Annotated in this window: 97 protein-coding genes and 2 riboswitches (2 of these 99 only partly in view); of the genes, 48 read left to right on the forward strand and 49 right to left on the reverse strand. The window is 63.4% G+C overall.

Features of this window, described 5'->3' with window-relative positions; genetic code table 11:
* The 5 genes from parE to M2396_RS09565 all read right to left on the reverse strand — a co-directional run.
* Nucleotides 1–1870: the 5' portion of a DNA topoisomerase IV subunit B gene (gene parE / locus M2396_RS09545; RefSeq protein ID WP_101315871.1), read on the reverse strand. Its footprint begins 35 nt before the window's first position; only the first 1870 of its 1905 coding nucleotides appear in the window; the start codon lies at nucleotides 1868–1870; its stop codon lies off the left edge, out of view.
* A 34-nt stretch (nucleotides 1871–1904) separates the two neighbouring features.
* A complete protein-coding gene (locus tag M2396_RS09550; RefSeq protein WP_101315869.1) occupies nucleotides 1905–2513 on the reverse strand; it encodes a YqiA/YcfP family alpha/beta fold hydrolase in 609 nt (202 codons plus the stop codon).
* A gap of 134 nt (nucleotides 2514–2647) precedes the next feature.
* Nucleotides 2648–3457: a 3',5'-cyclic-AMP phosphodiesterase gene (gene cpdA / locus M2396_RS09555; RefSeq protein ID WP_259074432.1), complete on the reverse strand. Its 810-nt coding sequence runs from the start codon at nucleotides 3455–3457 to the stop codon at nucleotides 2648–2650.
* An 85-nt stretch (nucleotides 3458–3542) separates the two neighbouring features.
* A complete protein-coding gene (locus M2396_RS09560) occupies nucleotides 3543–3995 on the reverse strand; it encodes a DUF1249 domain-containing protein (RefSeq protein WP_101315865.1) in 453 nt (150 codons plus the stop codon).
* Entirely contained in the window at nucleotides 3986–4603 is a 618-nt protein-coding gene (locus tag M2396_RS09565; protein ID WP_101315863.1) for an NUDIX domain-containing protein, read from the reverse strand. Before M2396_RS09565 ends, M2396_RS09560 begins: the two co-directional genes overlap by 10 nt.
* Before the next feature lie 184 nt (nucleotides 4604–4787).
* Between M2396_RS09565 and M2396_RS09570 the strand changes: the two genes are divergently transcribed.
* Entirely contained in the window at nucleotides 4788–5534 is a 747-nt protein-coding gene (locus tag M2396_RS09570; RefSeq protein ID WP_150571107.1) for an RsiV family protein, read from the forward strand.
* Here the strand turns inward: M2396_RS09570 and cytX are convergent.
* Both cytX and thiC read right to left on the reverse strand, forming a co-directional pair.
* Nucleotides 5503–6786 (reverse strand): putative hydroxymethylpyrimidine transporter CytX, encoded by a 1284-nt coding sequence (gene cytX, locus M2396_RS09575; RefSeq protein ID WP_259074435.1) that lies wholly within the window; start codon nucleotides 6784–6786, stop codon nucleotides 5503–5505. The two genes, M2396_RS09570 and cytX, sit on opposite strands and share 32 nt — an antisense overlap.
* A 146-nt stretch (nucleotides 6787–6932) precedes the next feature.
* Nucleotides 6933–8819, reverse strand: coding sequence for a phosphomethylpyrimidine synthase ThiC (gene thiC / locus M2396_RS09580; RefSeq protein WP_101315857.1), 1887 nt, complete (start codon nucleotides 8817–8819; stop codon nucleotides 6933–6935).
* A 155-nt stretch (nucleotides 8820–8974) separates the two neighbouring features.
* A riboswitch (TPP riboswitch) is annotated at nucleotides 8975–9081 on the reverse strand.
* A 156-nt stretch (nucleotides 9082–9237) separates the two neighbouring features.
* Between thiC and M2396_RS09585 the strand changes: the two genes are divergently transcribed.
* Nucleotides 9238–10674, forward strand: a complete 1437-nt coding sequence (locus M2396_RS09585; protein ID WP_259074438.1) for a TolC family outer membrane protein — start codon at nucleotides 9238–9240, stop codon at nucleotides 10672–10674.
* Nucleotides 10675–10718: 44 nt separating this feature from the next.
* On the opposite strand, the gene waaA is transcribed toward M2396_RS09585, so the two are convergent.
* Nucleotides 10719–11990 carry a lipid IV(A) 3-deoxy-D-manno-octulosonic acid transferase gene (gene waaA / locus M2396_RS09590; protein WP_259074439.1) on the reverse strand — a complete coding sequence of 424 codons (1272 nt, stop codon included), beginning with the start codon at nucleotides 11988–11990 and terminating at the stop codon, nucleotides 10719–10721.
* A gap of 133 nt (nucleotides 11991–12123) precedes the next feature.
* Between waaA and M2396_RS09595 the strand changes: the two genes are divergently transcribed.
* From M2396_RS09595 to M2396_RS09610, 4 genes are all read left to right on the forward strand, one after another.
* Nucleotides 12124–12456, forward strand: a complete 333-nt coding sequence (locus tag M2396_RS09595) for a multidrug efflux SMR transporter (protein ID WP_103435831.1) — start codon at nucleotides 12124–12126, stop codon at nucleotides 12454–12456.
* 76 nt (nucleotides 12457–12532) lie between these two features.
* Nucleotides 12533–13708: an FAD-dependent oxidoreductase gene (locus tag M2396_RS09600; protein ID WP_259074441.1), complete on the forward strand. Its 1176-nt coding sequence runs from the start codon at nucleotides 12533–12535 to the stop codon at nucleotides 13706–13708.
* On the forward strand, nucleotides 13705–14517 hold the full coding sequence (locus M2396_RS09605; protein WP_101315847.1) for an aldo/keto reductase: 813 nt from the start codon (nucleotides 13705–13707) through the stop codon (nucleotides 14515–14517). Before M2396_RS09600 ends, M2396_RS09605 begins: the two co-directional genes overlap by 4 nt.
* A 39-nt stretch (nucleotides 14518–14556) precedes the next feature.
* Nucleotides 14557–15519: a metal ABC transporter ATPase gene (locus tag M2396_RS09610; protein ID WP_101315845.1), complete on the forward strand. Its 963-nt coding sequence runs from the start codon at nucleotides 14557–14559 to the stop codon at nucleotides 15517–15519.
* A gap of 183 nt (nucleotides 15520–15702) precedes the next feature.
* Here M2396_RS09610 and hldE read toward each other — a convergent pair whose 3' ends face one another.
* Complete coding sequence (gene hldE / locus M2396_RS09615; RefSeq protein ID WP_101315843.1) at nucleotides 15703–17124, reverse strand: bifunctional D-glycero-beta-D-manno-heptose-7-phosphate kinase/D-glycero-beta-D-manno-heptose 1-phosphate adenylyltransferase HldE; 1422 nt, start codon at nucleotides 17122–17124, stop codon at nucleotides 15703–15705.
* A 127-nt stretch (nucleotides 17125–17251) separates the two neighbouring features.
* On the reverse strand, nucleotides 17252–19054 hold the full coding sequence (gene msbA / locus M2396_RS09620) for a lipid A export permease/ATP-binding protein MsbA (protein ID WP_103435826.1): 1803 nt from the start codon (nucleotides 19052–19054) through the stop codon (nucleotides 17252–17254).
* Nucleotides 19055–19167: 113 nt separating this feature from the next.
* Here msbA and M2396_RS09625 point away from each other — a divergent pair, with 113 nt between their 5' ends.
* Nucleotides 19168–19806, forward strand: coding sequence for a toluene tolerance protein (locus tag M2396_RS09625; protein ID WP_150571099.1), 639 nt, complete (start codon nucleotides 19168–19170; stop codon nucleotides 19804–19806).
* A gap of 171 nt (nucleotides 19807–19977) precedes the next feature.
* On the opposite strand, the gene M2396_RS09630 is transcribed toward M2396_RS09625, so the two are convergent.
* The 9 genes from M2396_RS09630 to putP form a co-directional block, all read right to left on the reverse strand.
* On the reverse strand, nucleotides 19978–21111 hold the full coding sequence (locus M2396_RS09630) for an O-antigen ligase domain-containing protein (protein ID WP_224786450.1): 1134 nt from the start codon (nucleotides 21109–21111) through the stop codon (nucleotides 19978–19980).
* A gap of 22 nt (nucleotides 21112–21133) precedes the next feature.
* On the reverse strand, nucleotides 21134–21901 hold the full coding sequence (locus M2396_RS09635; RefSeq protein WP_150571097.1) for a glycosyltransferase family 2 protein: 768 nt from the start codon (nucleotides 21899–21901) through the stop codon (nucleotides 21134–21136).
* 29 nt (nucleotides 21902–21930) lie between these two features.
* Nucleotides 21931–22887, reverse strand: a complete 957-nt coding sequence (locus M2396_RS09640) for a glycosyltransferase (protein WP_103435822.1) — start codon at nucleotides 22885–22887, stop codon at nucleotides 21931–21933.
* Complete coding sequence (locus M2396_RS09645; protein ID WP_259074450.1) at nucleotides 22884–24311, reverse strand: PIG-L deacetylase family protein; 1428 nt, start codon at nucleotides 24309–24311, stop codon at nucleotides 22884–22886. The genes M2396_RS09640 and M2396_RS09645 overlap by 4 nt, the downstream gene beginning before the upstream one ends.
* Nucleotides 24312–24313: 2 nt before the next feature.
* Nucleotides 24314–25210, reverse strand: coding sequence for an antimicrobial resistance protein Mig-14 (locus M2396_RS09650; protein WP_103438682.1), 897 nt, complete (start codon nucleotides 25208–25210; stop codon nucleotides 24314–24316).
* On the reverse strand, nucleotides 25210–26340 hold the full coding sequence (locus M2396_RS09655) for a glycosyltransferase (protein WP_150571095.1): 1131 nt from the start codon (nucleotides 26338–26340) through the stop codon (nucleotides 25210–25212). The genes M2396_RS09650 and M2396_RS09655 overlap by 1 nt, the downstream gene beginning before the upstream one ends.
* Nucleotides 26324–28081 carry a carbamoyltransferase gene (locus tag M2396_RS09660; RefSeq protein ID WP_101315830.1) on the reverse strand — a complete coding sequence of 586 codons (1758 nt, stop codon included), beginning with the start codon at nucleotides 28079–28081 and terminating at the stop codon, nucleotides 26324–26326. Before M2396_RS09660 ends, M2396_RS09655 begins: the two co-directional genes overlap by 17 nt.
* A gap of 140 nt (nucleotides 28082–28221) precedes the next feature.
* Nucleotides 28222–29058 carry a 23S rRNA (adenine(2030)-N(6))-methyltransferase RlmJ gene (locus M2396_RS09665; protein WP_150571094.1) on the reverse strand — a complete coding sequence of 279 codons (837 nt, stop codon included), beginning with the start codon at nucleotides 29056–29058 and terminating at the stop codon, nucleotides 28222–28224.
* Nucleotides 29059–29212: 154 nt separating this feature from the next.
* The gene (gene putP / locus M2396_RS09670; RefSeq protein WP_150571093.1) at nucleotides 29213–30688 is read right to left on the reverse strand and encodes a sodium/proline symporter PutP; all 1476 of its coding nucleotides are present in this window, start codon (nucleotides 30686–30688) and stop codon (nucleotides 29213–29215) included.
* A 357-nt stretch (nucleotides 30689–31045) separates the two neighbouring features.
* On the opposite strand from putP, the gene putA reads away from it, so the two are divergent.
* The 8 genes from putA (at nucleotide 31046) to yccS (ending at nucleotide 46596) form a co-directional block, all read left to right on the forward strand.
* On the forward strand, nucleotides 31046–34999 hold the full coding sequence (gene putA, locus M2396_RS09675; protein ID WP_259074455.1) for a trifunctional transcriptional regulator/proline dehydrogenase/L-glutamate gamma-semialdehyde dehydrogenase: 3954 nt from the start codon (nucleotides 31046–31048) through the stop codon (nucleotides 34997–34999).
* A 582-nt stretch (nucleotides 35000–35581) separates the two neighbouring features.
* Entirely contained in the window at nucleotides 35582–37384 is a 1803-nt protein-coding gene (locus M2396_RS09680; RefSeq protein WP_150571092.1) for an acyl-CoA dehydrogenase, read from the forward strand.
* Between the two features lie 31 nt (nucleotides 37385–37415).
* Nucleotides 37416–38858, forward strand: a complete 1443-nt coding sequence (locus M2396_RS09685; protein WP_259074458.1) for a TldD/PmbA family protein — start codon at nucleotides 37416–37418, stop codon at nucleotides 38856–38858.
* Complete coding sequence (locus M2396_RS09690) at nucleotides 38858–40189, forward strand: TldD/PmbA family protein (RefSeq protein WP_259074460.1); 1332 nt, start codon at nucleotides 38858–38860, stop codon at nucleotides 40187–40189. Before M2396_RS09685 ends, M2396_RS09690 begins: the two co-directional genes overlap by 1 nt.
* A gap of 30 nt (nucleotides 40190–40219) precedes the next feature.
* Nucleotides 40220–41647 carry a multidrug transporter subunit MdtD gene (gene mdtD / locus M2396_RS09695; protein WP_101315814.1) on the forward strand — a complete coding sequence of 476 codons (1428 nt, stop codon included), beginning with the start codon at nucleotides 40220–40222 and terminating at the stop codon, nucleotides 41645–41647.
* 64 nt (nucleotides 41648–41711) lie between these two features.
* The gene (dbpA, locus tag M2396_RS09700; protein ID WP_101315812.1) at nucleotides 41712–43097 is read left to right on the forward strand and encodes an ATP-dependent RNA helicase DbpA; all 1386 of its coding nucleotides are present in this window, start codon (nucleotides 41712–41714) and stop codon (nucleotides 43095–43097) included.
* Between the two features lie 73 nt (nucleotides 43098–43170).
* A complete protein-coding gene (locus M2396_RS09705; RefSeq protein WP_150571089.1) occupies nucleotides 43171–44352 on the forward strand; it encodes an NAD(P)/FAD-dependent oxidoreductase in 1182 nt (393 codons plus the stop codon).
* Between the two features lie 60 nt (nucleotides 44353–44412).
* Nucleotides 44413–46596 carry a YccS family putative transporter gene (gene yccS, locus M2396_RS09710; protein ID WP_259074463.1) on the forward strand — a complete coding sequence of 728 codons (2184 nt, stop codon included), beginning with the start codon at nucleotides 44413–44415 and terminating at the stop codon, nucleotides 46594–46596.
* 8 nt (nucleotides 46597–46604) lie between these two features.
* On the opposite strand, the gene M2396_RS09715 is transcribed toward yccS, so the two are convergent.
* From M2396_RS09715 to tkt, 13 genes are all read right to left on the reverse strand, one after another.
* Nucleotides 46605–47342, reverse strand: coding sequence for an ABC transporter substrate-binding protein (locus tag M2396_RS09715; protein WP_101315806.1), 738 nt, complete (start codon nucleotides 47340–47342; stop codon nucleotides 46605–46607).
* Nucleotides 47343–47529: 187 nt separating this feature from the next.
* Complete coding sequence (locus M2396_RS09720; protein ID WP_220632958.1) at nucleotides 47530–48477, reverse strand: ornithine cyclodeaminase family protein; 948 nt, start codon at nucleotides 48475–48477, stop codon at nucleotides 47530–47532.
* Complete coding sequence (locus M2396_RS09725) at nucleotides 48474–49448, reverse strand: threonine/serine dehydratase (protein ID WP_259074467.1); 975 nt, start codon at nucleotides 49446–49448, stop codon at nucleotides 48474–48476. Before M2396_RS09725 ends, M2396_RS09720 begins: the two co-directional genes overlap by 4 nt.
* A gap of 116 nt (nucleotides 49449–49564) precedes the next feature.
* Nucleotides 49565–50200, reverse strand: a complete 636-nt coding sequence (locus M2396_RS09730) for a transcriptional regulator (RefSeq protein ID WP_103435802.1) — start codon at nucleotides 50198–50200, stop codon at nucleotides 49565–49567.
* A 93-nt stretch (nucleotides 50201–50293) separates the two neighbouring features.
* Nucleotides 50294–50590 carry a helix-turn-helix domain-containing protein gene (locus M2396_RS09735; RefSeq protein ID WP_188035198.1) on the reverse strand — a complete coding sequence of 99 codons (297 nt, stop codon included), beginning with the start codon at nucleotides 50588–50590 and terminating at the stop codon, nucleotides 50294–50296.
* Nucleotides 50591–50601: 11 nt separating this feature from the next.
* Nucleotides 50602–51102: a M48 family metallopeptidase gene (locus M2396_RS09740; RefSeq protein ID WP_150573377.1), complete on the reverse strand. Its 501-nt coding sequence runs from the start codon at nucleotides 51100–51102 to the stop codon at nucleotides 50602–50604.
* A 39-nt stretch (nucleotides 51103–51141) separates the two neighbouring features.
* Nucleotides 51142–53262 (reverse strand): bifunctional diguanylate cyclase/phosphodiesterase, encoded by a 2121-nt coding sequence (locus M2396_RS09745; protein ID WP_259074473.1) that lies wholly within the window; start codon nucleotides 53260–53262, stop codon nucleotides 51142–51144.
* A 177-nt stretch (nucleotides 53263–53439) separates the two neighbouring features.
* Nucleotides 53440–54504: a class II fructose-bisphosphate aldolase gene (gene fba / locus M2396_RS09750; RefSeq protein ID WP_101315791.1), complete on the reverse strand. Its 1065-nt coding sequence runs from the start codon at nucleotides 54502–54504 to the stop codon at nucleotides 53440–53442.
* A 97-nt stretch (nucleotides 54505–54601) separates the two neighbouring features.
* Entirely contained in the window at nucleotides 54602–54931 is a 330-nt protein-coding gene (locus M2396_RS09755) for an MliC family protein (protein WP_101315788.1), read from the reverse strand.
* Nucleotides 54932–55089: 158 nt separating this feature from the next.
* Nucleotides 55090–55308 carry a hypothetical protein gene (locus M2396_RS09760; protein WP_101315786.1) on the reverse strand — a complete coding sequence of 73 codons (219 nt, stop codon included), beginning with the start codon at nucleotides 55306–55308 and terminating at the stop codon, nucleotides 55090–55092.
* 32 nt (nucleotides 55309–55340) lie between these two features.
* On the reverse strand, nucleotides 55341–56504 hold the full coding sequence (locus M2396_RS09765; protein ID WP_150571185.1) for a phosphoglycerate kinase: 1164 nt from the start codon (nucleotides 56502–56504) through the stop codon (nucleotides 55341–55343).
* Nucleotides 56505–56516: 12 nt separating this feature from the next.
* A complete protein-coding gene (gene epd / locus M2396_RS09770) occupies nucleotides 56517–57578 on the reverse strand; it encodes an erythrose-4-phosphate dehydrogenase (protein WP_101315782.1) in 1062 nt (353 codons plus the stop codon).
* A 140-nt stretch (nucleotides 57579–57718) separates the two neighbouring features.
* The gene (gene tkt / locus M2396_RS09775; RefSeq protein ID WP_101315780.1) at nucleotides 57719–59716 is read right to left on the reverse strand and encodes a transketolase; all 1998 of its coding nucleotides are present in this window, start codon (nucleotides 59714–59716) and stop codon (nucleotides 57719–57721) included.
* Nucleotides 59717–59955: 239 nt separating this feature from the next.
* Between tkt and M2396_RS09780 the strand changes: the two genes are divergently transcribed.
* From M2396_RS09780 to M2396_RS09795, 4 genes are all read left to right on the forward strand, one after another.
* On the forward strand, nucleotides 59956–60957 hold the full coding sequence (locus M2396_RS09780; RefSeq protein WP_181089555.1) for a metalloregulator ArsR/SmtB family transcription factor: 1002 nt from the start codon (nucleotides 59956–59958) through the stop codon (nucleotides 60955–60957).
* Between the two features lie 12 nt (nucleotides 60958–60969).
* Nucleotides 60970–62160, forward strand: coding sequence for a methionine adenosyltransferase (metK, locus tag M2396_RS09785; RefSeq protein ID WP_103435795.1), 1191 nt, complete (start codon nucleotides 60970–60972; stop codon nucleotides 62158–62160).
* Between the two features lie 145 nt (nucleotides 62161–62305).
* Nucleotides 62306–63979, forward strand: coding sequence for an NAD-dependent DNA ligase LigB (gene ligB, locus M2396_RS09790; protein ID WP_259074481.1), 1674 nt, complete (start codon nucleotides 62306–62308; stop codon nucleotides 63977–63979).
* A gap of 60 nt (nucleotides 63980–64039) precedes the next feature.
* Nucleotides 64040–64432 carry a DUF1090 domain-containing protein gene (locus M2396_RS09795; RefSeq protein WP_101315772.1) on the forward strand — a complete coding sequence of 131 codons (393 nt, stop codon included), beginning with the start codon at nucleotides 64040–64042 and terminating at the stop codon, nucleotides 64430–64432.
* A gap of 51 nt (nucleotides 64433–64483) precedes the next feature.
* On the opposite strand, the gene M2396_RS09800 is transcribed toward M2396_RS09795, so the two are convergent.
* Nucleotides 64484–64930, reverse strand: a complete 447-nt coding sequence (locus tag M2396_RS09800) for a cytochrome c (protein WP_259074483.1) — start codon at nucleotides 64928–64930, stop codon at nucleotides 64484–64486.
* A 115-nt stretch (nucleotides 64931–65045) separates the two neighbouring features.
* On the opposite strand from M2396_RS09800, the gene M2396_RS09805 reads away from it, so the two are divergent.
* Nucleotides 65046–66197, forward strand: coding sequence for a murein transglycosylase A (locus M2396_RS09805; protein WP_101315768.1), 1152 nt, complete (start codon nucleotides 65046–65048; stop codon nucleotides 66195–66197).
* A 155-nt stretch (nucleotides 66198–66352) separates the two neighbouring features.
* Here the strand turns inward: M2396_RS09805 and M2396_RS09810 are convergent, their stop codons facing one another.
* A complete protein-coding gene (locus M2396_RS09810) occupies nucleotides 66353–66739 on the reverse strand; it encodes an MAPEG family protein (RefSeq protein ID WP_101315766.1) in 387 nt (128 codons plus the stop codon).
* 31 nt (nucleotides 66740–66770) lie between these two features.
* Entirely contained in the window at nucleotides 66771–67604 is an 834-nt protein-coding gene (locus tag M2396_RS09815; protein WP_101315764.1) for a DMT family transporter, read from the reverse strand.
* Between the two features lie 208 nt (nucleotides 67605–67812).
* On the opposite strand from M2396_RS09815, the gene M2396_RS09820 reads away from it, so the two are divergent.
* Nucleotides 67813–69048, forward strand: coding sequence for a sodium:proton antiporter (locus M2396_RS09820; protein WP_259074488.1), 1236 nt, complete (start codon nucleotides 67813–67815; stop codon nucleotides 69046–69048).
* 32 nt (nucleotides 69049–69080) lie between these two features.
* Here M2396_RS09820 and M2396_RS09825 read toward each other — a convergent pair whose 3' ends face one another.
* Entirely contained in the window at nucleotides 69081–69482 is a 402-nt protein-coding gene (locus M2396_RS09825; protein WP_016489524.1) for an acyl-CoA thioesterase, read from the reverse strand.
* Nucleotides 69483–69661: 179 nt separating this feature from the next.
* Nucleotides 69662–69758: riboswitch (S-adenosyl-L-homocysteine riboswitch) on the forward strand.
* A 21-nt stretch (nucleotides 69759–69779) separates the two neighbouring features.
* On the opposite strand from M2396_RS09825, the gene ahcY reads away from it, so the two are divergent.
* The 4 genes from ahcY to M2396_RS09845 all read left to right on the forward strand — a co-directional run bounded on the left by ahcY (nucleotide 69780) and on the right by M2396_RS09845 (nucleotide 75345).
* Nucleotides 69780–71189 carry an adenosylhomocysteinase gene (ahcY, locus tag M2396_RS09830; protein WP_101315760.1) on the forward strand — a complete coding sequence of 470 codons (1410 nt, stop codon included), beginning with the start codon at nucleotides 69780–69782 and terminating at the stop codon, nucleotides 71187–71189.
* 146 nt (nucleotides 71190–71335) lie between these two features.
* Complete coding sequence (gene metF, locus M2396_RS09835; protein ID WP_220632951.1) at nucleotides 71336–72181, forward strand: methylenetetrahydrofolate reductase [NAD(P)H]; 846 nt, start codon at nucleotides 71336–71338, stop codon at nucleotides 72179–72181.
* 241 nt (nucleotides 72182–72422) lie between these two features.
* Nucleotides 72423–73208 (forward strand): ABC transporter substrate-binding protein, encoded by a 786-nt coding sequence (locus M2396_RS09840; RefSeq protein WP_101315756.1) that lies wholly within the window; start codon nucleotides 72423–72425, stop codon nucleotides 73206–73208.
* 220 nt (nucleotides 73209–73428) lie between these two features.
* Nucleotides 73429–75345 (forward strand): DEAD/DEAH box helicase, encoded by a 1917-nt coding sequence (locus M2396_RS09845; protein WP_101315754.1) that lies wholly within the window; start codon nucleotides 73429–73431, stop codon nucleotides 75343–75345.
* Nucleotides 75346–75405: 60 nt separating this feature from the next.
* Here the strand turns inward: M2396_RS09845 and M2396_RS09850 are convergent, their stop codons facing one another.
* From M2396_RS09850 to M2396_RS09860, 3 genes are all read right to left on the reverse strand, one after another.
* Nucleotides 75406–75984 carry a YceI family protein gene (locus M2396_RS09850; protein ID WP_101315752.1) on the reverse strand — a complete coding sequence of 193 codons (579 nt, stop codon included), beginning with the start codon at nucleotides 75982–75984 and terminating at the stop codon, nucleotides 75406–75408.
* Nucleotides 75985–76015: 31 nt separating this feature from the next.
* Nucleotides 76016–76567 carry a cytochrome b gene (locus M2396_RS09855; protein ID WP_101315750.1) on the reverse strand — a complete coding sequence of 184 codons (552 nt, stop codon included), beginning with the start codon at nucleotides 76565–76567 and terminating at the stop codon, nucleotides 76016–76018.
* 203 nt (nucleotides 76568–76770) lie between these two features.
* Nucleotides 76771–78645: an NAD(P)/FAD-dependent oxidoreductase gene (locus M2396_RS09860; protein ID WP_259074492.1), complete on the reverse strand. Its 1875-nt coding sequence runs from the start codon at nucleotides 78643–78645 to the stop codon at nucleotides 76771–76773.
* Between the two features lie 167 nt (nucleotides 78646–78812).
* Between M2396_RS09860 and M2396_RS09865 the strand changes: the two genes are divergently transcribed.
* The 3 genes from M2396_RS09865 (at nucleotide 78813) to M2396_RS09875 (ending at nucleotide 81327) form a co-directional block, all read left to right on the forward strand.
* Nucleotides 78813–79037: a hypothetical protein gene (locus M2396_RS09865; RefSeq protein WP_259074493.1), complete on the forward strand. Its 225-nt coding sequence runs from the start codon at nucleotides 78813–78815 to the stop codon at nucleotides 79035–79037.
* An 81-nt stretch (nucleotides 79038–79118) separates the two neighbouring features.
* Nucleotides 79119–80525, forward strand: coding sequence for an adenosylmethionine--8-amino-7-oxononanoate transaminase (locus tag M2396_RS09870; RefSeq protein WP_259074496.1), 1407 nt, complete (start codon nucleotides 79119–79121; stop codon nucleotides 80523–80525).
* A gap of 82 nt (nucleotides 80526–80607) precedes the next feature.
* On the forward strand, nucleotides 80608–81327 hold the full coding sequence (locus M2396_RS09875; protein ID WP_101315742.1) for a 16S rRNA (uracil(1498)-N(3))-methyltransferase: 720 nt from the start codon (nucleotides 80608–80610) through the stop codon (nucleotides 81325–81327).
* Nucleotides 81328–81334: 7 nt separating this feature from the next.
* Here the strand turns inward: M2396_RS09875 and trhA are convergent, their stop codons facing one another.
* The 7 genes from trhA to M2396_RS09910 are packed head-to-tail and all read right to left on the reverse strand — an operon-like array spanning nucleotide 81335 to nucleotide 90839.
* Nucleotides 81335–81952, reverse strand: a complete 618-nt coding sequence (trhA, locus tag M2396_RS09880; protein ID WP_101315740.1) for a PAQR family membrane homeostasis protein TrhA — start codon at nucleotides 81950–81952, stop codon at nucleotides 81335–81337.
* A 32-nt stretch (nucleotides 81953–81984) separates the two neighbouring features.
* A complete protein-coding gene (locus tag M2396_RS09885) occupies nucleotides 81985–82446 on the reverse strand; it encodes a chemotaxis protein CheW (RefSeq protein WP_103435779.1) in 462 nt (153 codons plus the stop codon).
* Complete coding sequence (locus tag M2396_RS09890) at nucleotides 82439–87400, reverse strand: Hpt domain-containing protein (protein ID WP_259074500.1); 4962 nt, start codon at nucleotides 87398–87400, stop codon at nucleotides 82439–82441. Before M2396_RS09890 ends, M2396_RS09885 begins: the two co-directional genes overlap by 8 nt.
* 10 nt (nucleotides 87401–87410) lie before the next feature.
* Nucleotides 87411–89471, reverse strand: a complete 2061-nt coding sequence (locus tag M2396_RS09895; RefSeq protein WP_101315734.1) for a methyl-accepting chemotaxis protein — start codon at nucleotides 89469–89471, stop codon at nucleotides 87411–87413.
* A gap of 10 nt (nucleotides 89472–89481) precedes the next feature.
* The gene (locus M2396_RS09900; RefSeq protein WP_259074502.1) at nucleotides 89482–90030 is read right to left on the reverse strand and encodes a chemotaxis protein CheW; all 549 of its coding nucleotides are present in this window, start codon (nucleotides 90028–90030) and stop codon (nucleotides 89482–89484) included.
* The gene (gene pilH, locus M2396_RS09905; RefSeq protein WP_101322927.1) at nucleotides 90027–90392 is read right to left on the reverse strand and encodes a twitching motility response regulator PilH; all 366 of its coding nucleotides are present in this window, start codon (nucleotides 90390–90392) and stop codon (nucleotides 90027–90029) included. Before pilH ends, M2396_RS09900 begins: the two co-directional genes overlap by 4 nt.
* A gap of 45 nt (nucleotides 90393–90437) precedes the next feature.
* Complete coding sequence (locus tag M2396_RS09910; RefSeq protein WP_101315730.1) at nucleotides 90438–90839, reverse strand: PleD family two-component system response regulator; 402 nt, start codon at nucleotides 90837–90839, stop codon at nucleotides 90438–90440.
* Nucleotides 90840–91075: 236 nt separating this feature from the next.
* On the opposite strand from M2396_RS09910, the gene gshB reads away from it, so the two are divergent.
* From gshB to M2396_RS09980, 14 genes are all read left to right on the forward strand, one after another.
* Entirely contained in the window at nucleotides 91076–92029 is a 954-nt protein-coding gene (gene gshB / locus M2396_RS09915; protein WP_150571194.1) for a glutathione synthase, read from the forward strand.
* 85 nt (nucleotides 92030–92114) lie between these two features.
* On the forward strand, nucleotides 92115–93014 hold the full coding sequence (locus M2396_RS09920; protein WP_101315726.1) for an energy transducer TonB: 900 nt from the start codon (nucleotides 92115–92117) through the stop codon (nucleotides 93012–93014).
* Nucleotides 93015–93083: 69 nt separating this feature from the next.
* Entirely contained in the window at nucleotides 93084–93653 is a 570-nt protein-coding gene (locus M2396_RS09925; RefSeq protein ID WP_101315724.1) for a YqgE/AlgH family protein, read from the forward strand.
* Nucleotides 93653–94084 carry a Holliday junction resolvase RuvX gene (gene ruvX / locus M2396_RS09930; protein WP_101315722.1) on the forward strand — a complete coding sequence of 144 codons (432 nt, stop codon included), beginning with the start codon at nucleotides 93653–93655 and terminating at the stop codon, nucleotides 94082–94084. Before M2396_RS09925 ends, ruvX begins: the two co-directional genes overlap by 1 nt.
* 51 nt (nucleotides 94085–94135) lie before the next feature.
* The gene (pyrR, locus tag M2396_RS09935) at nucleotides 94136–94654 is read left to right on the forward strand and encodes a bifunctional pyr operon transcriptional regulator/uracil phosphoribosyltransferase PyrR (RefSeq protein WP_103435772.1); all 519 of its coding nucleotides are present in this window, start codon (nucleotides 94136–94138) and stop codon (nucleotides 94652–94654) included.
* Between the two features lie 12 nt (nucleotides 94655–94666).
* A complete protein-coding gene (locus M2396_RS09940; RefSeq protein WP_101315718.1) occupies nucleotides 94667–95671 on the forward strand; it encodes an aspartate carbamoyltransferase catalytic subunit in 1005 nt (334 codons plus the stop codon).
* Nucleotides 95668–96939: a dihydroorotase gene (locus tag M2396_RS09945; protein ID WP_259074513.1), complete on the forward strand. Its 1272-nt coding sequence runs from the start codon at nucleotides 95668–95670 to the stop codon at nucleotides 96937–96939. The genes M2396_RS09940 and M2396_RS09945 overlap by 4 nt, the downstream gene beginning before the upstream one ends.
* Before the next feature lie 294 nt (nucleotides 96940–97233).
* Nucleotides 97234–97764 carry an ATP-dependent protease subunit HslV gene (gene hslV, locus M2396_RS09950; RefSeq protein ID WP_188035187.1) on the forward strand — a complete coding sequence of 177 codons (531 nt, stop codon included), beginning with the start codon at nucleotides 97234–97236 and terminating at the stop codon, nucleotides 97762–97764.
* A gap of 73 nt (nucleotides 97765–97837) precedes the next feature.
* Nucleotides 97838–99184, forward strand: coding sequence for an ATP-dependent protease ATPase subunit HslU (gene hslU / locus M2396_RS09955; RefSeq protein WP_259074516.1), 1347 nt, complete (start codon nucleotides 97838–97840; stop codon nucleotides 99182–99184).
* Between the two features lie 144 nt (nucleotides 99185–99328).
* Complete coding sequence (locus M2396_RS09960; protein ID WP_101315708.1) at nucleotides 99329–99706, forward strand: gamma-butyrobetaine hydroxylase-like domain-containing protein; 378 nt, start codon at nucleotides 99329–99331, stop codon at nucleotides 99704–99706.
* 352 nt (nucleotides 99707–100058) lie between these two features.
* On the forward strand, nucleotides 100059–101738 hold the full coding sequence (gene phaC, locus M2396_RS09965) for a class II poly(R)-hydroxyalkanoic acid synthase (RefSeq protein ID WP_101315706.1): 1680 nt from the start codon (nucleotides 100059–100061) through the stop codon (nucleotides 101736–101738).
* A gap of 55 nt (nucleotides 101739–101793) precedes the next feature.
* Nucleotides 101794–102645 (forward strand): poly(3-hydroxyalkanoate) depolymerase, encoded by an 852-nt coding sequence (gene phaZ / locus M2396_RS09970; RefSeq protein WP_101315704.1) that lies wholly within the window; start codon nucleotides 101794–101796, stop codon nucleotides 102643–102645.
* 87 nt (nucleotides 102646–102732) lie between these two features.
* On the forward strand, nucleotides 102733–104415 hold the full coding sequence (phaC, locus tag M2396_RS09975) for a class II poly(R)-hydroxyalkanoic acid synthase (RefSeq protein ID WP_150571197.1): 1683 nt from the start codon (nucleotides 102733–102735) through the stop codon (nucleotides 104413–104415).
* 4 nt (nucleotides 104416–104419) lie between these two features.
* A complete protein-coding gene (locus M2396_RS09980) occupies nucleotides 104420–105034 on the forward strand; it encodes a TetR/AcrR family transcriptional regulator (protein WP_101315700.1) in 615 nt (204 codons plus the stop codon).
* Nucleotides 105035–105155: 121 nt separating this feature from the next.
* Here M2396_RS09980 and M2396_RS09985 read toward each other — a convergent pair whose 3' ends face one another.
* Nucleotides 105156–105914 carry a phasin family protein gene (locus M2396_RS09985; RefSeq protein ID WP_259074521.1) on the reverse strand — a complete coding sequence of 253 codons (759 nt, stop codon included), beginning with the start codon at nucleotides 105912–105914 and terminating at the stop codon, nucleotides 105156–105158.
* Nucleotides 105915–105924: 10 nt separating this feature from the next.
* Nucleotides 105925–106344 (reverse strand): phasin family protein, encoded by a 420-nt coding sequence (locus M2396_RS09990; RefSeq protein WP_101322926.1) that lies wholly within the window; start codon nucleotides 106342–106344, stop codon nucleotides 105925–105927.
* A 200-nt stretch (nucleotides 106345–106544) separates the two neighbouring features.
* Here M2396_RS09990 and M2396_RS09995 point away from each other — a divergent pair, with 200 nt between their 5' ends.
* Nucleotides 106545–111275 (forward strand): DUF6543 domain-containing protein, encoded by a 4731-nt coding sequence (locus M2396_RS09995; RefSeq protein ID WP_259074524.1) that lies wholly within the window; start codon nucleotides 106545–106547, stop codon nucleotides 111273–111275.
* A 98-nt stretch (nucleotides 111276–111373) separates the two neighbouring features.
* Here M2396_RS09995 and M2396_RS10000 read toward each other — a convergent pair whose 3' ends face one another.
* Nucleotides 111374–111649 carry a polyhydroxyalkanoic acid system family protein gene (locus M2396_RS10000; protein ID WP_101315693.1) on the reverse strand — a complete coding sequence of 92 codons (276 nt, stop codon included), beginning with the start codon at nucleotides 111647–111649 and terminating at the stop codon, nucleotides 111374–111376.
* Between the two features lie 124 nt (nucleotides 111650–111773).
* On the opposite strand from M2396_RS10000, the gene ubiE reads away from it, so the two are divergent.
* From ubiE to M2396_RS10025, 5 genes are all read left to right on the forward strand, one after another.
* Nucleotides 111774–112544 (forward strand): bifunctional demethylmenaquinone methyltransferase/2-methoxy-6-polyprenyl-1,4-benzoquinol methylase UbiE, encoded by a 771-nt coding sequence (gene ubiE / locus M2396_RS10005; protein ID WP_101315691.1) that lies wholly within the window; start codon nucleotides 111774–111776, stop codon nucleotides 112542–112544.
* Nucleotides 112544–113167, forward strand: a complete 624-nt coding sequence (locus M2396_RS10010) for an SCP2 domain-containing protein (protein WP_181105772.1) — start codon at nucleotides 112544–112546, stop codon at nucleotides 113165–113167. Before ubiE ends, M2396_RS10010 begins: the two co-directional genes overlap by 1 nt.
* The gene (gene ubiB, locus M2396_RS10015) at nucleotides 113164–114774 is read left to right on the forward strand and encodes a ubiquinone biosynthesis regulatory protein kinase UbiB (protein ID WP_101315687.1); all 1611 of its coding nucleotides are present in this window, start codon (nucleotides 113164–113166) and stop codon (nucleotides 114772–114774) included. Before M2396_RS10010 ends, ubiB begins: the two co-directional genes overlap by 4 nt.
* Before the next feature lie 73 nt (nucleotides 114775–114847).
* Nucleotides 114848–115240, forward strand: coding sequence for a phosphoribosyl-AMP cyclohydrolase (gene hisI / locus M2396_RS10020; protein WP_101315685.1), 393 nt, complete (start codon nucleotides 114848–114850; stop codon nucleotides 115238–115240).
* Nucleotide 115241: 1 nt separating this feature from the next.
* Nucleotides 115242–115343: the start of a phosphoribosyl-ATP diphosphatase gene (locus tag M2396_RS10025; protein WP_101315683.1), read on the forward strand. It continues 234 nt past the right edge of the window; the window shows 102 of its 336 coding nt (coding positions 1–102); the start codon lies at nucleotides 115242–115244; its stop codon lies beyond the right edge, outside the window.

The raw sequence follows: 115343 nt of genomic DNA on the forward strand, positions 1-115343 counted from the left end.
CCAGCCAGCTCTTGCGATCACCGGCGCGCTTCTTCGCCAGCAGCTTGTCCATCAGCTCGCAGGTGGCCTCGACGTCATCCAGAGTCAACTGCACCAGGCGCCGGGTGTTCGGGTCCATGGTGGTTTCGCGCAACTGCGGCGGATTCATCTCACCCAGGCCCTTGAAGCGGGTGACCTGCGGCTTGCCACGTTTTTTCTCGGCGACCAAACGGTCAAGAATGCCGTCACGCTCCGCTTCGTCGAGGGCGTAGTAGATCTCCTTGCCCAGGTCGATGCGGTACAGCGGCGGCATGGCGACGTAGACGTTGCCCGCCTCGACCAACGGCCGGAAGTGCTGCACGAACAATGCGCAGAGCAAGGTGGCGATGTGCAGGCCGTCGGAGTCGGCGTCGGCGAGGATGCAGATCTTGCCGTAGCGCAGCTGCGACAGGTCGGTGGCACCTGGATCGACACCGATGGCCACGGCGATGTTGTGCACTTCCTGGCTGGCCAGCACTTCGCCGCCGTCGACTTCCCAGGTATTGAGGATCTTCCCGCGCAGCGGCAGGATGGCCTGGAATTCCTTGTCTCGCGCCTGCTTCGCCGAACCGCCGGCGGAGTCACCCTCGACCAGGAACAGCTCGGAGCGCATCGGGTCCTGGCCAGCGCAGTCGGCCAGCTTGCCGGGCAGTGCCGGGCCCTGGGTAATGCGCTTGCGCTCGACCTTCTTGCTCGCCTTGAGGCGGCGACCCGCGTTGCTGATGGCAAGCTCCGCCAGCTGCATACCCAGTTCAGGGTGCGCGTTGAGCCACAGGCTGAAGGCATCCTTGACCACGCCGGAGACGAACGCCGCCGCCTCGCGCGAGGACAGGCGCTCTTTGGTCTGGCCAGAGAACTGCGGCTCCTGCATCTTCATCGACAGGACGAAGCTGATCCGCTCCCAGATGTCTTCCGGGGCCAGCTTGACCCCACGCGGCAGCAGGTTGCGGAACTCGCAGAACTCGCGCATGGCATCAAGCAGGCCCTGGCGCAGGCCGTTGACGTGGGTCCCCCCTTGCGCCGTCGGGATCAGGTTGACGTAGCTTTCCTGCACGCTGTCGCCGCCCTCGGGCAACCACAGCAGGGCCCAGTCGACCGCTTCCTTGTTACCGGCCAGGCTGCCGCAGAACGGCTCGTCGGGCAGCCGCAGGAAGTCGCTGACCGAATCGACCAGGTACGAGCGCAGGCCGTCTTCGTAGTGCCACTCGACTTTCTCGCCGCTGGCCTTGTCTTCGAAGCTGATCGACAAGCCCGGGCACAGCACGGCCTTGGCCTTGAGCACATGCTTGAGGCGGCTGATGGAAAACTTCGGCGAGTCGAAGTACTTCGGATCTGGGCTGAAATACACGCTGGTACCGGTGTTGCGCTTGCCGACCGTACCGATCACTTCCAGCTCGGTGGCCTTGTAGCCGTCGGCGAAGGTCATCTGGTATTCGTTGCCGTCACGCTTGACCCGCACCCGAACCTGGGTCGACAAGGCGTTGACCACCGAGATACCAACGCCGTGCAGACCACCGGAGAACTGGTAGTTCTTGTTCGAGAACTTGCCGCCGGCGTGCAGTTTGGTGAGGATCAGTTCGACACCCGAGACGCCCTCTTCTGGGTGGATGTCGACCGGCATGCCCCGGCCATCGTCGCTGACTTCCAGCGAGTGGTCGGCATGCAGGATGACCTGCACCGAGCGGGCGTGGCCGGCCAGGGCTTCGTCGACACTGTTGTCGATGACTTCCTGGGCCAGGTGGTTGGGCCGGCTGGTGTCGGTGTACATACCGGGCCGTTTACGCACCGGATCGAGGCCGGAGAGGACTTCGATGGCGTCGGCGTTATAGGCGCTAGCGCTGGGGTTGGCCATGGGTTCTCGTCGTCAGTCTGGTGAATGCGAAAAATCAAAATACAGAAAAATCGAGCGCCGCATATTGCTCGCGGGCAATGCCGGCAAAAGCCAGCAACGCCGGCAGGCGCTTGGTGAAGCCCTGGAAACTGTGGTCGCCACCGGCTTCGATACGCAGCGCGCAGGCCTGGTAGTAGGCAGCGGCGTGGCGGTAGTCGAGGGTTTCATCGGCGGTCTGCAACCACACCTGGTAGCGCGCGGCGTCGGTTGGCGGCGCCACTTCGAGCTCGGCCAGGGCCTGCACGTGGTCCAGGGTCAGCTCCCAGGGCTCATCGGTATACAGGTTGCGCTGGGTGCCCAGGTAGCCGTCGAACAAGCGGTGCGGCGCTACCGCCGGGTTGATCAGCAGGGCCTTGAGGCCATGCCGCTCGGCCAGATGGGTCGCATAGTAGCCGCCCAGCGAACTGCCTACCAGCAAGGGCGCGCCCAGCTCGGCAATGGCGGCTTCGAGCTGGCCAATCGCCTCACGCGGATGATGGTGCAGCGCGGGGATGCGCAACTGGCCAGCCAGGCCCAGTTGCTGCATCACAGCCTCAAGCTGGCGCGCCTTGGTCGACAGCGGCGAGCTGTTGAAGCCGTGGATATAAAGGATGGAACCCGACATGCTGCCCCCAGTGTCTGCTGCGGCGCGCCCGCCAGTTGGGGCGCAGGGACGCGCAGTGTAGCGTGTTCGCCGAGCATTGGCGCTGCTTCGGGATTTTCGTAATACATTGTTCAAGGTGGCTGGGGGCTGCGCGCTCAATAACCGGCGCTGTTGAAATCCAGCTGCAGCACATAATCCAGCGCCCGCTCTACGCCTGTTTCCAGCTGACCGTCTGCATGCAGGCGCAACCAACGGTATCCCGGCAACTCTTCACTGACCTTGAAGTCGACGCTACCCGGTGCGAACTGGATGCAGGTCGACGGTGTGGCCATGTAGCGCACGCCGTCACGCGTCTGCTCGAAGGCCTGGTGCACATGCCCCCAGAGCACCGCGCGCACCTGCGGGTGAGCCTGCACCCGTTGCAGCAACTCATCGCTGTTGCGCAGGCCGATCGGCGCCATCCAGGCGCAGCCGATGTCCACCGGCTGGTGGTGACAGCAGATCAGGCAATGGCGCTGGGGGACACTGTTCAGGGCTTGATCGAGGACGGCAAGCTGCGCCGGCGCGAGCAGGCCATGGGTCGCGCCCACCACTGCCGAGTCGAGCATGATGATGCGCCAGTTGCCCACATCGGTTACCGACTGCAACAAATCCGTACCTTGCGCCACCTCGGCCATCACTCGCGCCTGATCATGGTTGCCCGGTAGCCAGCGGGCTGGCGCGCGCAGCGTCGCCGTCATCTCGGCAAAGGCGCGATAGGCCGTCGCGCTGGCATCCTGCGACAGGTCGCCGGTGCACAGCAGCAAGTCGATTGCAGGTTGTTCGCGATGCACCTGGTCGATCACATGCTGCAGGCTGCCGCGGGTATTCAGGCCCAGCAGGGTGCCCGCCGGATCAGCAAACAGATGGGCGTCGGTCAGTTGCACGACATTGATCGGTGCGTGGGGATGGTTGGGCTGCGGCAACGGCCGTCTCCTCGAGCGAGTTCTGCGCGATTATCGCCGCTGACAGCTTTCACGCAAGCCGGCGAAGCCGACTCGCATCACATTTTCAGCGTACTGCCGCCAGTTCATGGCCGCAGGCCAGGCAGTGGCTCAGCCATTCGCCGAGAAACAGGTTGAGCTGGGCCTTCTCGTCGGGCTGGTGCATGGCTTCGTTGGGGTACGGGTAGATGCTGCGAAAGCGCCGTGCATGCTCGGCGCTGACCACTTCGGCCATGCGCGCATCGTGGTACACCTGCACTTCCAACTGCGGTACCGGCAGCCAAGGCAGGCTATGCTCCTGACGCACGCGCAGGGTGGTGGTGTATGGGCACGTCAGCAGCACGTCCAGCACCAGCACGCCAAGCATCTGGTCGCCCTGGGTCATACCGATGCGCCGCGAGCTCTGGGTAGTACGCATGTCCGGCAGCAGGCGCATCAAGCGAGCGTAGTTGGCCTCGCAGGCACTTTGCAGCCCGACCAGATCGACCCGATAACGCTCGCGCAGCAGGTTCACTTCCACATCCCCCGTACTTCGTCGCGGTTCAGCGCCAGCCATTGCAGGCCGATGATGCTGGCCGCGTTGCAGATGCGCCCGTCACGTACCGCCTGCAGGGCGTCCTCGAACGACCAGGCACGCACGCGGATATCCTCGCCCTCTTCCTCCAGCCCATGCAAGCCGCCGGCACCTTCGCTGACGCAGCGGCCGAGAAACAGATGCACGAACTCGTCGCTGCCGCCCGGCGATGGGAAGTAGCGGGTCATCGGCCACAGGGCCGAGAAGGTCAGGCCGGCTTCTTCTTCGGCTTCGCGATGGGCAACCTCTTCAGGCTGCTCGTCCTTGTCGATCAGGCCCGCGACCATTTCAATCAGCCAGGGATTGGCCACCTTGCCCATGGCGCCAGCGCGGAACTGCTCGATCAGCACCACCTCGTCGCGCAGCGGATCGTACGGCAGCACGCACACTGCATCGTGGCGCACGAACAGCTCGCGGCTGATCTCACGGCTCATGCCGCCGGCGAACAGCTCATGGCGCAGGTGCAGCTTGTCGAGCTTGTAAAAGCCCTGGAAGCAGTTCTCGCGCTTGACGATCTCAACCGTCTTGGGCACCGAATTGGACGTGTCTGTCATGGAAATCCTCATTACCTCAACTACCGCATCGCGCCATCCTACTCTGCGTTTGACCGGGTTTCACCCCTTTCCGTTGACCGTTCAGGCTGCTGGAAGCGGGTGCGCCATGTCTGTTAGCTTAGTGGCGAACCGACGGCTTTGCCGACGGTCCAAGGCCGACTATCCAAGTTCTGCAAGGATCATCATGACGCTAGTCAAACTGACTTCCGTGGCTGTGCTGGCGGTGGCACTGAGCGCCTGCCAGAGCCTGTTCGCGCCCAATTACCGGGCCCCACTCGAGGTCAAGCGCGATGCCTGGGAGCACGTCAAGCCGGGCTGCAGTGCCAGCGACTGCCCGCTGGTGAACATCGACACCGTGCACTTCCCGGCGCTGCCCAAGCTCGACGCCATCGTCGAAAGCCGCCTGCTGCAACTGACCACCGACAACGCCCGCAGCAGCGCGCCGACCTCGCTCAAGGCCTACGAGGATCAGTACCTGGCCAGCGCCGACAAGCGCAACAGCAGCTACCTGCAAGCCAAGGTACGTGAACAGCATGACGGCTTGGTGATCATCGAGCTGTCCAGCTACCTCGACAGTGGTGGCGCCCACGGCATGCCCGGCCGCGCGTTCATCAACTACTCGCGCAAGCAGGACAAGGTCCTGACCCTGCAGGACATGCTGGTGCCAGGCCAGGAAGACACCTTCTGGAAAACCGTCGAAGAGTCGCACCGCGCCTGGATGATCAGCACCGGCATGGACAAGGACGCCGAATTCGTCAAGACCTGGCCGTTCAAGAAGTCCCCGCACATCGCCCTGACCTACGGTGCGGTCGTGGTGAAGTACGAGGTGTATGCCATCGCGCCCTACTCCATGGGCCACGTCGAGCTGAAGATCCCCTACCCGCGCCTGAATGGCGTGATCAAGCCTGAGCTGTTTCCCGGCCGCGGCTGACACTCAATAGCCCGTACAGCAGCCCTGCCAGCACCAACGCCGGCAGGGTTGCACCGACCTCCGGGGCCAGATTGGCAATGCCATGGTAGGCCGCGACGCCCACCGCCCAGGCCAGCAGCGCCTGCCAGTGCAAGCCGTCGACACGGGTCGGCAACTGGCGCTGGCGGATCACGAAGTGGTCCGTCAGCACCACGCCGAACAGCGGCGCGAACACCGAACCGATCAACAGCAGGAAGTTCTCGTACTGGGCCAGCGGCGCCAGGCAGGCGATCAGCGTGCACAGCAGGCCGATCGCCAGGGCCAGGTGTTCGACCTTGATCGGCAGCAGCAAGCCGGTGGAGACCGCGCCGGAATGGATATCGGCAAAAGCGTTCTCGGTCTCATCCAGCAGAATCAACAACAGCGGGATACCCAAGCCGGCGCCGGCCAGCGCCAGCAGCAGGGCATTGGCCTCACCGCTTGGCGCAAAGGCCAGGGTGTAGGCAACGCCAAGGCTCATCAGCCAGGCATTACCAAGCAGATAACCGAGCACGGTGCCACTGAACACGCGGCCCGCATGCTGGGCGAAGCGCGAATAGTCGGCAATCAACGGCAACCACGACAGCGGCATAGCGATGACGATGTCAAAACCGACTGCCAGCGACATCGAGCCATCGCCCGCACGCTGCCAGATAGCGCCCAGATCGGCCTTGGCAAACAGGTTCCAGGTCAGCCACAGGCAGGCGCCGATCAATAGCCAGATACCCCACCTGCGCAAGATCTTGCGCACGAAGGTCAGCGGGCCGCAGATTGCCAGCAGCGTTGCCAACGCGCCAAAGCACAGCGTCCACAGTAGCGGGTTGGTCCAGGCACTATCGGCTCCGAACGCCCGCGCGCCGAGCAGGCTGGCGGCGTCGCGCATGACGATGATTTCGAACGAGCCCCAGCCAATCAGCTGGAGCAAGTTGAGTACTGCCGGCAGGCGCACGCCGTGCCGGCCAAGGCTCAAGCGCAAGGTGCCCATGGCCGACAGGCCGGTGTCACTGCCGATCACCCCGGCGGCAGCCAGCAGCAGCACGCCAACCGCAGTGCCGAGCACGATTGCCAGCATCGCGCCGGCCAGGTCCAGGCCCGGCGCGAGCATGGCGCCGACCTGCAGCACCATCAAGCCAGTGCCAAGGGAGAACCACAGGACAAACAGGTCCCGCCCGCCAAACAGGCGCTGGCTGGCGGGGATCGGCTGATCGGGAGAGAAGTTGCTGGGGGTGGTCATAGTTGATGCTCGCCGGAGTTATTGTGGAGATGCGAGGGCTTCGCGCTCGTTCGCGGGTAAACCCGCTCCCACAAGGTTTTGCAGCGCCGCCTAAATCTGTGGGAGCGGGTTTACCCGCGAAGGGCTGCAAAGCAGCCCCAGTTGCATCACACCTTCTGGTACAGCTGGCTGCCGGTCTGACGGAAGCGCTCGGACTGCTCGCGCATGCCCTCCTCGACCGACATGTCGACCGCCTCGATACGCTGATTGGCAGCGTACTCGCGCACTTCCTGGGTGATCTTCATCGAGCAGAACTTCGGCCCGCACATCGAGCAGAAGTGAGCGACCTTGGCCGACTCCTTGGGCAGGGTCTCGTCGTGGTAGGCACGGGCGGTGTCCGGGTCCAGGCCAAGGTTGAACTGGTCCTGCCAGCGGAACTCGAAGCGCGCCTTGGACAGCGCGTTGTCGCGGATCTGCGCGCCGGGGTGGCCCTTGGCAAGGTCGGCGGCGTGGGCGGCGATCTTGTAGGTGATGATGCCGGTCTTGACGTCATCCTTGTTCGGCAGGCCGAGGTGTTCCTTGGGCGTGACATAGCAGAGCATGGCGCAGCCAAACCAGCCGATCATCGCCGCACCGATGCCCGAGGTGATGTGGTCGTAGCCCGGCGCGATGTCGGTGGTCAGCGGGCCGAGGGTGTAGAACGGCGCCTCGTCGCAGCATTCCAGCTGCTTGTCCATGTTCTCTTTGATCAACTGCATCGGCACATGGCCGGGACCTTCGATCATGCACTGCACGTCGTGCTTCCAGGCGATCTTGGTCAGTTCGCCCAGGGTCTCCAGCTCACCGAACTGGGCGGCGTCGTTGGCATCGGCAATCGAGCCCGGACGCAGGCCGTCGCCGAGCGAGAAGCTGACGTCGTAGGCCTTCATGATTTCGCAGATTTCATCGAAATGGGTGTAGAGGAAGTTCTCCTGGTGATGCGCCAGGCACCACTTGGCCATGATCGAACCACCACGGCTGACAATGCCGGTGACGCGCTTGGCGGTCAGCGGCACGTAGCGCAGGAGCACGCCGGCATGGATGGTGAAGTAGTCCACGCCCTGCTCGGCCTGCTCGATCAAAGTGTCGCGGAACAGCTCCCAGGTCAGGTCTTCGGCAACGCCGCCGACCTTTTCCAACGCTTGGTAAATCGGCACGGTGCCGATCGGCACCGGCGAGTTGCGGATGATCCACTCGCGGGTTTCATGGATGTGCTTGCCGGTGGAGAGGTCCATGACCGTGTCCGAACCCCAGCGGATGCCCCAGGTCAGCTTGGCCACTTCTTCTTCGATGGACGACCCCAGCGCGCTGTTGCCGATGTTGCCGTTGATCTTCACCAGGAAGTTACGGCCGATGATCATCGGTTCGAGTTCGGTGTGGTTGATGTTGGCCGGGATGATCGCGCGGCCACGGGCGATTTCGTCGCGAACGAACTCTGCGGTGATTTCCTTGGGCACGCTGGCGCCGAAGCTGTGGCCGGCGTGCTGCTGCTCAAGCAGGCCGGCAGCGCGGGCCTCTTGCAGCTTCATGTTTTCGCGGATGGCTACGTATTCCATCTCGGCAGTAATGATGCCCTGCCGCGCGTAGTGCATCTGCGTGACGTTGGCGCCGGCCTTGGCCCGGCGCGGATTGCGCACGTGGGCAAAGCGCAGCTTGGTCAGTTCGGCATCGCTCAGGCGCTGCTGGCCGAAGTTCGAGCTCAGGCCCTCCAGGCGTTCGGTGTCGCCCCGCGCGTCGATCCAGGCCGAGCGGACATCGCCCAGGCCCTTGCGCACATCGATGCTGACAGCAGGGTCGGTATACGGGCCCGAGGTGTCGTACACCAGCACCGGCGCATTGGCTTCGCCGCCAAAGTCGGTAGGGGTGTCATCCAGGCTGATTTCGCGCATGGGCACACGGATATCCGGGCGCGAACCCTGGACATACACTTTGCGCGAACGGGTGAAGGGTTGCACAGACTGCTGATCGACTTGCGCCGATTCGCTGAGGTTGATCGCTTTTTCTTGTTTGCTCATCACAGGCTCCAGACAGCTTCCTAGCGGCGGAATGTCGGGGAGAACCTGAATGACGCGGACACACCCTTGATGGGTGCAGTGCCGGATACCTGGAATGCCAATGCGCGGCTGCGCTGCTCGACAAATCCCGGACCTGACACAAGAGACTCGCCGGGAAAGCGAGAAATCTTGTTCCCTACGCAGGCGCTAACCTGATCAGGTTCAACGGGATCCGGAAACTTCCGATCTCAGCCTTTGCATCAAGGCACCCCGACAAGAACATGCGCAGTCTAGACTGGAGTTGCGCGCAAAGCCAAGGGTGCTTGCAGCGCGGCGATCAAAGGCGCCAATCAGCGATTGTTGCCGGCCGTGCACAGCCTTACACTGGCGCACCGATACTCAACGGTTCAGTAATTAAAACTCGTACAAGGATTGCCCTATGCTGCGCAAACTTTCACTGGCGGTTGCCGTGTCTTGTGCGTCCAACGGAGTGGTCTGGGCGGCTGACCTGCCCGCGCCGGTGAAGACCGACCTGATCAGCGTCTATCAGGAAGCGGCCAGCAACAACGCCGACCTTGCCGCTGCCCGCGCCGATTATGGCGCACGCCGCGAAATCGTGCCGCAGGCCCGCGCCGGGCTGCTGCCGAACCTGTCGGCGGGTGCCGAAATGATGAACACCCGCACCAAGCTCGACGAGCCGGCGATCACCTCCAATCGCAGCGGCAATTCGTGGAGCGCGACCCTGTCGCAGCCGATCTTCCGCGCCGATCGCTGGTTCCAGTTGCAAGCCGCCGAAGCGGTCAACGAGCAGGCGGCGCTGGAGCTGTCGGCCAACGAGCAGAACCTGATTCTGCAGACCGCCGAGAACTATTTCTCGGTACTGCGCGCACAAGACAATCTGGCCTCGACCAAAGCCGAGGAAGCCGCCCTCAAGCGCCAGCTGGATCAGTCCAACGAGCGCTTTGACGTCGGCCTGTCGGACAAGACCGACGTGCTCCAGTCGCAAGCCAGCTACGACACGGCGCGGGCCAACCGGATCATCGCCGAACGCCAGGTAGCAGATGCCTTCGAGGCATTGGTAACGCTGACCAACCGCGACTATGGCTCGTTGCAGGGCGTGGTCCACAGCCTGCCGATCCAGGTGCCGGTGCCCAACGATGCCAAGGCCTGGGTCGAGACCGCCGCACGGCAGAACCTCAACCTGCAGGCGACCAACTACGCTGTCGATGCCGCCGAAGAAACCTTGCGCCAGCGCAAGGCCGGGCATGCCCCGACGGTCGACGCGGTGGCGCGTTACCAGAAGGGTGACAACGATGCGCTGGGCTTCTCCAACCCGGCGTCGCAGCCCGGCGTGCGCTACGGCGGCGACGTCGAACAGACCAGCATCGGCCTGCAGTTGAACATCCCGCTGTACAGCGGCGGCCTGACCAGCTCGCAAGTGCGCGAGGCCTATCAGCGCTTGAGCCAGAGCGAGCAACAGCGCGAAAGCCTGCGCCGCCAGGTGGTGGAAAACACCCGCAACCTGCACCGCGCGGTGAATACCGATGTCGAACAGGTGCAGGCGCGCAAGCAGTCGATCATCTCCAACCAGAGTGCGCTGGAGGCGACCGAAATCGGTTATCAGGTCGGCACCCGCAACATCGTCGACGTGCTCGATGCGCAACGCCAGCTGTACACCTCGGTGCGTGACTACAACAACAGCCGCTACGACTACATTCTGGATAACCTGCGCCTGAAGCAGGCTGCCGGCACCCTGAGCCCGCAGGACCTATCCGACCTGGGCCGCTATCTGAAAGCCGATTACAACCCGGACAAGGACTTCCTGCCACCGGATCTGGCAGCAGCGGCGGCGAAGAACTTCGAACGCCGGCCCTGATCTGCGACTGCGGCGCCGGGCTCGCCCGGCGCCGCGATCTATCGCTAGCCCAGCAGCCGAGCCAGGCCATCCAGCAAGCGCTGCAACGCGCCCTGGTTGGCCTGCATCACCGCCCTGCCCGCTTCGCCCATGCGCTTGGCGTCCTGCGGCAACTCGACCAGCCGCTGCACGGCGGCGGCCAATGCCTGGCTGTCGTCAACTGAGTGCAACGCGCCGGCATCTTTCAGCATTGCGCTGATATCGAGGAAGTTGAACACGTGTGGGCCGCTGATCACCGGCAAGGCCAGCGCAGCCGGCTCCAGCGGGTTGTGGCCGCCTGTTGGCACCAGGCTGCCGCCGACGAAGGCGATGTCTGCCAGCGCGTAGAGGAACAGCAGCTCGCCCATGGTATCGCCGAGCAGCACCTGGGTTGCGTCGGTGACCAACTCGGCGCTGGAACGGCGCACGGTAGCGAACTGTTCGGCACACAACGCATGCACCGCGTTGAACCGCTCAGGATGACGCGGCACCAGAATCAGCAGCGCATCGGCATGCACCTGCAGCAGACGGCGGTGCGCCTCGAGTACCTGCGCATCCTCGCCTTCATGGGTGCTGGCTGCGATCCAGACCGGGCGTTGGCTGGCCTGCCATTGCTCGCGCAACTGGCGGGCACGGGGCAGCAGCTGTTCGTCAAGCTTGAGGTCAAACTTGATCGAGCCGGTCACCTGCACGCATTCAGGCCGCGCGCCGAGGCTACGAAAGCGCTCGGCTTCGGTTTCGGTCTGCGCCGCGATCAGGCTCATCTCGGCGAGCATTGGCCGGGTCAGTTTGGCGAAGCGGCCATAGCCGCGCGCCGACCGCGCCGACAAGCGCGCATTGGCCAGCGCCACCGGGATGCCGCGCCTGGCGCACTGGTGGATATGGTTGGGCCACAGCTCGGTTTCCATGATCACGCCCAGCCGCGGTCGCACCTGGTCGAGAAAACGCGCCGCCGCCCAGGGCAGGTCATACGGCAGGTAGCAATGCTGAATGCGTGGTTCATCGGCAAACAGCGCGCGAATCCGCTCCGAACCGGTAGGGGTCATGCAGGTTACAGTGATCGCCAGCTCGGGATAGGCCTTGAGCAATGCGCGCACCATCGGCGCCGCCGCGATGCTCTCGCCGACCGACACCGCATGCACCCAGATGCCGCCCTGATGCATCGGCGGCAGCTTGATGGCAAAGCGCTCGGCGACGCGTTGGCCGTAGGCCGGCGCCTTGCGCGCACGCAGGAACAGGCGCAGCGCTACCAGCGGCAGGCCCAGGTGAAACAGCAGGGTATAAAGGGTTCTGTTCATGGCGGCGCAGTTTACTAGGAACTGCCTGAAAAGGCCTGCCCATGTCCGCCCAAGCCATAAAAGCGGCGGACATAGTGTGAAAGCTGGCAAGCGGATCGCCTAGAATGGCCGCCAATCAATCGAGGAACGCAGCGTGAACGCATATGTTTATCTGGCCATCGCCATTTGCGCCGAGGTCGTCGCCACCGCTTCGATGAAGGCGGTCAAAGGCCTCAGTACGCCGCTACCGCTGTTGCTGATGATCGCCGGCTACACCGTGGCGTTCTGGATGCTGACCCTTGTGGTACGCAGCATTCCGGTAGGTATTGCCTACGCCATCTGGTCGGGGCTGGGCATCGTCCTGATCAGCATCGCCGCTTGGCTCATCTATGGGCAGAAACTGGACCTGCCGGCCGTGCTCGGCATGGCGATGATCGTCGGCGGCGTGGTAGTCATTCAGGTATTTTCCAACAGCAGCGGGCACTGACCGCTGCGTTGCGCGGTCAACGGCAAAGACATCAGCCTGTATACTGCTGGCCTGTCCCTGTCTTTGAGGTGCCCGCATGCCATCTGCCATTTCCACTGACGTACTGATCGTCGGCGCCGGGGTCGCAGGCCTCTGGCTCAATGCCCGGCTGCAGCGCCTGGGCTATTCGACGGTGCTGGTGGAACGCGCAAGCCTGGGCGGCGAGCAGACCATCAAGTCGCAGGGGATCATCCACGGCGGCATCAAGTACGCTCTGCACGGCAGCCTGACCGGCGCCTCCGAGGCGATCGCCGACATGCCGCGGCGCTGGCGCGAGGCGCTGGCCGGCAGCGGCGAGCTGAACCTGGACAAGGTGCGCTTGTTGTCCGATGCACATTACCTGTGGTCGCCGGGCGGCCTGCTTGGCAATGTCACCAGCTTTTTTGCCAGCAAGGCCATGCGCGGCCGGGTCGATCAGGTCAAGGGCGAACAACTGCCGCCGGCCCTGCAAGACCGCGCCTTCAAAGGCAAGGTCTATCGCCTCGCCGAGCTGGTCATCGACGTGCCCAGCCTGCTCGCCAACCTCGCTGCGCTGGCCGGTGACAGCTTGCTCGCCGGCGAGCAGATCGAGCCGTTGCGCGAAGGCGATGAACTGGTCGGCCTGCGTGTCGACGGGCGCGAGATTCACGCCCAGCGCATCGTGCTGAGCGCCGGTGGTGGCACCGCCGAGCTGCTTCAGGCCCTCGGCCTGGACCAACCGGCCATGCAGCGCCGACCGTTGCACATGGTTCTGGCCAAGGGCCCCAACCTCAAGCCTTTGTACGCGCACTGCCTCGGCGGTGGGCCCAAGCCGCGCATCACGGTCACCACTCATCCCGGCGCGGATGGCCAGTGGGTGTGGTACCTGGGTGGTGATTTGGCTGAAGCCGATGGCGTTGCCCGCGAGCCAGCGGCGCAGATCGCTGCCGCGCAGAAAGAAGTCGCCAGCCTGTTGCCATGGGTAGATCAAAGCCAGCTGCGCTGGGCCACCCTGCGGGTTGATCGAGCCGAGCCTGCGCAGTCTGGCCAGGTGCGGCCGGACAACGCCTTCCTCGCCGAAGAGCAGCGCCTGCTGGTCGGTTGGCCGACCAAACTGGCGCTGGCGCCGGACTTCGCCGATCACGTGCTGGCCAAGCTCGAACGCGATGGTATTCGCCCTCAAGCCAAGCCTGACTTGTCCGGCCTGCCCCGGCCTGCGCTCGGCGTACCGGCCTGGGAGCAACTGCTGCCATGAGCCTGCCCGATCTGCATGACCTGCACCGAGCGCTGGGCAGCACTGGCCTGATGGTTTCGCCGCTGGGCCTGGGCACGGTCAAGCTGGGCCGTGATCAGGGCGTCAAATACCCCACCGGGTTCACCATCCCAGGCGACGACGAGGCACGCATGCTGCTGGCCCAGGCGCGTGAACTGGGGATCAACCTGATCGATACCGCGCCGGCCTACGGTCGCAGTGAAGAGCGCCTCGGGCCGCTGCTGCGCGGTCAGCGTGACGAGTGGGTGATCGTCAGCAAGGTCGGTGAAGAGTTCAACGATGGCCAGTCGCACTTCGACTTCTCTGCCGCGCACACCCGGCGTTCGGTCGAACGTAGCCTCAAGCGTCTTGAAACGGATCGAATCGAGCTGGTGCTGGTCCATTCAGATGGTAATGACCTGGCGATCCTCGAGCAGGAAGAGGTCTACCAGACCCTCGCCGCGCTCAAGCAGGAAGGCAAGATTCTCGGTTTTGGCTTGTCTGGCAAGACCGCCGCAGGTGGGCTCAAGGCGTTGCAGGAGGGTGACTGTGCGATGGTTACCTACAACCTCAACGAGCAAACCGAACGCCCGGTACTGGACTACGCCGCCGAGCATGGCAAAGCCATTCTGGTGAAGAAGGCCCTGGCCAGCGGGCATGTCTGCCTGGCGCCGGGGGTGGATGCGGTGCAGGCCAGCTTCGAGCTGCTGTTTGCCCACCCAGGCGTGAGCAGTGCTATCGTCGGCACCATCAACCCGCTGCATCTGGCCCATAACGTGGCCACCGTTGCCCGTATCTTGAGGCAGCAATAGGGCCGCTGGCACGGCTACACAAGCGCAAGGAGGAGCCTCGTGGCACGTACGCTGATCCGCAAGAACCCGAGCAACTTCAAAACGCTGCCGCTGCATGTCGAAGCCACTGCCGAGGGCCTGAGTTATCAGACCATCGGCATGCCGCTGAACTTCGCCCAGACCCTGCAACGACGCAAGGCCGTGCAGGTGGCAGACAGCGAGCGCTTCGTGGTTGAGCTGGCCAACCTGGGCGTGTCGGTGCGGCTGACGCTGCAGTGGCAGAACCGCGAATACTGGGTGCTGGTGCGTCAGCGCCGGCAAGACCGTGGCGATGTGGTGCTCAAGCTGATTTCCGGCTATGTGCCGGCGCAGGAGCTGAACCTGCCGCTGCATACCGCGATTCAGGAGGTAGCCGAAGAGTGCCTGCTGGAGACGCCAGAGGGCTGGCTGGGCGGGCGCTTCAACGATACCTGGTTGCCCGCGCCCTACGCGGCGGCGCTGCATTATCGGGAGGCGTTGCCGTTTGTGCTCACCTCACAGGCGACGGCGGCGCGGCCGGTGCAGTCGGGCAACCTGGTGTTGATCGAACAGCCGCGGGCCTATGTGCATTTGCCTACAGCGTCGTTGCAGCTGATCTATGACTTGCGCTTGCAGGTGCCGCGGGAGGCCAAGTCGCTGAGTCTGTTTCATGTGGATGAGCGGCTGGAAGGGGATCAACTGGTGGCGCGGCTTAATCGCAAGCGGCCTGATCTGTACTTGATGCCGTTGGTGGATGGGCGGCCTACGGCTGAGCTGTTCACGCTGAAGAAGGATACCTTGGTGCCGGCCAGTACCCGTGGGATCTGGCTGGCCGAGAGTTTTGCCCGGCAGGAAGGCTGGGTGGTGCGTGACGAGCGAGTGCGCTGGAAGGATTGGCTGCGCCAGCAGGGGCTGGTGGAGCCTAGGCCGGCTTCGCGGTTGCAGCGGCTGACGGGCAAGGCGCGGGCTCTGCTGGCTCGGGCGCGGACTTCGCTGCATAAATAGTTACGCGGACTGCTCTTTGTAGGAGCGGCCTTGTGTCGCGAGAGGCCCGCAAAGCGGGCCCAGCAATGTCGGCGGCGGAGCTGAAATTTGGGGGGCGCTTCGCACCCCCTTCGCGACACAAGGCCGCTCCTACAGGGGATCGGGGCATGCCGAGAATGAAAAGGGCCGCTAAGCGGCCCTTTTTCAGTTCTTGCGGATCTTTTCCACTATTGCAGTGGTTGAGCTGTTTTCCACAAGGCCGAGCACTTTCACCGTCCCGCCGTAGCTGGTAACGATGTCGGCGCCGACCACTTGATCGATGCCGTAGTCGCCACCTTTGACCAGCACATCAGGCTTGACCTGACTGAGCAGGTTTTCTGGAGTGCCTTCCGGGAAGCTGATGACCCAGTCGACGGCGCCCAAGCCTGCGAGTACTGCCATGCGCCGGTCGACGCTATTGATCGGCCGGCCGGGACCTTTCAGGCGGCTGACCGAGGCGTCGTCGTTGACGGCGACGATCAGGCGATCACCTTGGGCGCGGGCTTGCTCCAGGTAGGTCACGTGGCCGGCATGAAGGATGTCGAAACAGCCGTTGGTGAACACGATCGACTCGTTGTGCGCGCGCGCATCGTCGATCGCCAGCAACAACTGTTCGATGGTCAACACGCCGCGCTCCGAACCTTCTTCGCGCTGAATCGCACGGCGCAGTTCAGGGGCGCTGATCGCCGCGGTACCGAGCTTGCCGACCACGATGCCGGCGGCAAGGTTGGCCAGGGCCACGGCATGGGGCAGGTCTTCGCCAGCAGCGATAGCGGCGGCCAGGGTCGAGATGACCGTGTCGCCGGCACCGGTGACGTCGAACACTTCACGGGCCCGGGCCGGCAGGTGCAGCGCCGGGTGGTCGGCGCGCAGCAGGGTCATGCCATGTTCGCCACGGGTCACCAGCAATGCACCCAGGTCCAGCTCCTGCATCAATTGCAGGCCTTTGCCGACCAGGTCGGCTTCATCGACGCAGCGGCCGACAATGGCTTCGAACTCGCTCAGGTTGGGCGTGATCAGGCTCGCGCCGCGGTAGATCGAGAAGTCCTTGCCCTTGGGGTCGGCCAATACCGGAATACCGCGGGCACGCGCCGCCTGGACCAGGCTCTGGTGGTTTTTCAGGGCGCCCTTGCCGTAGTCGGACAGGACCAACACCTTGACCCCATCCAGCAGCTTTTCAACCTCTACACCCAATGACAGCGGGTCGGTGGCGAACGGTTCTTCGAAGTCGATGCGCAGCAGTTGCTGATGACGGCTCATGACCCGCAGCTTGACGATGGTCGGCTGGTGGGCAATGCGCTGGAAGATCGAGCGTACGCCCGCAGCCTGCAAGCTGTTGCTCAGGCTCTCGGCCGCTTCGTCCTGGCCGGTCACACCGACCAGCGAGGCCGGCGCGCCCAGGGCGGCAATGTTCAAGGCCACGTTGGCCGCGCCGCCGGGACGGTCTTCGATCTGTTCGACCTTGACCACAGGCACCGGCGCCTCCGGGGAAATACGTGAAGTACCACCATGCCAGTAGCGGTCGAGCATGACATCGCCGACCACCAACACCGGGGCTTGATCGAAACTCGGCATGGACAACTTCATGGGCAACCCATATGGAAAAATTAACAGGGGCAGGATATTAGCACAGGCCAGACGATGGCTTTAGCGCCAAGCTGGCCTGGACAATTCCGGTGACAATCGGGGCCGGATCGGCCCCGCAACAGCCGACTCAGGTGATATCGACTTTCTCTGGCTGATCAAGGCCCATCGCGTGCAGGCGGGCATAATGGCCATTAGCCTCAAGCAGTTCGGCGTGAGTACCGCGCTCGACCAGACGGCCTTGGTCCATGACCAGGATCATGTCGGCCTTTTCGATGGTCGACAAGCGGTGGGCGATGACCAGCGTGGTGCGACCTTGCATAACGTGATCCAGCGCGGCCTGGATGTGCCGCTCCGACTCGGTATCGAGCGCCGAAGTGGCCTCGTCGAGAATCAGCAGCGGGGCGTTTTTCAGCAAGGCCCGGGCAATCGCCAGGCGCTGGCGCTGGCCGCCGGACAACAGCACACCGTTCTCGCCGACTTCGGTGTCGAAGCCCTTGGGCAACTGATCAACGAATTCCTTGGCGTAGGCGTCGGCGGCGGCAGCCTCGATGGCCTCGCGCGGCGCACCAGCCAGATCGCCGTAGGCAATGTTGTTGGCGACGGTATCGTTGAACAGGGTGACGTGCTGGGTGACCTGCGAGACATGCCGGCGCAGGTTGCGCAACTTGTACTCTTCGATCTCCACGCCATCGAGCAGAATCTGCCCTTCATTGTGGTGATAGAAGCGCGGGATCAGCGCTGCCAGGGTCGACTTGCCACTGCCGGAGCGACCAACCAGGGCGATCATCTGCCCAGGCTCTGCGGTGAAGCTGATGTCGTTCAGCACCTGGCGCTCGGTACCGGGGTAGGTGAAGCTCAGGTTGCGCACCACCAGACGACCCTCGACGCGGTCCTTTTCAACCGTGCCAGCGTCCACTTCGGCAGGCTCGTCGAGCTGCTCGAAGATACTCTCGGCACCGGCCAGGCCTTTCTGGATGGTCGAGCTGACTTCCGAAAGCTGACGAATCGGCTTGGGCAGCAGGCCAGCGGCAGTAATGTAGGCCACCAGATCGCCGGCCGAAGCGTCGCCGCGCAGGAACAGCACGAGGAACATCAGCGACGCCATGGCGGTGTAGATCACCAATTGCAGCGCCGGCGTGTACAGCGCGCCAGTCTTGGTCATGCGCAGCTGTTTGTCGGTGTTGCTCTGGCTGGCCGCGTTGAAACGGCGCTGCTCGTAGGCTTCGCCGCCGAAGCTGCGCACCACACGGTAGCCTTGGATGGTCTCGGAGGCGACATGGGTCACATCCCCCATCGCGACCTGGATCTTCTTGCTCTGCTTGCGGAATTTCTTGCTGGCAGTACTGACCATCACCGCGATGATCGGCAGGATCGCCAACATCACCAGGGTCAGTTTCCAATTCATCCACAGCAGGTAGGCGAACAGGAACACCACCGTCAGGCCTTCACGGATCACCACCTTGATTGCATCGGTGGCAGCACCGGTGACCATGGTCACGTTGAAGGTGATGCGCGAGATCAGGTGGCCCGAGTTGTGGCTGTCGAAATAGCGGTTGGGCAGCACCAGCAGCTTGTTGAACAGCTCGACGCGCAGGTCGTGGACCAGGCCCAGCGAGACCTTGGCCAGAAAGTAGTTACCCAGAAACGAACCAAGGCCCTGCCAGGCGGCGATCAGAATGATCAGCAGCGGCACTGCCTGCAGCAGTTTCAGGTCGCGCAGGTACGGCACGGAGGGGAACAGCACGGCTTGAGAATCGCTCAGGCCGTCGACGAAATACTTGAGGATGCCGGCCAGCATGGGCTGGGTCGAAGCAAAGATCACGAAGCCGAGGATGCTGAGCATGAAGATGCCGAGATAGGGCTTCACATAGCTGAGCAGGCGGAAATAGATCTTCAGGCTCGAGGGCGCGGACGATTCGGGAACTGTCATGACAATCCGTCGGGTGAAAAAGAGTCGGGATTATACCACACGCGGTGTTGCCGACCGCCTGCTGCAGGTAAGATAGGCGGCTGCCCTGCCCTTGGCCACACTCTGGAGACTTGATGCAAGCGCTTGAACAGGCACGTTATCTCGCACTGCGCGAAGGCGCCACTGTGCTCGAAGCCGACGGCACCGGCGACAAGGTCCTGCGCCTGGCCGATGGCAGCATGCTCAAACTGTTTCGTCGCAAGCGCCTGCTCAGCTCTGCTGCGTGGTATCCGTATGCGCAGCGCTTTGCCGACAACTGTCGGCACCTGCAGGAGCGGCAGATTCCGTGCCCAGTGGTGAAGGCGGTATACCGTATTGGCGCAATCGAGCGCGATGCCGTGCACTATGCGCCACTGCCTGGGCAGACCTTGCGTCAGGTGCTTGAAGAGCCTGCCGATCACGACCAACTGCGTGCGCAGCTGGGCCGGTTCATTGCGATTCTGCACGAGCGCGGGGTGTACTTCCGCTCGGCGCACATGGGCAATGTGGTGCTCACGCCTGAGGGTGAGCTGGGCTTGATCGACATCGCCGACCTGCGCATCTTCCGCCGGCCGCTGCGCAAATCGCAGCGGCTGCGCAATTTCAAGCACATGCTGCGCTATCCTCAGGATCGCCAGTGGCTACTCGACGCCGGCGACTGCAGCTTTGTCGACGGCTATCTGGCCGCTCAGCAGCTGTGCAGTCGCGAAGAGCTGACCAGGGTTCTGGCCTGAAACCGCGCAAACCTTGAATTCACCGCGACCTGTAGGAGCGGCCTTGTGTCGCGAAAGGCCAGCGTAGCTGGCCCGCGAAGTCAGCGGCGATGCTGAGGCCGTCGGGCCCGCTCTGCGGGCCTTTCGCGACACAAGGCCGCTCCTACAGGGATCGCGCAAGCTTCTGATCTGTTACCAGCGCGAGCGCTGTTGTTGCTGGACAACCCTGCCCAACACCATCGCTGCCGGCAACAACACCAGCGGCCAAAGCTCATCCGGATTGCCGATCAGCTTGCTGCCATCGAAATTGAGCATCACCAGCGCGCACGCCAGGTACATACCCCACGGATCGCGCAGGCGAATCGCTTCGATCAGGGTCATGGCCATGACGATCAGGAACAGCACCAGCGAAACGCCACCGGTGTACAAGCCCATCGCGACGAAGATGTTATGCGGATGCTGAATCGGCATCACACCGCTGAGCAGCTTGTCGGTCTGGAACTCTACGCCACAGCCAAGCAGCCAGCCGCAATTGCGCCACTCGCCGACCATGATCTGGAACAACTCGATGCGATACGAGTCGCCGCGCGCAAACAGGTTATGGAACCACTGCGCATCCTTGACCAGCCACAGCGCTATCGCCCCCATCACCCCACACGCCAACAGCCAAGGCCCGGCAACCCGGGGGAAGCGCCACAGCGCGTAGCACGCCCAGGCCGCGAACAGGAAGGCTGCGCCGACCAGTGCAGTGCGCGTCTGCAAGACGAAACTGACCGCCACCACCGATAGCACTACGGCAGCACAGGCTTCCACCCAGCGACGGTTCTTGACCCACGCTGGCATGGCCAGGGCCAGCGCGCAGAACAACCAGATGCTGGCATAGATCACGTTCTCAAGCCGCGCGGGCAGGATCCCTACTCGCGCGCCGAAGCGGAACTCGCCAGACTGGTAGGCATAGGCCGCACAGCCATAGATATACAGGCACAGCGCCCAGAACAGGGCTCGGGTGAATGCCTCGGAGCGGAAGAAGTCCGGATTGAGCAGCCCGCCCAGAATGAACACGAACAAGGTCACATAGAGGATGTGCTTGTAGAACTGCCCATCGCCAGCCACCGCCGCTGGCACCAGGAACCACAGCAGAAACACTACCCAGGCCCAGCCCAGCTTGTTTGCAAACAATCCCGCGCCGCGCTCCTTTATCAGGAACACCAGCCCAGGCAACGCGACGAACGCGTAAAAAATGTTGTTGGTCCACTTCGAGGACGCCATCAACACATAGCTGAGCAGAAACACGATCAGTGCTGCAGCAAAGTATTGCCTGCTCATTGCGCCCTCCTTGCCTATCTTTTCAAACATCCTTCAATATCCATCCAACCAGCAGTCCAATAACGAGCGCAGCCATCAATTTGATGCGCTCCATGCGCTTGCGCCGAAGCTTCTTGACCTTCTCTTCGGGCATTTCCACGTGCTCACCGAAACCGGTGTGCAATACAGCGTCGTTTTCAAGAATCAGTGCGTAGCGGTTGGCGTCGGCATACAGCCGCGACAGGCTCTTCTCGCCCGAATGCGAGGCATACGGCGCGTGCGCCTGGTAATCAGCCAGCCGGCGCAGGCCCGGATTGAAGGAGAACCCCTGCCATTCCGGTTTGTTCGAACCCAGCTGGTAGAACGGGATGCCGGCGTGCACCTGACGCTCGTGCAGGAACACATACGGGCTGTGCACCTGCAGGTCATGGGCAAAGCTGCGCAGCCAGACCTGCAAGGCCTGTGGATCGGCTTCAAGCAGGGCCATGGAGTCTTCGATGAAGCCCGGGCGGTAGAACGCCCAGTCATCTTCACAGTGGAACACCCAGAACGTCCTGATCTGCGCGTACGCGGCGTCAACCGAACGCAACTGGCCCAGCTTCGGGTTGTTGACGATAAAGGTCGTGTGCGCACGCCAGTGTTCGGGGATGCACTCGCGCACGGCTTCGTCGCCGGCGTCTTCGGTGATGAACACCTCGCGGATGGGCGCGGTGTTGAAGCGGTCGAAAGTCTCGAGCGTGCGCTTGAGCAGATCGAACCGACCGCAACTGGTCACCATCAGCGTGATTTCGCTGCTTTCACTGAAAAGCATGGTTGTCCTCGATGGTTTAGGGTCGGGCGTTATAGACCCAGGGCGCGACGCAGACGTTGCCACGGGCCCGGGTTGTCACGCTGACGCAAAGGGGGACGCATGGCCTCGACGATCGCCTGGCCGATGGCGTGGAAGCTGAAGCGCTGCTCTGCCAATGCCTGGCCATTGCGGGAAATACGCTCGGCCAGGGCGCTGTCGGCACGCAGCACCGCGAGTTTTTCACGCAATTGCGCAAGGTCGCGGTACAGCACAATGTTGTCCATGTCGACAAAGCCCAGGGCGCGGTTTTCTTCATCACCCTGGTCGTAGGCGAACAGCACACAGCCACAGGCCATGGCTTCGAAGTTCTTGATCATGTACTCGCCCATGCCGACATCGGCACTGACGAAGTAGCGAATGCGGCTGAGGGTCTGGCTGTACTCTTCGCCGGACTTGGTGCGGGTGATGACCAGGTTTTCCACCTCGGCCAACGAGTCGAGCATGGCCTTGCGCCCGGAATAGGCGACGCTGCGCAGGCTGCCGACAAACGCCAGTTCGATATCGCGCTCACGGTTCTCGTTGCGCAGCAGCGCCTGATCATAGCCCTTGGGCACGAACACCGCGTCAAAACCTTCGTCCTGCAGACGGCGGGTGACCACCGCACCAGAGGTGATCACCCGCGCCCACGGCAGGCGGCGGTAATGCGCGCTGAACTTGCCGGTGTACTTGCAGGGGATGTAGTTCTGGTAGGCATCGTGCTCGAGGATGACCAGATTGGGTATCTGGCTGATGAAGCGAACCTGACGGATCTCCTTTTTGAAGCGCAAGAAGAACAGGATGCGGTCGTACTGTTCGACCTGCACATGCTGCTTGAAGTAACCGCGCAGGTCGTCCTGTTCGGCGTCGGTCAGCCAGCGGATATCACACTCGCAACTGGCGGCGATGCCTTCATACAGCCGATCAAGGATGGCGCGCTGCTCTTTCTGGACCAGAAACAGGACTTTCACTGTGGTTTACTCTTGTCGACCAGTGTCTCGACCCAAAACAGTTCGTGGCGACGCACTGCCTTACGGAAGAACTCGTTTTTACCAAATAGCGGCCAACGGCGACCAGCCAGATACTGTTGCAGCAGGCGCCGAACTCGCCTTTTGAGCGGCGCCGGCGGCTGCAGGTCGTGCATCATAGCCAAAGACATGGCCTTTTGCCTCTGTCGCTCAGGCGAGACTTGCAGTGCCCACGGGCACATCCCCGGCTGCGCCTCGAACAACGGCGGCAAAGCCACGCCGTCACCCGCCTCGCCCATCGGCCAGCGGTCGTTGTCATGAAGGTGGTTGGCGTACAGCAGCAGGGTCTGCGGCTGCCACTGGCACGCGGCCAGCGCCTCGCGCAGTGCGTCGTGGGCGCAGACGTGATCGGGGTGCGGGTCGAGCTGCGGATGCGGCAGCACCACGGTGTCCGGTCGCGCGCGCTCGATCAGCTCGCACAGGTCAGCCACCAGGGCCTGCCAGGTCGGCTGACCGTGTGCATCACTCTGAAGGGTGCATTCGTTGAAGCGGCGAAACGGACGCGTGTCGACCAGATCGGCCTCACGGGACGCCACTGCTGCCTGCGGATCGGCCTGCATCGCGCTCAATTGCATGCAGAAGTAACCGAGCTGCACACTCTGCGCCGATGGCACCCCGGCCCAGCGCGGCACGGCGACGCTGTCCCAACTGCGCAGCTCGCCCTTGAGCCGGGCTGCCTGCACGGTGTCCAGGGCCAGTGTGTCGCGGTAGTACTCATTTTCAATTTCGCCAGCGGTCAGGGTGACGATCCAGCTCTGCTCGGCCTGGGCATACGCTGCAAAGGCCGCCAGTTCGGCATCATCGGCATGCGGCGCGATCACCATCAGGGTGCCGGCAAGGTAGTCGGCGTGGCCGATAACCAGCAGCTCCATTTCAGCTGCCAGCCGGCAGTGGCGCCCGCGCAAACGCAGTTGCCCAGCTGCCAATGCCGCCTCTTGACCACTTAGATTGAGGTAGCGCACGCCCTTGGCGCCGCGCTCGAAGCTTTGCTTGTCGGCGTTGCCGCCTTCGATGACAACGGCAGGGTCAAGCAGCCGACCCAGCAAGCTGGCGCGCAGTTGCACCCGCAGCAGCAGGGTCTGGCTGGCATCCAGTACGCAATCTGCAGGCAGCGTCAGCAGGCCGTCGCGGCTGTGCAGCGGGTAGCGCGCGCAGCCTTGCAGGTCGTACTCGTAATCACTGGCGGCCACGTAGAACAGGTGATCGGAAAACCAGGCTTCATGGCCGACCCACAGCAACAGCGCGAGTACCGGCGGCAGCCACCACAGCCACAAGCCCGACAGCAATAGAACGCACAACAGCACCAACACTACCAGCCGTTTGCGCTTGCGATGACGATTGAGTAACTGCTGCTTGCGTGCGCTCATGGTCAGACCTGATACACCGGCACCGGCGTGCACCAACGCTCCTTGTACTCCCGGTCAGCACGACCGAAGGAGAACCGCAGGGCCTTGTTGCGCGCGCGGGCATCTTCCCAGGCGGCCTGGGTATTGAGGAAACTCAGCACGCTACCGGGGCTGAACGCCTTGGTCTCGGGGTCGACGCCGCCGTTGACGTACTCGACGCTGACCCACTCCGGGGCCTCGACACGGTAGATCAGCTGGATGGCAATCGGTGCACCTTCAAGCAATACCACCGAACCGATCAACAGCTCGCGCAGGCGCTCCAGCACTTCAGGCATATGCTGCGCGCCGGTGGCGGCGAAGCCCCAGCGGCGCTGGAACAGGTCGCAATACATGCTGGCGATCTGCGCCGAGGTAAAATCGCTGATCGGCTGCACCTGCCCGCCGGCTTCTTCCAACAGGCGCAGTTCACGGCGCTGGTTGTAGCGAAACTTCTTCGACAGGTCTTCCGGCGCGCGGGCCATGGCCAACTGTTCAGTTTGCGCCTGCAGGCCGCTGAAGCGCCCGTGATTGAGCTCTGACAGGTAGCGCCCGGCGTGCCGCAGCGGCGCCTCGGCAGTGCTGGACGCCGGCAGAATCAGTTCGGCATTGCCCAGGTCGAACAGACCCTTTTTGCCGTGACGCTTGAGCACGTCCTTGGACAATGCCAGGTGGCGTCCCCAGGTCGGAATGGCCGCCTGTAAATCACCGCCCTGCTCCCACCCCAGATAGCGGACCGGGATCTGCGCAAGCTCAGCCAACTGTTCGAGCACCCGCGGATGGGTCGCGACGCTGCCGCCGAAGCGCTGCCAGGTCTCGGCATAGGCGGCGGCATCGATGACTTTCCAGCCGCGCTCGCGCACAGCCGGGATGCGGTTGAAGATCACGGCTGCACCGCCAACGCCTGTGCTTGCGGCAACTGCCAGAAGGTCTCGGCGACGGCCTGGTCACTGAAGCGCTCGCGCAAGCGTTGCAGCATGTGCTCGGCACACGCCTGACGCTGCTGGTCGTCCAGCCTGGCCATATGTTCCAGGCCCTGGGCCAACTGCCCGGCATCGCCCAGCGGGAACAGCATGCTAACGCCCTCGACCACTTCGCGGGCACCGCCACAGGCCGTGGCCAATACCGGAACGCCGGCGACCATAGCCTCCAGCAGAACCATGCCGAACGGCTCGTGGTCCGAGCTCAGCGCAAATACATCGAACGCCTTGAAGTAGCGCCGCGCATCCGCCACCTGGCCAAGAAAGTCGACCTGAGCAGCAATACCCAGTTCGACCGCCAGGGCCTTGAGCTGTGGCTCCAGGCGGCCAGTGCCGAGGATCGCCAGGCGAGCACCGGCAGGCAGATTCGGCAGCGCCTGGGCAAAGCCTTTGAGCAAGGTCGCCTGGTCTTTGTCCGGGTGCAGACGGCCAACATTGCCGACAATCCACGCCTGTGGGTCGAGGCCAAGTACGCGCCGAGCTTCCGCAGCCGGCACCAGGCTGGCCTGCAGTGCATCGACGTCGATGCGGTTGTACAGGGTTTGAATACGTTCGGCCGGCCACTGCGTCAGGCAGCGGCGCATATCGTCGCGCACCGCGTCGGACACGCCGAGCAAGCTCAGGCGCTGGCGGAACAGATTGGCGAAAAGCCGGCGGCTGTTGCGCTGATAGTCGCCGAACGCGTGGTGCACGCCGATCACCGGCAGGTCGGTGCCGAGCAAGGCGACATAGATCGGCTTGAAGCGGTGGGCGATGCACAGGGCAAAGTTGCGCTCGGCAGCGATCCGCCGCAGCGCACGTATCGCCCCCAGCTTCAGGCCGCGCACGGCCTTGGAGCTGAACTCGAGAAACAGCACTTCGTCCGAAGCACAGCCCGCTGCTACCTGCGGATCGGCCTTGCCGGTGAGAAACACCGTGGTGACCTGATAACCGCGCCCCTGAAACAGGCTGGCGTACTGACGGGCGCAGTCGAGAAACGGCCCGTCATAACCATGGCAGAACTGCAGAATGCGCGGTTCAGAGCGGCTGGTCATAAGGCGCAGCGCCATCCTTCACGACCAGGATGTCTTCCATGATCAGGTACTGCAGGTCCGAGCCGAAGAACATGTTCAAGGCGTCGGTCGGCGAGCAGATCATCGGTTCGCCACGACGGTTCAGCGAGGTGTTCAGCGACACGCCGTTGCCGGTCAGGTCTTCCAGCGCTTTCATCATGTCGTAGTAGCGCGGGTTGTATTCGCGTTTGAGCACCTGGGCACGCGAAGTGCCGTCCTCGTGGACCACTTCCGGTACACGAGTTTTCCATTCATCCGACACTTCGAAGGTGAAGGTCATGAACGGCGCAGGGTGATCGATCTTGATCATCTGCGGCGCAACGGTGTCGAGCATCGACGGGCAGAAAGGCCTCCAGCGCTCGCGGAACTTGATCTGGTGGTTGATCCGGTCAGCAACCCCGGCAACGCTTGGGCAGCCGATGATCGAACGGCCACCGAGCGCGCGCGGGCCAAATTCCATACGGCCCTGGAACCAGGCCACCGGGTTGCCATCGACCATGATCTTGGCGATCTGCTCGGGCATGTTGTCCAGCTTGCGCCACTGCGGCTGGCTCGGATGGCGAGCGCAGGCGGCAATCACGTCCTCGTTGGAATACGACGGGCCGAGGTAGACGTGCTCCATCTTCTCGACCGGGACGCCACGGGCGTGCGACACGTAGGCAGCAGCGCCGACCGCAGTACCGGCGTCACCGGAGGCAGGCTGCACGAACAGCTCCTTGACGTCCGGGCGGGCGATGATCTTCTGGTTGAGCTTGACGTTCAGCGCGCAGCCGCCAGCGAAGGCCAGCTTGCCGGTCTGCTTGAGGATGTCGCCCAGGTAATGGTCGATCATCTGCAGCGCAAGCTTCTCGAACAGCGCCTGCATGCTCGCCGCGTAGTGGATGTACGGCTCGTCGGCGATATCGCCTTCGCGCTTGGGACCCAGCCACTCGATCAGTTTAGGCGAGAAGTAGAAGCCCTTGCCCTTTTCTTTATAGCGACGCAGGCCGATGACGTTGGCGTATTCGGTGTTGATCACCAGTTCGCCGTTTTCAAAGCTGGCCAGGCGCGAGAAGTCATATTTGCTGGCATCGCCGTATGGCGCCATGCCCATGACCTTGAACTCGCCGTCGAGCATTTCGAAGCCGAGGAACTCGGTGATCGCGCCATACAGGCCGCCGAGCGAGTCCGGATCGAAGAACTCCTTGATCTTGTGGATCTTGCCGTTTTCACCGTAGCCAAAGAAGGTCGTGGCGTATTCGCCCTTGCCATCGATGCCGAGGATCGCGGTTTTTTCTTTAAAGCCCGAGCAGTGGTAAGCACTGGAGGCGTGCGCCAAGTGGTGCTCGACCGGCTCGATCTTGATCTTTTTCGGATCGAAGCCCAGTTGTTCGAGGCACCAGACGATCTTGTTGCGATAGCGCTTGTAGCGACGGTTGCCCATCAGCAGCGCGTCAAGGGCGCGGTCCGGGGCATACCAGTAGCGCTTGGCATAGTGCCAGCGGGCCTTGCCGAACAGGCTGATCGGGGCGAAGGGTATGGCGACCACATCGACGTCCGACGGCTTGATGCCGGCCTGCTCCAGGCAGAACTTCGCCGATTCGTAGGGCATGCGGTTCTTCGCATGCTTGTCACGCACGAAGCGCTCTTCTTCGGCGGCGGCAATCAGCTTGCCGTCGATGTACAGGGCCGCGGAAGGGTCATGGCTAAGGGCGCCGGACAGGCCAAGAATCGTCAATGCCAAGGGTCTAGCCTCTTCATTCGGTAGAGATGCGCGGTCGGCCTCACGGGCGGACGGCGGCTAAAGGGCGGGATTATAACGCAAAGCTCCATCGCGCACCGCCCCTGTGTGGAGCGGGCCCGGGGCGGCGAGACAGGATCGGATTATTCCGCAATCAGCCAATCGAGGCGCCAGCTACCGTCAGTCTGGGCCAGCTCTTTGGCCAGCAGCGGCAGCAACTCGCGCAGCTCTTCTTCCAGGCCCCATGGCGGGTTGGCAATCGCCAGGCCGGAACCGTTCAGACCCTGCGGGCTGTCCTGATGATGCACATACAGCTCGGCGCGCAGCAGCTTCGGCGCGCCGGTGCTGGTCAGGTCCTGATAGTAGCGAGTCAGCAAGCGCTGGTCCTTGATCGGGTACCAGATCACCGCCACCGTCTGGCGCATGCGCCCGATCGCTTCCTTGACTGCAACGGTGCAGCGCTTGAGCTCGTCGGCCTGCTCGAACGGCGGATCGATGAGCATGATCGCGCGCTTTTCCTGCACTGGCAGCAGCGCCCGCGGCACATGCCAGCCTTCGCCCAGATGAACGGTGACGCGCGGGTCCTTTTTCATGTTCTCGCGCAGCAATGGGCCGTCTTCCGGGTGCTTTTCGTTGAACAGCGCACGGTCCTGCTGACGCATCAGCCGGCGCGCCAACTCGGGCGAGCCCGGGTAATAGCGCAGCTCACCTTCTGGATTCAGGCGCTTGATCACGCGCAGGTAGTCGGCGGTGATCCCGGGCAGATCGTCACGGCCCCACAGCCGGGCAACGCCCTCCAGGTACTCACCGGTACGGCTCGCCTGGTCGCCGTGCAGGTCGTACAGACCGAGGCCGGCGTGGGTATCGATGTAAGCGAACGGCTGCTCCTTGCGCGACATCAAGGCGATGAGGCGGGTCAGCACGATGTGTTTGAAGACGTCGGCATGGTTGCCGGCGTGGAAGGCGTGACGATAGTTCATGGCAACTCCTGCGCAGGCGGCAAGTTTACCTTGTCAGGCTGGAGCCGTCAGGCCTGCGTATGCGCCAGGCGACTGCAGGCCTGCCTTGCAGCGGGCAAGAAAAAGCCCGCACCTAAACAGGCGCGGGCTTTTTCATACAGCGGTCAGGGCAACATTACTTACCGATGTGGTAAGCCTCGTCAGCCTTCTCGAAGCGCGAAACCATGCTCGAGGTCGGTGCGCCCAGCTTGCTCACCAGCACGATGGCGATGGTGGCAAACAGGAAGCCCGGGATGATTTCGTACAGGCCGGTGTCCAGCTGCTTCCAGAAGATCACGGTCAGTGCGCCAACTACGATACCGCTCAGCGCGCCATTGCGGGTCATGCCCTTCCACAGTACCGACAGCAGGACTACCGGACCAAACGCAGCACCGAAGCCAGCCCAGGCGTACGCCACCAGACCAAGCACGCGGTTTTCCGGGTTGGCTGCCAGGGCGATGGCGATCAGTGCCACGGCCAGGACCATCATCCGGCCGACCCAGACCAGCTCGACCTGGGAAGCGTTTTTACGCAGGAAAGTCTTGTAGAAGTCTTCGGTCAGGGCGCTGGAGCAGACCAGCAGCTGGCAGCTCAGGGTGCTCATCACCGCCGCCAGAATGGCCGACAGCAGCACACCGGCGATCCACGGGTTGAACAGGATCTTCGCCAGCTCGATGAACACACGCTCGTGGTTCTCGGTAACCGGGCCAGCCAGTTCAGGGTTGGCCGAGAAGTAGGCGATACCGAAGAAGCCCACGGCGCAAGTACCAGCCAGGCACAGGATCATCCAGGTCATCGAGATGCGACGAGCATTGGCGATCGACTTGACCGACTCGGCAGCCATGAACCGCGCGAGGATGTGCGGCTGGCCGAAGTAGCCCAGGCCCCAGCCCATCAGCGAGATGATGCCGATGAAGGTCGCCCCTTTGAACATGTCGAAGTTGGCCGGGTTCTGCGCTTCGATGGCGAGGAAGGTGGTGTCGAAGCCGCCCGTCGAGATCAGCACGATGATCGGCGTCAGGATCAGCGCGAAGATCATCAGCGAGGCCTGCACGGTGTCGGTCCAGCTCACTGCCAGGAAACCACCGACGAAGGTGTAGGCGATGGTCGCAGCAGCGCCGGCCCACAGCGCGGTTTCGTACGACATGCCGAAGGTGCTTTCGAACAGGCGAGCACCAGCCACAATGCCGGAGGCACAGTAGATGGTGAAGAACACCAGGATGACGATCGCGGAGATGATCCGCAGCAGGCCGCTCTTGTCTTCAAAGCGGCTGGCGAAGTAGTCCGGCAGGGTCAGCGCGTCGCCGTTGTGCTCGGTCTGCACACGCAGACGGCCGGCCACGAACAGCCAGTTCAGGTAGGCACCAACGGTCAGGCCGATGGCGATCCAGGCTTCGGACAAGCCGGACATGTAGATGGCGCCTGGCAGGCCCATCAACAGCCAGCCGCTCATGTCGGAGGCACCTGCGGACAGCGCGGTGACAACGCTACCGAGGCTACGTCCGCCGAGAATGTAATCGGAAAGGTTGTTGGTGGAGCGATAGGCGGCGAAGCCGATCAGTACCATTGCTGCGATGTAGACCACGAAGGTGATCGTCAGTGGATTGCCCATGGTTGTGCCCTGGCGTTTGTTTTTATTTCATGCAACCTGCCGACAAAGCGGTTGCACCCAGGCGGCGCATGCTATGCAACAACATGAACCGGGTGCAACCATTTTTCATTTGCCAGTTGCACCCTGAAATGCGTTTACACAGAAAACGTCGCTTTTAGACACTTTTGTCGCAAACGCCGCGTTTATCAAAGGAAAACGCACCACAATCGAGCAGCGCGACGACCTGAAACCACGCGCCAGACGAGTTGCACCTCAAACTATAAAAAAACGGGTTGCACCAGGTTGCACCCGCAATGGGCTAGCGCTAATCTTGGCCTCAGCTAAAGCCACAGCAAGTGGCAATAATGAGGATAAGAAATGGCGACGACCACCCTTGGGGTCAAACTCGATGACCCTACCCGTGAGCGACTCAAGGCAGCTGCGCAGTCGATTGACCGCACGCCGCATTGGTTGATCAAGCAGGCTATCTTCAATTACCTGGAGAAGCTCGAGGGTGGCGCGACCCTGCACGAAATCAATGGCCATGGTGCCAACCTCAGTGACGACGCCGGCGAGGTACAGCCTGAGCATAGCCATCAATGCTTCCTCGAGTTCGCTGAAAGCATCCTGCCGCAATCGGTACTGCGTGCTGCCATCACTTCGGCCTACCGTCGCCCCGAGCAGGAAATGGTGCCGATGCTGCTGGAGCAGGCGCGCCTGACCACTGCCCAGGCCGAAGCCACCAACAAGCTCGCCTCGGGCATCGCCGAGAAGCTGCGTAACCAGAAGAGCGCCAGCGGTCGTGCCGGTATCGTTCAGGGCCTGCTGCAGGAGTTTTCGCTGTCGTCGCAGGAAGGCGTTGCACTCATGTGCCTGGCCGAAGCCCTGCTGCGCATCCCCGACAAAGGCACCCGCGACGCGCTGATCCGCGACAAGATCAGCACCGGCAACTGGCACCCGCACCTGGGCAACAGTCCGTCGCTGTTCGTCAACGCAGCAACCTGGGGCCTGCTGCTGACCGGCAAGCTGGTCTCGACCCACAACGAATCCGGCCTGACTTCGTCGCTGACGCGCATCATCGGCAAAAGTGGCGAGCCGATGATCCGCAAGGGCGTCGACATGGCCATGCGCCTGATGGGCGAGCAGTTCGTCACCGGCGAAACCATCGCCGAAGCCCTGGCCAACGCTAGCCGCTTCGAGTCCAAAGGCTTCCGTTATTCCTACGACATGCTCGGTGAAGCCGCACTCACCGAGCATGACGCACAGAAGTACCTGGCCTCCTACGAGCAGGCGATCCACTCGATCGGCAAGGCCTCCCATGGCCGCGGCATCTATGAAGGCCCGGGCATCTCGATCAAGCTTTCCGCCCTGCACCCTCGCTACAGCCGCGCGCAATACGAGCGGGTGATGGACGAGCTGTACCCGCGCCTGCTGTCGCTGACCTTGCTGGCCAAGCAGTACGACATCGGCCTTAACATCGACGCCGAAGAAGCCGACCGCCTCGAGCTGTCGCTGGACCTGCTCGAGCGCCTGTGCTTCGAGCCATCGCTGACTGGCTGGAACGGTATCGGCTTTGTCATCCAGGCTTATCAGAAGCGTTGCCCGTACGTGATCGACTCGGTCATCGACCTGGCCAAGCGCAGCCGCCATCGCTTGATGATCCGCCTGGTCAAGGGCGCCTACTGGGACAGCGAAATCAAGCGCGCCCAGGTCGAAGGTCTGGAAGGCTATCCGGTCTACACCCGCAAGGTGTACACCGACGTTTCCTACATCGCCTGCGCACGCAAGCTGCTGTCGGTGCCAGAAGCCATCTACCCGCAGTTCGCTACCCACAACGCCCACACCCTGTCGGCCATCTATCACATTGCCGGGCAGAACTACTACCCGGGCCAGTACGAGTTCCAGTGCCTGCACGGCATGGGCGAGCCGCTCTACGAGCAAGTGGTGGGCAAAGTTGCCGATGGCAAGCTGAACCGTCCGTGCCGGGTGTATGCCCCGGTCGGTACCCACGAGACGCTGCTGGCCTATCTGGTGCGACGCCTGCTGGAAAACGGCGCCAACACCTCGTTCGTCAACCGTATTGCCGACCACTCGATTTCGATTCAAGAGCTGGTCTCCGACCCGGTTGCCAATATCGAGCAAATGGCGGCCCAGGAAGGCAGCATCGGCCTGCCGCACCCGCGCATCCCGCTGCCGCGTGACCTGTATGGCAGCGAGCGGGCCAACTCGGCCGGTATCGACCTGGCCAACGAACATCGCCTGGCGTCGTTGTCCTGCGCGTTGCTGGCAACCGCTCACACCGAGTGGAAGGCCTCACCAATGCTGGGTTGCGCCAGCAGCCAGGAAGTGCCGGCAGCCGTGATCAACCCGTCCGATCATCGCGACGTCGTCGGTCATGTGCAGGAAGCCACCGTCATTGATGTCGACAACGCCATCCAGTGCGCGCTGAACGCTGCGCCGATCTGGCAAGCGACGCCGCCAGCCGAACGTGCAGCGATCCTCGAGCGCAGCGCCGACCTGATGGAGGCCGAGATCCAGCCGTTGATGGGCCTGCTGGTGCGTGAAGCCGGCAAGACCTACGCCAACGCCATTGCCGAAGTCCGCGAAGCGGTGGACTTCCTGCGTTACTACGCAGTACAGGCCCGCAGCAACTTCAGCAACGACGCCCACCGCCCACTGGGCCCGGTGGTGTGCATCAGCCCGTGGAACTTCCCGCTGGCGATCTTCAGCGGCCAGGTTGCCGCGGCCTTGGCTGCCGGTAACCCTGTGCTGGCCAAGCCTGCCGAGCAAACTCCGCTTATCGCTGCGCAAGCGGTGCGCTTGATGCTTGAAGCCGGCATCCCTGAAGGTGTGCTGCAACTGCTGCCAGGCCGCGGTGAAACCGTCGGCGCCGGTCTGGTCGGTGACGAGCGGGTCAAAGGTGTGATGTTCACTGGCTCGACTGAAGTCGCCCGCCTGCTGCAACGCAATATCGCTGGCCGCCTCGACGCTCAAGGCCGGCCGATCCCGCTGATCGCTGAAACCGGCGGGCAGAACGCGATGATCGTCGACTCGTCGGCCTTGACCGAGCAAGTGGTGATCGACGTGGTTTCCTCGGCGTTCGACAGCGCCGGTCAACGTTGCTCGGCCCTGCGCGTCCTGTGCCTGCAGGAAGACTCCGCCGACCGCGTCATTGAAATGCTCAAGGGCGCCATGGCGCAAAACCGCCAAGGCAACCCGGAACGACTCTCGGTGGACATCGGCCCGGTAATCGACGCCGAAGCCAAGGCTGGCATCGAGAAGCACATCCAGGCCATGCGTGAAAAAGGCCGCGCCGTGTATCAGGTGGCCATCGCCGATGCTGCCGAGTGCAAACGCGGTACCTTCGTCATGCCGACCTTGATCGAGCTGGACAGCTTCGACGAACTCAAGCGCGAGATCTTCGGCCCGGTACTGCACGTAGTGCGCTACAACCGCCGCAATCTCGACCAGTTGCTCGAGCAGATCAACGCCTCCGGCTACGGCCTGACCCTGGGCGTACACACCCGCATTGACGAAACCATCGCCAAGGTTGTGGATACCGTCAACGCCGGCAACATGTACGTCAACCGCAACATCGTCGGTGCCGTGGTCGGCGTGCAGCCGTTCGGTGGTGAAGGCCTGTCCGGCACCGGCCCGAAAGCCGGCGGCCCGCTGTACCTGTACCGGCTGCTCTCAACCCGCCCGGTCGACGCCGTGGCTCGCCAGTTCAAGGAGGCCGATGCTGCCAGCAAGGTCGACAGCGTCCTGCGCGAGCAACTGATCAAGCCGCTGCACAGCCTTAAAGCCTGGGCCGAAAGCAACCAGCTGAGCGACCTGGCCAGCCTCTGCGAGCAGTTCGCAGAGCAATCACAGAGCGGCATCACCCGCCTGCTGCCGGGCCCGACCGGCGAGCGCAACAGCTACACCATCCTGCCGCGCGAGCATGTGCTGTGCCTGGCAGACAATGAAGCTGACCTGCTGGCTCAATTGGCTGCAGTACTGGCCGTAGGCAGCTCGGCGGTATGCGTCGACGGCGAGCCGGCCAAGAGCCTGCGTGCGCGCCTGCCTAAAGAGCTGCAAGGCAAGGTCAAGCTGGTGGCCGACTGGACCAAGGATGAAGTAGCGTTCGATGCTGTTATCCACCACGGCCACTCGGACCAACTGCGCGCCGTGTGCGAGCAGGTAGCCAAGCGCGCCGGGGCGATTGTCGGCGTGCACGGGCTGTCCAGCGGCGATCAGCAGATTGCCCTGGAGCGTTTGGTGATCGAGCGCGCAGTGAGCGTCAACACCGCTGCGGCGGGGGGTAACGCGAGCTTGATGACGATCGGCTGACACCGACACGGCAGTAACCAAAAAGGAGAGCTTCGGCTCTCCTTTTTTATGACTTTCAGATACAACTTGCTGCCACTTGCATCGCCTGATTCCAGGTCGGCGTCGCCTGTATTGGGGCTGCTCCTACAGTACCGCGCATGGCGGCGGGCGAGGCGTCTGGCGCGCCTATGCCGACTGGACGCGATCCCTGTAGGAGCGGCCTTGTGTCGCGAAAGGGCCGCGAAGCGGCCCCGACATCAGCAGCAGTTACACCAAACTACGTCCAATAGCCGGCCGTTGGCGCACCGCAGCGCAATCACCGCCGCATCCCCAACTCGGCATCATCCATCAGCGCCTTGGCCAGCGCGCTCAAGTCATGTGAAGCCCTTCGAGGAAATGGCGACTGCGGGGAGCGCTCTCAAGATCCAGCGCCGCCCGCGTGGCGCATCGCGCCACAAGGCCGCTCCAGAAGCCCGTGACATGCACTTAGTGGCCGCAATTCGCCACCCCTCCCCCACACCATCACCTCAATCAATGATGCTGGCCTCACCCACTCCTCATTCCTAGACTCGCCTTAAGCCCCTCACCACTGGACCCGCCAGCATGTCCGAAACCCTGCTCAGCTCCCGCAACCTGGCTTTCGAGCTCTACGAAGTACTCGACGCCGAGGCCCTGACCCAGCGCCCGCGCTTCGCCGAGCACAGCCGGGAAACCTTCGATGCGGCGTTGGCCACTGCGCGCACCATCGCCGAGAAGTACTTCGCCGGGCACAACCGCAAGGCAGACGAAAATGAACCGCGCTACGTCGATGGCCGGGCCGAGTTGATTGCCGAAGTGAAGCCTGCGGTCGATGCCTTTTTGCAGGCGGGTTTCCTCAATGCCAACCGCGATTTCGAGGTCGGTGGCATGCAGTTGCCGAGCCTGCTCTCGCAAGCCTGTTTCGCGCACTTCCAGGCAGCCAACGCGGGCACTACGGCCTACCCGTTTCTGACCATGGGCGCCGCCAACCTGATCGAGAGTTTCGGCAGCGATGAGCAGAAGCGCTTGTTCCTGCAGCCGATGATCGAGGGGCGCTACTTCGGCACCATGGCCCTGACCGAACCCCATGCTGGCTCGTCACTGGCGGATATCCGCACCCGCGCCGAACCGGCTGGCGATGGCAGTTACCGGATCAAGGGCAACAAGATCTTCATCTCCGGCGGCGACCATCAGCTGTCGGAGAACATCGTCCATCTGGTGCTGGCGAAGCTGCCGGACGCGCCCGCCGGGGTGAAGGGCATTTCGCTGTTTATCGTGCCCAAGTACCTGGCCAATGCCGATGGCAGCCTGGGCCCGCGCAACGATGTGCTGCTGGCCGGGCTGTTCCACAAGATGGGCTGGCGCGGCACCACCTCGACGGCGCTTAACTTTGGTGACCAGGGCAACTGCGTGGGCTATTTGCTGGGCCAGCCGCACCAGGGCCTGGCCTGCATGTTCCAGATGATGAACGAGGCGCGGATCGGCGTCGGCATGGGTGCGGTGATGCTCGGCTATGCCGGCTACCTGTACTCGCTGGAGTACGCGCGCCAGCGGCCACAGGGGCGTTTGCCGGACAACAAGGATCCGCTCAGCGCGGCAGTGCCGATCATCGCTCACAGTGACGTGAAGCGTATGCTGCTGACGCAGAAGGCCTATGTCGAAGGTGCGTTCGATCTGGGCCTGTATGCAGCGCGGCTGTTCGACGATACCCACACCGCGCCCAGCGACAGCGAGCGCCAGCAGGCCCAGGCATTGCTCGACCTGCTGACGCCGATCGTCAAGTCGTGGCCCTCGGAGTTCTGCCTCAAGGCCAACGAGCTGGCGATCCAGATCCTCGGCGGTCACGGCTACACCCGCGAGTATCCGGTCGAGCAGTACTACCGCGACAATCGCCTGAACCCGATCCATGAAGGCACCCACGGCATCCAGTCGCTCGACCTGCTCGGCCGCAAGCTGGCGCACAATGGCGGCGCCGGGCTCAAGCAGTTGATCCGCCTGATCGCCGCAACGGCCGAGCGCGCCAGCCATCACCCTGCCCTCGATGACCTGCGCCAGCCGCTTGAGCAACTGGTCAATCGGCTGCAGGCGGTGACCTTGGCGCTACTTGGCGATATGGCGGCGGGCAAGGTCAGCACTGCGCTGGCCAACTCGGCGCTGTACCTCAAGGTGTTTGGCCATTGCGTGATTGGCTGGCGCTGGCTGGAGCAGGCGCTGCATGCCGAGCGCGGGCTGGTCAACGGCGCGGCGGCCGACCACCACTTCTATCGTGGCAAGTTGCAGGCGGCGCGTTATTTCCTGACTTGGGAAGTACCGGGCTGCCATACTGAGCTGGCACTGCTCGAGGCCCGCGATGACACTTGCCTGAGCATGCACGAAGGGTGGTTCTAGGGGGAGCCGCCGCGTTCACGGAGTTCTGCCCATGTTCGATTCCAGCGCCCTGCTGCGTCAGCGCTTTGCCTCGCTGCGCAGTACGGCCGAGGTGTTTTCGCTGCGCCACGTCAAGCAGTCCTATCAAGGCCTGGCGGTGCGCCGCAATGTTGCCCAGCCACCGTTCTTCAATCAGGACGAAGGCGCCATGCTCACCGTGCGCATCAACGGTGTCGAGGCCTATGCGGCCACCGCCGATCTTTCGCAAAGCGGCTTGCAACGGGCCCTGGAGCAGGCCGAAGCGCTGGCCCGGCAGATCGCCCGGCACAGCCTGCTGGACTTGACCACGCAAGCGGTGCCGAGTGAGCGCCATGACCATGTCTCCCCCAACTTCATTCAGCCGCTGCCGAACCTGGCCGATTGCCTGGGCCTGCTCGCCGCCGAATCGGCCAGCGTGCCGACGGATGACCGCCTGGTCGATTGGCAGGCGAGCCTGGGTATCAGCGAAGTCGAGCAGACCTACTTGAACTCGGCCGGCGCCGAACTGCGCCACGCCCAGCGCTTTTTGTTCCCGGGCATGGCCGTCACTGCCAGCGACGGCCAGGACAGCCAGAGCCGCAGCCTGGGCCGGGACAATTTTGGCCAGCAGGGCGGTTTCGAGATCATCGAGCGCTGCGGTCTGATCGGTGCCGCGACGCAGGTTGCCGATCAGGCCTTGCAACTGTTGCTGGCGCCCAACACGCCGAGCGGCAAGCGCGACCTGTTGCTGATGCCTGACCAGATGATGCTGCAGATCCACGAGTCGATCGGCCACCCGCTGGAGATGGACCGAATTCTGGGCGACGAGCGCAACTACGCCGGTACCAGTTTCGTCAAAGCCAGCGACTTCGGCGAGCTGCAATATGGCTCGAGCCTACTCAATGTGACCTTCGACCCGACCATCGCCGAAGAGCTGGCCAGCTACAGCCACGACGATGACGGCACGGCCGCCAGCAAGCAGTTCCTGATCCGTCAGGGCAAGCTGTTGCGCCCGCTAGGGGGCGCGCTGTCGCAGTTCCGCTCCGGGCTTGATGGGGTCGCCAACAGCCGCGCCTGCAGCTGGAACCGCGCGCCGATCGACCGCATGGCCAACCTCAATATCGAACCCGGCGAGCAGTCGCTGGCGCAGCTGATTGGCGGTATCGAGCAGGGCATCCTGATGCGCACCAACCGCTCGTGGTCGATTGACGATGCGCGCAACAAGTTTCAGTTTGGCTGCGAGTGGGGCCAGTTGATCGAAGACGGCCAACTCAAGGGCGTGGTCAAGAACCCTAACTACCGCGGTATTTCGGCGCAGTTCTGGCGCGACCTGTCGGCAGTCGGCGACCGCAGCACTTTCGAGGTACTCGGCACCCCCAACTGCGGCAAGGGCGAGCCCAATCAGGTGGTGCGGGTCGGCCATGCGTCGCCGGCCTGTGTGTTCAGCCAGATCGATGTATTCGGAGGAGACGCCTGATGCGCGCCACACCCCAGGAGCAATTCCAGCAGCTGCTGCAAACCTTGCGTGCAGCCCTGCGCGACGGCGAGCAGTTCACCCTCGGTTTCAGCGCCGAGCAGTCGCAGTTCATTCGTTTCAACCATGCCAAGGTGCGCCAGGCCGGTGTGGTCAGCCAGGCCAACGCCCAACTGCGGCTGGTCGACAATGGCCGCCAGGCCGAGCAGCAGTTCACCCTGTGTGGCGATGCCGAGCTTGACCAGCAGCGCCTGCACGATGCCCTCAAGCAATTGCGCCAGACCTTGCCGCTGCTGGCCGTCGACCCGTACCTGAGCCTGGACGACAGCGCCTGGCATTCGCACAGCCTGCAACAACAGGCGCTGCCGGACCCAGCCGAGGTGCTGGCGCTGGTCGAGCGCGAAGCTGCCGAACTGGATTTGGTCGGCATTTACGCCGCCGGCCCGATCTGCCGCGGCTTTGCCAGTTCGTTCGGGGCGTTTGGCTGGCATGAAGCGGTCAGTTTCAACTTCGACTGGAGCCTGTTCCACGCCAACGGCGAGGCAGTCAAAGCCAACTATGCCGGCCAGAGCTGGGACGCTGCTGCCTTTGTCGAGCGTTTGCGCCTGGCCCGCGAGCAACTGGCCTATCTGGGCCTGCCTGGGGTGCTGCTCAAGCCCGGCAGCTATCGCGCTTACCTAGCGCCAGCGGCCATGGATGAAATCGCCGGCATGCTCTGCTGGGGCGGTTTTTCCGCGCAGGCACTGGCCACCGGCAACAGCGCCTTGCAGCGGCTGTACAGCGGCGATGCGCAATTGAGCCCGCTGGTGAGTATCAGCGAGCAGGTCAGTGGCTCGTTGAGCCCGGCGTTTTCCGACGAAGGTTCGCAGCGCCAGGACCTGCAACTGATCGCCGAGGGTCGCGGCCTGCAGCGCCTGGTCAGTGCCCGCAGCGCAGCGGAGTTCAAGCTGGCCGCCAACGGCGCCGACAGCTACGAGTCGCCCTGCGCGCTGAGCCTGGCACCGGGCGAGTTGGCCACCGCCGACATCCTCCAGCGCCTGGGCACCGGCCTGTACATCAGCAACCTGTGGTACCTGAACTACTCTGACCTGCCAGCAGCACGGATGACCGGCCTGACCCGCTTTGCCACCTTCTGGGTGGAGAACGGCGAGATTCAGGGGCCGGTCAGCACCATGCGCTTCGACGACACCCTGTACAACCTGCTCGGCCAGCAGCTCGAAGCCTTGACCGCCGAGCGTGAGCTGATCCTTTCGACCAGCACCTACGGCCAACGGCAAACCGGATCGAGTCATTTGCCGGGCGCGCTGGTCAAAGCGATGACCCTGACTCTGTAACACCGCCGCCTAGAAGGATTTGAGGCCGCCATGACCGATCGCGCACCGCTTGACCCTGTCACCGCCCGCTGGATCCCGTGGGTGGTGGCGATTGCCTTTTTCATGCAGTCACTCGACGGCACCATCCTCAACACCGCGCTGCCGGCGATGGCGCGCTCGCTCGAAGAAGACCCGCTGCGCATGCAAGGGGTGATCATCGCCTACATGCTCACCGTGGCCTTGCTGATCCCGGCCTCGGGCTGGATCTCCGACCGCTTTGGCACCAAGCGGATCTTCTTCAGCGCGATCCTCTTGTTCAGCTTTGGCTCACTGCTGTGCGCCCTGGCCAACAGCCTCGGTTTCCTCATCGGGGCGCGGATCATTCAGGGCCTGGGCGGCGCCTTGATGCTGCCGGTCGGGCGGCTCGTGGTGCTGCGCGCCTACCCGCGTTCAGAGCTGGTGCGGATCATGAGCTTCATCACCATCCCTGGCCTGCTCGGCCCGCTGCTGGGGCCGACCGTCGGTGGCTGGCTGGTAGAAATCCTCAGTTGGCACTGGATCTTCTTGCTCAACCTGCCGGTGGGTGCGCTGGGCTGTTGGGCGGTATGGAAGTTCATCCCCGACCTGCGCGGCAGCGAGCGCACGACCTTCGATACGCCAGGGTTCCTTCTGTTTGGTGCAGCGATGGTGCTGATCACCATTGCCATGGAAGGCCTGGGCGAGCTGCACATGCCGCACCTGCGGGTGATGTTGCTGCTGTTTGCCGGCATGGCATGCCTGGCGGCCTACTGGCTGCGCGCCGGGCGCGATCCCGAGCCGCTGTTCTCGCCCAGCCTGTTCCGCGTGCGCACCTTCGCCATCGGTATTCTCGGCAACCTGTTCGCCCGTCTGGGCAGCGGTGCCCTGCCCTTTCTGGTGCCGCTGCTGCTGCAGATCGCCCTGGGCTATTCGCCGTCCCAGGCCGGCATGAGCATGATCCCTCTGGCAGCAGCGGCGATGGTTGCCAAGTCGGTAGCACGGCCGCTGATCGAGCGGCTCGGCTACCGCATCATCCTCACCGGCAATACCGTGCTGCTGGGCATCCTCCTGGCGAGCCTGGGCCTGGTCGATGAGCAGACGCCGTATGCTTTGTTGCTGGTGCAGCTGTCGTTGCTCGGTGCAGTCAACTCGCTGCAGTTCACCGCGATGAACACGGTGACCCTGATCGATCTCGACGATGCCAGCGCCAGCAGCGGCAACGGCTTGCTTTCGGTGGTTGCGCAACTGGCCTTGAGCCTGGGCGTGGCCTGTGCCGGTGCCCTGCTCGGCGGCTTCACCGCGGCTGGTAACGGCGATGGCGTTGAGAGCGTGCTGGGGGCCTTCCAGCTGACCTTCTTCACCATCGGCCTGATGTCGATGCTGGCAGCGGCGATCTTCCTGCAACTGGCGCCAAGCGACGGCAGGCGTGCCCGTCGTCCGGAAGCCGAGATCGAACCTTAGGGGGAATGGCCACGAGGCTGGTAGACTATCGGGCATTTTTCGCTTTGCTACCCAGGCCCGCCTCGTGACCACCGAATCCACCGCATTTGCCTCTTTGCCCTTGTCTGCCGCCATGCTGGCCAACCTGGAGGCGCTCGGCTATGCCGCGATGACCCCGATCCAGGCCCAGAGCCTGCCGGTGATCCTGCGTGGCCAGGACCTGATCGCCCAGGCCAAGACCGGCAGCGGCAAGACTGCCGCCTTTGGCATCGGCTTGCTCAATCCGCTCAACCCGCGCTACTTCGGCTGCCAGGCACTGGTCCTGTGCCCGACCCGCGAGCTGGCTGACCAGGTGGCCAAAGAACTGCGCCGGCTGGCCCGGGCGGAAGACAACATCAAGATCCTGACCCTCTGCGGTGGGGTTTCGCTCGGCCCGCAGATCGCCTCGCTGGAGCACGGCGCGCACATCATCGTTGGCACTCCGGGCCGGGTTCAGCAGCATCTGGACAAGGGCACGCTGGTCCTCGACGGGCTCAACACGCTGGTGCTCGACGAAGCCGACCGCATGCTCGACATGGGCTTCTTCGACGCCATTGCCGCGATCATCGGCAAGACCCCGTCGCGCCGGCAGACCTTGCTGTTCTCGGCCACCTACCCGAGCGGCATCGAGCAACTGGCTGCTGACTTCATGCGCAAGCCGCAGCAGGTCAAGGTCGACGCGCTGCACAGCGAAACCCAGATCGAGCAGAGCTTCATCGAGATCGACCCGCAGCAGCGCCTTGAAGCGCTGACCCGCGTGCTCGCGCACTACCGCCCTGAATCGTGCGTGGCGTTCTGCTTCACCAAGCAGCAGTGCGACGAAGTGGTCAACCACCTGACCGCCAAAGGCATCGTTGCCCAGGCGCTGCATGGCGATCTGGAGCAGCGTGACCGCGACCAGGTGCTGGCGATGTTCGCCAACCGTAGCATCTCGGTGCTGGTTGCCACCGACGTTGCCGCGCGCGGCCTGGATATCGACGGCCTGGACATGGTCATCAACGTCGAACTGGCGCGTGATGCCGAAATCCACGTACACCGAGTCGGCCGTACCGGCCGTGCTGGCGAAAAGGGCGTCGCCGTCAGCCTGGTCGCTCCCGCCGAAGGCCATCGCGCCCAGGCCATCGAGCAGCAACAGAAGCGCCCCCTGCGCTGGGAACAGCTGGACAACCTCAAGAGCCAGGGCGGCGAGCCGCTGCTGCCGGTAATGGTCACTCTTTGCATCGGCGCCGGGCGTAAAGACAAGCTGCGCCCGGGTGACATCCTCGGTGCACTGACCGGCGACGCCGGCATCCCTGGCAAGCAGGTCGGCAAGATCGCCATCTTCGACTTCCAGGCCTTGGTTGCGGTCGAGCGAGCATTGGCCAAGCAGGCCGTGCAGCGCCTCAACAGCGGCAAGATCAAGGGCCGCGCGCTGAGAGTGCGGATCCTCTGATAGCTGCAGCAACCCTGTGCCGACGGCGCAGGGTTGGCCTCACCTTCTGTTCAACTGATTCCAGGTAACTCCCGTGCACTCCACCGACGTGATCATCCTCGGCGCTGGCGCCGCCGGCCTGATGTGCGCTCAGCTCAGCGCCAACCGTGGCCGCCGCGTGCTGCTGCTCGACCATGCCAACAAACCGGGCAAGAAGATCCTCATGTCGGGTGGCGGGCGTTGCAACTTCACCAACATGTACACCGAGCCGAGCAACTTCCTCTCGAACAACCCGCACTTCTGCAAATCGGCGCTGGCCCGCTATACCCAGTGGGACTTCATCGAACTGGTGGCTAAGCACCAGGTGCCGTATCACGAGAAGAAGCTCGGTCAGCTGTTCTGCGACAACAAGTCCAGCGACATCCTCGATTTGCTGCTGGCTGAATGCGACGCTGCCGGGGTGGACCTGCGCATGGACACCAGCATCGAGACCATCGAGAAAACCGCCGAGGGTTATCGGCTGCAGACCAGCGCCGGCCCGTTCGCCTGCCAGTCGCTGGTGATCGCCACCGGCGGGTTGTCGATCCCGACGCTGGGCGCCAGCGGCTTCGGCTACCAGGTGGCGCGCCAGTTCGGCCACACCTTGCTGCCAACCCGTGCCGGGCTGGTGCCGTTCACCATCACCGAGCCGCAGCTCAAGGCCATGTGCACCGAGCTTTCGGGCACCTCGCTGGACTGCACCGCCAGCTGCAACGGCAGCAGCTTCCGCGAGAACCTGCTGTTTACTCACCGCGGCTTGAGTGGCCCGGCGATTCTGCAGATTTCTTCGTTCTGGGAGGCCGGCGACAGCGTCGAGATCAACCTGCTGCCTGACCGTGACGCGCTGGACTGGCTGCAAAGCCAGCAAATCGAGCGCGCCAACAGCGAGCTGAAGACCGTGCTCGGCGAGGTGTTCACGCGCAAGCTGGCAAACCTGCTGGCCGAGCAGTGGTTCGAATCCAAGCCGATGAAGCAGTACACCCCGGCCGAGCTGGCACAGATCGCTGACAAGCTGGCCTGCTGGCAGGTGGTGCCGGCCGGCACCGAAGGTTATCGCACGGCCGAGGTCACCCTGGGCGGCGTCGACACCCGCGAAGTGTCGTCCAAGACCATGGAATCGCTGAAAAGCCCTGGGCTGTATTTCATCGGTGAAGTGCTCGATGTCAGCGGCCATCTCGGCGGATTTAATTTCCAGTGGGCCTGGGCTTCCGCCAACGCCGCGGCGCAGTTCGTGTAATGTAGAATCCTTTCAGCAATGCCCTGAAAGGTTCTCATCGATCACTGCCAGCAGGCCACTATGTCATCGAGCTCGTTTCGTCATTCTCTGCGTCGTTTGTGGGGCCAGGACAAGTTCAGTTATGCCATCCGGGTGACCATCGCCCTCACCGGCAGCATGGCCTTGTGTTGGTATCAAGATGAAATGAAGCTGTTGATCCCGCTGTTTCTGGGGATCATCGCCAGCGCCCTGGCCGAGACCGACGACGGCTGGCAGGGCCGCCTCAGCGCCCTGCTGGTGACCCTGGCCTGTTTTGCCATCGCCGCGCTGTCGGTCGAGCTGCTGTTCCCCTACCCCTGGATCTTTGCCTTCGCCCTGGCCCTGGCGGCGTTCTGCCTGACCATGCTCGGCGCCTTGGGCGAGCGCTATGGCGCGATTGCCTCGGCGACCTTGATCCTCTCGGTGTACACCATGATCGGCGTCGACCAGCGCGGCGGTGAGGTCACCGACTTCTGGCACGAGCCGTTGCTGCTGGTGGCAGGCGCTGCCTGGTATGGGCTGCTGTCGGTGCTGTGGCAGGCGCTGTTCTCCAATCAGCCGGTGCAGCAGAGCCTGGCCAAGCTGTTCTACGAGCTGGGCCGCTACCTCAAGCTCAAGGCCAACCTGTTCGAGCCAATTCGCAACCTTGAAGTGGAATCGCGACGGCTGGAGCTGGCCCAGCAGAACGGCAAGGTGGTCGCAGCCCTCAACGCCGCCAAAGAGATCATCCTGCACCGGGTCGGCAACAGCCAACCCAACTCCAAGGTCAGCCGCTACCTCAAGCTGTATTTCCTGGCCCAGGACATTCACGAGCGCGTGAGTGCCTCGCACTATCCGTACAACGCCCTGGCCGAGGCGTTTTTCCACAGCGACGTGATGTTCCGCTGCCAGCGCCTGTTGCGCCAGCAAGGCTCGGCCTGCCAGCAGCTGTCGGAATCGATCCGCATGCGCCAGCCGTTCGTCTACGGCAGCGGTTTTGCCGAGGCGCTGGAAGACCTGCACGCCTCCCTGGAACACCTGCGCATCCAGAGCAACCCAGCCTGGCGCGGCCTGCTGCGCTCGCTGCGGGCGCTGGCCGGCAACCTCGCCACGCTGGACCGCCTGCTCGCCGACGCCAGCAACCCGGACGGCCTTGCCGATGCCAGTGACAGCAGCCTGCTGGACCGCTCGCCGCGCAACTTCAAGGACGTCTGGAGCCGCCTGCGCACGCAGCTGACGCCGACTTCGCTGCTGTTCCGCCATGCCTTGCGCCTGCCGCTGGCGCTATCAATCGGCTATGGCATGGTGCATCTGATTCACCCGACCCAGGGTTACTGGATCATCCTCACCACGCTGTTCGTCTGCCAGCCCAACTATGGCGCGACGCGGCGCAAGCTGGTGCAGCGGATTTTCGGCACGGCGATCGGCCTGACGGTCGGCTGGGCGTTGTTCGATCTGTTCCCCAACCCGGTGGTGCAGTCGTTGTTCGCGGTGGTTGCCGGGGTGGTGTTCTTCGTCAACCGCACCACCCGCTATACCCTGGCCACGGCGGCAATCACGCTGATGGTGCTGTTCTGCTTCAACCAGATCGGCGACGGTTACGGCCTGTTCCTGCCGCGCCTGTTCGATACCCTGGTCGGCAGCCTGATCGCCATTCTGGCGGTGTTCCTGTTCCTGCCCGACTGGCAGGGGCGGCGGCTGAACAAGGTGCTGGCCAATACTTTGACCTGCGCCAGCGAGTACCTGCGCCAGATCATGCAGCAGTATGCGTACGGCAAGCGCGACGACCTCGCCTATCGCCTGGCCCGGCGCAATGCGCACAACGCTGACGCAGCGCTGTCGACCACTCTGGCCAACATGCTGATGGAGCCTGGCCACTTCCGTAAGGAAGCCGATGTCGGTTTCCGCTTCCTGGTGCTCTCGCACACCTTGCTCAGCTACCTGTCAGGACTAGGTGCGCACCGCGATACGGCGCTGCCGCCAGAGGTCCACGAGCAACTGATCGACGGTGCCGGGGTCAGCCTGGCCAACAGCCTCGAGCAGATCGCCAACGGCCTGGCCGCGCGCCTGCCGGTGGCGATTCACAGTGATGAAGAAGAAGCCTTGGCCAATGCCCTCGAGCAGATGCCGGAAGAGCTGGATGAGCATCAGCGCCTGGTGCAGACGCAGCTGGCCTTGATCTGCCGCCAGCTCGGCCCACTGCGGACCATGGCCGCGCACCTGATCAAGGAAGGTGCGCCGAGCTGAGCCTGGGCTCAAAAGCCATGCTGGCGCAGCAGGCGCTGATAACTGCCATCGGCTTTCATGGCCGCGATGGCGCGCTCGAAGCGCTGCACGATCTGCCGATGTTGCGGGTGCTGCAAGCTGACAAGAATGTGCAGGCTGTTCTCACCCAGCGGCGGATCGACAAAACTGACCGAGTCACGCACCTGCTGCGGCTCGCGCTGCAGGTTGTAACGTGCGACGTACTCGTCTTCCACTGCCAGCTTGACCCGCCCGGCCGCCAGCATGCGCACAGCTGAGGAGAAATTGCGCACCTGTACCTTGCTCAGGCGGCTGTCATCGTCGAAGCTCGGCGAATAGGCATAACCGCGCACCACGGCGATGCTGTAGGGGTACAGGTCAGCCTGGCGCTGATAAGTGAAGGCCTCACCCTGGCGCTTGAGCAGGCGAATGCGGTTACTCAAAAAGGCACTGGAAAACTGCCCGATCTGGGTGCGCGACTCGTTGTACCAGGCGTTGACCAGCACGTCGTAACGTCCTTCGCCCAACCCTTTCAACGCACGCGCCCAGGGCACTTCTTCGTATTCACTGGCAAAGCCTGCGCGCGTCAGCGCCGTGGTCACCAGGCTGGTCGCTAGGCCACCGCCGGGCAGGCTGGCGTCGGTGAACGGCGGCCAGCTGTCGGCAACCAGACGCAGTTTTTGCTCTGCAGCTGCAGGCGAGGCCAGCAACGCCAGCAACAGCCCGGCAAGGCACAGCAGTGGCCGCATGCACGAATCCTTTTGGCAATGGGGGGCTCCCGCGGATGACGGTAACATGTGCTCCGTCATACCGAGCAGAATACAGATCCGCGGGACTGCCGACAGCGGACAATGATGTCAAATGGCCTCTATTTTGGCCAAGCCGGCAGATTACTTGCCAAAGCAATAATCAGGCCTCGTTGCGAGGCCCAATTGGTCAGCGTTGCAGCACCTCCAGCACGCAGCGGGCAATCTGCGCATCCTGCACCGCAACGCCGGTCAGATCGGCGAGAGTCAGTTGCCCGTCGTGTTCGCGCCCGGTCGCGTGCCCTGCCAGCACCTCGCCGAGTTCGCTCAGCTGGCTTGGGGCTATCAAACCGGCCTTGAGCGCATGAGACACCTCGCCGTACTGGCTACATTGGCGGCGCGAATCGACAATGATCCGCTGAGCACTGGCGACCAGCTCCACCGCCAGTTCCTGCTTGCCTGGTGCATCGGCACCAACCGCGGTGATATGGCTGCCGGGCAGCAGCCATTCACGTTGCAGCAGCGGCTCGCGGGAAGGCGTGGCGCAGACCAGCAGGTTGGCCGCCTCGGCCACTAGCCGCGGTTGCTCGACACAGCGCACCGTGCAGCCCAGCGCCTCGGCAAACGCCCTGTAGTCGCACCGCGCGGCGTCACTACGACCCCACACCAGCACCTCGCGGCAGGCGGTGACTGCCAGCAACTGCTCCAGCTGCAAGCGCGCCTGCATGCCGGTGCCGAGGATGCCGATCGCTTCGACCCGGTTCGGCGCCAGCAACCGTGCCGCGATGCGCCCAGCCAGGGCGGTGCGCATGCAGGTTAACCAACCCTGATCCGCCAGCAGCGCCAACGGCTGGCCGGTGCTGGCACTGAGCACCAGCATCAGCCCGTCGTTGCTCGGCAAGCCCTGCTGCGGGTTGCTGTAGAAACCAGTGGAAACCTTGACCGTGAAGGTCTCACTGCCCTCGACATAGGCCGATTTGATACAGCAGTCGCCATTTGCCTGAGGGAAGCCGAATGCCTGCACCGGTGGCACCTGCACCCGGCCTGCGGAATAAGCGACAAAGCCCAGTTCGATGGCGCACATGGCCTGATGGGCATCCAGCGCGGCCATGATCGCCGGCAGCTCGTAGACCTTCATGCGATAGCCTCGAGGTATTTCTCCAGCACGATGTTGCGGCCGCACAGCACGACTGCGACTTTCTTGCCGTGATACTCCTCGGCCAGCGCCAGCATGCCGGCCATCGCCACGCCTGCGGCGCCCTCGATGATCCAGCGCTCGCTGGCGGCGACCTCACGCATGGCAGCCTTGATCTGCGCCTCACTGACCAACACGCGCTGACTCAACAGCCGTTGGCACAGGCCGAGGGTAACGCTGTCGGGTTCGACGCCGCCGGCGGTGCCATCCGAGATAGTCTCCTCCTCGTCGACCTCGATGATCCGCCCTGCTGCGAGTGAGGCATGCAGGGCCGGTGAGTTGGCTGGCCAGCAACCAACGATGCGGGTTTTCGCCGACAGGCCATGCAGGGCCGCTGCAATGCCGCTAATCAGACCACCACCGCCCACAGCCACGAACACCGCATCCAGCTCCGGCTGCTGCTCGAACAGTTCCATTCCGACCGTGCCCTGACCGGCGATGATCTGGTAGTCGTTGTACGGCGACACGTACGGTTTGCCTTGCAACTGCGCCTGGCGCCCGGCTTCCAGTTCGGCGCCGAGCGGATCGAGATCAAGGCTGATGACCTCGGCGCCCAGTGCGCGCATTGCTTCCAGCTTATAGCTGGAGGCCTGCGTGGTGGTGTAGACGCTGACCGGCACGCCCAGTGCCTGGCCGGCCAAGGCAAGGCCCTGGCCGTGGTTGCCAGAGGACGCGGTGATGACGCCACGCTGGCGCTGGACCGGGTCAAGCAGGCGCAGCTTGTTGCTGGCACCGCGGTATTTGAACGAGCCGGTGTGCTGCAGGTGCTCGCACTTGAGGTAAACCTCACAGCCGCTCAAAGCACTCAGGCGGCTGCTCAAGGTCAGCGGCGTGACCGCGACCTGCGGGCGCAGCGCGGTGTGTGCTTCAGTGATGGCCTGCTGCAGGGAGCCCAGTGCTTGGTCGTCGATCATCGGTAATGCTCTCGGTGACAGAGCGCTACCCAGGCAGCGCGCTCATATGGAAATTAAATCTACGATAGATTTTATTTCCACGGCACGCAAGCACCAGCGAGCAGGTCGACAGGTGATCAGCTTTCGCGAGCGAGCTTCACGTACTTGTAGACAGTCGCCCGGCCCATGTTCAGCACGTTGGCCACATAGTCATAAGCGCTCTTGCCGCGGAACGCCCCTTCGCCATGCAGAGCCTCGATCAGCTCGCGCTTGTGCTCGCGCTCCAGCGTGTTGAGGCTCTGGCTACGTTCGGCCAGCCAGCTGTGCATGAAGGTGTTGATGCGCTCCTGCCAGTCATCACGAAACAGCACTTCAGGTTGCGGCAGCAGGCGGCTGGCCTGGAAGAACACATCCAGCGCCTGCCTGGCCTGCTCCAGCAGCGATACGTTGAAGTTGATGCACAGCAGCGCTTCGGGCTGGCCGTTGTCATCGAGCATCACACTGCTGATCGAGCGAATTTTCTGGCCGTCCCAGTTGAGCTTTTCGTACGGACCCAGGCGGGTGGCGCCATTGAGGTCGGCGGGCAAGTCGTGCAGCGCCGAGTCGTCGCCCAACTGGCGCTTGGAGATATTGTTGGCGATGTGCACGATGGTCTGGCTGCGCAGGTCATGCACCACCACTTCAGCATGCGGAAACAGCAGCGTGGCGACGCCATCGGCCATGGCGGCGTAGTTGCTGAAGCGGGGGCTGAGCGCCGGCCGGGGTGCAGACATCGCAAGCATTCCTGAGGGTAAAGCGCGCCATGCTAAGCCAGGCGCGACAGGCAGGGAAAGTGCAGCGGCCGCGAGCGACCCGCTGCAGATGATTCAGGGGTAGCCCAGCACCTGACGGATGTGCACCAGATGCGCGCCGATCCACTGCTTGTCGATCGCACCCCAGTCGCGGATGCGGTACTGCCCGGCATGGTTACGGGCACCGCTCTCCTGCTCGAATTCGCAGATGATGTCGAGGTCGGCCAGCGCAGCGATGGTGTCCTGAGCGGTACGCCGGGGCATGCCGGTGGCTTCGGTCAAGGCCGGTACGCTGGCGGCGGTCTGGCTGTCGATCAGCCAGGCGACGTACAGGCGGCGGTAGAAGCTGCTCTTGGTCTTGCTCACTTCCATGCTCGGGGTCCTTAGGATTGATTGGGCAGTTCCTGGTAGGTCAGGTAAACGCGCAGGTCGAATTCCAGTTGATGGTAATCCGGCTCCATGTGCTGGCAGAGCTGGTAGAACGCCTTGCTGTGGTCGCGCTCACGCAGGTGCGCCAGCTCATGCACGACGATCATGCGCAGAAACTCTGGCGCGGCGTCCTTGAACAAGGCCGCGATGCGGATTTCTTTCTTGGCCTTGAGCTTGCCGCCCTGTACCCGCGACACAGCCGTATTCAGACCCAGAGCGCGGTGGGTCAGGTCGAGGCGGTTGTCGAACAGCACCTTGTCCAGGTTCGGCGCACTGCGCAGGTAGTTCTGCTTCAGTTCCTGAGCGTAGGCGTACAACGCCTTGTCATTCTGCACCTGGTGACGGGCGGGATAGCGCTGGCGCAGGTACTCGCCCAGGCGGTCGCTGGCGATCATCTGCCGCACCTGCTCTTGCAGCTGCGGTGGGTAGGCTTGCAGGTAACGTAGGTCGGTCATGGCACAGCGGTCGATAAAAGCACACGCGATTCTAGCCAATCATTGCCCGGGCCAGTGGAAAAACAATGGAAAGTCGCTCGCATCGGCAGCGGTCATCGGCCGTGCCACCAAAAAGCCCTGCACATAACAGCAGCCGTGCGCCTTCAGCCAGGCCGCCTGGGCTTCGGTTTCCACGCCTTCGGCAATGACCGTGATCGCGTAGTCGGCGCACAGGCCAATGACGCTGCGCACCAACGCCGCATCGCTGGCCGAGTCGGGCAGGCGCGCGACCAGATGGCGGTCAAGCTTGAGCGTGTCGATGGGCAGATCGCGGATCATCCGCAGCGAACAGCCGCCGGCGCCGAAGTCGTCCAGCGCTACTCGCACGCCAAGCTCACGCAGGCGGTTGAGCTGCTTCACGGCGGCGTCGACGTTATACATCAGCGAGGTTTCCGCCACCTCGACCTCAAGCTGCGCCGGGCGCAAACCGTGCGCCTGGATCACCGCCTGCAGTTCATCGACCAGATTTGGCATGGCGAACTGGACCCGGCTCAGACTGATCCCCAGTACCAGGTCATCGGCAAAGCCCGCGCGCCAAGCCTTGCGCTGGGCAGCACCCTGATCGTAGATCCAGCTGGCCAGGCGGCTGATCAGCCGGGTCTCTTCCAGCAACGGGATGAACAAGCCCGGCGGTACATCACCGACGCTGGGGTGCTGCCAGCGCAGCAGCGCCTCGAAGCCACGCAGCTGGCCATCGGCAAACGCCACCTGCGGTTGAAACACCAGGCTGAAGTCCTTTTGCTCGATGGCGCTGCGCACGCCGTCTTCGAGCATCAGCCGTGACCGCGCACGGCCGTTCAGCTCCTGATCGTAAAACCGGTATTGCTGACGGCCAGCATGCTTGGCGGCGTACATCGCCGTGTCCGCCGCGCGCAACAGGCCCTCGAAAGTGCCGCCGCAGTCGGGATAGGTGGCGATACCAATGCTAACGCCCAGGGATACATCCACCCCGTCTACCTGGTGGGTGATCGACAGGCGTTCGAGCACCCGCTCAGCGAAGCGTCCGGCCAGCTCTGGATACGGCAGGCCGTCGAACAAAGCCGTGAATTCGTCACCGCCCATCCGTGCCAGCAGCGCCTCGCTGCCCAGGCAATCCTTCAGTTGAGACGCGACCCAGTGCAGGATCTCGTCGCCTGCCTCGTGCCCGAGCGAATCATTGATCCGCTTGAAGCCATCGAGGTCCATGTACATCAGTGCCTGGACCTTCTCCGAGTGCTCGTTGCGCAGCAGCGCAGCTTCGGCAGCCTGGTAGAAGCCGCGCCGATTGAGCAGGCCGGTGAGCGGGTCGGTGACCGCCTGCTGTTCCAGCTGCTGATGCAGGCTGCGCACCACTGACATGTCCAGCAGGGTAATCACCATGGCGTGCTGTTCGCTCGGCAGCGGCGCGCAGGACAACGCCACTGGCACCAGTTGCCCGTCGGCGGTGCGCAACTGCGCATCGTGCACGCGGAAGATCTGCCGTTGCTGGTACGCCTTGAAGAAGTCCGACTCGCGCCACAGGCTCGGTGTCGCCAGTTGCAGCAGGTCAAGCACGTGGGCGCCCTGGAGCACCTGCACCGGGGTATCCAGCAGACTTGAAATCGCCGGATTGGCAAAGCTGATGGTGCCGCTCTCATCCACCACCAGGATGCCTTCGGCGGCGTTTTCCAGGATCGAGGCATTGAAGGCCCGCGCCGCTTCAAGCTCGCGGGTCAGGCGCTGCAGCATGCGTCGGTTGCGCTGCTGCTCGAGCAGGGCCTGCACCTTGGGCTTGAGGATCTGCGGGTCGAATGGCTTGAACAGATAATCCACGGCGCCGGCGGCGTAGCCCTTGAGCACGGCATCCTGCGACTGCTCGTTGGCAGTCAGGAAAATGATTGGAGTGAGTCGAGTGCGCTGGCTGCCGCGCATCAAGCGGGCGACTTCAAAGCCGTCCATCTCGGGCATCTGCACGTCGAGCAAAACCAGGTCGACTTCATGGCGGAGCAGCGCGCCGAGCGCCTCGGTGCCCGAACAGGCAGTCAATACCTGCCAATCCTGACGGGCCAGCAGGGCGCGCATGCTGATCAGGTTCTCTGGGTAATCGTCGACAACCAGCAAGACGGACTTGCCGTCCGTTGCAGTGGGTTGAGCTTCATCCATGCTGCTTCTCTTGTAAGAGCGACTGCTTCCTACCCGTCTACTCTAGACCGCAGTTGGCGGGGTGCAATGGAATCAGAACGCTATCACCGAATTTAGTTTCCCATACCGACTAACGGTCATCTCGCAGACATTAAAAAACCCGCATCGCTGCGGGTTTTTTCAAGCATCCAGCCCTGATCAGTTGACCTTGGCAGCCAGCTCACCTTTCAGGTAACGCTGATACATGCCTTCGAGGGAGATCGGTTTGATCTTCGAAGCATTGCCGGCGGTGCCGAAGGCTTCGTAACGGGCGATGCACACGTCACGCATGGCCTTGACGGTTTCGCCGAAGAACTTGCGTGGGTCGAACTCGCTCGGGTTGGTCGCCATCAGACGACGCATGGCACCGGTCGAGGCCAGGCGCAGGTCGGTGTCGATGTTGACCTTGCGCACGCCGTACTTGATGCCTTCGACGATTTCTTCAACCGGTACGCCGTAGGTCTCTTTGATGTCGCCGCCGTACTGGTTGATGATCGCCAGCCACTCTTGCGGTACCGAGGAAGAACCGTGCATCACCAGGTGGGTATTGGGGATGCGCTTGTGGATTTCCTTGATGCGGTCGATTGCCAGCACGTCGCCGGTAGGCGGCTTGGTGAACTTGTAGGCGCCGTGGCTGGTGCCGATGGCGATGGCCAGGGCGTCGACCTGAGTCTTCTTGACGAAGTCGGCGGCTTCTTCCGGATCGGTCAGCATCTGGCTGTGATCGAGCACGCCTTCGGCGCCGATACCGTCTTCCTCACCGGCCATGCCGGTTTCCAGCGAACCCAGGCAGCCCAGCTCGCCCTCTACCGAAACACCGCAGGCGTGGGCCATGGCGACGGTCTGCTGGGTGACGCGGACGTTGTAGTCGTAGTCGGTTGGGGTCTTGCCGTCTTCGCCCAGCGAGCCGTCCATCATCACCGAGCTGAAGCCCAGCTGGATCGAGCGCTGGCAAACGTCAGGGCTGGTACCGTGGTCCTGGTGCATGCACACCGGGATGTGTGGGAACTCTTCGATTGCCGCCAGGATCAGGTGGCGCAGGAAGGGTGCACCGGCGTATTTGCGAGCACCGGCCGAGGCCTGCACGATGACCGGAGAGTCGGTCTTGTCGGCGGCTTCCATGATGGCGCGCATCTGCTCGAGGTTGTTTACGTTGAAAGCTGGAACGCCGTAACCGAACTCGGCGGCGTGGTCCAGCATCTGGCGCATGCTAATGAGTGCCATTGTGTATCTCTCTCCCGACAAGCGTCGTTGTTTCGTGCAAACCTGCCATAGGGCGGTTGCTGTTCATGTTATGTGGGCCGCCGAAGCGACCCGGCCATCACGGTGCCTTGCAGCCCCGCCCTATCAGATCGTTGGTTGCTACCCAGTACACCAGGCCTTCTTCGCCGCGCAGATGCAGGGCCAGAACGCCATCGCTGTACAGCGCGCCAGAGGCGCCCGGCTCGGACTTGAGCCGGTAGACCTGGTCATTACCGCCAAGGCGGACATCGACCGAATCCTGGCTGGCATCGGCGAAACGCCAGGATACTTCGGTCTGTGTATCACAGACCCAGCGCGTCCAGGTGTCTGTCGGCGCAGCCGGTGCCGGCTGCAGCAGTGAGCAGCCTGCCAGGGTCGCCAGGGCCATCAGGGCCAATAGCGCTTTCATCCGAAACCCTCGTTATGGGTCCGCTATGCGGCCCTTCCCGGGTAAACCCGCTCCCACAGGTTCGGTGCACGTCTGTGGGAGCGGGTTTACCCGCGAAGGCCGTGAAGCGGCCCCTAATCCAAGACCACAAAACCCAGTTTAGGTTGCCCGCCAACCCATCACGGGCAACCGGGCGCCTTGCGTTGGTGCTCGTCGTCGTACTTTTCCAGCCCGTCCGGACCCAGCCGCTTGTTGATCACCGGCACCGTCTCGGCCTGCCACTGCGACTGGTAACAGCCGCCCGGCACCGCCTGCGACGGCTCGTCATCGGCAGCCGGCCCGCTGGAGCAGGCGCCCAACAGACAGGCCACGATCATCACCGGCAATTGCTTGAGCATCCGCTCGCTCCCTGCGCCAGGCGCCTTCATGCTCAGGCCTTGGCTCGTTGTTCCAGGATTTCCACAGCAGGCAGAACCTTGCCCTCGACGAACTCGAGGAACGCGCCGCCACCGGTAGAAATGTAGGAGATATCGCTGCCAACGCCATATTTATCGATGGCCGCCAGGGTGTCACCACCGCCCGCGATGGAAAACGCGTCGCTGCTGGCAATGGCCTGGGCCAGTACTTTAGTGCCGTTACCGAACTGATCGAACTCGAACACGCCGACCGGGCCGTTCCACAGCACGGTCTTCGACGACTTCAGCAACTCGGCGAACTGCTCGGCAGTTTGCGGGCCGATGTCGAGGATCATGTCGTCGTCGGCAACCTCGCTGATCAGCTTGACGGTAGCCACGGCGCTCTCGGCGAACTCCTTGGCCACTACCACGTCGACCGGCAGCGGCACATTGACCTTGGCGGCGATGGCCTTGGCGGTGTCGACCAGGTCTGGCTCGTACAGCGACTTGCCGACTTTGTGGCCAGCGGCGGCGAGGAAGGTGTTGGCAATGCCGCCACCGACGATCAGCAGGTCGCAGACGCTGCTGAGGCTGTTCAGTACATCGAGCTTGGTCGACACCTTGGAGCCGGCAACGATAGCAGCCATTGGCTTGGCAGGCGCTTTCAGGGCCTTGCCCAATGCGTCCAGCTCAGCAGCCAGCAGCGGGCCGGCAGCGGCAACCTTGGCGAACTTGGCCACGCCGTGGGTCGAGCCTTCGGCGCGGTGGGCGGTGCCGAACGCATCCATCACGAATACGTCGCACAGGGCAGCGTACTGCTGCGCCAGCTCGTCGGCGTTTTTCTTCTCGCCCTTGTTGAAGCGCACGTTCTCGAACAGCACCAGCTCACCGGCGGCGACTTCAACGCCGTCGAGGTAATCGGCCACCAGCGGTACTTCACGGCCGAGTGCCTTGCTCAGGTAGTCAGCCACCGGCTTGAGGCTGTTTTCGGCAGAAAACTCGCCTTCGGTTGGCCGACCGAGGTGCGAGCAGACCATTACCGCGGCGCCTTTTTCCAGGGCCAGCTTGATGGTCGGCAGCGCCGCCAGGATACGCGCATCGCTGGCAACCGCACCGTCTTTGACAGGCACGTTGAGGTCTTCGCGAATCAGTACGCGCTTACCTTGCAGGTCGAGGTCAGTCATCTTCAACACGGTCATGAATGCAGTCCTTCAGGGCTGTTTGCTGCGGGTTTGGTGGACGACGTGCAGGAAATGATCAGCAACGTCGAGCATACGGTTGGCAAACCCCCATTCGTTGTCGAACCAGGCCAGCAGGTTCACCAGCCGGGGGCCGGAAACGCGGGTCTGGCTGGCATCGACGATGGCCGAATGCGGGTCATGGTTGAAATCACAGCTGGCGTGCGGCAGCTCGGTGTAGGCCAGCAGCCCTCGCAGCGGGCCGCTCAGGGCTGCATCACGCAGCACCTGGTTGACCTCGGCAGCGGTGGTGTCACGGGCGGTCTGCAGGGTGATGTCCAGGCACGACACGTTGACAGTGGGCACACGCACCGCTTTGGCCTGAATTCGCCCGGCAAGTTCCGGCAGCAGCCGTTCGATGCCACGCGCCAGACCAGTGGACACCGGGATCACCGACTGAAACGCCGAGCGGGTGCGGCGCAGGTCTTCATGGTGATAGGCGTCGATCACCGGCTGGTCGTTCATCGCCGAGTGAATGGTGGTGATCTGCACGTACTCGATGCCGAACGCCTGATCCAGCACGCGCAGCAGCGGCACGCCGCAGTTGGTGGTGCAGGAGGCATTCGACACCAACTGCTCGGCACCGCTCAGGCAAGCCTGGTTGATGCCATAGACGATGGTGGCGTCGACGTCGGCCTCGCTGGCCATCGGCTGCGAGAACAGTACCCGTGGCGCGCCGGCGTCGAGAAAGCGCTGGCCATCGGCGCGGGTGTTGTAGGCACCGGTGCATTCGAGCACCAGGTCAACCTCCAGCGCGGCCCAGTCGATGCCTTCCGGGGTGGCACTGCGCAACACCTGCACGCAGTCGCCGTTGATATGCAGACAATCGCCATCGACCTTGACCTCGCCGGGGAAGCGGCCATGGGTGGAGTCGAAGCGTGTCAGGTATTCCAGGCTGGCCTGATCGGCCAGGTCATTCAAGGCAACGATCTCGAAGCTCGCAGCAGCCCCCCGCTCAACCAGCGCGCGCAGGACACAGCGGCCAATGCGGCCGTAACCGTTGAGTGCAACTTTGTAAGGGCGACCTTGAGACATGCAGGACTCGCTAACACAGGATGATCATTGACCGTCGCGGCACAAGGCCGCGCCTACAAGATACTGCACAGGCAATAACTTGTAGGCGCGGCCTTGAGTCGCGAAAACGAGGGCAACGCCCTCGCCTCGCTCAGGATGAATCAGTCTTCCAGCAGCTCTTCAGCGGTACCGAGGATGTTCTCCAGGGTAAAGCCGAATTCCTCGAACAGCGCCGAGGCCGGAGCCGATTCGCCGTAAGTGGTCATGCCGATGACGCGACCTTCAAGGCCAACGTACTTGTACCAGAAGTCGGCATGGGCAGCCTCGATGGCGATTCGCGCACCGACTTCAAGCGGCAGCACAGCCTGCTTGTAGCTGGCGTCCTGGGCATCGAACACGCTGGTGCATGGCATCGAGACGACGCGGACCTTGCGGCCTTGCTCGCTCAGTTGGTCGAACGCCTGCACGGCCAGACCGACTTCGGAACCGGTAGCGATGAGGATCAGCTCAGGCTCGCCAGCGCAGTCCTTGAGCACATAACCGCCGCGCTCGATGTCGGCGATCTGCTGCGCATCGCGCTGCTGATGCTGCAGGTTCTGACGCGAGAAGATCAGCGCCGACGGGCCGTCCTTGCGCTGCAGTGCGTGCTTCCAGGAAACCGCCGACTCGACCGCATCGGCCGGGCGCCAGGTGTCCAGGTTCGGCGTGCTGCGCAGGCTGGTCAGCTGCTCGATTGGCTGGTGAGTCGGGCCGTCTTCGCCCAGGCCGATCGAGTCGTGGGTGTAGACGTGGATGACGCGCTGCTTCATCAGAGCCGACATGCGCACGGCGTTGCGGGCGTATTCCATGAACATCAGGAAGGTCGCGCCGTAAGGCACCAGGCCGCCGTGCAGGGCGACGCCGTTCATGATCGCGGTCATGCCGAATTCGCGCACGCCGTAGAACACGTAGTTGCCGCTGGCATCAACGGCGTCGACGCCTTTGCAGCCTTTCCACAAGGTCAGGTTGGAGCCGGCCAGGTCAGCCGAACCGCCGAGGAACTCGGGCAGCAGCGGGCCGAAGGCGTTCAGGGCGTTCTGGCTGGCCTTGCGGCTGGCAATGGTTTCACCCTTGGCAGCAACTTCGTTGACGTAGGCCTGAGCCTTGGCCGAGAAGTCGGCAGGCAAGTCACCGGCCATCCGACGCTTGAACTCGGCAGCCAGCTCTGGGTGAGCAGCGGCGTAAGCTTCAAAGCGCTGGTTCCACTCGGCTTCGGCCTTGGCACCGGCGGCCTTGGCGTCCCACTCGGCATAGATGTCGGCCGGGATTTCGAACGGGCCGTAGTTCCAGTTCAGCTCTTTGCGGGCCAGGGCGATTTCGTCATTGCCCAGCGGTGCGCCGTGGCAGTCTTCCTTGCCCTGCTTGTTCGGCGAACCGAAACCGATGATGGTCTTGCAGCAGATCAGGGTCGGACGATCGCTCTTGCGCGCCGTCTCGATGGCCATCTTGATTTCTTCGGCATCGTGGCCGTCGACGTTGCGGATCACTTGCCAGTTGTAGGCTTCGAAGCGTGCCGGGGTGTTATCGGTGAACCAGCCGTGGACTTCGCCATCGATGGAGATGCCGTTGTCGTCGTAGAACGCGACCAGCTTGTTCAGGCCCAGAGTGCCGGCCAGCGAGGCGACTTCATGGGAGATGCCTTCCATCAGGCAGCCATCGCCGAGGAACACGTAGGTGTTGTGGTCGACGATGTTGTGGCTGTCACGGTTGAACTGCGCCGCCATGACTTTTTCGGCGAGGGCGAAGCCGACCGCGTTGGCCAGGCCCTGGCCGAGTGGGCCGGTGGTGGTTTCGACGCCTGGGGTGTAGCCGAACTCCGGGTGGCCCGGGGTGCGGCTGTGCAGCTGACGGAAACCTTTGAGGTCTTCGATCGACAGGTCGTAGCCGGTCAGGTGCAGCAGCGAATAGATCAGCATCGAGCCGTGGCCGTTGGACAGCACGAAGCGGTCACGGTCGGCGAAGCTCGGGTTGCTCGGGTTGTGCTTCAGGTAGTCGCGCCAAAGCACTTCGGCGATATCCGCCATGCCCATTGGGGCACCGGGATGGCCGCTGTTGGCCTTTTGCACGGCATCCATGCTGAGGGCACGAATGGCGTTGGCACGATCACGACGGCTGGGCATCGCTAAGTCTCCTGGGGGCTTGAATAAGTAATGAAGCGCAAAAAAGACGACCATTTTCCCCCACAGTCGGCTCCGGGGCAATGACGGATGGTCGCAGTTGGGTGTTTTTCCTGTGATTGATGAGCGATTCGCGAGAATAGACGGTGGTTCGGACTGACTCGGGCCATCCATCGTCCAATATCAAAACTTTTTGATATTGCCCTTGCGAGGGCAACCTTGCCTGTCTAGACTGCCGCGCTATGAATCTTCCCGCGCAACCATTGGCCCTGCAACGCAGCGACGACCTGGCAGCTTTATGCAAAGCCAGCGGCGACGAGCTGCGCCTGCATGTATTGCGCGCGCTGGCCAGTGACTCGTTCGGCGTGCTCGAGCTGGCGCAGATCTTCGACGTCGGCCAGTCCGGCATGAGTCATCACCTCAAGGTGCTGGCCCAGGCCGAACTGGTGGCCACACGCCGCGAAGGCAACGCCATCTTCTACCGGCGCGCCCTGCCCGACAGCCTGCGCCCCGGTGGCCGGCTGCATACGGCACTGCTTGAAGAGGTCGACGACCTCGCGTTGCCGGCCGCAGTGCAGGCGCGCATTGCCCAGGTGCAACAGCGCCGGGCCGCTACCAGTCAGGACTTCTTCCTGCGTGTGGAAGAAAAGTTTCGTGCCCAGCAGGACTTGATTGCCGGCTTGCCGCAGTACCGCGAGAGCCTGCTGGCACTGCTCGACAAACTCAGCTTCGGCGCTGACGCCAGTGCCCTTGAAGTCGGCCCGGGTGACGGTGGTTTTCTGCCCGACCTGGCGCGGCGCTTTGCCAGCGTCACGGCGATGGACAACAGCCCGACCATGCTCGAGCTGGCGCGCCAGGTCTGTGAACGAGAAAGCTTGAGTAATGTAAACCTGCAGTTGGCCGATGCATTGGGTGCAACGGATGTGACAGCCGACTGCGTAGTGCTGAACATGGTCTTGCACCATTTCAGCGATCCGGCCCAGGCCCTGCGCCTGCTGGCCAAACGGGTAAAGGCAGGCGGCAGCCTGCTGGTCACCGAACTGTGCAGCCATGATCAGCATTGGGCCCGCGAGGCCTGCGGCGATCTCTGGCTGGGCTTTGAGCAGGATGACCTGGCCCGTTGGGCCCGGGCAGCAGGGCTGGCTCTCGGAGACAGCCTGTATGTGGGCTTGCGTAACGGTTTCCAGATCCAGGTCCGCCATTTTCAGCGGACGGCTGGCGACATCACCATCGGTAAATTTTAGGAACCCGTCGAGATGAGCGAATATTCCCTTTTCACCTCCGAGTCCGTGTCTGAAGGACATCCGGACAAGATCGCCGACCAGATTTCGGACGCGGTCCTGGACGCCATCATCACCCAGGACAAGTTCGCCCGTGTGGCCTGCGAAACCTTGGTCAAGACCGGTGTTGCCATTATTGCCGGCGAAGTCACCACCTCGGCCTGGGTCGACCTTGAGCAGATCGTGCGCGACGTCATCGTCGACATCGGCTACAACAGCTCCGACGTCGGCTTCGATGGCGCGACCTGCGCGGTGATGAACATCATCGGCAAGCAGTCGGTCGATATCGCCCAGGGCGTTGACCGCTCCAAGCCTGAAGATCAAGGCGCCGGCGACCAGGGCCTGATGTTCGGCTACGCCAGCAACGAAACCGACGTGCTGATGCCAGCACCGATCTGCTTCTCGCACCGTCTGGTCGAGCGCCAGGCCGAAGCGCGCAAGTCCGGCCTGCTGCCGTGGCTGCGTCCGGATGCCAAGTCGCAGGTCACCTGCCGTTACGAAGGCGGCAAGGTTGTTGGTATCGACGCAGTCGTGCTGTCGACCCAGCACAACCCTGAAGTCTCGCAAAAAGACCTCAAAGAAGCCGTCATGGAACTGATCGTCAAGCACACCCTGCCTGCCGAACTGCTGCACAAGGACACCCAGTTCCATATCAACCCGACTGGCCAGTTCATCATTGGCGGCCCAGTGGGCGACTGCGGCCTGACCGGGCGTAAGATCATCGTCGACTCCTACGGCGGCATGGCCCGTCACGGCGGCGGCGCATTCTCCGGCAAGGATCCATCCAAGGTTGACCGTTCGGCGGCCTACGCCGGTCGTTACGTCGCCAAGAACATCGTGGCTGCCGGCCTGGCCGAGCGTTGCGAGATTCAGGTGTCCTATGCCATCGGTGTCGCTCAGCCGACCTCGATCTCGCTGAATACCTTTGGTACCGGCAAGATTTCCGACGCCAAGATCGTCCAGCTGGTGCGTGAGTGCTTCGACCTGCGTCCTTATGCAATCACCACCATGCTCGACCTGCTGCACCCGATGTATCAGGAAACTGCGGCCTACGGTCACTTCGGCCGTACCCCTGAGCAGAAAACCGTGGGTGACGACACCTTCACCACCTTCACCTGGGAACGCACCGACCGCGCCCAGTCGCTGAAGGACGCTGCTGGCCTGTAAGCTTTCTTACAGCCACAGACGAAAGCCCCTGCCGAGTAATCGACAGGGGCTTTTTTGTGACATATCGCCTGACAAACTGGCCCAGCGTTGATCCGCTTGCGCGCTTAGGCTGAGGGTTCCGAATCGCCTGGCAAGGATGCTGGCCATGATGCTTAAACTGCTGCTGTGTTTGCTGCCGCTGTTGTACCTCTCGGGTGCTCAGGCCGCCGCTTGCCCCGCCTGGCCTGGCGAGCGGGCGCAACAAGAGGTCGAACAGTTGCGCCAGTCACTGGCAACGTGGGATGACCACTACCATCGCCAAGGTATCGCGCTGGTCGATGATGAACTCTACGACCAAAGCCGGCAGCGCCTGCTGGACCTGCAACAGTGCTTTGCCATCAATGCCAGTGACGACCCGCTGGCCAGCGCGCGCGGCCCGCTGGCGCACCCGACGGTTCATACCGGCGTCGCCAAGCTGCGTGATGAGCAGGCCGCCGCACAATGGCTGCGCGGTAAACAGGCCGTGTGGATTCAGCCCAAGGTCGATGGTGTGGCGGTCTCGCTGGTTTACCGACAAGGTCGGTTGGTGCAGTTGCTGAGCCGCGGTGACGGCGTCCATGGGCATGACTGGAGCCGGCACCTGCCGTACCTTTCGGGCATCCAGCGCGAACTGCCACGCGCCCTTGATCTGGCGCTGCAGGGCGAGCTGTACCTGCGCCTGGACAACCACGTGCAGGTAGCCGCCGGTGGGCGCGGCGCCCGCGGGAGTGTCGCCGGCCTGATGGCGCGCAAGCAGCTCAGCGCGCAATTGGGCGCGGATATCGGCCTGTTCGTCTGGGATTGGCCCGAGGGCCCAGCCACACAGGCAGAACGGCTCAGTGCACTGACTGCACTAGGCTTCAGCGACAGCCAGCAGTACAGCGTCGCCATCGATACCTTCGAGCAGGCCGCTCACTGGCGCCAGCACTGGTATCGATCAGCCCTGCCGTTCGCTACTGACGGAGTGATCCTGCGCCAGGATCAGCGCCCCGCCGCAGAGCGTTGGCAGGCCAATGCGCCGCACTGGATTGCAGCCTGGAAGTATCCGCTGCGCCAGGCACTGGCCGAAGTGCGCGAGGTGCAGTTCAAGGTTGGCCGCACCGGGCGCATCACGCCTCTGTTACAGCTGAAACCGCTGCAGCTGGATGATCGCCAGGTCAGTCAGGTCAGCCTCGGGTCGCTGGCACGCTGGCAAGCGCTGGACATCCGTGCAGGCGATCAGGTGGCAATAAGCCTGGCCGGCTTGACCATTCCGCGGTTGGAGTCCGTGGTGCAGCGCAGCAGCCAGCGTGCGCCGGTACAGGTCCCGGAACCGGGCCGCTACCATTCGCTCAGTTGCTGGCAGGACAGCCCCGCCTGTCGCCAGCAGTTTGTCGCCCGCCTGCACTGGCTGGGCGGCAAGCAAGGCCTGAACATGCCAGGAATGGGCTCGGCAACCTGGACTCAGTTGGTCGACAGCGGCCTGGTCAGTACGCTGGACGATTGGCTGAACCTGGACCGGGAGCAGTTGCTGGGTGTTGCGGGCATCGCTGAAACGCGCGCCGAACAGCTGCTCGAGGTGTTCACCCAAGCCCGCCAGCAACCCTTCCAGCGCTGGCTACACGGCCTGGGTATGCCTGCGCCGCGCCACCTTGAGCCAGGCCCTGACTGGCAGACCATGGCGAGCAGAACCGCACGAGAATGGCTGCAGGAACCCGGCATCGGCAACGGCCGTGCCGAGCAGTTGCAGGTATTTTTCAATGACGACGCAGTGCAATTACTGGCCGGGCAGTTACGCCATCACACAATCAAGGGTTTCTAATTTTGCCGGATCAGGGCAGCATTTCCCTTTTCGCTGCCCTGCACCCGAATGGAGCCCCCGATGAAACTGTTCTCTACCCTCGCCCTGTCCGCCTTGCTTGGCCTCACTGCCCACGGCGCGCTGGCTGCCGAGCAGACCGAGCTCAAAGGTTGCGCCGCCAAGAAGCAAGCGATCAGCGAACAGATCGAGCAGGCACGTGCCCACGGCAACAGCAACCAGCAGGCTGGTCTGGAAAAAGCCCTGAGCGAAGTGACTGCCAACTGCACCGACAGCAGCCTGCGCAAAGAGCGCGAGCAGAAGGTGCTGGATGCGCGTCACGAGGTGAACAAGCGCACCAAGGATCTGGACAAGGCCATGAAGCGCGGCGACTCCGAGAAGATCAACAAGCGTAAAGACAAGCTTGCCGAATCGAAAAAGGAGCTGCAGGAGGCGCTCGACGATCTGGAAAAGTAACCACTCCGACGCCACGCTGAACCGTGAGCGCGCTGCCGGCGTCAGCGCGGCCTAGTGGTTACGAAATTCGGTGTGGCAGGCCTTGCAGGCCGCTTCGACCTTGTCCGTAGGCGCTTGCAACTGCGCTGCGTGCAGCGGTTTGTTGCTGCTCGCGGCAACCAGTTCACCGGTCACGCCTTCCAGTTGCCGGGCCAGCTCCTCGAAGCGCGCCTGGCGCTGCCAGACCTCGGCCCGCGCACTGCTGTCGCCGCCATCCTGAGCCTGCGGAAAATGCTTCCAAGGGGCGTGCGCCAGACCATCGAGCTTGATGGCGCCGGCAGCGAACTTGTCGCCATCGAACGGCAAGCGTCCGCGCAGCATGCCGCCAAGGTCTTCGCTGGTGTTGAGCATCTGCTTGAAGATCGCCTTGCGCTGCCCGAGCGGTGAGTTAGGATCGACACGGTCGCAGCCCAGCAGGGCCAGGCTAGCTACCAGCAGCACGGTGAAACATTTGAACATCACGGTCACATTGGCATCGGAAGAGGGCCGACAGTATCCTCGCCTGCTCGACAAAGACCAATACCCTTACAGAAAACAGGGGCAGCCACGCCGCTGCCCGCTCAAGGATTCAACCATGAAATCTGCTCTGCGCCAGCTCGCCTGGGCGCTGCCAGCCCTGGCCCTGCTGGCCGGCTGCAACGGCGGTGACAGCACCAAGCCTGAACCGCACGCCATTGCCACCTATGCTCCCGCCACCTGGAAAGATCTGCCCAGCGTCAGTGATGCTGATCTGTTGGCGGGCTTTCAGGCGTGGCGGGTCGGCTGCGAGAAGCTCAAGCGCGATGCGGTCTGGGCAGCGACCTGCGAGGCGGCGCTGCGCATTCCTGACGATGCCGCCCAGGCCCGCGCGTTTCTCCAGCAGAACCTGCAGGTGTACGGCCTGCGCTCGGCCGAGAACAACGCCACCGGGCTGATCACCGGTTATTACGAGCCGGTCTACCCTGGCAGCCTGACCCGCACTGCAGCGGCCCAGGTGCCGGTGTACGGCGTGCCGCAGGACATGATCGTGGTCGATCTGGCGAGTATTTACCCTGAGCTCAAGGGCAAGCGCCTGCGCGGGCGCCTGGAAGGCCGCGTGCTCAAGCCCTATGACACCTCGGAAACCATCTACCGTGATGGCGTCAACGCACCTGTGCAGGCCTGGCTGACGGACCCGATGGACCTGCAATTCCTGCAGATTCAGGGCTCTGGCAGGGTTCAGTTGGAAGACGGGCGCCAGTTACGCCTGGGTTATGCCGACCAGAACGGCCACCCGTATCGGCCGATCGGCCGCTGGCTGATCGAACAAGGCCAGTTGAAGAAAGAAGATGTCAGCATGGGCGCGATTCACGCCTGGGCCCAGGCCAACCCGCAGCGGGTACCGGAGTTGCTGGCGAGCAACCCCAGTTACGTGTTCTTCAGCACCCGGCCGGACAGCAACGAAGGCCCGCGCGGTTCGTTGAACGTGCCGCTGACCGCAGGGTACAGCGTCGCCATCGACCGCAAGGTGATCCCGCTGGGCAGCCTGCTGTGGCTGTCGACCACCCGCCCGGATGGTTCACCCGTGGTGCGCCCGGTCGGCGCGCAGGATACCGGCGGGGCGATCACCGGCGAAGTACGTGCCGACCTGTTCTGGGGTACCGGGCCGCAAGCCGGTGAGTTGGCCGGCAACATGAAGCAGCAAGGGCAGATCTGGATGCTCTGGCCCAAAGGCCAGCCATTGCCTGAGCTACCCAAAGTCCCCTGACACCATCGCCTCCCCCCTGTAGGAGCGGCCTTGTGTCGCGAAAGGCCAGCAGAGCTGGCCCGGCGATAAACGCGGCGAAGCATAAATCGTGGGGCCGCTGCGCAGCCCTTTCGCGACACAAGGCCGCTCCTACACGGTCGGCGTAAGTCGCTCGGTCAAACCGAGACTACAAAAAACGCCACGATCAATGCCAAACCGGCAAACCACACTATCGAGCGCAATATCGCCCAATCGGCCAGGTAGCAGATGATGAACAGCAACCGGCTGGTGATGTACATCACCCCCAACACATCCTGGGTCACTTGTTCGGCGTTGCCGACGATATCCGCCACCAGCACCGCCGCCGCAAAGGCCGGGAAGGCTTCATAGCTGTTCTGCTGGGCAGCATGGGCGCGGCGTGGCAGGCCTGACAGCGTGTCCAGAAACGCCCGCGGGTCATGGTTGTGTTGCATGCCGAAACGGCCGCTGCTGAGTTTGGCGATCAGCGCACACAGCGGCGGCAGGATCATGGCGATCAAAATGCACCACAGGGCAACGGTCATGGACAGAATTCCTTGTTCAAAAGAGTTGGATTCAGAGCTTCATCACCAGCATACCTGCCAGCACCAGCCCGCAAGCTAAGAGCCTCGGCCCGCCGAAAGGTTCTTTGAGGTAGCGCATGCCCAGCAGCACCACCAGAATCACGCTGATCTCGCGCAACGCCGCCGCCTCGGCCACCGACCCCAGGTGCATCGCCCACAGCACCAGAGCGTAGCTGGCCAGCACGCAAACACCCACCGCCAGGCCCAGCCGCCATTGATTACGCCAGAACTGCACGAACGGTGCACGCCGGGCAACGCCGGCCAGCAGCGGAAACGGCCAGGTACTGAGCAACGTCAGCCACACCAGATAATCCCAGGGCTTGCCCCACGCACGCACGCCCTGGCCGTCGAACCAGGTGTAGCAGCCGATACACATCCCGATCAGCCCCACTACCGGCAACATCGACCATGGCAAACGCGCACCGCCACCGCCCTGCCAGAGCAGGCAGGCCATGCCACAGGGGATCAGCAAGATGCCGATGATCTGCTGGCCGCTGAGGGTCTCGCCGGCAAACGCCAGAGTAAGACCCAGCACCACCAGCGGTGACAAACCGCGCATCAGTGGGTAAACCAGGCCAAGGTCGCCGACCCGATAGGCCTTGATCAGCAAGACCCGGTAGATCTGCTGGGCCAGCGCCGAAACCAGCAGCCAGGGCCAGATTTCGCCAGGCGGGAAATCGACGAACCACACAGCCACCACAGCGAACAGCAACGCTACCGAGTCCATGCTGGCAATCACCAGCAGCCGCTCGCCACTGAACTTGACCAGGGTGTTCCAGATGGCATGCAACAGGGCTGCGACAAGAACAAGAACGGTTGCCAGCACGCGAGGTTTCCTTGGAGGGCTCAGACTCAGAGGTCGGCACAATATAGCGGGTTACGCAGCGGACAGGGCCAGGGCGCCCTTGTACATATTTTGAACGATTCGGACATTTCTGGTCATAGAGTGTGTCCCACACCCCCTGCTGGACCATCAAACCCGTGACCCGAGCGATTCGGGTCCGACTTGGAAGCCACTTTTTACAGGATTCGGGATGCTTGAACTTGTTGCCGCTTTTATCTGCCTGACCACCCTCCTCACCTATGTCAACTATCGCTTCATCGGCCTGCCGCCGGCCATCGGTGTCATGGTCACGGCGCTGCTGTTCTCGTTGATTCTGCAGGGTCTGAGCCTGATCGGCTTTCCGGGCCTGGAAGAACGCGTCGAAGGTTTGATGAACCAGATCGACTTCAATGACCTGCTGATGCACTGGATGCTGGCATTCCTGCTGTTTGCCGGCGCCCTGCACGTCAACCTCAGCGATCTGCGCAGCTACCGTTGGCCGATCGGCCTGCTGGCGACCATCGGCGTGCTTATCGCCACCGTGGTCATCGGTTTTCTCGCGCACTGGGTGTTCGCCATGTTCGGCTGGCACGTCAGCCTGATCTACTGCCTGCTGTTCGGCGCATTGATCTCGCCGACCGACCCGATTGCCGTGCTCGGCGCGCTGCGTACGGCCAACGCCTCCAAGCCGCTGAAGACCACCATCGTTGGCGAGTCGCTGTTCAACGACGGCACGGCGGTGGTGGTGTTCACGGTACTGCTCGGCATCGTCCAGCTGGGCGAGACGCCAAGTATCTCCGAGACCGCCCTGCTGTTCGCCCGCGAAGCCATCGGCGGGATCGCCTTCGGCGGCCTGATCGGCTATGCGACCTATCGCATGATCAAGAGCATCGACCAATACCAGGTCCAGGTCATGCTGACCCTGGCGCTGGTCATCGGCGGCTCGGCAATGTGCTACGAGCTGCATGTCTCGGCACCGATCGCGATGGTGGTGGCCGGCCTGATCATCGGCAACCTGGGCCGCAACCTGGCCATGAACGACATGACCCGGCGCTACATGGACGGTTTCTGGGAACTGATCGATGACATGCTCAATGCCTTGTTGTTTGCCCTGATCGGCCTGGAGCTGTTGCTGCTGCCGTTCAACTGGATGCACCTGGCCGCCGGTTCGGTGCTGGCCCTAGCCGTGCTGATGTCGCGCCTGCTCACGGTGGCGCCGGCAATTCTGCTGCTGCGCCGCTGGCGCAGCGTGCCGCAGGGCACCATTCGCGTGCTGACCTGGGGTGGTTTGCGTGGGGGCGTGTCGGTGGCGCTGGCGTTGTCGTTGCCGCTGGGTGAAGAGCGTGATTTGCTGCTGTCGATCACCTACATCGTGGTGCTGTCGTCGATCCTGATTCAGGGTCTGAGCATTGGTCGTGTGGTGAGCAAGGTTAGCGTTCAGCCTTGAGAATGTCGGGGCCGCTTTGCGGCCCCGAAAAATCACTCTACGGCAGAGTCGGGAAACTGATCCTGCACGTACTTGATCTCGGTGCGCCCATGCGCAGCCGGCAAGCCATCGTCACCCAGGTTGACGAAGACCATCTTGTCGACGGTGAGGATGCTCTTGCGGGTGATCTTGTTGCGCACTTCGCACTTGAGGGTGATCGAGGTGCGGCCAAACTCGGTGGCAGTAATGCCCAGCTCGATGATGTCGCCCTGGCGCGAGGCGCTGACGAAGTTGATCTCCGAGATGTACTTGGTCACCACTCGCTGATTACCCAGCTGGACGATGGCGTAGATCGCCGCTTCCTCGTCGATCCAGCGCAGCAGGCTGCCGCCGAACAGAGTGCCATTGGGGTTGAGGTCTTCGGGTTTTACCCATTTGCGGGTGTGGAAGTTCATCATTGCTCCTACCAGCTTTGGCTAACGTGCAGTCATGATGGCAGAGCCTGCCACAGGGCTCCATTGGTCATCGACTATCGTCGCGATTAATCGACAGAAAACCTTGGGCCTGATCGCCCTGCCCGGCTATAATCAGCGCCGTTTAACATGGCCACCCGCCGCGGTGCCATGCCCGCCACCTGTCCGAGGGGCGCTGCAGCAGGTTCGACCTGTCAGGCTCGGATGGGGCGTTGTCCGCTCAAGTGGACGCTCAACGCACAACGGCGCCCATTCGCACACTACGAATGGAGGCTCTTCATGAGCGCTGTAAACACGCCTGCTGGTTTTACCGATTTCAAGGTCGCTGACATCTCCCTGGCCGCCTGGGGCCGTCGCGAAACCATCATCGCCGAATCGGAAATGCCGGCACTGATGGGCCTGCGCCGCAAGTACCTCGAAGAGCAACCGCTCAAGGGTGCGAAAATCCTCGGCTGCATCCACATGACCATTCAGACTGCCGTGCTGATCGAAACCCTGGTTGCCCTGGGTGCCGAAGTGCGCTGGTCGTCCTGCAACATCTTCTCCACGCAAGACCAGGCAGCTGCGTCCATCGCCGCTGCCGGTATCCCGGTCTTCGCCTGGAAAGGCGAGACCGAGCAAGAGTACGAGTGGTGCCTGGAGCAGACCATCCTCAAGGATGGCCAGCCATGGGATGCCAACATGATCCTCGACGACGGCGGCGACCTGACCCAACTGCTGCACGACAAGTACCCACAGGTTCTGGATCGCGTCCACGGCGTTACCGAAGAGACCACCACCGGTGTTCACCGTCTGCTCGACATGCTGGCCAAGGGCGAGCTGAAAGTCCCGGCGATCAACGTCAACGACTCGGTCACCAAGAGCAAGAACGACAACAAGTACGGCTGCCGTCACAGCCTCAACGACGCTATCAAGCGCGGCACCGACCACCTGCTGTCGGGCAAGCAGGCGCTGGTCATCGGCTACGGTGACGTCGGCAAGGGCTCGGCCCAGTCGCTGCGTCAGGAAGGCATGATCGTCAAGGTTTCCGAAGTTGACCCGATCTGCGCCATGCAAGCCTGCATGGACGGCTTCGAGCTGGTTTCGCCGTTCATCGACGGCCTCAACACCGGCAGCGAAGCCTGCATCGACAAGGCTCTGCTGGGCAAGATCGACCTGATCGTGACCACCACCGGTAACGTCAACGTCTGCGATGCGAACATGCTCAAGGCGCTGAAAAAGCGCGCTGTAGTGTGCAACATCGGCCACTTCGACAACGAAATCGACACCGCTTTCATGCGCAAGAACTGGGCATGGGAAGAGGTCAAGCCGCAGGTGCACAAGATTCACCGCACCGGCGCTGGCGACTTCGATCCGCAGAACGACGACTACCTGATCCTGCTGGCCGAAGGCCGTCTGGTCAACCTGGGCAACGCCACTGGCCACCCAAGCCGGATCATGGACGGCTCTTTCGCCAACCAGGTGCTGGCACAGATCTTCCTGTTCGGGCAGAAGTTCGCTGACCTCTCGGCCGAGAAGAAAGCCGAGCGTCTGACCGTTGAAGTGCTGCCGAAGAAACTCGACGAAGAAGTCGCTCTGGAAATGGTCCGTGGCTTCGGCGGCGTGGTCACCCAGCTGACCTCGCAGCAGGCCGAATACATCGGCGTCACCGTCGAAGGCCCGTTCAAGCCAGACGCCTACCGCTACTAAGCGAGTGGCCCGCGGCAGACATGCTTGCTGCGGGCAGTCCATGCAATGAATGACGCCAAGCCAGACCGGCCTTCACCGCTCTGGCTTTTACTTGCAGATTGCAGCTGAAGGCGCGCTACTGGCGTTGGCTGCATGAGGAACGAACGATGTCCGAAGAACGCCGTTACAGTTTCGAGTTTTTCCCGACCAAGACCGAAGCCGGTCACGAAAAGCTGATGGCCGTTGCTCGCCAGCTGGCTGGCTACAATCCTGATTTTTTCTCCTGCACCTACGGCGCTGGCGGTTCGACCCGCGACCGCACGCTTAACACCGTGCTGCAGCTGGAACATGAAGTCAAAGTCGCCGCCGCACCGCACCTGTCCTGCGTCGGTGATTCCAAGGCCGACCTGCGCGGCTTGCTCAGCGAATACCGGGCTGCCGGCATCAAGCGGATCGTCGCTCTGCGCGGTGATTTGCCGTCAGGCATGGGCATGGCCTCGGGCGAACTGCGCTACGCCAGTGACCTGGTCGAGTTCATCCGCCAGGAAAGCGGCGATCACTTCCACCTGGAAGTTGCCGCTTACCCCGAAATGCACCCGCAGGCGCAGAACTTCGAAGCCGACCTGAGCAACTTCGTGCGCAAGGTCAAGGCCGGTGCCGACAGCGCCATTACCCAGTACTTCTTCAATGCCGACAGCTATTTCTACTTCGTCGAACGCGTGCAGAAAATGGGCGTGGATATCCCGGTAGTGCCCGGCATCATGCCGATCACCAACTACAGCAAGCTGGCGCGCTTCTCCGACGCCTGTGGTGCTGAACTGCCGCGCTGGATCCGCAAGCAACTGGAAGCCTATGGCGACGACAGCGCGAGCATCCAGGCCTTTGGCGAAGAAGTGATCAGCAACATGTGCGAGCAACTGCTGCAAGGCGGCGCACCTGGGTTGCACTTCTATACCCTGAACCAGGCCGAACCGAGCCTGGCGATCTGGAACAACCTCAAGCTGCCACGCTAACGCGATCTGCTTTGTGTAGGAGCGGCCTTGCCGGGGCGCCGGACCGGTCGGAAAGGCCAGCGTAGCTGGCCCGGCGATATTGGCGGCGAAGCTGAAAATCTGGGGCCGCTGCGCGGCCCTGTCGCGACACAAGGCCGCTCCTACAGGCGTTTGTGAACGGCACCCAGGTGTTTACAACTATCAGCGTTTGTACAAGCCCCGTTCACTGTTCATCGCCCGATGGACGGCGTACTCTCACGCCATGTCGCTTCTGCCCCGCCTACTCTGCCTGTTGCTTGTCTGCCTGAGCTGTTCGGCTCAGGCCGAACGCCTGCGCGTGGTCAGCGATGACTGGGCGCCTTATGTCTACGAACACAACGGCCAGCCGCAGGGTATCGAGTACGAGGTTGCCAGCGAGGTGTTCAAGCGCCTCGGTGTGCAGGTCGACTGGGAGTTCATGCCGTGGAAGCGCTGCCTGGCGATGGTCGAGCAGGGCCAGGCCGATGGCGTGCTGGGGATTTTCCAGAACGATGCGCGCAAGGTGTTCATGGTGTTCCCTGACGAACCCCTGTCCGCAGTCGAGTTCGTTCTGCTCGGCAGACACGGCCAGCACCGCGCCGTCAAGCGACTGGAGGACCTCGCCGGGCTGACCCTCGGCACCTCGCCGGGCTACGACTATGGCGCGGCATTCAATCAGTCGACATTGTTCAAACGTGAGCCGGCGCCCACTCACGAGGCCAATTTCGGCAAACTGATGCTCGGCCGCATCGATCTGCTGGTCACCGACAGTCGCGTCGGGCGCTATCTGCGCCGGCAGATGGGGCTGCAGCAGCAAATCGAACAGTTGCCGCTGCTGATCGATCGGCAAAACCAGTATCTGGGTCTGGCGCGCAAGCCCGGGCGCGAACAACTGGCTCGCTCGTTTGCCGACGAACTGCGCCGTTTCAAGCAAGAACCTGCCTACGTGCAGATGATCGCTCGCTTCGAAGACGACCTTGGAGTGCTGCCTGGCGCCGTTGAGCAGCAGGAACGCAGCACACTTCGCTAGCTCTGTTATACTCGGGCCTTCCCGCCAGGCTCACGCCCGGACGCTCGGTCTTCATCCAGGCATCTCGATCATCGCCAACGCGCTCTACAGCGCAGGCCCGATGTTTCTCTGATGCGCAGTGGACACCAAGCTGGACCGGACGCGATCGCATCCCTCAGATGCCCGTCGCGCCAGGCAGATCACCCTATAGGGCCTAGCCCCCACCAGAACAGGATTGCCCATGTCCTTTGCTTCCCTCGGTCTCTCCGAGGCACTTGTCCGCGCTATCGAAGCAGCGGGCTACACCGAGCCTACCCCAGTGCAACAGCGGGCCATCCCCGCCGTGTTGCAAGGTCGCGACCTGATGGTCGCCGCACAGACAGGTACTGGCAAAACCGGCGGTTTCGCCCTGCCGATCCTGGAGCGTCTGTTCCCGGGCGGCCACCCAGACAAATCCCAGCGCCACGGCCCGCGTCAACCGCGGGTACTGGTGCTGACCCCGACCCGCGAACTGGCGGCTCAGGTGCACGACAGCTTCAAAGTGTATGCACGCGACCTCAGCCTGGTCAGCACCTGCATCTTCGGCGGTGTCGGCATGAACCCACAGGTTCAGGCCATGGCCAAAGGCGTCGACGTACTGGTGGCCTGCCCTGGCCGCCTGCTCGACTTGGCCGGCCAAGGCAAAGTTGACCTGTCCCGCGTCGAAATCCTAGTCCTCGATGAAGCCGACCGCATGCTCGACATGGGCTTCATCCATGACGTCAAGAAGGTCCTCGCCCGTTTGCCGGCGAAGCGCCAGAACCTGCTGTTCTCGGCGACCTTCTCCAAAGACATCACCGACCTCGCCGACAAGCTCCTGCACAACCCCGAGCGCATCGAAGTCACGCCGCCGAACACCACGGTCGAGCGTATCGAACAGCGCGTCTACCGCCTGCCGGCGAGCCACAAGCGTGCCCTGCTGGCGCACTTGATCACCCTCGGTGCGTGGGAACAGGTGCTGGTCTTCACCCGCACCAAGCATGGCGCCAACCGCCTGGCCGAGTACCTTGAGAAGCACGGCCTGCCGGCTGCAGCGATCCACGGCAACAAGAGCCAGAACGCACGCACCAAGGCCCTGGCCGACTTCAAGGCCAACGAAGTGCGCATCCTCGTCGCAACCGACATTGCCGCGCGTGGCCTGGACATCGACCAGCTGCCGCACGTGGTCAACTTCGAGCTGCCGAATGTCGAGGAAGACTACGTGCACCGCATCGGCCGTACTGGCCGTGCCGGTCGCTCAGGTGAAGCCATCTCGCTGGTTGCCCCGGACGAAGAGAAACTGCTCAAGAGCATCGAGCGCGTCACTCGCCAGAAGATCCAGGACGGCGATCTGATGGGCTTTGACGCCAGCACCGTCGAAGTCGAGAAACCTGAAGTCCGTGAGCGCCCGCAGGCCAACGGCCGCGGTGGTCGTAACCAGCCGCGCAGCGACGCCAGCAAAGACAGCAACGGCGGACGCAAGGACAAGGGCAAGGACAAAGGCCGCGCCAAGCAGAGCAGCGCCGCTGAAAAGCCGGCCGACAAGCCTGCAGGTGAGCGCCAGCAGCAGCCGCGCAAGCCACGTGAGAACAAGCCGCGCCAGCCACAGGGCGAGCGCCGCGAAGCATCGGCGCCAGCCAACGGTAATGGCAACGGCAACCGTGACCCGGAAGCGTTCCTCGACGACGACGTGGATAACTTCGGTAACAAGGCCGACTACGTCAGCCCTTACCAGAATGGCAAGAACCAAGGCCGCAACCGTCGCCCAGGCGCTGCAGCTGGTGCCGGCCAAACCCAAGGCAGCGGCACTCGCGGTGCCGGTGCGCCAGCAAAAGGCCGCAGCAACAACGGCGGCAGCGGCCAGCCCCGTCAGGGTGCTGGCGACAAGCGCCCACGCAGCAACAACGGCAGCAACGCTGGTGGTGGCCGTCGCGACGGCAACCCGGGCCGTAACCGCCCAGCCCGTGACGACAGTGCTCGTCAAGAGCCAGCAGTACGCAACCCGCGTGAATCGCAAAGCCAGCCAGTGATCATCCGCAAGGAATCCAAGCTCGAGCGTTACCCAACGCCTGAGCAGCTGGAAGACTTGCCGAGCCGCCCGCGTGGCGAGCGCCCGGCCCTGCTGACCCGTAATCGCTGATTACGGTTTTGCAGACATGAAAAAGCCGCCCTGATGGGCGGCTTTTTCGTTTGCGGCTGATTACTTCTGCTTCACGCCTTCAACACTGATATCCAGATCCAGTGTCTGCGAGGTTGGGCCTGGGCCCTTGATGCCGAAGTCGTTCAGGTTCAGGGTAGTGGTGGCGTTGAAGCCAGCGCGCTCGCCGCCCCATGGATCCTTGCCTTCACCGTTGAAGGTAGCCTTGAAGGTTACCGGCTTGGTCACACCGTGCAGGGTCAGGTCGCCGGTCACATCAGCGGTCTTGTCACCGGTCGATTTGACTGCGGTGGAGACGAACTTGGCCTCTGGATACTTGCTGACGTCCAGGAAGTCCTTGCTCGCGATGTGCTTGTCACGTTCGGCATGGTTCGACCACAGGCTGGCGGTCTTCAGGTCGACGTTGATCTTGCTGGCTTCAGGCTTGGCCGAATCCCAGGTAAAGCTACCGTCGAAGTCTTTGAAAGTACCGTGGATGAAGCTGTAGCCCAAATGGCTGATCTTCCAGTCAACGAACGCGTGCTGGCCTTCCTTGTCGATCTTGTAGTCAGCAGCCATGGCCTGACCAGCGGCGAACAGAGCGGTACCGAGCGCCAGAGCGGCAAAAGTCTTTTTCAACATCCTTTCGATTCCTTGCAATTGAGGTTGAGGGTCAAGCTTTGCGGCCCAGCATACGAGTCAGGGTCGCGTCACGGTCGATAAAGTGGTGTTTCAGTGCTGCCAAGCCATGCAGGACGGCGAAAATCACCAGCCCCCAGGCCAGGTAAAAATGGATCACGCCAGCGGTGTCAGCCTGGTCGGGCAGGTTGCTGAGCAATGCCGGCACATCGAACAGGCCAAACACCGAGATCCCCGCGCCATCGGCGGTAGAGATCAGGTACCCGGCGATCATTACCGCAAACAGCCCTGCATATAAAGCCAGGTGGCCCAGTTTGGCTGCAACTCGGGTGAAGCGGTCATGGCTGGCCAGCACTGCCGGCGGCGGACTGATGAAACGCCACAGCACCCGCAGCAGCATTACCGCCAGCAACACCAGGCCAATACTTTTATGCAGATCCGGGCCGGCCTTGCGCCACGGGTCGTAGTAGTCAAGATCGACCATCCACAGGCCCAGGGCAAACAGCCCGAAGACTGCCAGCGCTACACCCCAGTGCATGACCATGCTGACCAGGCCGTAGCGAGTTGATGAATTGCGTACTTGCATGTTGGCGGCGCTCTCCCTTGAAGCTGCGTACAGACTAGCGCGAAACGTATCGAATAAAAGCGGAAAAAATTGCTTTGGTAGATCGAATTAATCGATGCTTATTCTCTCGACCGGTTATTAAGGAAACATTAACCCTAGACCAGCCCGGTACACTCGCAGAATAAGAAAGGGCCGCGATGCGGCCCTTGGGGGTGTTGGATCAATCAGCCTTGGCTGCTGGTCGCCGGTTTCTTCACCGGCTCGGCCTTGGCGGGAGCCTTTTTCGCTTGCGCAGGCTTGGTTACGGCCTTTTTCGCGGCATCCGATTTGGCAGCTGGCTTATGCGCAGGCGCATGCTTGGCTGGTGCGGCCTTGCTTGCCGCAGGCTTGACCGGTGCAGGCTTGGCCGCAGGCTCCGGTACCGGCGCAACCACTGGCGCTGGTTCAGGCGCCGGTGCTACTGGTGCAACTTCCGCAGCCTTGGCCACAGGTACCGGCTTGGCTGCAGGCTCTTCTGCGCCACCAAACAGGCGCGAGAAGAAGCCAGGCTTGGCTGGCTCGGCGTCCTTGGCCTTGGCCGGCTCGTCCTTGGCTGGCGCGTTGTCCGCCTTGGCCGCCTTGTCGCCGCCGCCAAACAGATTGGAGAAGAAGCCGCCCTTGGCCGCTGCGGCGCCGGTTGCGGCAGCTGCCGCCACAGGCACGGCCTTGACCGGATCAAACGACTTGCCTGCCAGCAGGTCCTGCACCTGGCCGGCAGCACGCTGGCCGCTGCGCAGGGCGCCTTCGAGCGTGCCTGGGTAGAGCGCGTCGGTATGCTCACCAGCGAAGCTGATGCGCTGCAGAGGGCGCTCCCACAGGCGCCAGTATTTGCTGATCTGCCCCGGGCCATATGCCAGATAGGCACCACCAGTACCAGGATCCGCGCTGTAGCGCTTCACTTCATAGCCAGTGAATGCGCCGCGCGCCTTCGGGTAGAACGCATGCAGGCGGATCAGCACCTGGTCGGCCATCTGCTTGTCGCCAAAGGCCTGCAACAGACGGGCGTTGTCGCCCGACAGGTTGATCACCACGTTGGCACCACCTTTCAGCGCCGGCTCGATCCAGAGCATGCCCAGGCCGGTGTTGCTGAAGATCTCACCCGACATCCGCGCCCGGCTTTCCCACACAGGCTGCTTGAACTTGAGCAGTATCTGGTCACGCCAGCCATAGTTGGTGCCTTTGATCGCAGCCATATGCTGGTTGTCCAGGCCTGGGGTCATCTGGATCTTGGCCAGTGCCCGCAGCGGCACCGCCATCACCAGGTAGTCGGCGCGATAGCCGACAGCGCCGACCTTGACGGTAACGCCGTCCTTGTCCTGGACGATCGCGGTAACCGGTGCGTTGGTCTTGATGGTTTTCAGCTGCTTGACGAAGGCCTGAGCCAGCACCGGGCTACCGCCAGGCAGGCGCGCAGCACGCAGGTCACGGTCGCTGACGCCACGATAGACACGGGTCTGCTGGGCGAAATAGAGCAGCGACAGGCGCGAAGGCTCGTCATAACGGCTGCGAATCTGCTGGTTGATCAATTGCCGCGCAGTGGCAGGCAGTTGCAAACGGTCGAGCCAGTTGGCGACGTTGATCTGGTCGAGGGCGAATAGCGTGCTGTTGGCCTGCGGGTTGAGCGGGTCGTCGATCGAGCGGGCCAGATCGTCGAGGGTTTTCTCGTAGCGCTTGAGCGCTTCGGCAGTTGCCGGCTGCTTGACGGCCAGGTCAGCTGCGCTGAAGTATTCGCCATCGATCAGGTAGCCCGGCGTGCGCACGAACTCAGGGGCCGGCAAGGTATCGAGCTTGAAGCGATCCAGGTACTGGTTGAGTACCGGCTGGGCTTTGCCGTTGCCGATCCATTCGCTGGTGGCCAGGCCAGAGCGCCCGCCCATGCCCGCCTTGGCTTCCAGCAGCGTGACCTGCCAGCCTTTGTTCTGCAGCTCGTAGGCAGCCGTCAAGCCGGCCAGGCCGCCACCGACGACGATTGCCGTGGGTGTCTTGTCCTGCGCCAGCGCCGAGGTGCTGGAAAATCCGATCAATACCAACGCGCACAGGCGCACCCAAGCAGCAGCCATGTCGGCAAACTCCGGTTGAAAACAGGTCGATGAAAACGGGAAAGAAGCCCCGAGAAAATTGCGCTAAGAATACGTCACCCGTGGGCACCCTGCCAGCAGGGCGATGCCAAGCCGCTTACGCAACTGGTATTTTTGTCAGTAGCCAGCAGCGCCGCTTTCGTCGGACAGTGGCGTCCACGACCGCAGCGGGACTTCAGCCATGCAACAGCACCACTACTTTCTGGCTGACCTTGTCAGGCCTGGCCGGCACCGAAAGCGTGCATGGTCACTACGCCAGTTCGCCCACCCGCCAGATGCTGCTGGGGCCATTTCGCACCCTGGCCATCTCCACCACCCACGCCGGCACCGTGCACATCCCGGCCCTGAGCTGGCAGCCCGTTGTGCGCCATTGAGCCTGATCACGGTTGTGGTGGCCGGCACCTTTGCTTAGGCTTGTGCGGTCAAACCAAGCCGTGCCGCCAGGAGAAGTGCCGATGGGCCTCAATGATCAGTGGATGCAACGTGACCTCAAGGTCCTGTGGCACCCCTGCACCCAGATGAAAGACCACGAAAAGCTGCCGCTGATCCCGATCAAGCGCGGCGACGGCGTGTGGCTCGAGGACTTCGAAGGCAAGCGCTACCTGGACGCCGTCAGTTCGTGGTGGGTCAACGTGTTCGGCCATGCCAATCCGCGCATCAACCAGCGCATCAAGGACCAGGTCGACCAGCTCGAACACGTGATCCTGGCTGGCTTCAGCCATCAGCCGGTGATCGAGCTGTCCGAGCGCCTGGTAGCCATGACTCCAGCCGGGCTGGACCGAGTGTTCTACGCCGACAACGGCTCGTCGTGCATCGAAGTCGCGCTGAAGATGAGCTTCCATTACTGGCTGAACAAGGGCCAGAGCAGCAAGAAGCGCTTCGTCACCCTGACCAACAGCTACCACGGTGAAACCATCGCAGCGATGTCGGTGGGCGATGTGCCGCTGTTCACCGAGACCTACAAGACGCTGTTGCTCGACACCATCAAGGTGCCCAGCCCGGACTGCTACCTGCGCCCTGAAGGGGTCAGCTGGGAGGAGCACTCGCGGACGATGTTCCTGGCCATGGAGCAGACCCTCGCCGAGCATCACGCCACTGTCGCGGCAGTCATCGTCGAGCCGCTGATCCAGGGCGCCGGCGGCATGCGCATGTACCACCCGGTTTACCTCAAGCTGCTGCGCGAAGCCTGCGACTGTTATGGCGTGCACCTGATCCACGACGAGATTGCCGTGGGCTTTGGCCGCACCGGGACGATGTTCGCCTGCGAGCAGGCCGGCATCCGCCCGGACTTCCTCTGCCTGTCCAAGGCCCTCACCGGCGGTTACCTGCCGCTGGCGGCCTGCCTGACCACCGATGATGTCTATCAGGCTTTCTACGACGACTATCCGACCCTGCGCGCATTCCTCCACTCGCACAGCTACACCGGCAACCCGCTGGCCTGCGCTGCCGCGTTGGCAACCCTGGATATCTTCGAGCAGGACAACGTCATCGAGGCCAACAAGGCCCTGTCAGCGCGGATGGCCAGCGCCGCTGCGCACCTGGTCGATCACCCGCATGTGGCCGAAGTGCGCCAGACCGGCATGGCCCTGGCCATCGAAATGGTCGAGGACAAAGCCAGCAAAACCGCTTATCCATGGCAGCAACGGCGCGGCCTCAAGGTATTCGAACATGCCCTGACCCGCGGCGCCCTGCTGCGCCCGCTGGGCAGCGTGGTGTACTTCCTGCCGCCGTATGTGATCACCCCCGAGCAGATCGACTTCCTTGCCGAGGTGGCCACCGAGGGTATCGATATCGCCACCCGCGACAGCATCAGCGTGGCCGTGCCGCAGAATTTCCATCCCGACTTTCGCGATCCGGGCTGAGCACAGCCCGTGCAGCAGGCCTCGGCGGCGGGCTCTCCCGCCGCCGAGGTGTATGTGTCTTCCCTAATTCCAGAGCAGAACCATGAGACTGTCCCGCTTCTTTATCGACGCCCCGCTGTCCATCGGCGAACACGACCTCCCCGAAGCCCAGGCCCATTACATCGGCCGCGTGCTGCGCATGGCCGCCGGCGATGCCGTGCAGCTGTTCGATGGCAGCGGCCAGGAGTACCTCGGCCAACTGCTTGAAGTGGGCAAGAAGAGCGTGCGCGTCAGCCTCGACCAGGCTCTGCCCGGCCAGGCCGACTCAAGCCTGCACGTGCACCTCGGCCAAGGCCTGTCGCGCGGCGAGCGGATGGACTGGGCCATCCAGAAAGCCACCGAACTGGGCGTCAACCAGATCACCCCGATCGTCAGCGAACGTTGCGAAGTGCGGCTCAAGGACGAACGCGCCGACAAGCGTCTGGCGCACTGGCGCCAGGTGGCGATCAGCGCCTGCGAACAATGCGGCCGCTCGACCCTGCCGCTGATCAATCCGCCATTGACCCTGGCCGAGTGGCTGAAGGCAACCGAGGCTGACCTGAAGCTGGTGCTGCACCCGGTCGCCGAGCCGCTGACCAGTCACCAGCGGCCCGAGCGGCTGGCGTTTCTGATCGGCCCTGAAGGCGGTTTGACCGACGCCGAGGTCGAGCAGGCCAAGGCCGCCAGCTATCATGCCGCGCGCCTCGGCCCACGCGTGCTGCGTACCGAAACCGCGCCGGTAGTGGCGCTCGCAGTAGCGCAGCAGCTGTGGGGCGATTTTTAACTGCTGCTCAGCGCACGTAGAAGCTGATGGCGATGAAGTGCAGCAGGCTGCCGGCAATCACGAACAGGTGCCAGATGCCGTGCCAGTGGCGAAAGCGGCTGTCATAGGCGAAGAAGATGATGCCGATGGTGTAGCACGCACCACCGGCCGCCAGCCAGGCAAAACCGGCAGTGCCCAAAGTCTGCAGCAGCGGCTTGACCGCTACCAGCACGATCCAGCCCATCAGCGCATAGATGATGATCGACAGAATCCGCGCTTCCGAGCGCGGCTTGATCTCTTGCAGCATGCCGATCACCGCCAACCCCCAGACCACGCCGAACAGGCTCCAGCCCCACGGGCCGCGCAGGCTGATCAGGCAGAACGGGGTGTAGCTGCCGGCAATCAGCAGGTAGATCGACAGGTGATCGAGCTTGCGCATGATCACTTTGGCCTGGCCGCGGGTGCTGTGGTACAGGGTCGAGGTGCTGTATAGCAGCACCAGGGTGCCGCCGTAGATCGAGAAGCTGATGATCTTCCATGGGTCGCCTTGCAGGCCGGCGGTGATGATCAGCCAGCTGGCACCGATGAAAGCCAAGATGGCACCGACCAGGTGCGTCCAGGCATTGAAGCGTTCACCGTAATACATGCAGTCAAAGACCTCCTCGCTAGTTCCGGGTTTCAGCGCAGCGCCGCCTCGCGCACCATCCGCTCCAGCGCGACCAGGTCCGGCACCCGCGCTACTTGCTCGCCTACCTGGACCGCCGCCAGCTCCAGCGCGTTCAACGGCACGTCGACATAATTGAGCTGGCTGTCCAGCTTGCACGCCCGCGGGATGCCCTGCAGCAGCAACGCCAGGTAGCGCAGGCCGGTATCACCCAACGCATTGAGCACGACAATCCGCGCGCGCTCGCCGCACACCGTCTGGCCGCCACAGGCCGCCTCGAAACCAATCAGCGGCAAGCGTTGCTGGCGCCAGTCGAGCCAGCCCAGGTGCCAGTTTGGCTCACCGATCTGACAAGACAACGCACGCTGGCCGATCAACTCTGCCACAGCCACATTCGGCAGAACCAGGGTCCGATCACCTAGGGGCAGCAGCAGGCCGGTCAGGCTGCTGCGTTGGCCGGCGATATGTTCAAGCATGGGTTTGGCTCCAGTGGGCAATGCTTTGCAGCAGCAGCGACTCCTGATACGGCTTGCCCAGGTATTCGTTGACGCCGATGGCCATGGCTCGGTCGCGGTGCTTATGGCCGCTGCGCGAGGTAATCATGATGATCGGCAGGTCCTTCAGGCGCTGGTCCTGACGAATCCGCGTGGCCACTTCAAAGCCATCCATACGGGGCATTTCGATGTCCAGCAGCAGTACGTCAGGCCGATGCTCTGCCAGCAGGGCCATGGCATCAACGCCGTCCTTGGCGGTCAGCACGCTCATGCCGTGGCGCTCGAGCAAGCGGCTGGTGACCTTGCGCACCGTTACCGAATCGTCGACCACCATCACCAACCGTTGCCGAGGCGCGGCCTCGAACTGCCGCTGTTGATGCACATCGCCACTGGGCAGCCGGGCCAGGCGCCGTTGCTGGCCGCGGAGCTGGCCGAGCAGATCGAGAATCAGCACCACCCGACCGTCACCGAGCAAGGTTGCCCCGGACAGCCCCGGCACTGCAGCAAACTGCGGGCCGAGGCTCTTGACCACGATCTCGCGGCTGGGTGACAGGCTGTCGACCTGGATCGCGAACGACGCTTCCTGCGAATGCACCAGGATCACCGGCAGCGGCACGCTCTGGCCAAGCAGGCCAGGCCGGGCAACACCGCTTTGCAGCAACTCGCCCAGGTAGCGCAGCTGGTAGGCGTGGCCGCCATACACGTAGCTCGGCGTATCCAGCTGGTAGCAGGCAGCCAGTTCGCTGGGCGGCACGCGGACGATGCCTTCGATGGTGTTGAGCGGAATGGCGTATTGCTCATCACCCAGGTGGACCATCAAGGCGCGGTTGATCGACACCGTGAATGGCAGTCGGATCTGGAAGCGCGCGCCCTTGCCGGGGCTGGAAGCGATGCTCATGGCGCCGCCGAGCTGCTTGACCTCTTCATGAACAACATCCATGCCCAGCCCGCGGCCGGAAATCTGAGTGATCTTTTCTGCCGTCGAGAAACCGGGGCGGAGGATGAACTGGAGGATTTCGTGGTCGCTCAGGCGCGCGCGCGGATCGAGCAGGCCGCGCTTGATGGCTTTGTCGCGCACCGCCGCGAGCGGCACCCCGGCACCGTCGTCACTCATCTCGATAACGATGTCGGCGCCTTCGTGGAGCAGATTCAGATGGATCGTACCTTGCTCAGGTTTACCGGCAGCCAGGCGCGCCTCGCGCGACTCCAGGCCATGGTCGACGGCGTTGCGCAGCATGTGTTCAAGCGGCGCCACCATGCGCTCCAGCACGCTGCGGTCAAGCTCGCTCTCGGCATTGCCGACCACCAACTCGACCTGCTTGCCGAGTTCGCTGGAGACCTGCCGCACGACACGTTGCAAACGCGGCACCAGGCGCTCGAACGGCACCATCAGGGTAGCGGTAAGGCCCTCCTGCAACTGGCTGTTGACCCGCGCCTGCTGCTGCAGCAGGCCGTGGGCTTCCTGCGCCCCCTGAGCCAGGGTTTCCTTCAGGTCGAGCAGGTCCGAGGCGGATTCGAACAGCGCCCGCGACAGTTGCTGCAACTGTGAATGGCGGTCCATTTCCAGCGGATCGAAATCGTCATAGCTGTCGCTTTCAGCCTGATAACGGCTGGCGCTGCTGGCCTGAGTTTCTATATCCAGGCGCAGCAACTGATCACGCATGCGCTCAAGGGTGGTTTCCATCTCGCTGAGGGCGAACTGGGCGTCGCTGACCTGCTGCTCGATACGGCCGCGGATCAGCGCGTGCTCGCCGGCCAGGTTGCCAAGATCATCGAGCAGCTCGGCATCGACCTTGACCATATCGCCCGGCGCCCGCTCCGGGGCAACCGCTGCCGGTTCAGCGGGCACTGCCGCTTCGCTGGCGATGGCCGGCGCGGCGGCGCTGTCGGTCAACGCCGCGCTGCTGAAGTTGCGGATGTAGTCGATCAGCGCCGTGGCCGCATGCAGCGGCTCGCCCAGGCGCACCGCATCGAGCATGTGCGCCAGGCGGTCGTGGCAGTTCTGCAGCAGGGCAAACAGCGCTGCGGTCGGCGGCAGGCGGCCAGCGGCAAGCAGCTCGTAGAGAAATTCCAGCTCATGGGCGAGGTCGCCGATCGCGGCGATTTCGACCATGCGCGCGCCGCCCTTGAGCGTATGCAGGTCGCGCAGCAGGGTCTCGACCTCGACACTGCTGCGCGGGTCGGCCTGCCAGCGGGCCAGCGCTGCCGCAGAGCTTTCGACGATGTCCGAGCTTTCTTCGAGGAACACCTCGAGTAGCTCCTGATCACCTGGGCTGTCCGCCGCTTCGGCGGGTTCAACAGGCTCTACAGTAGCCGGAGCCTGACTTGGCTCGGGCGGTGCTTCGAGCAGCGCTGGCTGCACTACTTGCGCATATTCGAGGGGCGGCAGCGGCGTGATCCCATCACGGCCGATCAAGCCGGTGCCATCGGGCGCCAGCGCTTGATCGAGCAGTGCGCGCAAACCGTCGACGCACTCGCCGCGCGAGCTGACTTCCTGCCCGGCGGCAATCTCGTCGAGCATGTCGATCAGCACGTCGTGGGCCTGGCGGGCCTGGTTGAAAAAGCGCGTGTCGGCGACCAGGCTGCCCTCTTCCACCGCACCGTACAGATCGAGCAGCGCCTCACAGACCTCGTCCACTTGCCAGAGGTCGGCCAGGTTCGCGCCGTGGCTGAGATTGGTCAGTTCGTCGAGCAGGGTTTCCAGCTCCTGACGCTGCTGCGGTTGCTGCTGCCAGCGCGCCAGCAGCGACTCGGCATCGAGCAGAATGTCCATGCTCTCGGCCAGAAAGCTGGCGATCAGCTGCGGGTCACGCCGACTACGGCGATTGGCCGAGGATTCGTCGTGCAATGCCGCTAACTGAGCATCGACGCCCTGACCAACCTGTTCGATCAACTCGGCGGCGCCGGCGATGGGCGCCAGCGGTGTGCTGTGCAGCTGCGCCAGGCCCAGATGGAACAGCGCGTGGGCGGCTTCCAGCCAGTCGAGTTCGGTCTGTTGCAGGCGCAACTCATGGCTGCGGTATTCCCGCGCGAGCCGATCGAAGGCCGTGGCCAGCTCGGCGATCGGCATCACCCCGGCCATGGCGGCGCTGCCCTTGAGCGTGTGCAGCGCGCGCTGCAAGCTGTCGCTGACCGGCGTGCCATGGCTGTCGGCAGCTAGCAGAAACGCCTCGAGGCTGGCCAGATGGCCTTGCGCCTCGTTACGGAAGATCTCCAGCAACTGCGGATCAAGCCCATCCAGCCCCGCCGCGACAGGGGCTTCGTTGACGGCCAGCGCATGCAACTGGCTGACCAGATGCTCGACCTCGGCCAGCGGCGGCAAATGGCCCACGGCGAAGTCGGCGAGCAGGTCCGGCAGGCGCACGAAAGCCTGCTGCAAGGCGACCAGGCCTTGCCCGGCCAGGCCGACCCGGCCTTCGAGCACCCGGTTGATCAGCCGCTCGGCGCCCCAGGCCAGCTCCGCCAGAGCTTCGGCGCGGACCATGCGGCCGCTGCCCTTGAGCGTGTGCAAAGCCCGGCGCACTTCGATCAGCGCCTCACGCAGGCTGTTGTCGGCACGCCAGCGCAGCCAGTGGCGTTCGATCTCGGGCAGCAGCTCGTTGGCTTCTTCAAGGAATACCTCGCGCAACTCGGCGTCGATTTCCTCGCCTTCATCAGCTAGTGCGCCATGCCCACAGTTCACGCCAAGTGCCGTCAGGCTGGACCTGGCCATGTCGATGAACGGCTGGGCGTCGGCCAGCGGATCAGCCACGCGCCACTGCAAGTAGCATTCGCCGGCACACAACGCATCGGCCAGGTGGGTCAGTTCATCCAGCTGTGGCTCTTCCTCCAGATGCGCAAGCCAGCCCTGCACATAGCCTGCGGCACCGGCAAACAGCTCGGCGGCAGCAGGCAGCATGAGCATCGCCAATGCACCGCGCACTTGCTGCAACAACCCCGGCAAGGCTTGCAGGCGCTGACGTGGCCAGCCCGATTCGAGGCAGTCGCCAATCAGGTCCTTGGCCTGTTGCAGCACCGACACCGCTTCGCTGAGGACCACGTGGCGGATGTGCGCCATGTCCGAGCCGGGCATGCTGCCCTGGCCGCTTTCTTCCAGGGGGCCGACCATACCATTGAGGGTTGCCTCGACGTACAGCAGGGCCCCGGCAACGTCCATCAACAGCGCATCGTCGACGCTCTGCTGATCCTGTGCCAGAGCCTGCAACGCCAGCACCTGATCGATGATGACCCGCCGCGGTTGCTGGAAATTCAACACTGCCAGGGTGTCTGCGACCTGACGCAAGGGCGCGACCAAGGCGTCCAGTTGCTCGCGCGATTGCTCGCCTCGGACAAACTGATCGAGGCAGTCCTTGATCCGCATCAGGTCATCGCACAGCGCCGCCACCACCGAACGCAGGGCGTCGCGGCCCTGGCCAGCCTGTAGTTGCTCGCGCCAGTTGCCCAGCGACAGGTCCAGGTCAGCCAGGTCGGCAGCACCGGCCAGGCGCTGCGCCGCTTCACCCATCAGGCTGCCCTGGGCCAATGGCTCGACACCACGGCACTCACGCAGGCGATTGAGCAACGGCAGCATCACCAGCGGCAGGTCGTGGCGGGCGCCGCGCAGGCGCTCAAGGTAAGGTGGTAGCTGTTCAAGGCCACGGAACATCGCGCCGAGGCAGTCGCCGCGCGGGCTGATCTGGCCGTCGGCCATGGCCCGCCCGAGCAGCTCGAGTTCTTCGGCCAGGCGCGTCGCCCCGCGCAGTTCAAGCATGCGCAGGCAACCGTGGACCAGGTGCAGGTTATCCACATACAGCGCCAGCGTGGCCAGCTCCGTAGGGTCGCCGGCAAACCGCTCAAGCGCCTGCCGGGCCTGGGCCAGGCAATCGAGAATGGGCACCTTGGTCCAGGCCAGGGCGACCGTGTCGTGACGTTCGGGGCTTACTGCTGCCGAGGCCATGGGTTACTCCTCAGCGGGGTTCGGCCGGGGCCGGCAGTGTGAAACCGGAGACCGAGCGGCGCATCTCGCTGGCCATCCGCGCCAGGTGGCGAATGCTGTCGGCGGTGGCGCCGGAGCCGCTTGAGGTCTGCGCGGTAATCTGCTGGATCACAGCCATGGTGTGGGAAATCTGCCCGGCTGAAGAGGTCTGCAGTTGGGCGGCATCGGAAATACTGTGAATCAGCTCGGCGAGGGTCTGCGAGACGCCTTCGATTTCCGCCAGAGCCACCCCGGCATCCTGCGCCAGACGCGCTCCGCGGACTACTTCGGCGGTGGTCTGCTCCATGGAGATGACCGCCTCGTTGGTGTCGGTCTGAATGGTCCGCACCAACGCCTCGATCTGCCGGGTGGCCGACGACGAGCGTTCGGCCAGACGCTGGACTTCGTCGGCAACCACGGCAAAACCGCGGCCGGCTTCACCGGCCAGCGAGGCCTGAATCGCTGCGTTGAGGGCGAGAATGTTGGTCTGTTCGGCAATGTCGTCGATCAGGCTGACGATGTCGCCGATCTCCTGAGACGACTCACCCAGGCGCTTGATCCGTTTGGCGGTGTCCTGGATCTGCTCGCGAATGTTGTCCATGCCGTGGATGGTGTTGTGCACCACCTCGTTGCCTTTGTTGGCGATGGCCACCGAACGCTCGGCGACCTTGGCCGACTCGTAGGCGTGGGCCGACACCCGGTCGATCGACTCGACCATGTCGCCCACCGCCACCGAGGCTTCGCTGATCTGCTCGGCCTGCTGCTCAGAGGCCTTGGCCAGCTGGCGTGCGGTGTTCTGCGTGTCCTGCACGGCGGCGGCAACCTGCAGGGCGCTGTGGTTGATGGTGGTGACCAGGTCACGCAGCTGGTCCACCGAGTAGTTGATCGAGTCGGCGATGGCCCCGGTGAAGTCTTCGGTGACCGACACCGTCACTGTCAGATCGCCGTCGGCCAGCTCCTCGATTTCGTCGAGCAGGCGCATGATTGCCTGCTGGTTGCGCTCGTTCTTTTCCGCGGTTTCGCGCAGCTGGCGATTGGTCGCGCGGACCATCACCGAGCCGATGAGGATGATCGAGGCCAGCGCCAGCAAGCCGAGCACGTAGCCGCCAACGGTATCAAGGGTGCGCCCGTTGGCCAGGTTCTCGAAGCTGTTGGCCAGGTGCGAGGCTTCATCGAGCAGGGTTTGCGACAGGCTGAAAATATTGCTCGCCGCTTCGCGCACGCGGAACAGTTCGGGGGAGGTTTCGAGGATTTCATCGACACTGCCGGAGACAAACTGGAACAGCTCGGCAATCTCCGCCAGTCGCGCGCGGGCATCGGCGTCCTCGACCCGGGTGACCTGGATCGCCGGGTTGCCGCCGAGCATGCCTTCAAGCACCTGACCAAAGCGGCTGGCATCGCGGCCAAAGGCATCGGCCGCCTGCGCTGCCGAGTCATCGCCGGCCAGCACGGTGTTGACCGAACCCAGAATCCGCTCAGCCAGCAACAACTGGCGCTGGGCTACCGCCACTTGCGCGGCGGGGGCACCGCTTTGCAGGAGGATCTCGACCACCTTCTCGTATTCGACCTGCAATTGCGGCACGGTCTCGGCCAGTGTTGCCGCGACCTGGTGCAGCGACAACACGGTCTGTTCACTGGCGAGGATCACGTCGGTGTTCTTGCGCAGCGTCTCCCAGTCCTGGCGCACCGCTTCCATTTCATCGCGGACCTTGGCTGGCGCTGCCGGCAGCGCGGTGGCCTTGTCACCTTCACGCAGGTAGCCCCAGCGCCGCTCGAAGTCGTTGCGCGCATCCGACAGCAGGCGAAACGCCAGGGCCTTGCCGGCAGCGGCCTCGGTAGCGTTCTTGGCGATACGTTGGGACAGCACGCGCAGCTCACCGGCGTGGCCGATGTACTGCTTGTCGTAATTGGACTGGGTATTGAGGTAGGCGAAGTTGGCGAACAGCAGGATGATCGACAGGATCAGCACCACGAACAGCACAGTGATCTGCGCACTGCTGCGCACGCGCGGAGTCACGGCCGGTGGAGTGACGGGGCTGACAGGCTTGTTCACGATCGTTCCTCTACAACGCTACATCAAGAAAACCCGGCGCCTGGGCCAGGGCCAGCGGGCTGAAGATGGCCCAGTTGTGCTCGCGGGCAAAATGGCCATGCACAAACGGCGTCGCCGCCGCCAGCAACGGCTGCGGTGGCGACAGCTCAAGGCTGCTCAGGCTGAAGTGCTGCAACCCCAGCACCTCATCGACCAGCAAGCCGGCAAACAGTGCCTCGTGATCCAGCACCAGCACCCGCCGTTGCTTGCCTGGCGGCAGTGGCCCAAGGCCAAAAAAACTGCTCAGGTCCATCACCGGCAACAGCCGCCCACGCAGGTTGGCCACCCCGCAGACCCACGGCTGCACGCCGGGGACGCGGCTGCTGCGCGGCTCGCGCAAGACTTCGGCGACTTCGACCATGGGCGCCACGAACCACTGTTCGGCAACGCGAAAGCCAATCCCGCTCCACTGTTGCAGCCGGCTGTCCTGCGACGGCTGATCGGCCTCCAGCAGACGGCAGCGGCGATCGATGTCGAGCAGCAGCTCGAACGCAGTCAGCGAGGCGCGGCGGGTGGTCAAATGTCGAGCACCGCTTTCAGCTTGGCCAGCAGCGAGTCTTCATCGACCGGCTTGATGAGAAAATCACGCGCGCCCTGGCGCGCCGCCCAGACCCGATCGGTTTCCTGGTCCTTGGCGGTGATGACGATTACCGGGATGCCGCTGGTAGCGGCGTCCTTGCTCAGCTGGCGAGTTGCCTGAAAGCCGTTGAGGATGGGCATGACGATGTCCATCAGGACCACATCGGGCTTTTCCTGGCGGGCCAGCGCCACGCCGTTGGCGCCGTTGTCGGCCTTGAGCACCTCATGGCCATGCTTTTCCAGGATCGCGGTGAGTTTGTGCAACTCTGTCGGCGAATCATCGACAATCAGAACTCGGGCCATGCTGTTCCCCATTGAAGGAAAGTGCCGCCGCCATGCCAGGCGCGGTCAGGATGCAGGTTGCGCCTGAGCGGCAAATTCCGGCACATGGGCCCGGATCGCCTCAAGCAATTCTTCTTTGCTGAATGGTTTGGTCAAAAATTGATCAGAGCCAACGACGCGGCCGCGGGCTTTGTCGAACAGGCCATCACGCGACGACAGCAGGATCACCGGGGTGTCCTTGAAGGCGCTGTTGTGCTTGATCACGGCGCAGGTCTGGTAACCGTCCAGACGCGGCATCAGCACGTCGACGAAGATGATCCGCGGCCTATGGTCGACAATCTTGGCCAGCGCGTCAAAGCCGTCGCTGGCGGTGATCACTTCACAGCCGACCTCACCCAGCAGCAGCTGCGCAGTGCGGCGGATCGTGCGTGAATCGTCGATCACCATCACCTTCAGGGGTTGTTCCATAATCGCCTACCGACAATGACGTTGCGCCGCACAGTACAAGGTTCACGCGCCCGGAAAAAGCGCTGCGCCAGCGACTGTGCGCATTTACCAGCAGCTTATAGCGTGCAGCTTGAAGCTGCACGCATCCTGACAGCCTTTGCCATCGCCGCCCCCTTGACCGACGGCGCGCGCGGCGCCACCCTGAGCCACTTTATCTATTGCCATCGCGGCCAATTGCCGCCAAGAGGAATTCCCCCATGAGCGTTCGCCTCGGGATTGTCATGGACCCTATCGCGTCCATCTCCTACAAAAAGGACAGTTCGCTGGCCATGCTGCTGGCAGCCCAGGCCCGCGGCTGGACGCTGTTCTACATGGAGCAGCAGGACCTGTACCAGAGCGCAGGCGTGGCGCGGGCGAAGATGCGCCCGCTGCAGGTATTCGCCAATCCCGAGAAGTGGTTCGAGCTGGAGGCTGAAATCGACGCACCGCTGAGCGACCTCAACGTGATCCTGATGCGCAAGGATCCGCCGTTCGACATGGAGTTCGTCTACAGCACCTACCTGCTGGAGCAGGCCGAAGCTGCCGGGGTACTGGTGGTCAATCGCCCGCAGAGCCTGCGCGACTGCAACGAAAAGCTGTTCGCCACGCTGTTCCCGCAGTGCACCCCGCCGACCCTGGTCAGCCGCCGCCCGGACATCATCCGTGCGTTTGCCGCCGAGCATGGCGATGTGATCCTCAAGCCGCTGGACGGCATGGGCGGCACCTCGATCTTCCGCCACCGGGTCGGTGACCCGAACCTGTCGGTGATCCTCGAAACCCTGACCGCGCTTGGCACCCAGCAGATCATGGCGCAAGCCTACCTGCCGGCAATCAAGGACGGCGACAAGCGCATCCTGATGATCGACGGCGAGCCGGTGCCGTACTGCCTGGCACGCATCCCGGCCAGCGGCGAAACCCGTGGCAACCTGGCTGCTGGCGGCCGTGGTGAAGCGCGCGAACTGAGCGAGCGCGACCGCTGGATCGCCGCCCAGGTCGGGCCAACCCTGCGCGAAAAGGGCCTGCTGTTCGTCGGCCTGGACGTGATCGGCGAGCATCTGACCGAAATCAACGTGACCAGCCCGACCTGCATCCGCGAAATCGACAACGCCTACGGCACCCAGATCGGCGTGCAGTTGATGGACGCCATTGATCGCAAGCTGAAGGCGCGCTGACCACCGACGCGAAGCGCAATCGCTCAGTGCGGTATGATGCCGGTCCTTTGACCTGCTGCCCCGCCTGGCGATTGCTGGATACCCGATGACGCTGCCCGCTGACATCCCTGCCGACCTGCTGCCACCCCGCGTTCGCCCGGTGGACCGGCTTGGCTTTACCTTGTTTCTGGCTGCCCTGGTGCACCTGGCGCTGATCCTCGGGGTCGGCTTCACGGTGGTCAAGCCGAGTGAAATCCGCCACACCATGGATATCACCCTGGCAACCTTCAAGAGCGAGAAAGCGCCTGAGAAGGCCGACTTCCAGGCCCAGGACAACCAGCAAGGCAGCGGTACCCTGGACAAGAAAGCGGTGCCCAAGACCACTGAACTGGCGCCGTTTCAGGACAGCAAGATCAACAAGGTCACGCCTCCGCCGGCCGCCAAGCGCGAAACGCCACCCGCTCCGCAGAAGGCCGCAGTCGCCACCACGGCAGCCAAGGCGCAGAAGGTCGAACCCAAGCCCAAGGAAACCAAGGCCCAGCCCAAGCCTCCTGCGGCGACCCCGGAATTTGACAGCTCGCAGCTGTCGAGCCAGATCGCCAGCCTTGAAGCCGAGCTGTCCAACGAGCAGCAGCTGTATGCCAAGCGGCCCAAGATCCATCGTTTGAACGCGGCTTCGACCATGCGCGACAAAGGTGCCTGGTACAAAGAGGAATGGCGCAAGAAGGTCGAGCGGGTCGGCAACCTCAACTACCCCGACGAGGCGCGCCGCCAGCAGATCTACGGCAACCTGCGCATGATGGTTTCGATCAACCGCGATGGCTCGTTGTTCGAGGTGCTGGTGCTGGAGTCGTCCGGCCAACCGCTGCTGGATCAGGCCGCGCAGCGCATCGTTCGCCTTGCCGCGCCGTTCGCGCCGTTTACCGGTGATCTGGCCGAATTCGACCGTTTGGAGATCATTCGTACCTGGCGCTTTGCCCGCGGCGACCGGCTGTCGAGCAACTAAACCGCGTCAGTGGTTTTTTCTCACAGCTTGCAGCTTGAAGCTGGCGTCGCCTGGCGCCACACTACCCCCATGAAAAACCTCACTCCGAGTTACCTCAAGCATCAGTTCCTGATCGCCATGCCGCACATGGCCGATCCGAACTTTGCCCAGACCCTGACCTATATCGTTGAGCACAACGCCAATGGCGCCATGGGCTTGGTGGTCAACCGGCCGCAGGAACTCAACCTGGCAGACATCCTCGAGCAGTTGCGCCCGGACGAAGAACCGCCGTTGAGTACCCTGCAAGTACCGATCTACATCGGCGGGCCGGTACAGACCGACCGCGGCTTCGTTCTGCACAGCAGCGAGCGCAGCTATGAGGCCACCATCGAGCTCGAAGGCCTGTCGCTGTCGACCTCGCAGGATGTGCTGTTTGCCCTGGCCAACGGCGAAGGCCCGGCGCAGAGCCTGATCACCCTCGGTTACGCGGGCTGGGAAGCCGGCCAGCTGGAGGCCGAACTTGCCGACAACGCCTGGCTCAACTGCCCATTCGACCCTGAAATCATCTTCAGCCTGGCCAGCGACCAGCGCCTGAGTGCGGCAGCAGCGTCACTGGGCATCAACCTCAGCCTGCTGACCAGCCAGGCAGGTCACGCCTGATGGCCGAGGTGCGCCTGCTGCTGGGCTTTGACTACGGCACCAAACAGATCGGCGTCGCGGTTGGCCAGGTCATCACCGGCCAGGCCCGCGAGCTGTGCACCCTGCGTGCCCAGGACGGTATTCCGGATTGGGCCCAGGTGGAAAAACTGATCAAGGAATGGAAACCCGACGCCATCGTCGTTGGCCTGCCGCTGAACATGGACGGCACCCCCAGCGAGATGAGCGCCCGCGCGCAGAAGTTCGCCAACCGCCTGCACGGCCGCTATAACCTGCCGGTGCACACCCACGACGAGCGCCTGACCACCTTCGAAGCCAAGGGCGAGCGCATGGCCCGTGGCGGTCAGCGCGGCACCTATCGCGACAACCCGGTCGACGCCATCGCCGCCGCGCTGCTCCTGCAGGGCTGGCTGGAGGCCAATACCGGTCACTGATTCCACCTTTCGCTTTGCCGCCGGGTCTGCCGGCGCCCCGAGGAGCACGCAATGAGCCTACCCAACCCCGCCGAGTTGATCCGGCAGATGGCTGTCGACCTTCGCGCCCACCTGGCCCGCCGCAACATTGCCGAGCCGCGCTTCATCGGCATCCGCACCGGTGGTGTGTGGGTCGCTCAGGCGTTGCAGCAGGAGCTTGCCGACAGCAGCCCGCTGGGCACCCTTGATGTGTCGTTCTATCGCGACGACTTCAGCCAGAACGGCCTGCACCCGCAAGTGCGCCCCTCCGAGCTGCCGTTCGAGGTCGAAGGCCAGCACCTAGTGCTGGTCGATGACGTGCTGATGAGCGGGCGCACCATCCGCGCTGCCCTCAACGAACTGTTCGATTATGGCCGCCCGGCCAGCGTCACCCTGGTGTGCCTGCTCGATCTGGATGCCGGCGAACTGCCGATCCGGCCCAACGTGCTCGGCGCCACGCTGTCACTGGCAGCCCATGAGCGGGTAAAATTGACCGGCCCGGCCCCGCTCGCCCTCGAGCGCCAGGACCTTGCTACCGCTTCCGCCCTTTAAGAGTCCCCCGCGATGACGCCACTCGACGCCAAGCGCCCGCTGCAGCTCAATGATCAGGGCCAGCTGCGCCACTTCCTCTCGCTTGATGGTTTGCCCCGCGAACTGCTCACCGAGATTCTCGACACTGCCGACTCGTTTCTTGAAGTCGGCGACCGGGCAGTGAAGAAAGTCCCGTTGCTGCGCGGCAAGACCGTGTGCAACGTGTTCTTCGAAAACTCCACCCGCACCCGCACCACCTTCGAGCTGGCGGCCCAGCGGCTGTCGGCCGACGTCATCAGCCTGAACGTGTCGACCTCCTCGACCAGCAAGGGCGAGACCCTGTTCGACACCCTGCGCAACCTTGAGGCCATGGCCGCCGACATGTTCGTCGTGCGCCACTCCGACTCGGGCGCGGCGCACTTCATCGCCGAGCACGTGTGCCCGGACGTTGCCGTGATCAACGGTGGCGACGGCCGCCACGCGCACCCGACCCAGGGCATGCTCGACATGCTCGCCATTCGCCGCCACAAAGGCAGCTTCGAGAACCTCTCGGTAGCCATCGTCGGCGATATCCTGCACTCGCGGGTGGCCCGCTCCGACATGCTCGCGCTGAAGACCCTGGGCTGCCCGGACATCCGCGTGATCGGCCCGAAAACCCTGATCCCGGTGGGCATCGAGCAGTACGGCGTGAAGGTCTACACCGACCTCGCCGAAGGCCTCAAGGACGTCGACGTGGTGATCATGCTGCGCCTGCAGCGTGAGCGCATGGCCGGCGGCCTGCTGCCCAGCGAAGGCGAGTTCTACCGCCTGTTCGGCCTGACCACGGCGCGCCTGGCCGGGGCCAAACCGGATGCCATCGTCATGCATCCGGGGCCGATCAACCGCGGCGTCGAGATCGAATCGGCAGTCGCCGACGGTAAACATTCGGTAATCCTCAACCAGGTCACCTACGGCATCGCCGTGCGCATGGCGGTGCTGTCGATGGCCATGAGCGGGCAGAACACGCAACGACAACTGGACCAGGAGCACGCCCTGTGAGCATCAGTATTCTTGGCGCCCGGGTCATCGATCCGATTAGCGGCCTGGACAGCATCAGCGACCTGCACCTGGAAGCGGGCAAGATCGTCGCCATCGGCGCCGCCCCGGCCGGTTTCAGCGCCAGCCGCAGTATCGACGCCAACGGCCTGGTCGCCGCACCGGGCCTGGTCGACCTCGACGTCGCCCTGCGCGAGCCGGGCTACAGCCGCAAGGGCAACATCGCCAGCGAAACCCGCGCGGCCGTCGCCGGTGGCGTCACCAGCCTGTGCTGCCCACCGCAGACCAAGCCGGTGCTGGACACCTCGGCAGTGGCCGAGCTGGTGCTCGACCGTGCCCGTGAAGCTGGCAACAGCAAGGTCTATCCGATCGGCGCCCTGACCAAGGGCCTTGAAGGCGAGCAACTGGCCGAGCTGGTGGCCCTGCGTGATACCGGCTGCGTAGCATTTGGCAACGGTTTGAAGCAGATCCCCAACAACCGCACCCTGGCGCGCGCGCTGGAGTACGCCGCCACCTTTGACCTGACCGTGGTGTTCCACTCCCAGGACCATGACCTGGCCCTCGGCGGGCTGGCCCACGAAGGTGCGATGGCCAGCTTCCTCGGCTTGCCCGGCATCCCGGAAAGCGCCGAAACCGTCGCCCTGGCGCGCAACCTGCTGCTGGTCGAGCAAAGTGGCGTGCGTGCGCACTTCACCCAGATCACCAGCGCCCGCGGCGCCCGCCTGATTGCCCAGGCGCAGGCACTGGGCCTGCCGGTCACAGCCGACGTAGCGTTGTACCAGCTGATCCTCACCGACGAAGCGCTGCGCGACTTCTCCAGCCTGTACCACGTGCAGCCACCGCTGCGTACCGCGGCGGATCGCGATGGCCTGCGTGAAGCGGTCAAGTCGGGGGTGATCCAGGCGATTTCCAGCCATCACCAGCCGCACGAGCGCGATGCCAAACTGGCGCCGTTTGGCGCTACCGAGCCTGGTATCAGCAGTGTCGAGCTGTTGCTGCCGTTGGCGATGACGCTGGTCGAGGATGGCCTGCTGGATCTGCCGACCTTGCTTGCGCGACTGACCAGCGGGCCTGCCCAGGCACTGCGCTTGCCGGCAGGTGAGCTGAAGGTTGGCAGTGCGGCGGATCTGGTGTTGTTTGATCCAAAGGCCTCGACCGTGGCCGGTGAGCATTGGCTGTCGCGCGGCGACAACTGCCCGTTCATCGGCCACTGCCTGCCGAGTGCGGTGCGCTATACGCTGGTGGACGGCCACATCTGCCACGAAGCCTGAGGCTTGGCGCGGCCGTTCCTGCACCGACCGCGAACACCGCGATCTGTAGGAGCGGCCTTGTGTCGCGAAAGGCCCGCACAGCGGGCCCGGCGATGTCGGCGGCGAAGCTGAAAATATGGGGCCGCTCCGCGACCCTTACGCGACACAAGGCCGCTCCTACGCCGACCGCGTACCCCATCGGGCATCGCTTGGCCCTGAAGCCAACCATCCATCCGCCAAGGTTGAAATCTTTCCCCCCTCCCCCCATATGAGTCTGCATCAGGCATTTTCGCCCCGCTGCGTGGAGACTCTCCCTTGACTACCATCGTTTCAGTCCGCCGCCACGGCAAAGTCGTCATGGCGGGCGACGGCCAGGTATCCCTCGGCAACACCGTGATGAAAGGCAACGCGAAAAAAGTCCGCCGCCTGTACCACGGTCAGGTCATTGCAGGCTTCGCCGGGGCCACTGCCGATGCCTTCACCCTGTTCGAGCGCTTCGAAGGCCAGCTGGAAAAACACCAGGGTCACCTGGTTCGCGCCGCCGTCGAACTGGCCAAGGAATGGCGCACCGACCGCTCCCTGAGCCGCCTCGAAGCCATGCTCGCCGTGGCCAACAAAGACGCCTCGCTGATCATCACCGGCAACGGTGACGTGGTCGAGCCAGAAGACGGCCTGATCGCCATGGGTTCCGGCGGCGCCTTCGCCCAGGCCGCTGCCCGCGCACTACTGGACAAGACTGAGCTGTCGGCTCGCGAAATCGCCGAAACCGCGCTGCACATCGCCGGTGACATCTGCGTGTTCACCAACCACAACCTGACCATCGAGGAGCAGGACCTGGCCGAGTGATCAGTTGTTCTGGCGTCCCGCTCAGCGCGGGACTTTTCCACACTGATTACTGTGCCCGAGGACCGAATAGATCATGTCCATGACCCCCCGCGAAATCGTCCACGAACTCAACCGCCATATCATCGGCCAGGACGACGCCAAACGCGCCGTCGCCATTGCCCTGCGCAACCGCTGGCGGCGCATGCAGCTGCCGGCTGAGCTGCGCGCTGAAGTCACCCCGAAAAACATCCTGATGATCGGTCCGACCGGCGTCGGCAAGACCGAGATCGCCCGTCGCCTGGCCAAGCTGGCCAACGCGCCGTTCATCAAGGTCGAAGCGACCAAGTTCACCGAAGTCGGCTACGTTGGCCGCGACGTCGAGTCGATCATTCGCGACCTCGCCGACGCTGCGTTGAAGCTGTTCCGTGAGCAGGAAATCATCCGTGTGCGCCACCGCGCCGAAGATGCCGCCGAAGACCGGATACTCGATGCACTGCTGCCACAGGCCCGCAGCGCCAGCAGCTTTGCCGAAGAAGCCGCGCCGTCGAGCAGCGATACCAACACCCGTCAGCTGTTCCGCAAGCGCCTGCGCGAAGGCCAGCTGGACGACAAGGAAATCGAGATCGAAGTAGCCGAGAGCATGGGCGTCGACATCGCCGCTCCGCCCGGCATGGAAGAGATGACCAACCAGCTGCAGAGCCTGTTCGCCAACATGGGCAAGGGCAAGCGCAAGTCGCGCAAACTCAAGGTCAAGGAAGCGCTGAAGATGGTCCGCGAAGAAGAAGCGGGCCGCCTGGTCAACGAAGAAGAGCTCAAGGCCAAGGCCCTCGAAGCGGTCGAGCAGCACGGCATCGTGTTCATCGACGAGATCGACAAGGTGGCCAAGCGCGGCAATGTCGGCGGCGCCGATGTCTCCCGTGAAGGCGTACAGCGCGACCTGCTGCCGCTGATCGAAGGCTGCACGGTCAACACCAAGCTGGGCATGGTCAAGACCGACCACATCCTGTTCATCGCCTCCGGTGCATTCCACCTGAGCAAGCCGAGCGACCTGGTACCCGAGCTGCAAGGCCGTCTGCCGATCCGCGTCGAACTCAAGGCGCTCACCCCGGAAGACTTCGAGCGCATCCTGCAGGAGCCGCACGCGTCGCTGACCGAACAGTACCGCGAGCTGCTCAAGACCGAAGGCCTCACCATCGAGTTCGCGGCCGACGGCATCAAGCGTCTGGCCGAGATTGCCTATCAGGTCAACGAGAAGACCGAAAATATCGGTGCGCGTCGTTTGCACACCCTGCTTGAACGTCTGCTCGAAGAGGTTTCGTTCAGTGCTGGCGACCTGGCCAGCGCGCATGACGACGCGCCGATCCGGATCGACGCCGAGTACGTCAACGGCCATCTGGGTGAGCTGGCGCAGAACGAAGATCTGTCTCGGTATATTCTGTAAGACTGCTGGGGGCTGCTACGCAGCCCTTTCGCGACACAAGGCCGCTCCTACAGACATCGCGGTCCCCTGTAGGAGCGGCCTTGTGTCGCGAAAGGGTCGCGGAGCGGCCCCCATGGCCCTCAGCTCCGAAAGAGATCCCGACCCATGCCCCGCCTCCCAACCGCGATCAACCTGCACAAAGCCTCGAAAACCCTCGCCCTGACCTACGCCCCCGGCGAGGTCTACCAGCTGCCGGCCGAATTCCTGCGGGTGCACTCGCCTTCCGCCGAGGTCCAGGGCCACGGCAAACCCATCCTGCAATTCGGCAAGATCAACGTCGGCCTCATCGGCGTGGAACCGGCCGGCCAATATGCACTGAAATTGATCTTCGACGACGGCCATGACAGCGGATTGTTCACCTGGGAATACCTCGAACAACTCAGCCTGCGTCAGGCCGAGCTGTGGGCCGACTATCTCGACGAGCTGCGCAAGGCCGGCAAATCCCGCGATCCTGCCGAATCTGTGGTCAAGCTGATGCTCTAGCGCAAGGATTGTCATGTTTAGAGCGCATTTTCTAATTTGCTCTGCTTGAATGGCTTGATGCCAGCCAGGGTTTGGGCTGTCTTGCGCAATACATGAAAGTCGGGTAACCAATGGAGCTGGCAAGCTCCCTGCATTGCATTCAGCCAAGCAGGGCCGAGCCGGTTGTTGTAGAGGTCGCGAGCGAAAGCAGGCTGTCTTCACACGCAGAATCCCCCGCAGCTCATCACCACTACGCATCCGCTCGCCGCAGCGCTGTTCCTTATCACTGGTCACCCGAGCGATCTGTACCGGCATGTGCTGTGTATCTGCCTCAGCCAGCCGGTACTCGTCTCAGGACAACGGAGCGTCGTAGATGAGTAACAAGAACAACGATGACTTGCAGCGCCAGGCCTCGGAAAACACCCTGGGCCTGAACCCGATCATCGGCATTCGCCGCAAGGATCTGCTCAGCACGGCGCGTACGGTGTTGCGCCAGGCCATTCGCCAGCCGCTGCACAGCGCCAAGCACGTCGCCCACTTTGGCCTGGAACTGAAAAACGTGCTGCTGGGCAAGTCCAGCCTGCAACCGGCCGGCGACGACCGCCGCTTCAATGATCCAGCCTGGCAACAAAACCCGCTGTACCGACGCTACCTGCAGACCTACCTGGCCTGGCGCCAGGAGCTCAACGACTGGATCAGCACCAGCGACCTGTCGCCACAGGACATCAGCCGCGGCCAGTTCGTCATCGGCCTGATGACCGAGGCCATGTCGCCGACCAATACCCTGTCCAACCCGCAAGCGGTCAAACGCTTCTTCGAAACCGGCGGCAAGAGCCTGCTCGATGGCATGTCCAACCTGGCCAAGGACATGGTCAGCAATGGCGGCATGCCCAGCCAGGTCAACAAGGACGCGTTCGAAGTGGGCAAGAACCTCGGCACCAGCGAAGGCGCAGTGGTGTTTCGCAACGACGTGCTCGAGCTGATCCAGTACCGGCCGATCACCGAACAAGTGCACGCCCGGCCGTTGCTGGTGGTGCCGCCGCAGATCAACAAGTTCTACGTCTTCGACCTGAGCCCGGACAAGAGCCTGGCGCGCTTTTGCCTGCGCTCGCACCAGCAGACCTTCATCATCAGCTGGCGCAACCCGACCAAGGCCCAGCGCGAATGGGGCCTGTCGACCTACATCGATGCGCTCAAGGAAGCGGTCGACGCGGTGCTGGCGATCACCGGCAGCAAGGACTTGAACATGCTTGGGGCCTGTTCCGGCGGCATCACCTGCACCGCGCTGGTCGGCCACTACGCTGCGCTCGGCGAGAACAAGGTCAACGCTCTGACCCTGCTGGTCAGCGTGCTCGACACCACCATGGACAACCAGGTCGCGCTGTTTGTCGACGAGCAGACCCTGGAGTCAGCCAAGCGCCACTCCTACCAAGCCGGCGTACTCGAAGGCAGCGACATGGCCAAGGTGTTTGCCTGGATGCGCCCCAATGACCTGATCTGGAACTACTGGGTCAACAACTACCTGCTTGGCAACGAGCCGCCGGTGTTCGACATTCTGTTCTGGAACAATGACACCACGCGCTTGCCGGCGGCCTTCCACGGCGACCTGATCGAGATGTTCAAGAACAACCCGCTGACCCGCCCCCAAGCGTTGGAAGTGTGCGGCACGGCCATCGACCTCAAGCAGGTCAAGTGCGATATCTACAGCCTGGCCGGCACCGCCGACCACATCACGCCGTGGCAGGCCTGCTACCGCTCGGCGCATCTGTTCGGTGGCAAGATCGAGTTCGTGTTGTCCAGCAGCGGCCACATCCAGAGCATCCTCAACCCGCCAGGCAATCCCAAGGCGCGCTTCATGACCGGTGAAGATCGCCCGGACAGCCCGCTGGCCTGGCAGGAAAACGCCATCAAGCACGCCGACTCCTGGTGGCTGCACTGGCAAGCCTGGCTCGGCGAGCGTGCGGGCGAGCTGAAAAAAGCCCCAGCGCGGCTGGGCAATCGGGCCTATGTCGCCGGCGAAGCTGCACCGGGCACCTACGTTCACGAACGTTGAGCATGACCGCCACGGCCTAGCGCCGTGGCGCTTCGTTCCTCACAGAGTTTCGCGCATGCCGCAACCCTATGTTTTTCGCACCGTCGAGCTGGACGACCAGTCCATCCGCACGGCGGTTCGCCCAGGCAAGCCGCACCTGACGCCGTTGCTGATCTTCAACGGCATCGGCGCCAACCTTGAGCTGGTGTTTCCATTCATCGAGGCGCTTGACCCGGACCTCGAGGTAATTGCCTTCGACGTGCCCGGTGTGGGCGGCTCATCGACGCCGCGCCAGCCATATCGCTTTCCTGGCCTGGCCAAGCTGACCGCGCGCATGCTCGACTACCTCGACTACGGCCAGGTCAACGTCATCGGCGTGTCCTGGGGCGGCGCCCTCGCCCAGCAATTCGCCCATGATTACCCCGAGCGCTGCAAGAAGCTGGTGCTGGCGGCCACGGCGGCCGGCGCGGTGATGGTGCCGGGCAAGCCCAAGGTGCTGTGGATGATGGCCAGCCCGCGGCGTTATGTGCAGCCATCCCATGTGATACGTATCGCCCCGCTGATCTACGGCGGCGCGTTTCGCCGCGACCCGGAACTGGCTGCCCGGCATGCCGCAAAAGTGCGCTCGGGCGGCAAGCTCGGTTATTACTGGCAACTGTTCGCCGGCCTTGGCTGGACCAGCATTCACTGGCTGCACAAGATCAGCCAGCCGACCCTGGTGCTGGCCGGTGACGATGACCCGTTGATTCCGCTGATCAACATGCGCCTGCTGGCCTGGCGCATCCCCAACGCCCAGTTGCACATCATCGACGACGGTCACTTGTTCCTGATTACCCGGGCCGAAGCGGTGGCGCCGATCATCATGAAGTTTCTCGAGCAGGAACGGCAGCGCGCACGGATGCACCCGCGCCCCGCCAGCGGCACCTAGCTACACCTGTGCATCTGGCGCTGTTCGGGCAGTGACGCCGCGACCGCGCTGGTGCAACCGACGCCATCACAACGAGGGAGTGTTGTCATGCAAGAAAAGCCGGCCAAAGGCAACTCACCCGCCCCGGTCACGGTGATGAATGTGCAGAACGCCATCACCGGCCTGCGCGGTCGCGACCTGATTTCGACACTGCGCCAGGTTGGCCGTCAGGGCCTGCGCGATCCGCTGCACACCGCCCGCCACCTGCTCGCCCTGGGCAGCCAACTGGGCCGGGTGATGCTCGGCGATTCGCCGCTACAGCCGCACCCGCGTGACACCCGCTTTGCTGACCCGACCTGGCAGGACAACCCGCTGTACCGACGCGGCCTGCAGGCGTATCTGGCCTGGCAGAAACAATCGCGGCTGTGGATCGAGCACAGTTCACTGTCAGCAGATGATCGCGCCCGCGCGCAGTTTCTGCTCAACCAGATCAACGACGCGCTGGCGCCGAGCAACTCGCTGCTCAACCCGCTGGCCGTCAAAGAGCTGCTCAACACCGGCGGGCAGAGCCTGCTGCGCGGCCTTGGCCACCTGCTTGACGACCTGCGCCACAACGACGGCATGCCGCGCCAGGTCGACCAGAGCGCCTTCGCCGTGGGTGGCAACGTGGCCAACACGCCCGGCGCGGTGGTGTTTCGCAACGAGCTGCTGGAGCTGATCCAGTACCAGCCGATGAGCGAGCAACAGCATGCGCGGCCGCTGCTGATCGTGCCGCCGCAGATCAACAAGTACTACATTTTCGACCTCAGCCCCGGCAACAGCTTCGTCCAGTACATGCTCAAGAACGGCCTGCAGGTGTTCATGGTCAGCTGGCGTAACCCGGAACCGCGTCACCGCGAATGGGGCCTGTCGAGCTACGTGCAGGCGCTGGAGGAAGCGCTCGATGCTTGCCGCAGCATTACCGGCAACCGCGACCCGAACCTGCTCGGCGCCTGCGCCGGCGGCCTGACCATGGCGGCCTTGCAAGGCCATCTGCAGGCCAGGAAGCAACTGCGCAAGGTGCGCAGCGCGACCTATCTGGTGAGCCTGCTCGACAGCCAGTTCGACAGCCCGGCCAGCCTGTTTGCCGACGAGCAGACAGTCGAAGCCGCCAAGCGCCGCTCCTACCAGCGCGGCGTGCTCGACGGCGCTGAAGTAGCGCGGATCTTTGCATGGATGCGGCCCAACGATCTGGTCTGGAATTACTGGGTCAACAACTACCTGCTCGGCAAGACCCCGCCGGCCTTCGACATCCTCTACTGGAACGCCGACAGCACGCGACTGCCGGCAGCCCTGCATGGCGACCTGCTGGACTTTTTCAAGCTCAACCCATTGGCCCACGCCGATGGCCTGGAGGTGTGCGGCACGCCGATCAATCTCAAGCAGGTCGAGCTGGACAGCTTTCATGTCGCCGGCAGCAACGATCACATCACGCCCTGGGATGCGGTGTACCGCTCGGCGCTGCTGGTCGGCGGCAAGCAACGCTTCGTGCTGGCCAACAGCGGCCATATCCAGAGCATCATCAACCCGCCCGGCAACCCCAAGGCCTACTACCTCGACAACCCACGCCTGAGCAGCGACCCGCGCGCCTGGTTCCATGATGCCAAGCGCAGCGAAGGCAGTTGGTGGCCACTGTGGCTGGAGTGGATCGGCCAGCGCTCGGGGCCGCTGAAGGCTCCGCGCAGCAGCCTGGGCAACACCACCTATCCACCCCTGGCGCCGGCACCTGGCACTTACGTATTGGTGCGCTGACTCGATGAAGACCCGTGACCGTATCCTTGAATGTGCCCTGCAGTTGTTCAACCAGCAGGGCGAACCGAATGTGTCGACGCTGGAAATCGCCAACGAGCTGGGCATCAGCCCGGGCAACCTGTACTACCACTTCCACGGCAAGGAGCCGTTGGTCAACGGCCTGTTCGAGCGCTTCGAAGAGGCCCTGATGCCGCTGCTCGATCCGCCGCTGGACGTGCGCCTGGACGCCGAGGACTACTGGCTGTTCCTGCACCTGATCGTCGAGCGCATGGCCCAGTACCGTTTCCTGTTTCAGGACCTGTCGAACCTGACCGGGCGCCTGCCCAAGCTGGCCCGCGGCATGCGCAGCCTGATCAACGCGATCAAGCGCACCCTGGCGGCGCTGCTGGCCAGCCTCAAGGCGCACGGGCAGGTCACCAGCGATACTCAGGCGTTGGGGCAGTTGGTCGAGCAGATCACCATGACCCTGATGTTCTCGCTGGACTATCAGCGCGTGATCGGCCGCGCGGCCGACGTCGGGGTGGTGGTGTATCAGGTGATGATGCTGGTAGCACCGCACCTGCAAGCACAGGCGCGGGCGGCGGCGGAGCAGTTGGCGGTGCGGTATCTGGAGGGGTAGACCTGAGGCTCCGGCGTTGGGGCCTTCGCGGGCAAGCCCGCTCCCACGGAGCCTGCGCTGAGCTGCTGATCGGCGCTGTACCTGTGGGAGCGGGCTCGCCCGCGAAGAAGACGACGCGTTATCAGATCAGGGTATCGGTACCCGTTGGTGCCGACGGCGTGCTGCTGCCCGGAGCCGCGGCAGATGCGGGTGCTGCGGTAGCGGCCGGAGCGGCGCTGGCTGCCGGTTTGGCCGGCGCTTTCTTCGGCGCAGGCTTCTTCGCTGCCGCTGCCTTGGCCGCTGCCGGTTTCGCCGCAGGCTTGGCAGCTACAGACTTGGCCGCCGGCTTGGCTACAGGCTTGGCCGCTGCGGTTTTAGCCGCTGGTTTGGCGGCTGCCGTTTTGCCTGCAGGCTTGGCGCCGGCGGTTTTGGCGGCTGCTTTGGCCAACGGTTTTGCAGCAGATTTGCCTGCGGCCGCCTTGGACACCGGCGTCACCGACGCGCCAGTCAGCTTCTCGATCTGCTTGGTCAGCGTGTCGACCTGCTGGTGCAGCGCCTTGATCTCGTTGCGGCTCGGTACACCGAGGCGCGAGATAGCACTGTTGAGGCGCTTGTCGAAGGCTTCCTCCAACTCGCCCCACTTGCCCAGCGCGCGCTCCTTGACGTCGGCAACGCGCGAAGAGGTTGCCGACTTGGCTTCATCAGCCGCCGAATCAACGGTCTTCTTCGCCTGCTTCTCGGCTTTTTCGCCGTCCTTGACCAACGAATCAAACAGCTTGGGGCCGTCCTGATCGACCTTGGAGTAGATACCCAGGCCAGCCAACCAGATCTTGCGGGAGTACTTCTCGATTCCGCCGATCCAGGAGCCGCCTTCTTTATCGATATTCTTCTTGCCAGCCATCCTGCTCTCCTTATGGTTTGCGCGCGACACGCTCGAGCAACTCGTGGAGTTGTTCCAACTTGATGGACAACGCCTCAACGTCATGTTTAGACGGAATGCCGAGGCGATTCAAGCCACGCGCGACACGCGCATCAAAAGCTTTTTCAATTTTGTCGAGTTGAACTTCAACCTTGCCACGTACGCGGCTGACTTCTTCACCGGCTTCATCGATCTGCTCGTTGGCGGCATCGAGCTTTTTGTCGATGACTTTCTTGCCACGCTTCTCGACGCCTTCGCCAGCCTTGACCAGCTCCTTGAAGTAGTCGGTGCTCTCCTGGCCGACTCGGGCATAGGCGCCCAGGCCTGCCAGCCAGACTCTGCGCGCATAGTTACGCACTTCGTCCAGCGTGCCTTGGGCGTCGTCTTTTTTCTTCAGATTGATCTTGGCCATGCTCTGCACCTCTCGCTCATAGGGGATGGAGGAACTGCCCACGGACTTCGGGCTTGAGCACAACGGTATGCAGAAAAATTAGAATTCTCACCCTAAGCGACGCAACCGCAACGACCAGGCCCACGTTTGATGTATTTACCGCAGGCCACCACCGCCGCTGGCCTAGCGTACGAGCTCCTTTCGCACTGGAGACCTGCACCATGCCGCTTGCCGCCCCAACGCCCATCGCTTCGATCCAACGCCTCGTCGCGGCGCGCTTCGCCAACCGCCCCAGCCTGCGCCAGGTCATTGCCCACGAAGGCCTGGAGACGCTTGCCAGGCGCTATCCGTGGATTCGTACCAGCTACCCTCAGCTCGAATCGCTCGAAGGCTTCAGCATTATCCACGCCCAAGCCCCCGGCGCAGGGCCTGGGCAAAGCCCGCTGGTCGACACGCTGATCGCCCACCTGCTCAGCGGAAAGCGCATGGCGTTGGCGCCGACCGATCAGCTCAGCCTGGCAACGGGACAGGTGTTTCACCCGCAGCAAGCCGGGCCAGGCCAGCCAGAGATCGATCTGCGCATGGCCGACCTCAACCAGGATTTCGACGCCCTGCTGGCCTGCGTGATCGACAGTTTCCAGCAAGCCCAGATCGGCTTCTGGAACGCCCGCGAAGGCGATTCGGAAATCTCCGCTCTGCGCTGGATGCAACAGTTATTGAAAGCAAACCTGCTGGCCAACATCCAGCGCCAGGGCCTCGGCGACGCCGAGAAGAGCGTGCTGTACGGCTTGCTCGAGGGCCGCAGCGATGGCCTGGTGTGCCATGCCCTGCAGGTCAGGCTCAACAGCGCGGGGGTCGAGCACTGCCTCTCACTCAGCAGCACGTTGCTCTGTGCACGCCACGCCGATCGTGACTTGCTGCTCTGGTGCAAGCCCACCGGCACCGTGCACGGTTACCACGACCTGTCCGCCCTCGCCTGCGCCCTGCGCGACGAATTGGCACAGCGGTATCACTTCGAATCGATGGTGTGGGCGAAGGCGCCGCTGGAGGAGGATACGTTCGCACATCAGGCCCGCCAGCTGCTCAATGGCATCCTCGATGAGATTGGCCGCCTGCGACTGGCCGATATCGCTACCCCGCGTGAACTTGAAGCGGCGCTGAGCCTGCTCAGTGACCCTGCGGCCGGCTTTCTCGATCAGCCGTGGCCGCCAGCGGCCCAACCCAACATCGAAGTACCGGGCTGGCTGGCCCAGGCCAGCGCGGGCGATCGTTTCCAGTACCAGACGGCCATGCTCCAGTTAGCCGCCAGCCAAGCCTTGGCCAAAGGCGAGACCTCGTGGGGTGATATCGAAGACCTCAACCAATACGCCTCACGCTGCCTGCGTGAACAGATGCACGCGGATCATCCCCAGGGGAGGCTGTTACAGCCAGACCAGGTGCTGGCGAGCATTGCCCAAAGGGTGCAGACCTCTTCGCTGACCTTCGATCTTCAATACCTCAGAACCGAGTCGCTCACCGCGCTGGCCATTACCCGCCTGCAGGTCGGCGAGCATGAAGCGGTGACCGGCATTCTTCTGGCCGACGGCTCGCAACCGCCTCAATGGCTGACTCCTGAGTATGTCGACAGGTTGATACGGACAGTCGACATCGGCGGGCGCTACCCGGGGTACGTCAATGCCGCGCTGCAGGATGCCCGCAACACGGCCCACCGGGTGCGGCTGCACGCCCGCGAATGGCGCAGCCATCTGCTGCTCGGAGCCCTCCAGGCGAAGATCGCTGGCCAGTTGCGGGACCGCAGCTGGCAGGCGTTGGCCGATTTCTGTGACCGGCCCGGGGATCGCTCCAGCGTCCACGCCATGGCCCCGCTGGCGTTTCTCTGTGCGCCGCAAGCGGCTGCGGCCAATGAGGTCCAGGGCATGTTCCTGATCCGGCTCCAGGCGAACGGGCCCTGGGTGCTTTACCGGGCGCTTTGCAACGAGCAGGTCGTACGCGAATTCGACGACCTCGAGCAACTGATGGACAGCGTTCTCGCCGATCAGCCCCTGCAGCAAGACATGCTGGACTGGATGGACGACGACGCTCGCGCGATCTATGAAGACGGTGGTTTCCAGCGACCGCACCTGCACCGCAATCTGTCTGAACTGGCGCACCTGCTGGCCCCTGCAGACATGCTGGATGCACTGCTGAGTCGATTGCGCCAGCCGGCAAGGGTGCGCTTCAGCGCCTGGCAGGGCGATCTTGACCAGCACATGTTCCAGGCCCGCGGCAAGGCCCTGCTGGTGCTGGCGTCCAGGCAAAGCGTCTCCAACGCTCAACAACGCTGGGCACTGATCAGTCAACTGGCCTGGCTGGCCTTCAACACGGTCGCATCGGTGCTACGCGGTCCAGCCGCGTCAGTGGCCTGGCTGATCATCAGCCTGGCGGCACTCAAGGATGACCTCGCCGCGCTGGAGCGGGGTACGCCTGAAGAGAAGGCCCTGGCTGTCACTGACGTGCTGACCAACCTGGCCATGCTGCTGGTTCACGGTCATGCCAGCGGGGCGCAACCGGACACACTGTCCACACCCCTCAAGCCACGTCTCGAAGGGCCCAGACCGCACGAACCCGGCGCCACGCTCAACCGTGAGGAACCCTCTCCGGCGCCCTGGCAGGAACCCGTCGAACAAGGCCGTCCGGCACCTTTGCGGGTGAGTGGTTGGCAGGGTCGGCAAGGCCTTGGCCATTTGACCGCGGCGCAACGTGAGACGCTGGCCGGCCTGCGCGCAAGGATCTCCCTCGCCGGGCACAGCGCCCAGCCGCACGGCCGCCTGCGCGGCCTGTTCAAGGTGAATGAACGTCACTATGTGGTGCTCGACCACGAGCCCTACGAAGTCCAGGAGACCTTTGCCGGTGTCCGCATCGTCGGCCCCGAGCAGAACCAGAGTGAGTGGTCGGGACAGTGGGGCGGCGCGCCGGACGGTTACTACCTGCCTGATCGAGAACGTGCCCAGGGCCCCTGGATCACCCGCTGGAACGGCGAGTGGCGGCTCGACCTGAGGCTGGCCGGCGGGATGCCGAAAAGCAGGCGCCAGGCGGTCGCAGAGAAAGTGGACCATTTCAACGCGCTGCAGCAGCGTCGCCGCAACAACGACAGCGAGCTGACCAAGCTGGCACCGCTCGCAGAACGCAATGCGCAGTTGCTCAGCGCCTATGATCAAGAAGCCGCAGCTTTTCGAAGCGACATGGAAAAACTGCCGCCTGATGCGCGCGCAGCGCTCCCGGATGATCTGCGTATCCGTCTGGAAAACCTGCATGGGCAGCGCAAGCAACACCGCCCCATCCTCGGAATAATGGCCTCCATTTTCGAGAAACAGTCCGTGCTGATCGAGTCCAATATTGCGCTTTTCACTGAACTCGGCGAACCGCAGTACCAGCGCATGGACCCTGAGGCTCGCGCCCGTCGGGCCCTCAATCAATGGTATGAGCAATCCATAAACAACGATCAGTACCTTTATCATCGGTTACTGGAGCTGACCGATTACGACTCTCTCAGTCAGCAATCACGGGAGCTCGCACGCCTTCCTGTCGAGCCAGCAGAGATCGAATTAGCCACCACGTTTCGCCGCACTGTCGCCGAGGCCCTCACCACCCACCAGCGTATGCTCACCGTCAGCGAAAGGCTCGACGCCAACATCCGCATGATCTACGCCGACCACCGAATCCAGTTCGAGAACCAGCAGGAAAAGATGAGCAAGGCGGTTGCGTATCGCACCTATTCGACCCTCATGGTGCGTGGACAGATCTTCAGCGATCTCGCCCAGTTGGTGATCGACAGGACGCGTCTGGAGCCCGAGAGTTTTGAAGCAGTGCTGCGCCTGCAGGCGGGTCTTCGCAGCAGTGACTTTCATCAGGCCATGCTCAGCCATGACAGCCTCGAAGGCACCGCCCTGGAACCCGCGGAGAGGGTGGAGGTGCTGGGCAACGCATTGCGCGAATACCGCGCCTCGCTGGGCAAGGCCCACGAACTGTTGTCGCTCGACGAGCCTGCGGTGGACAAGCCCAGGGTCGAGGACTACATCCGCGAGCTTTCCCAACTGGAAGCACTGACCGTCGAGCAATTGAGCAACACCCTGCGCGACAACGACAGTGGCGCCACGCCGCCAGTTGTGCCGATGACCCACAGGGAACGACCGGGCAACCGTCGTTTGATCCGCACCGCTCGCGGCAAGCCGCTGCTCGCCGAGCAAAACGATCAAGGAACGCTTGCAGTCCAGCATGATCCGCTCACCGACCAGGCAGTCAGCCACTACGAGCAGCGTGACGGCCAATGGGCCGAGGCGGCCAAAGCCGCGCCGACCCCGCCCGGTAACGCCTACCTGCGCCGTGTTGGCTCAAGCCTGCTGGCGCGCAAGGACGCCAGGCTCGCACTGGCCGCCCGCTACCTGAACGAGCCCAACAGCCTCGCCGACCTGCTGGACTGGCACATCCAGGACATGGACGGCATTGCCACGCAGCTTGAAGCCGGCCAGGAGCAGGCGCTTGCCACCCAACTGCGTGAGGCCATCGGGCAAATGCAAAGTGAAAAGCGCCGCCTGCTGACGCAGGCCTACCTTGATACCCGCCACCCTGACAGCCAGGCGTTGCACTTTCTGGTGGCGCAAGGCGAGGTACAGATCCAACGCGTGCCGACCACGCTGCGTAAACGGCTCAAGGACAAGGATTACCTGGATGTCTACGCCATCAACCGCACGATGCCGCACCAGCAGCTATGGGAAGCGCACTTCCATTACTCCAGCGCACAAGCCGCGCCACGCGCGTTTGCCAAAGGCCACCTGAAGTTCTGGGAGCCACGCGCGATGAGCCGGGAAGAACAACTGCAGCGCACAGTCAACCCGGCGGAGCGGGTGCGCATCTACCGCGGGGATCTACGCCTGGAGCAGATCGAAGACCTGTTCCCGTTTTCCGCCCCCTAGCACGCCTCACTGAGCGCACCTGTACTGGGACGGCTGCGCAGCCCATCGCGACGCAAGGCCGCTCCCACAGAGGCGGCACATGCCTCAAGACTGGAGGCTCAGGCCAGGGCCTTGTCCAATGCCCGTTCGATCTCGCCCTTGATGGTGCCGCTCATCATCGACATCATCATGCCCAGCTTCAATTGAACGCGGATCAGGTCGTCGCCGATTTCGACGCTGCCCTTGGCGCCGCTGCGCGAAACTTCGACCCGATCACCCTGCCAGTTGGCCTCCAGGCCATATTCGCGGGTCAGTTTGTCGACCAGCGCCTCGGCCTTGGCGCGGGCGGCTTCGCGGCCGAGGGCGTGTTTGCGTTCAACGCTGATCTGGGTCATGCGGGCAATCCTGGATATAAAGACAATGGCGCCATTATGCCCGCCCCTGCCCGAGGGCACACCCCGCCAAGACAAATCCGCCCATTGCCCCTAGAATGGCGATACTTTTTTCCGGTGATGCGATATGAACGACCAGCGCAAAGGCGAACACGCCGAACCCACCACTCATTTCGGCTACAAAGATGTGCCAGAAAGCCAGAAAGCGAAGAAAGTCGCCGAGGTTTTCCACTCCGTAGCCGCCAAATACGACCTGATGAACGACGTGCTATCGGGCGGCATGCACCGCCTGTGGAAGCGCTTCACCATCGAGCTGTCCGGTGTGCGCAGTGGCAACCGGGTGCTGGATATCGCCGGTGGCACAGGTGATCTGGCAGCCAAGTTCTCGCGCCTGGTCGGCCCTACTGGCCAGGTCGTGCTGGCCGACATCAACGAGTCGATGCTCAAGGTCGGCCGTGACCGTCTGCTCGACCGTGGCGTGGCCGGCAACATCGAATTCGTCCAGGCCGACGCGGAAAAGCTGCCGTTCCCGGACAACCACTTCGACTGCGTGACCATCGCCTTCGGCCTGCGCAACGTCACTCACAAGGACGATGCCATCCGCTCCATGCTGCGCGTACTCAAGCCCGGTGGTCGCCTGCTGGTGCTGGAGTTCTCCAAGCCGACCAGCAAGCTGATGTCCAAGGCCTACGACGCCTACTCGTTCGCCTTCATGCCGCTGGCCGGCAAGCTGATCACCAATGACTCGGAAAGCTACCGTTACCTGGCCGAGTCGATCCGCATGCACCCCGATCAGGAAACGCTGAAGGCGATGATGGTCGATGCCGGTTTCGACCGCGTCACCTATCACAACATGACCAGCGGTATCGTCGCCGTGCACCGGGGGATCAAACCCTGATGTTGCTGGCCGGGCTGCTCGCCAGCGTCGAGCATGGCCTCAACCGCGTCCTGCGTCTGGACAGCACGGCCTTGCCGCGGCTGGCCGCGCTGGAAGGCAAGGTGATCGCCATCGACTGTCTGCAGCCGGCCCTGCAGCTGTACATCCTGCCCGATGAAGATGGCCTGTTGCTGGCTGCGCATTGGGAAAGCGAGGCCGACTGCACCCTGCGCGCACCGGCCAGTAGCCTGGTCCAGTTGGCCCTGGCCAAGGACAAGACCGCTGTACTGCACAGCCCGCAGGTGCAGCTGCACGGCGACAGCGCCGTGTTGCTCGACCTGGTGGCCGTGCTGCAAGACCTCGAGCTGGACTGGGAGTACGAGCTGTCGCGTTGGCTGGGCCCGGTGCCCACCGCCCTGCTCGCCGGCCACCTGCGCCTGCGTGCACGCTGGACCCGGCAGGGCCTGGCGCGCTTCAGCCAGAACCTCTCCGAGTACCTTGCCGAAGAATCCCGTACCCTGGTCGGCCGCCGCGAAGCCGAGGCCGCATTCAGCGAGCTCGACCGCGTCAAGGTCGATGTCGAACGCCTCGAGGCGCGCATCCGCCGCCTTGCCCGATCCCTTGATACCAGCGATAACGCATGAAGTTGCTCGCCGTCCGCCGCCTGTTTCGTATCCAGCGTGTAGTGATTCGCTACCGCCTCGATGACATTCTGTTCGAGCAACCGCTGCCCTGGTGGCTGATGAGCCTGCGTTTGCTCATGCCCTGGCGCTGGCTGCCACGCAAGCCCTCGCCGCTCAGCCGAGGCGCACGGGTGCGCCTGGCGCTGCAGGACCTGGGTCCGATCTTCATCAAGTTCGGCCAGTTGCTGTCGACCCGCCGCGATCTGCTGCCAAGCGACGTCGCCGACGAGCTGATGTTGCTGCAGGACCGCGTACCGCCATTCGACCCGCAACAAGCAGTGGCGCTGATCGAAGCGCAACTGGGCGCCAAGGTCAGCGAAGTGTTCAGCCGCTTCGACGTCGAGCCACTGGCCTCGGCCTCGGTCGCCCAGGTCCATAGCGCACGCCTGAAGACCGGCGAAGAGGTAGTGGTCAAGGTGGTGCGCCCTGGCCTCAAGCCGATCATCGCCCAGGACCTGGCCTGGCTGTTCCTGATCGCCAAGGGCGCCGAGCGGTTGTCCGCCGATGCCCGCCGCCTGCACCCGGTGGAAGTGGTCGGCGACTACGAAAAAACCATTTATGACGAGCTCGACCTGCTCCGCGAGGCGGCCAACTCGAGCCAGCTGCGGCGCAACTTCGAAGGCTCCGATCTGATGTACGTGCCGCAAGTGTATTGGGACCTGTGCCGGCCCAAGGTGCTGGTGATGGAGCGCATCTATGGCGTGCCGGTCACCGACATGGTGGCCCTGGCCGACCAGCGCACCGACATGAAGCTGCTGGCCGAGCGTGGCGTCGAGGTGTTCTTCACCCAGGTGTTCCGCGACAGTTTCTTTCATGCCGACATGCACCCAGGCAACATCTTCGTCAGCACGGTCAAGCCATGGAGCCCGCAGTACATCGCCATCGACTGCGGGATCGTCGGCAGCCTCACCGCCGAAGACCAGGACTACCTGGCGCGCAACCTGATCGCCTTCTTCCGCCGTGATTATCGCCGTGTAGCAGAGCTGCACATCGACTCCGGCTGGGTCCCGGCGCATACCAAGGTCAATGAATTCGAAGCCGCGATCCGCACCGTGTGCGAGCCGATCTTCGAGAAGCCGCTGAAGGACATCTCGTTTGGCCAGGTGCTGATGCGCCTGTTCCAGACCGCGCGGCGCTTCAACATGGAAGTCCAGCCGCAACTGGTCCTGCTGCAAAAGACTCTGCTCAACATCGAAGGCCTGGGCCGTCAGCTGTACCCGGATCTGGACTTGTGGAGCACGGCCAAGCCGTTTCTGGAGCGCTGGATGCGCGAGCGCATGAGCCCCAAGGCGGTGCTGGGCAATATCTACAGTCAGGCCGAGCAACTGCCGCACCTGGCCGACATGACCCGCGACCTGCTCGAGCGCCTGTCGCAACCGCACCTGCACGACCCGCAGATGCCCCAGCGCCGTCGTAACGGTGATCAATGGGCGCTGCGCCTGCTCGGTGCCGGCCTGCTCGCTGGTGGCGCCATCCTTGCCACGGGCGCCGTCAGCCTGGGGGCGCCAGCGGCGTGGCCGGCCTGGCTGATGCTCAGCGCCGGGCTGTACCTGGTGGTACGCCGATAGCCAGCCACGCTGCTGGCTGGCACACTAATGCAACAGGCCCGATAGCGAAGCGGGCCCGGTTTTGGAGTCGACGATGAAAGACTGGCTGGACGAGATCAAGTGGGACAGCGATGGCCTGGTGCCGGCAATTGCCCAGGACCATAAAAGCGGTCGGGTGCTGATGATGGCCTGGATGAACCGCGAAGCGCTGGCTCTGACGGCCGCCGAAAACCGTGCTATCTACTGGTCGCGCTCGCGTGGCAAGCTGTGGCGCAAGGGTGAGGAGTCCGGCCATGTGCAGAAGCTGCACGAGATGCGCCTGGACTGCGACGCCGATGTGATCATCCTGATGGTCGAGCAGCTGGGCCAGATCGCTTGCCACACCGGCCGCGAAAGCTGCTTCTACCGCGTCTTCGAAAATGGCCAATGGGTCAGCGTCGACCCGGTTTTGAAAGATCCCGATGCAATTTACCGCGCAGGCCACTGACATGAGCGATACCCTGACCCGTCTTGCCGAAGTACTGGAGGCCCGCAAAGGCGCGGCCCCGGACAGCTCCTACGTTGCCAGCCTCTATCACAAGGGTTTGAAC

This window comes from Pseudomonas sp. BIGb0278 (assembly GCF_024809895.1).
GTDB lineage: Bacteria > Pseudomonadota > Gammaproteobacteria > Pseudomonadales > Pseudomonadaceae > Aquipseudomonas > Aquipseudomonas shirazensis.

Excerpts from the sequence above, each read along its gene's own strand:
- M2396_RS09550 (WP_101315869.1), bottom strand. The coding sequence starts at position 2,513 with ATGTCGGGTTCCATCCTTTATATCCACGGCTTCAACAGCTCGCCGCTG.
- M2396_RS09565 (WP_101315863.1), bottom strand. The coding sequence starts at position 4,603 with ATGACAGACACGTCCAATTCGGTGCCCAAGACGGTTGAGATCGTCAAG.
- M2396_RS09570 (WP_150571107.1), top strand. The coding sequence starts at position 4,788 with ATGACGCTAGTCAAACTGACTTCCGTGGCTGTGCTGGCGGTGGCACTG.
- cytX (WP_259074435.1), bottom strand. The coding sequence starts at position 6,786 with ATGACCACCCCCAGCAACTTCTCTCCCGATCAGCCGATCCCCGCCAGC.
- thiC (WP_101315857.1), bottom strand. The coding sequence starts at position 8,819 with ATGAGCAAACAAGAAAAAGCGATCAACCTCAGCGAATCGGCGCAAGTC.
- M2396_RS09585 (WP_259074438.1), top strand. The coding sequence starts at position 9,238 with ATGCTGCGCAAACTTTCACTGGCGGTTGCCGTGTCTTGTGCGTCCAAC.
- waaA (WP_259074439.1), bottom strand. The coding sequence starts at position 11,990 with ATGAACAGAACCCTTTATACCCTGCTGTTTCACCTGGGCCTGCCGCTG.
- M2396_RS09600 (WP_259074441.1), top strand. The coding sequence starts at position 12,533 with ATGCCATCTGCCATTTCCACTGACGTACTGATCGTCGGCGCCGGGGTC.
- M2396_RS09605 (WP_101315847.1), top strand. The coding sequence starts at position 13,705 with ATGAGCCTGCCCGATCTGCATGACCTGCACCGAGCGCTGGGCAGCACT.
- hldE (WP_101315843.1), bottom strand. The coding sequence starts at position 17,124 with ATGAAGTTGTCCATGCCGAGTTTCGATCAAGCCCCGGTGTTGGTGGTC.
- msbA (WP_103435826.1), bottom strand. The coding sequence starts at position 19,054 with ATGACAGTTCCCGAATCGTCCGCGCCCTCGAGCCTGAAGATCTATTTC.
- M2396_RS09625 (WP_150571099.1), top strand. The coding sequence starts at position 19,168 with ATGCAAGCGCTTGAACAGGCACGTTATCTCGCACTGCGCGAAGGCGCC.
- M2396_RS09630 (WP_224786450.1), bottom strand. The coding sequence starts at position 21,111 with ATGAGCAGGCAATACTTTGCTGCAGCACTGATCGTGTTTCTGCTCAGC.
- M2396_RS09635 (WP_150571097.1), bottom strand. The coding sequence starts at position 21,901 with ATGCTTTTCAGTGAAAGCAGCGAAATCACGCTGATGGTGACCAGTTGC.
- M2396_RS09645 (WP_259074450.1), bottom strand. The coding sequence starts at position 24,311 with ATGAGCGCACGCAAGCAGCAGTTACTCAATCGTCATCGCAAGCGCAAA.
- M2396_RS09655 (WP_150571095.1), bottom strand. The coding sequence starts at position 26,340 with ATGACCAGCCGCTCTGAACCGCGCATTCTGCAGTTCTGCCATGGTTAT.
- M2396_RS09665 (WP_150571094.1), bottom strand. The coding sequence starts at position 29,058 with ATGAACTATCGTCACGCCTTCCACGCCGGCAACCATGCCGACGTCTTC.
- putP (WP_150571093.1), bottom strand. The coding sequence starts at position 30,688 with ATGGGCAATCCACTGACGATCACCTTCGTGGTCTACATCGCAGCAATG.
- putA (WP_259074455.1), top strand. The coding sequence starts at position 31,046 with ATGGCGACGACCACCCTTGGGGTCAAACTCGATGACCCTACCCGTGAG.
- M2396_RS09680 (WP_150571092.1), top strand. The coding sequence starts at position 35,582 with ATGTCCGAAACCCTGCTCAGCTCCCGCAACCTGGCTTTCGAGCTCTAC.
- M2396_RS09685 (WP_259074458.1), top strand. The coding sequence starts at position 37,416 with ATGTTCGATTCCAGCGCCCTGCTGCGTCAGCGCTTTGCCTCGCTGCGC.
- M2396_RS09690 (WP_259074460.1), top strand. The coding sequence starts at position 38,858 with ATGCGCGCCACACCCCAGGAGCAATTCCAGCAGCTGCTGCAAACCTTG.
- mdtD (WP_101315814.1), top strand. The coding sequence starts at position 40,220 with ATGACCGATCGCGCACCGCTTGACCCTGTCACCGCCCGCTGGATCCCG.
- yccS (WP_259074463.1), top strand. The coding sequence starts at position 44,413 with ATGTCATCGAGCTCGTTTCGTCATTCTCTGCGTCGTTTGTGGGGCCAG.
- M2396_RS09715 (WP_101315806.1), bottom strand. The coding sequence starts at position 47,342 with ATGCGGCCACTGCTGTGCCTTGCCGGGCTGTTGCTGGCGTTGCTGGCC.
- M2396_RS09720 (WP_220632958.1), bottom strand. The coding sequence starts at position 48,477 with ATGAAGGTCTACGAGCTGCCGGCGATCATGGCCGCGCTGGATGCCCAT.
- M2396_RS09725 (WP_259074467.1), bottom strand. The coding sequence starts at position 49,448 with ATGATCGACGACCAAGCACTGGGCTCCCTGCAGCAGGCCATCACTGAA.
- M2396_RS09730 (WP_103435802.1), bottom strand. The coding sequence starts at position 50,200 with ATGTCTGCACCCCGGCCGGCGCTCAGCCCCCGCTTCAGCAACTACGCC.
- M2396_RS09735 (WP_188035198.1), bottom strand. The coding sequence starts at position 50,590 with ATGGAAGTGAGCAAGACCAAGAGCAGCTTCTACCGCCGCCTGTACGTC.
- M2396_RS09740 (WP_150573377.1), bottom strand. The coding sequence starts at position 51,102 with ATGACCGACCTACGTTACCTGCAAGCCTACCCACCGCAGCTGCAAGAG.
- M2396_RS09745 (WP_259074473.1), bottom strand. The coding sequence starts at position 53,262 with ATGGATGAAGCTCAACCCACTGCAACGGACGGCAAGTCCGTCTTGCTG.
- fba (WP_101315791.1), bottom strand. The coding sequence starts at position 54,504 with ATGGCACTCATTAGCATGCGCCAGATGCTGGACCACGCCGCCGAGTTC.
- M2396_RS09755 (WP_101315788.1), bottom strand. The coding sequence starts at position 54,931 with ATGAAAGCGCTATTGGCCCTGATGGCCCTGGCGACCCTGGCAGGCTGC.
- M2396_RS09760 (WP_101315786.1), bottom strand. The coding sequence starts at position 55,308 with ATGCTCAAGCAATTGCCGGTGATGATCGTGGCCTGTCTGTTGGGCGCC.
- M2396_RS09765 (WP_150571185.1), bottom strand. The coding sequence starts at position 56,504 with ATGACCGTGTTGAAGATGACTGACCTCGACCTGCAAGGTAAGCGCGTA.
- epd (WP_101315782.1), bottom strand. The coding sequence starts at position 57,578 with ATGTCTCAAGGTCGCCCTTACAAAGTTGCACTCAACGGTTACGGCCGC.
- tkt (WP_101315780.1), bottom strand. The coding sequence starts at position 59,716 with ATGCCCAGCCGTCGTGATCGTGCCAACGCCATTCGTGCCCTCAGCATG.
- M2396_RS09780 (WP_181089555.1), top strand. The coding sequence starts at position 59,956 with ATGAATCTTCCCGCGCAACCATTGGCCCTGCAACGCAGCGACGACCTG.
- metK (WP_103435795.1), top strand. The coding sequence starts at position 60,970 with ATGAGCGAATATTCCCTTTTCACCTCCGAGTCCGTGTCTGAAGGACAT.
- ligB (WP_259074481.1), top strand. The coding sequence starts at position 62,306 with ATGATGCTTAAACTGCTGCTGTGTTTGCTGCCGCTGTTGTACCTCTCG.
- M2396_RS09795 (WP_101315772.1), top strand. The coding sequence starts at position 64,040 with ATGAAACTGTTCTCTACCCTCGCCCTGTCCGCCTTGCTTGGCCTCACT.
- M2396_RS09800 (WP_259074483.1), bottom strand. The coding sequence starts at position 64,930 with ATGTTCAAATGTTTCACCGTGCTGCTGGTAGCTAGCCTGGCCCTGCTG.
- M2396_RS09805 (WP_101315768.1), top strand. The coding sequence starts at position 65,046 with ATGAAATCTGCTCTGCGCCAGCTCGCCTGGGCGCTGCCAGCCCTGGCC.
- M2396_RS09810 (WP_101315766.1), bottom strand. The coding sequence starts at position 66,739 with ATGACCGTTGCCCTGTGGTGCATTTTGATCGCCATGATCCTGCCGCCG.
- M2396_RS09820 (WP_259074488.1), top strand. The coding sequence starts at position 67,813 with ATGCTTGAACTTGTTGCCGCTTTTATCTGCCTGACCACCCTCCTCACC.
- M2396_RS09825 (WP_016489524.1), bottom strand. The coding sequence starts at position 69,482 with ATGAACTTCCACACCCGCAAATGGGTAAAACCCGAAGACCTCAACCCC.
- ahcY (WP_101315760.1), top strand. The coding sequence starts at position 69,780 with ATGAGCGCTGTAAACACGCCTGCTGGTTTTACCGATTTCAAGGTCGCT.
- metF (WP_220632951.1), top strand. The coding sequence starts at position 71,336 with ATGTCCGAAGAACGCCGTTACAGTTTCGAGTTTTTCCCGACCAAGACC.
- M2396_RS09840 (WP_101315756.1), top strand. The coding sequence starts at position 72,423 with ATGTCGCTTCTGCCCCGCCTACTCTGCCTGTTGCTTGTCTGCCTGAGC.
- M2396_RS09845 (WP_101315754.1), top strand. The coding sequence starts at position 73,429 with ATGTCCTTTGCTTCCCTCGGTCTCTCCGAGGCACTTGTCCGCGCTATC.
- M2396_RS09850 (WP_101315752.1), bottom strand. The coding sequence starts at position 75,984 with ATGTTGAAAAAGACTTTTGCCGCTCTGGCGCTCGGTACCGCTCTGTTC.
- M2396_RS09855 (WP_101315750.1), bottom strand. The coding sequence starts at position 76,567 with ATGCAAGTACGCAATTCATCAACTCGCTACGGCCTGGTCAGCATGGTC.
- M2396_RS09860 (WP_259074492.1), bottom strand. The coding sequence starts at position 78,645 with ATGGCTGCTGCTTGGGTGCGCCTGTGCGCGTTGGTATTGATCGGATTT.
- M2396_RS09870 (WP_259074496.1), top strand. The coding sequence starts at position 79,119 with ATGGGCCTCAATGATCAGTGGATGCAACGTGACCTCAAGGTCCTGTGG.
- M2396_RS09875 (WP_101315742.1), top strand. The coding sequence starts at position 80,608 with ATGAGACTGTCCCGCTTCTTTATCGACGCCCCGCTGTCCATCGGCGAA.
- trhA (WP_101315740.1), bottom strand. The coding sequence starts at position 81,952 with ATGTATTACGGTGAACGCTTCAATGCCTGGACGCACCTGGTCGGTGCC.
- M2396_RS09885 (WP_103435779.1), bottom strand. The coding sequence starts at position 82,446 with ATGCTTGAACATATCGCCGGCCAACGCAGCAGCCTGACCGGCCTGCTG.
- M2396_RS09890 (WP_259074500.1), bottom strand. The coding sequence starts at position 87,400 with ATGGCCTCGGCAGCAGTAAGCCCCGAACGTCACGACACGGTCGCCCTG.
- pilH (WP_101322927.1), bottom strand. The coding sequence starts at position 90,392 with ATGGCCCGAGTTCTGATTGTCGATGATTCGCCGACAGAGTTGCACAAA.
- M2396_RS09910 (WP_101315730.1), bottom strand. The coding sequence starts at position 90,839 with ATGGAACAACCCCTGAAGGTGATGGTGATCGACGATTCACGCACGATC.
- gshB (WP_150571194.1), top strand. The coding sequence starts at position 91,076 with ATGAGCGTTCGCCTCGGGATTGTCATGGACCCTATCGCGTCCATCTCC.
- M2396_RS09920 (WP_101315726.1), top strand. The coding sequence starts at position 92,115 with ATGACGCTGCCCGCTGACATCCCTGCCGACCTGCTGCCACCCCGCGTT.
- M2396_RS09925 (WP_101315724.1), top strand. The coding sequence starts at position 93,084 with ATGAAAAACCTCACTCCGAGTTACCTCAAGCATCAGTTCCTGATCGCC.
- ruvX (WP_101315722.1), top strand. The coding sequence starts at position 93,653 with ATGGCCGAGGTGCGCCTGCTGCTGGGCTTTGACTACGGCACCAAACAG.
- pyrR (WP_103435772.1), top strand. The coding sequence starts at position 94,136 with ATGAGCCTACCCAACCCCGCCGAGTTGATCCGGCAGATGGCTGTCGAC.
- M2396_RS09940 (WP_101315718.1), top strand. The coding sequence starts at position 94,667 with ATGACGCCACTCGACGCCAAGCGCCCGCTGCAGCTCAATGATCAGGGC.
- hslU (WP_259074516.1), top strand. The coding sequence starts at position 97,838 with ATGTCCATGACCCCCCGCGAAATCGTCCACGAACTCAACCGCCATATC.
- M2396_RS09960 (WP_101315708.1), top strand. The coding sequence starts at position 99,329 with ATGCCCCGCCTCCCAACCGCGATCAACCTGCACAAAGCCTCGAAAACC.
- phaC (WP_101315706.1), top strand. The coding sequence starts at position 100,059 with ATGAGTAACAAGAACAACGATGACTTGCAGCGCCAGGCCTCGGAAAAC.
- phaZ (WP_101315704.1), top strand. The coding sequence starts at position 101,794 with ATGCCGCAACCCTATGTTTTTCGCACCGTCGAGCTGGACGACCAGTCC.
- phaC (WP_150571197.1), top strand. The coding sequence starts at position 102,733 with ATGCAAGAAAAGCCGGCCAAAGGCAACTCACCCGCCCCGGTCACGGTG.
- M2396_RS09980 (WP_101315700.1), top strand. The coding sequence starts at position 104,420 with ATGAAGACCCGTGACCGTATCCTTGAATGTGCCCTGCAGTTGTTCAAC.
- M2396_RS09985 (WP_259074521.1), bottom strand. The coding sequence starts at position 105,914 with ATGGCTGGCAAGAAGAATATCGATAAAGAAGGCGGCTCCTGGATCGGC.
- M2396_RS09990 (WP_101322926.1), bottom strand. The coding sequence starts at position 106,344 with ATGGCCAAGATCAATCTGAAGAAAAAAGACGACGCCCAAGGCACGCTG.
- M2396_RS09995 (WP_259074524.1), top strand. The coding sequence starts at position 106,545 with ATGCCGCTTGCCGCCCCAACGCCCATCGCTTCGATCCAACGCCTCGTC.
- M2396_RS10000 (WP_101315693.1), bottom strand. The coding sequence starts at position 111,649 with ATGACCCAGATCAGCGTTGAACGCAAACACGCCCTCGGCCGCGAAGCC.
- ubiE (WP_101315691.1), top strand. The coding sequence starts at position 111,774 with ATGAACGACCAGCGCAAAGGCGAACACGCCGAACCCACCACTCATTTC.
- M2396_RS10010 (WP_181105772.1), top strand. The coding sequence starts at position 112,544 with ATGTTGCTGGCCGGGCTGCTCGCCAGCGTCGAGCATGGCCTCAACCGC.
- ubiB (WP_101315687.1), top strand. The coding sequence starts at position 113,164 with ATGAAGTTGCTCGCCGTCCGCCGCCTGTTTCGTATCCAGCGTGTAGTG.
- hisI (WP_101315685.1), top strand. The coding sequence starts at position 114,848 with ATGAAAGACTGGCTGGACGAGATCAAGTGGGACAGCGATGGCCTGGTG.